This is a genomic window from Streptomyces sp. NPDC003456 (assembly GCF_042878735.1).
In the GTDB taxonomy this organism is placed as follows: Bacteria; Actinomycetota; Actinomycetes; order Streptomycetales; family Streptomycetaceae; genus Streptomyces.
In genome coordinates this window covers 662217-774986 of record NZ_JBIAOK010000002.1, presented here as the reverse complement: position 1 = coordinate 774986, position 112770 = coordinate 662217, and the positions used below count along the sequence as shown (strand labels likewise).

The 112770-nt window shown below is 72.9% G+C and carries 102 protein-coding genes and 2 pseudogenes (1 of these 104 cut by a window edge); 35 read left to right on the top strand and 69 right to left on the bottom strand.

Going from position 1 to position 112770, the window contains the following annotated elements; genetic code table 11:
• Positions 1–122 precede the first annotated feature (122 nt).
• A complete protein-coding gene (locus ACFYWG_RS09220) occupies positions 123–1631 on the top strand; it encodes a cryptochrome/photolyase family protein (RefSeq protein WP_389200248.1) in 1509 nt (502 codons plus the stop codon).
• Positions 1632–1779: 148 nt separating this feature from the next.
• On the opposite strand, the gene ACFYWG_RS09215 is transcribed toward ACFYWG_RS09220, so the two are convergent.
• Positions 1780–2847 (bottom strand): glycoside hydrolase family 5 protein, encoded by a 1068-nt coding sequence (locus ACFYWG_RS09215; RefSeq protein ID WP_389200246.1) that lies wholly within the window; start codon positions 2845–2847, stop codon positions 1780–1782.
• 242 nt (positions 2848–3089) lie between these two features.
• On the opposite strand from ACFYWG_RS09215, the gene ACFYWG_RS09210 reads away from it, so the two are divergent.
• The gene (locus ACFYWG_RS09210) at positions 3090–3809 is read left to right on the top strand and encodes a beta-glucanase (protein ID WP_389200244.1); all 720 of its coding nucleotides are present in this window, start codon (positions 3090–3092) and stop codon (positions 3807–3809) included.
• A gap of 159 nt (positions 3810–3968) precedes the next feature.
• On the opposite strand, the gene gap is transcribed toward ACFYWG_RS09210, so the two are convergent.
• From gap to ACFYWG_RS09140, 14 genes are all read right to left on the bottom strand, one after another.
• Positions 3969–4967 (bottom strand): type I glyceraldehyde-3-phosphate dehydrogenase, encoded by a 999-nt coding sequence (gap, locus tag ACFYWG_RS09205; protein ID WP_383508883.1) that lies wholly within the window; start codon positions 4965–4967, stop codon positions 3969–3971.
• A 132-nt stretch (positions 4968–5099) separates the two neighbouring features.
• Positions 5100–6059, bottom strand: coding sequence for a GlxA family transcriptional regulator (locus ACFYWG_RS09200; RefSeq protein ID WP_376327138.1), 960 nt, complete (start codon positions 6057–6059; stop codon positions 5100–5102).
• Positions 6060–6193: 134 nt separating this feature from the next.
• On the bottom strand, positions 6194–7018 hold the full coding sequence (locus tag ACFYWG_RS09195) for a hypothetical protein (RefSeq protein WP_389200241.1): 825 nt from the start codon (positions 7016–7018) through the stop codon (positions 6194–6196).
• Between the two features lie 110 nt (positions 7019–7128).
• On the bottom strand, positions 7129–8889 hold the full coding sequence (locus ACFYWG_RS09190) for an ABC transporter ATP-binding protein (RefSeq protein ID WP_389200239.1): 1761 nt from the start codon (positions 8887–8889) through the stop codon (positions 7129–7131).
• On the bottom strand, positions 8886–10625 hold the full coding sequence (locus ACFYWG_RS09185; protein ID WP_385418717.1) for an ABC transporter ATP-binding protein/permease: 1740 nt from the start codon (positions 10623–10625) through the stop codon (positions 8886–8888). Before ACFYWG_RS09185 ends, ACFYWG_RS09190 begins: the two co-directional genes overlap by 4 nt.
• The gene (locus tag ACFYWG_RS09180) at positions 10622–11773 is read right to left on the bottom strand and encodes a SagB/ThcOx family dehydrogenase (protein ID WP_385418714.1); all 1152 of its coding nucleotides are present in this window, start codon (positions 11771–11773) and stop codon (positions 10622–10624) included. Before ACFYWG_RS09180 ends, ACFYWG_RS09185 begins: the two co-directional genes overlap by 4 nt.
• A gap of 7 nt (positions 11774–11780) precedes the next feature.
• Positions 11781–13160 carry a YcaO-like family protein gene (locus ACFYWG_RS09175; protein WP_389200236.1) on the bottom strand — a complete coding sequence of 460 codons (1380 nt, stop codon included), beginning with the start codon at positions 13158–13160 and terminating at the stop codon, positions 11781–11783.
• Entirely contained in the window at positions 13157–14638 is a 1482-nt protein-coding gene (locus tag ACFYWG_RS09170; RefSeq protein ID WP_389200234.1) for a CocE/NonD family hydrolase, read from the bottom strand. Before ACFYWG_RS09170 ends, ACFYWG_RS09175 begins: the two co-directional genes overlap by 4 nt.
• A complete protein-coding gene (locus tag ACFYWG_RS09165; RefSeq protein WP_383508906.1) occupies positions 14635–15492 on the bottom strand; it encodes a hypothetical protein in 858 nt (285 codons plus the stop codon). Before ACFYWG_RS09165 ends, ACFYWG_RS09170 begins: the two co-directional genes overlap by 4 nt.
• A 91-nt stretch (positions 15493–15583) precedes the next feature.
• The gene (amiA, locus tag ACFYWG_RS09160) at positions 15584–15697 is read right to left on the bottom strand and encodes a streptamidine family RiPP (protein ID WP_244310224.1); all 114 of its coding nucleotides are present in this window, start codon (positions 15695–15697) and stop codon (positions 15584–15586) included.
• A gap of 57 nt (positions 15698–15754) precedes the next feature.
• Positions 15755–16576, bottom strand: a complete 822-nt coding sequence (locus ACFYWG_RS09155; RefSeq protein ID WP_389200231.1) for an ABC transporter ATP-binding protein — start codon at positions 16574–16576, stop codon at positions 15755–15757.
• 20 nt (positions 16577–16596) lie between these two features.
• The gene (locus ACFYWG_RS09150) at positions 16597–17604 is read right to left on the bottom strand and encodes a FecCD family ABC transporter permease (protein WP_389200229.1); all 1008 of its coding nucleotides are present in this window, start codon (positions 17602–17604) and stop codon (positions 16597–16599) included.
• Positions 17601–18647: a FecCD family ABC transporter permease gene (locus ACFYWG_RS09145; RefSeq protein ID WP_389200754.1), complete on the bottom strand. Its 1047-nt coding sequence runs from the start codon at positions 18645–18647 to the stop codon at positions 17601–17603. The genes ACFYWG_RS09150 and ACFYWG_RS09145 overlap by 4 nt, the downstream gene beginning before the upstream one ends.
• Before the next feature lie 107 nt (positions 18648–18754).
• Positions 18755–19732: an ABC transporter substrate-binding protein gene (locus ACFYWG_RS09140; protein WP_389200227.1), complete on the bottom strand. Its 978-nt coding sequence runs from the start codon at positions 19730–19732 to the stop codon at positions 18755–18757.
• Between the two features lie 46 nt (positions 19733–19778).
• On the opposite strand from ACFYWG_RS09140, the gene ACFYWG_RS09135 reads away from it, so the two are divergent.
• Positions 19779–21017 carry a hypothetical protein gene (locus ACFYWG_RS09135; protein ID WP_383506374.1) on the top strand — a complete coding sequence of 413 codons (1239 nt, stop codon included), beginning with the start codon at positions 19779–19781 and terminating at the stop codon, positions 21015–21017.
• 140 nt (positions 21018–21157) lie between these two features.
• Here ACFYWG_RS09135 and ACFYWG_RS09130 read toward each other — a convergent pair whose 3' ends face one another.
• The gene (locus ACFYWG_RS09130; RefSeq protein ID WP_383506372.1) at positions 21158–22414 is read right to left on the bottom strand and encodes a cation:proton antiporter; all 1257 of its coding nucleotides are present in this window, start codon (positions 22412–22414) and stop codon (positions 21158–21160) included.
• A 260-nt stretch (positions 22415–22674) separates the two neighbouring features.
• On the opposite strand from ACFYWG_RS09130, the gene ACFYWG_RS09125 reads away from it, so the two are divergent.
• On the top strand, positions 22675–23190 hold the full coding sequence (locus ACFYWG_RS09125; RefSeq protein ID WP_383506369.1) for a hypothetical protein: 516 nt from the start codon (positions 22675–22677) through the stop codon (positions 23188–23190).
• A 92-nt stretch (positions 23191–23282) separates the two neighbouring features.
• On the opposite strand, the gene ACFYWG_RS09120 is transcribed toward ACFYWG_RS09125, so the two are convergent.
• From ACFYWG_RS09120 to ACFYWG_RS08980, 29 genes are all read right to left on the bottom strand, one after another.
• Positions 23283–24263 (bottom strand): BtrH N-terminal domain-containing protein, encoded by a 981-nt coding sequence (locus ACFYWG_RS09120; RefSeq protein WP_383506366.1) that lies wholly within the window; start codon positions 24261–24263, stop codon positions 23283–23285.
• 99 nt (positions 24264–24362) lie between these two features.
• Entirely contained in the window at positions 24363–26141 is a 1779-nt protein-coding gene (locus tag ACFYWG_RS09115) for a carbamoyltransferase (protein WP_389200223.1), read from the bottom strand.
• A 15-nt stretch (positions 26142–26156) separates the two neighbouring features.
• Entirely contained in the window at positions 26157–26552 is a 396-nt protein-coding gene (locus ACFYWG_RS09110; RefSeq protein ID WP_376327163.1) for a pentapeptide repeat-containing protein, read from the bottom strand.
• 17 nt (positions 26553–26569) lie between these two features.
• The gene (locus tag ACFYWG_RS09105) at positions 26570–27607 is read right to left on the bottom strand and encodes a DUF4872 domain-containing protein (RefSeq protein ID WP_389200221.1); all 1038 of its coding nucleotides are present in this window, start codon (positions 27605–27607) and stop codon (positions 26570–26572) included.
• 4 nt (positions 27608–27611) lie between these two features.
• A complete protein-coding gene (locus tag ACFYWG_RS09100) occupies positions 27612–28364 on the bottom strand; it encodes a DNA alkylation repair protein (protein WP_389200219.1) in 753 nt (250 codons plus the stop codon).
• Entirely contained in the window at positions 28361–29860 is a 1500-nt protein-coding gene (locus tag ACFYWG_RS09095) for a B12-binding domain-containing radical SAM protein (RefSeq protein ID WP_383506353.1), read from the bottom strand. The genes ACFYWG_RS09100 and ACFYWG_RS09095 overlap by 4 nt, the downstream gene beginning before the upstream one ends.
• Positions 29861–29875: 15 nt before the next feature.
• On the bottom strand, positions 29876–30709 hold the full coding sequence (locus ACFYWG_RS09090; RefSeq protein ID WP_383506350.1) for a carbon-nitrogen hydrolase family protein: 834 nt from the start codon (positions 30707–30709) through the stop codon (positions 29876–29878).
• Entirely contained in the window at positions 30709–31416 is a 708-nt protein-coding gene (locus tag ACFYWG_RS09085) for a class I SAM-dependent methyltransferase (protein ID WP_389200216.1), read from the bottom strand. The genes ACFYWG_RS09090 and ACFYWG_RS09085 overlap by 1 nt, the downstream gene beginning before the upstream one ends.
• Entirely contained in the window at positions 31403–32785 is a 1383-nt protein-coding gene (locus ACFYWG_RS09080; RefSeq protein WP_385418677.1) for a coproporphyrinogen-III oxidase family protein, read from the bottom strand. Before ACFYWG_RS09080 ends, ACFYWG_RS09085 begins: the two co-directional genes overlap by 14 nt.
• Positions 32782–33756: an ABC transporter ATP-binding protein gene (locus ACFYWG_RS09075; RefSeq protein ID WP_389200213.1), complete on the bottom strand. Its 975-nt coding sequence runs from the start codon at positions 33754–33756 to the stop codon at positions 32782–32784. Before ACFYWG_RS09075 ends, ACFYWG_RS09080 begins: the two co-directional genes overlap by 4 nt.
• On the bottom strand, positions 33749–34525 hold the full coding sequence (locus ACFYWG_RS09070; RefSeq protein ID WP_389200211.1) for an ABC transporter permease: 777 nt from the start codon (positions 34523–34525) through the stop codon (positions 33749–33751). Before ACFYWG_RS09070 ends, ACFYWG_RS09075 begins: the two co-directional genes overlap by 8 nt.
• Complete coding sequence (locus tag ACFYWG_RS09065; RefSeq protein WP_389200209.1) at positions 34525–35376, bottom strand: carbon-nitrogen hydrolase family protein; 852 nt, start codon at positions 35374–35376, stop codon at positions 34525–34527. Before ACFYWG_RS09065 ends, ACFYWG_RS09070 begins: the two co-directional genes overlap by 1 nt.
• Positions 35373–36554: a tyrosine decarboxylase MfnA gene (gene mfnA, locus ACFYWG_RS09060; protein ID WP_389200207.1), complete on the bottom strand. Its 1182-nt coding sequence runs from the start codon at positions 36552–36554 to the stop codon at positions 35373–35375. Before mfnA ends, ACFYWG_RS09065 begins: the two co-directional genes overlap by 4 nt.
• A gap of 1 nt (position 36555) precedes the next feature.
• Positions 36556–37344 carry a carbon-nitrogen hydrolase family protein gene (locus ACFYWG_RS09055; protein ID WP_389200205.1) on the bottom strand — a complete coding sequence of 263 codons (789 nt, stop codon included), beginning with the start codon at positions 37342–37344 and terminating at the stop codon, positions 36556–36558.
• Positions 37341–38276 carry a carbon-nitrogen hydrolase family protein gene (locus ACFYWG_RS09050; protein WP_383506327.1) on the bottom strand — a complete coding sequence of 312 codons (936 nt, stop codon included), beginning with the start codon at positions 38274–38276 and terminating at the stop codon, positions 37341–37343. Before ACFYWG_RS09050 ends, ACFYWG_RS09055 begins: the two co-directional genes overlap by 4 nt.
• Before the next feature lie 70 nt (positions 38277–38346).
• Complete coding sequence (locus ACFYWG_RS09045) at positions 38347–39417, bottom strand: hypothetical protein (RefSeq protein WP_383506324.1); 1071 nt, start codon at positions 39415–39417, stop codon at positions 38347–38349.
• Entirely contained in the window at positions 39414–42446 is a 3033-nt protein-coding gene (locus ACFYWG_RS09040; protein WP_389200202.1) for a flavin reductase, read from the bottom strand. Before ACFYWG_RS09040 ends, ACFYWG_RS09045 begins: the two co-directional genes overlap by 4 nt.
• Positions 42443–43945: a 4-hydroxyphenylacetate 3-hydroxylase N-terminal domain-containing protein gene (locus tag ACFYWG_RS09035; RefSeq protein WP_383506318.1), complete on the bottom strand. Its 1503-nt coding sequence runs from the start codon at positions 43943–43945 to the stop codon at positions 42443–42445. Before ACFYWG_RS09035 ends, ACFYWG_RS09040 begins: the two co-directional genes overlap by 4 nt.
• An 11-nt stretch (positions 43946–43956) precedes the next feature.
• A complete protein-coding gene (locus tag ACFYWG_RS09030; protein ID WP_383506315.1) occupies positions 43957–45423 on the bottom strand; it encodes a hypothetical protein in 1467 nt (488 codons plus the stop codon).
• A 7-nt stretch (positions 45424–45430) separates the two neighbouring features.
• Entirely contained in the window at positions 45431–45679 is a 249-nt protein-coding gene (locus tag ACFYWG_RS09025) for a ferredoxin (RefSeq protein WP_376327197.1), read from the bottom strand.
• Positions 45669–47048, bottom strand: a complete 1380-nt coding sequence (locus ACFYWG_RS09020; RefSeq protein WP_383506312.1) for a phenylacetate--CoA ligase family protein — start codon at positions 47046–47048, stop codon at positions 45669–45671. Before ACFYWG_RS09020 ends, ACFYWG_RS09025 begins: the two co-directional genes overlap by 11 nt.
• Positions 47045–48031 (bottom strand): BtrH N-terminal domain-containing protein, encoded by a 987-nt coding sequence (locus ACFYWG_RS09015; protein ID WP_389200198.1) that lies wholly within the window; start codon positions 48029–48031, stop codon positions 47045–47047. The genes ACFYWG_RS09020 and ACFYWG_RS09015 overlap by 4 nt, the downstream gene beginning before the upstream one ends.
• Positions 48018–48695 carry a hypothetical protein gene (locus ACFYWG_RS09010; protein ID WP_383506306.1) on the bottom strand — a complete coding sequence of 226 codons (678 nt, stop codon included), beginning with the start codon at positions 48693–48695 and terminating at the stop codon, positions 48018–48020. Before ACFYWG_RS09010 ends, ACFYWG_RS09015 begins: the two co-directional genes overlap by 14 nt.
• Positions 48692–49381: a class I SAM-dependent methyltransferase gene (locus tag ACFYWG_RS09005; RefSeq protein WP_376327205.1), complete on the bottom strand. Its 690-nt coding sequence runs from the start codon at positions 49379–49381 to the stop codon at positions 48692–48694. The genes ACFYWG_RS09010 and ACFYWG_RS09005 overlap by 4 nt, the downstream gene beginning before the upstream one ends.
• Positions 49374–51431, bottom strand: coding sequence for a molybdopterin-dependent oxidoreductase (locus tag ACFYWG_RS09000; protein ID WP_389200196.1), 2058 nt, complete (start codon positions 51429–51431; stop codon positions 49374–49376). The genes ACFYWG_RS09005 and ACFYWG_RS09000 overlap by 8 nt, the downstream gene beginning before the upstream one ends.
• Before the next feature lie 11 nt (positions 51432–51442).
• A complete protein-coding gene (locus tag ACFYWG_RS08995; protein WP_389200194.1) occupies positions 51443–52471 on the bottom strand; it encodes a BtrH N-terminal domain-containing protein in 1029 nt (342 codons plus the stop codon).
• 55 nt (positions 52472–52526) lie between these two features.
• A complete protein-coding gene (locus ACFYWG_RS08990; RefSeq protein ID WP_389200192.1) occupies positions 52527–53798 on the bottom strand; it encodes a TrpB-like pyridoxal phosphate-dependent enzyme in 1272 nt (423 codons plus the stop codon).
• Positions 53799–54216: 418 nt separating this feature from the next.
• Positions 54217–55227, bottom strand: a complete 1011-nt coding sequence (locus ACFYWG_RS08985; RefSeq protein WP_384321187.1) for a ParB N-terminal domain-containing protein — start codon at positions 55225–55227, stop codon at positions 54217–54219.
• Positions 55228–55842: 615 nt separating this feature from the next.
• Positions 55843–56781, bottom strand: coding sequence for a MerR family transcriptional regulator (locus ACFYWG_RS08980; protein ID WP_389200189.1), 939 nt, complete (start codon positions 56779–56781; stop codon positions 55843–55845).
• A 127-nt stretch (positions 56782–56908) separates the two neighbouring features.
• On the opposite strand from ACFYWG_RS08980, the gene ACFYWG_RS08975 reads away from it, so the two are divergent.
• Positions 56909–58426 (top strand): alpha/beta fold hydrolase, encoded by a 1518-nt coding sequence (locus tag ACFYWG_RS08975; RefSeq protein WP_389200187.1) that lies wholly within the window; start codon positions 56909–56911, stop codon positions 58424–58426.
• Between the two features lie 39 nt (positions 58427–58465).
• On the opposite strand, the gene ACFYWG_RS08970 is transcribed toward ACFYWG_RS08975, so the two are convergent.
• Positions 58466–59050 (bottom strand): hypothetical protein, encoded by a 585-nt coding sequence (locus ACFYWG_RS08970; RefSeq protein ID WP_389200185.1) that lies wholly within the window; start codon positions 59048–59050, stop codon positions 58466–58468.
• A 160-nt stretch (positions 59051–59210) separates the two neighbouring features.
• Between ACFYWG_RS08970 and ACFYWG_RS08965 the strand changes: the two genes are divergently transcribed.
• From ACFYWG_RS08965 to ACFYWG_RS08955, 3 genes are all read left to right on the top strand, one after another.
• On the top strand, positions 59211–59801 hold the full coding sequence (locus tag ACFYWG_RS08965) for a TetR/AcrR family transcriptional regulator (protein WP_389200183.1): 591 nt from the start codon (positions 59211–59213) through the stop codon (positions 59799–59801).
• A 142-nt stretch (positions 59802–59943) separates the two neighbouring features.
• Entirely contained in the window at positions 59944–60090 is a 147-nt protein-coding gene (locus ACFYWG_RS08960; protein ID WP_389200181.1) for a hypothetical protein, read from the top strand.
• A gap of 301 nt (positions 60091–60391) precedes the next feature.
• Positions 60392–60847 (top strand): hypothetical protein, encoded by a 456-nt coding sequence (locus ACFYWG_RS08955; protein WP_383505757.1) that lies wholly within the window; start codon positions 60392–60394, stop codon positions 60845–60847.
• 33 nt (positions 60848–60880) lie between these two features.
• Here ACFYWG_RS08955 and ACFYWG_RS08950 read toward each other — a convergent pair whose 3' ends face one another.
• Both ACFYWG_RS08950 and ACFYWG_RS08945 read right to left on the bottom strand, forming a co-directional pair.
• Positions 60881–61762 carry a diacylglycerol/lipid kinase family protein gene (locus ACFYWG_RS08950; protein WP_383505760.1) on the bottom strand — a complete coding sequence of 294 codons (882 nt, stop codon included), beginning with the start codon at positions 61760–61762 and terminating at the stop codon, positions 60881–60883.
• An 80-nt stretch (positions 61763–61842) separates the two neighbouring features.
• Positions 61843–63441 (bottom strand): FAD-binding oxidoreductase, encoded by a 1599-nt coding sequence (locus ACFYWG_RS08945; protein WP_389200178.1) that lies wholly within the window; start codon positions 63439–63441, stop codon positions 61843–61845.
• A gap of 65 nt (positions 63442–63506) precedes the next feature.
• Between ACFYWG_RS08945 and ACFYWG_RS08940 the strand changes: the two genes are divergently transcribed.
• Positions 63507–64124, top strand: coding sequence for a TetR/AcrR family transcriptional regulator (locus ACFYWG_RS08940; protein WP_383505766.1), 618 nt, complete (start codon positions 63507–63509; stop codon positions 64122–64124).
• Positions 64121–65704: a glycerol-3-phosphate dehydrogenase/oxidase gene (locus tag ACFYWG_RS08935; RefSeq protein WP_389200176.1), complete on the top strand. Its 1584-nt coding sequence runs from the start codon at positions 64121–64123 to the stop codon at positions 65702–65704. The genes ACFYWG_RS08940 and ACFYWG_RS08935 overlap by 4 nt, the downstream gene beginning before the upstream one ends.
• A 28-nt stretch (positions 65705–65732) precedes the next feature.
• Here the strand turns inward: ACFYWG_RS08935 and ACFYWG_RS08930 are convergent, their stop codons facing one another.
• The 3 genes from ACFYWG_RS08930 to ACFYWG_RS08920 form a co-directional block, all read right to left on the bottom strand.
• Positions 65733–67274, bottom strand: a complete 1542-nt coding sequence (locus ACFYWG_RS08930; RefSeq protein ID WP_389200174.1) for a fused MFS/spermidine synthase — start codon at positions 67272–67274, stop codon at positions 65733–65735.
• A 69-nt stretch (positions 67275–67343) separates the two neighbouring features.
• Positions 67344–67880 carry a Dps family protein gene (locus tag ACFYWG_RS08925; protein WP_376327403.1) on the bottom strand — a complete coding sequence of 179 codons (537 nt, stop codon included), beginning with the start codon at positions 67878–67880 and terminating at the stop codon, positions 67344–67346.
• 141 nt (positions 67881–68021) lie between these two features.
• Positions 68022–68339: a WhiB family transcriptional regulator gene (locus ACFYWG_RS08920; protein WP_383505775.1), complete on the bottom strand. Its 318-nt coding sequence runs from the start codon at positions 68337–68339 to the stop codon at positions 68022–68024.
• A gap of 338 nt (positions 68340–68677) precedes the next feature.
• Between ACFYWG_RS08920 and ACFYWG_RS08915 the strand changes: the two genes are divergently transcribed.
• Both ACFYWG_RS08915 and ACFYWG_RS08910 read left to right on the top strand, forming a co-directional pair.
• Positions 68678–69187 carry a TspO/MBR family protein gene (locus ACFYWG_RS08915; protein WP_389200172.1) on the top strand — a complete coding sequence of 170 codons (510 nt, stop codon included), beginning with the start codon at positions 68678–68680 and terminating at the stop codon, positions 69185–69187.
• Between the two features lie 79 nt (positions 69188–69266).
• The gene (locus ACFYWG_RS08910) at positions 69267–70448 is read left to right on the top strand and encodes a spore photoproduct lyase family protein (protein WP_389200170.1); all 1182 of its coding nucleotides are present in this window, start codon (positions 69267–69269) and stop codon (positions 70446–70448) included.
• A 72-nt stretch (positions 70449–70520) separates the two neighbouring features.
• Here the strand turns inward: ACFYWG_RS08910 and ACFYWG_RS08905 are convergent, their stop codons facing one another.
• Positions 70521–71333: a hypothetical protein gene (locus ACFYWG_RS08905; RefSeq protein WP_385418610.1), complete on the bottom strand. Its 813-nt coding sequence runs from the start codon at positions 71331–71333 to the stop codon at positions 70521–70523.
• A 211-nt stretch (positions 71334–71544) separates the two neighbouring features.
• Between ACFYWG_RS08905 and ACFYWG_RS08900 the strand changes: the two genes are divergently transcribed.
• From ACFYWG_RS08900 to ACFYWG_RS08880, 5 genes are all read left to right on the top strand, one after another.
• Positions 71545–72696, top strand: coding sequence for a S1 family peptidase (locus ACFYWG_RS08900; RefSeq protein ID WP_389200167.1), 1152 nt, complete (start codon positions 71545–71547; stop codon positions 72694–72696).
• A gap of 180 nt (positions 72697–72876) precedes the next feature.
• Positions 72877–73593 carry a HEAT repeat domain-containing protein gene (locus ACFYWG_RS08895; protein ID WP_389200165.1) on the top strand — a complete coding sequence of 239 codons (717 nt, stop codon included), beginning with the start codon at positions 72877–72879 and terminating at the stop codon, positions 73591–73593.
• Positions 73580–74584 (top strand): MerR family transcriptional regulator, encoded by a 1005-nt coding sequence (locus ACFYWG_RS08890; protein WP_385418601.1) that lies wholly within the window; start codon positions 73580–73582, stop codon positions 74582–74584. Before ACFYWG_RS08895 ends, ACFYWG_RS08890 begins: the two co-directional genes overlap by 14 nt.
• Positions 74585–74721: 137 nt before the next feature.
• Positions 74722–75285 carry a dihydrofolate reductase family protein gene (locus tag ACFYWG_RS08885; RefSeq protein WP_383505796.1) on the top strand — a complete coding sequence of 188 codons (564 nt, stop codon included), beginning with the start codon at positions 74722–74724 and terminating at the stop codon, positions 75283–75285.
• Positions 75286–75396: 111 nt separating this feature from the next.
• On the top strand, positions 75397–76302 hold the full coding sequence (locus ACFYWG_RS08880; RefSeq protein ID WP_389200162.1) for a universal stress protein: 906 nt from the start codon (positions 75397–75399) through the stop codon (positions 76300–76302).
• Here ACFYWG_RS08880 and ACFYWG_RS08875 read toward each other — a convergent pair.
• The 3 genes from ACFYWG_RS08875 to ACFYWG_RS08865 all read right to left on the bottom strand — a co-directional run bounded on the left by ACFYWG_RS08875 (position 76293) and on the right by ACFYWG_RS08865 (position 79192).
• Positions 76293–77318, bottom strand: a complete 1026-nt coding sequence (locus tag ACFYWG_RS08875; RefSeq protein WP_376327255.1) for a 6-phosphofructokinase — start codon at positions 77316–77318, stop codon at positions 76293–76295. The two genes, ACFYWG_RS08880 and ACFYWG_RS08875, sit on opposite strands and share 10 nt — an antisense overlap.
• A gap of 212 nt (positions 77319–77530) precedes the next feature.
• The gene (locus ACFYWG_RS08870) at positions 77531–77683 is read right to left on the bottom strand and encodes a hypothetical protein (RefSeq protein ID WP_385418597.1); all 153 of its coding nucleotides are present in this window, start codon (positions 77681–77683) and stop codon (positions 77531–77533) included.
• A gap of 159 nt (positions 77684–77842) precedes the next feature.
• Positions 77843–79192 carry an APC family permease gene (locus ACFYWG_RS08865; protein WP_389200160.1) on the bottom strand — a complete coding sequence of 450 codons (1350 nt, stop codon included), beginning with the start codon at positions 79190–79192 and terminating at the stop codon, positions 77843–77845.
• Between the two features lie 153 nt (positions 79193–79345).
• Between ACFYWG_RS08865 and ACFYWG_RS08860 the strand changes: the two genes are divergently transcribed.
• From ACFYWG_RS08860 to ACFYWG_RS08815, 10 genes are all read left to right on the top strand, one after another.
• Positions 79346–79483, top strand: coding sequence for a hypothetical protein (locus ACFYWG_RS08860; RefSeq protein ID WP_389200158.1), 138 nt, complete (start codon positions 79346–79348; stop codon positions 79481–79483).
• Positions 79484–79793: 310 nt separating this feature from the next.
• Positions 79794–80321, top strand: coding sequence for a hypothetical protein (locus tag ACFYWG_RS08855; protein ID WP_383505810.1), 528 nt, complete (start codon positions 79794–79796; stop codon positions 80319–80321).
• Positions 80322–80719: 398 nt separating this feature from the next.
• A complete protein-coding gene (locus ACFYWG_RS08850) occupies positions 80720–82912 on the top strand; it encodes a hypothetical protein (protein ID WP_389200156.1) in 2193 nt (730 codons plus the stop codon).
• A gap of 100 nt (positions 82913–83012) precedes the next feature.
• A complete protein-coding gene (gene pelF, locus ACFYWG_RS08845) occupies positions 83013–84539 on the top strand; it encodes a GT4 family glycosyltransferase PelF (RefSeq protein ID WP_389200154.1) in 1527 nt (508 codons plus the stop codon).
• The gene (locus ACFYWG_RS08840; protein ID WP_385418587.1) at positions 84536–85954 is read left to right on the top strand and encodes a hypothetical protein; all 1419 of its coding nucleotides are present in this window, start codon (positions 84536–84538) and stop codon (positions 85952–85954) included. The genes pelF and ACFYWG_RS08840 overlap by 4 nt, the downstream gene beginning before the upstream one ends.
• 50 nt (positions 85955–86004) lie before the next feature.
• Positions 86005–87006, top strand: a complete 1002-nt coding sequence (locus ACFYWG_RS08835; protein ID WP_389200152.1) for a GDP-mannose 4,6-dehydratase — start codon at positions 86005–86007, stop codon at positions 87004–87006.
• A gap of 75 nt (positions 87007–87081) precedes the next feature.
• A complete protein-coding gene (locus ACFYWG_RS08830; protein WP_376327271.1) occupies positions 87082–87795 on the top strand; it encodes an NDP-sugar synthase in 714 nt (237 codons plus the stop codon).
• A gap of 7 nt (positions 87796–87802) precedes the next feature.
• Positions 87803–88705 (top strand): NAD-dependent epimerase/dehydratase family protein, encoded by a 903-nt coding sequence (locus tag ACFYWG_RS08825; RefSeq protein WP_385418580.1) that lies wholly within the window; start codon positions 87803–87805, stop codon positions 88703–88705.
• A complete protein-coding gene (locus ACFYWG_RS08820) occupies positions 88702–89364 on the top strand; it encodes a spherulation-specific family 4 protein (RefSeq protein WP_389200149.1) in 663 nt (220 codons plus the stop codon). The genes ACFYWG_RS08825 and ACFYWG_RS08820 overlap by 4 nt, the downstream gene beginning before the upstream one ends.
• A complete protein-coding gene (locus ACFYWG_RS08815; protein ID WP_383505831.1) occupies positions 89361–90200 on the top strand; it encodes an endo alpha-1,4 polygalactosaminidase in 840 nt (279 codons plus the stop codon). The genes ACFYWG_RS08820 and ACFYWG_RS08815 overlap by 4 nt, the downstream gene beginning before the upstream one ends.
• A gap of 9 nt (positions 90201–90209) precedes the next feature.
• Here the strand turns inward: ACFYWG_RS08815 and ACFYWG_RS08810 are convergent, their stop codons facing one another.
• The 3 genes from ACFYWG_RS08810 to ACFYWG_RS08800 all read right to left on the bottom strand — a co-directional run bounded on the left by ACFYWG_RS08810 (position 90210) and on the right by ACFYWG_RS08800 (position 91921).
• Positions 90210–90506 carry a hypothetical protein gene (locus tag ACFYWG_RS08810; RefSeq protein ID WP_383505834.1) on the bottom strand — a complete coding sequence of 99 codons (297 nt, stop codon included), beginning with the start codon at positions 90504–90506 and terminating at the stop codon, positions 90210–90212.
• Between the two features lie 498 nt (positions 90507–91004).
• Positions 91005–91373, bottom strand: a complete 369-nt coding sequence (locus ACFYWG_RS08805; RefSeq protein WP_376327281.1) for a hypothetical protein — start codon at positions 91371–91373, stop codon at positions 91005–91007.
• A gap of 131 nt (positions 91374–91504) precedes the next feature.
• Positions 91505–91921 carry an ankyrin repeat domain-containing protein gene (locus tag ACFYWG_RS08800; RefSeq protein WP_383511694.1) on the bottom strand — a complete coding sequence of 139 codons (417 nt, stop codon included), beginning with the start codon at positions 91919–91921 and terminating at the stop codon, positions 91505–91507.
• A 161-nt stretch (positions 91922–92082) separates the two neighbouring features.
• Between ACFYWG_RS08800 and ACFYWG_RS08795 the strand changes: the two genes are divergently transcribed.
• Positions 92083–92271, top strand: a complete 189-nt coding sequence (locus tag ACFYWG_RS08795) for a hypothetical protein (protein WP_376327285.1) — start codon at positions 92083–92085, stop codon at positions 92269–92271.
• Positions 92272–92334: 63 nt separating this feature from the next.
• Here ACFYWG_RS08795 and ACFYWG_RS08790 read toward each other — a convergent pair whose 3' ends face one another.
• From ACFYWG_RS08790 to ACFYWG_RS08760, 7 genes are all read right to left on the bottom strand, one after another.
• On the bottom strand, positions 92335–92853 hold the full coding sequence (locus ACFYWG_RS08790; RefSeq protein ID WP_389200145.1) for a hypothetical protein: 519 nt from the start codon (positions 92851–92853) through the stop codon (positions 92335–92337).
• Between the two features lie 279 nt (positions 92854–93132).
• On the bottom strand, positions 93133–93411 hold the full coding sequence (locus ACFYWG_RS08785) for a GlsB/YeaQ/YmgE family stress response membrane protein (RefSeq protein ID WP_376327289.1): 279 nt from the start codon (positions 93409–93411) through the stop codon (positions 93133–93135).
• 436 nt (positions 93412–93847) lie between these two features.
• Complete coding sequence (rph, locus tag ACFYWG_RS08780; protein WP_389200143.1) at positions 93848–96466, bottom strand: rifamycin-inactivating phosphotransferase; 2619 nt, start codon at positions 96464–96466, stop codon at positions 93848–93850.
• Positions 96467–96766: 300 nt separating this feature from the next.
• Positions 96767–97156, bottom strand: a complete 390-nt coding sequence (locus tag ACFYWG_RS08775; protein WP_383511687.1) for an ATP-binding protein — start codon at positions 97154–97156, stop codon at positions 96767–96769.
• 155 nt (positions 97157–97311) lie between these two features.
• The gene (locus ACFYWG_RS08770; protein WP_376327405.1) at positions 97312–98157 is read right to left on the bottom strand and encodes an RNA polymerase sigma factor SigF; all 846 of its coding nucleotides are present in this window, start codon (positions 98155–98157) and stop codon (positions 97312–97314) included.
• A gap of 176 nt (positions 98158–98333) precedes the next feature.
• On the bottom strand, positions 98334–98630 hold the full coding sequence (locus ACFYWG_RS08765) for a hypothetical protein (RefSeq protein ID WP_385418569.1): 297 nt from the start codon (positions 98628–98630) through the stop codon (positions 98334–98336).
• 97 nt (positions 98631–98727) lie between these two features.
• Complete coding sequence (locus tag ACFYWG_RS08760; protein ID WP_376327297.1) at positions 98728–98988, bottom strand: hypothetical protein; 261 nt, start codon at positions 98986–98988, stop codon at positions 98728–98730.
• 422 nt (positions 98989–99410) lie between these two features.
• Here ACFYWG_RS08760 and ACFYWG_RS08755 point away from each other — a divergent pair, with 422 nt between their 5' ends.
• From ACFYWG_RS08755 to ACFYWG_RS08735, 5 genes are all read left to right on the top strand, one after another.
• Positions 99411–101636: an RICIN domain-containing protein gene (locus ACFYWG_RS08755; RefSeq protein WP_389200140.1), complete on the top strand. Its 2226-nt coding sequence runs from the start codon at positions 99411–99413 to the stop codon at positions 101634–101636.
• Positions 101637–102012: 376 nt separating this feature from the next.
• Positions 102013–103125 carry a PP2C family protein-serine/threonine phosphatase gene (locus tag ACFYWG_RS08750; RefSeq protein ID WP_383510533.1) on the top strand — a complete coding sequence of 371 codons (1113 nt, stop codon included), beginning with the start codon at positions 102013–102015 and terminating at the stop codon, positions 103123–103125.
• Positions 103126–103321: 196 nt separating this feature from the next.
• Positions 103322–104515 carry a glutamate--cysteine ligase gene (locus ACFYWG_RS08745; RefSeq protein ID WP_383510529.1) on the top strand — a complete coding sequence of 398 codons (1194 nt, stop codon included), beginning with the start codon at positions 103322–103324 and terminating at the stop codon, positions 104513–104515.
• Positions 104516–104726: 211 nt separating this feature from the next.
• Complete coding sequence (locus tag ACFYWG_RS08740) at positions 104727–106511, top strand: N-acetylglutaminylglutamine amidotransferase (protein WP_389200138.1); 1785 nt, start codon at positions 104727–104729, stop codon at positions 106509–106511.
• The gene (locus ACFYWG_RS08735) at positions 106484–108859 is read left to right on the top strand and encodes a S9 family peptidase (protein ID WP_383510525.1); all 2376 of its coding nucleotides are present in this window, start codon (positions 106484–106486) and stop codon (positions 108857–108859) included. The genes ACFYWG_RS08740 and ACFYWG_RS08735 overlap by 28 nt, the downstream gene beginning before the upstream one ends.
• A gap of 30 nt (positions 108860–108889) precedes the next feature.
• On the opposite strand, the pseudogene ACFYWG_RS08730 reads toward ACFYWG_RS08735, so the two are convergent.
• From ACFYWG_RS08730 to ACFYWG_RS08720, 3 genes and pseudogenes are all read right to left on the bottom strand, one after another.
• Positions 108890–109090: pseudogene (locus ACFYWG_RS08730) on the bottom strand (nuclear transport factor 2 family protein); the annotation flags it as partial.
• A 105-nt stretch (positions 109091–109195) separates the two neighbouring features.
• On the bottom strand, positions 109196–110119 hold the full coding sequence (locus ACFYWG_RS08725) for an NADP-dependent oxidoreductase (protein WP_383510523.1): 924 nt from the start codon (positions 110117–110119) through the stop codon (positions 109196–109198).
• A 44-nt stretch (positions 110120–110163) separates the two neighbouring features.
• Entirely contained in the window at positions 110164–110802 is a 639-nt protein-coding gene (locus ACFYWG_RS08720) for an HD domain-containing protein (protein WP_389200135.1), read from the bottom strand.
• A 239-nt stretch (positions 110803–111041) separates the two neighbouring features.
• On the opposite strand from ACFYWG_RS08720, the gene ACFYWG_RS08715 reads away from it, so the two are divergent.
• Entirely contained in the window at positions 111042–112049 is a 1008-nt protein-coding gene (locus ACFYWG_RS08715; protein ID WP_385418552.1) for a GlxA family transcriptional regulator, read from the top strand.
• Between the two features lie 50 nt (positions 112050–112099).
• Positions 112100–112243: pseudogene (locus ACFYWG_RS08710) on the top strand (diguanylate cyclase); the annotation flags it as partial.
• 64 nt (positions 112244–112307) lie between these two features.
• Here ACFYWG_RS08710 and ACFYWG_RS08705 read toward each other — a convergent pair.
• A protein-coding gene (locus tag ACFYWG_RS08705; RefSeq protein WP_389200132.1) for a TetR/AcrR family transcriptional regulator crosses the window boundary here: on the bottom strand, positions 112308–112770 show its 3' portion. The gene runs 137 nt beyond the window's last position; only the last 463 of its 600 coding nucleotides appear in the window; its start codon lies beyond the right edge, outside the window; its stop codon occupies positions 112308–112310.

Here is a 112770-nt window from a genome sequence, read left to right as displayed (position 1 = left end):
TAGCGCGCGAGGTGTCGAAACCTGTCTCAGTGTTCCCGGCGGACGGGAACGGTGACGACGGGCGGCGAGCCGGGCCCTGACGGCCCGCGCGCACGCCCCGGTCCCTCATGGAAGGCCCTGCCATGACCACCCCCCACTGGCTGTTCGGCGACCAGCTCGGCCCGCACTTCCTCTCCCCCGCCGGCTCGGAGGGCCCGGACCGCGCAGCGCCCGTGGTCATGATCGAGGCGCGGTCCGTCTTCCGGCGCAGGCGCTTCCACCGCGCCAAGGCCCATCTGGTCCTCTCCGCGATGCGGCACCGCGCGGCGGAACTGGGCGAGCGGGTGACGTACGTGCGGGCGGAGACCTACCGGGAGGGGCTGCGGCGGGCGGTGGGGGACGCGCCGGTGACCGTGTGCCATCCCACCTCGTACGCGGCGCTGCGGCTGGTGCGCTCCCTGCCGGGGGTGCGGGTGCTGCCCGCGCGCGGCTTCCTGGTCGCGCACGAGGAGTTCGCCGAGTGGGCCGAGGGGCTGGCCGGCCGGCGCCTGCTGCAGGAGAACTTCTACCACTGGGTGCGGGAGCGGCACGACCTGCTGATGGACGGCGGCCGGCCGGCCGGGGGCCGGTTCAACCACGACCACGACAACCGCGAACCCCCGCCGCGCGGCGCCGCCGCGCTGGATGTGCCGGCGCCGTACCGGCCGCGGGAGGACGACATCGACGCCGAGGTGCGCGAGGACCTCGACCGGTGGGAACGCGAGGACGGCGTGCGGTTCGTCGGCCGGGACGGCCCTCGCCTCTTCCCCGCCACCCGGCGCGAGGCCCTGTCGGCGCTGCGCCGCTTCGTGACGCACCGGCTGGCCGCCTTCGGTCCCTACGAGGACGCGATGCTGTCCGGCGACCCGGTGATGTCGCACAGTCTGCTGTCGTCCTCGATGAACCTGGGGCTGCTGCACCCGGGCGAGTGCGTGGACCACGCCGAGCGTGCCTGGCGGGCGGGCTCAGTCCCCGTGAACAGCGCCGAGGGGTTCGTCCGGCAGGTCGCGGGCTGGCGGGAGTACGTCTGGCAGCTGTACTGGCACTTCGGGGAGGACTACCGGAAGGGCAACGCCCTCGGGCACACGCAGCCGCTGCCGGCCTACTTCGCCGAGCTCGACGCGGACGCGGTCACCGCGCGCTGCCTGTCCGGGGTGCTCGCGCAGGTCCGCGACACCGGCTGGACGCACCACATCCCCCGCCTGATGGTGCTGGGCAGCCACGCCCTGCAGCGCGGCTGGGACCCGGCGGCCGTCACCGACTGGTTCCACCGCTGCTTCGTCGACGGCTACGACTGGGTGATGCTGCCCAACGTGGTGGGCATGTCCCAGTACGCCGACGGCGGCCGGATGACCACCAAGCCGTACACCTCGGGGGGCGCCTACATCCACCGGATGAGCGACCTGTGCGGTGGCTGCGCCTTCCGGCCCACCGACCGCACCGGCCCGCGGGCGTGCCCCTACACCGCCGGGTACTGGGCCTTCCTGCACCGGCACCGGCGCCGGCTGTCGGGCAACGCCCGGATGCGGCGCGCGGTGCAGGGGCTGGAGCGGCTGGGGGATCTCGAGGAGGTGCTGCGGCAGGAGGCGGAACGGGGCGAGGAGGCTCCGTGACGGTGACGGCGTGGCCCGGTCGCCGGGCTCGTGAACGGGAGCCCGGCGACCGGGGGTTGTTCTCGGCCGGTTCCCCTGCGGCCGCCGGGGGCCGCGGGGCGCTGATCCCGTCCGCGGGTTCGATCCGGCCGTCGGCGCGGGGGCGCCGTCACGCAGTGGGGAAGTCGTCCTGCGTCCTGATGCGTTCGCGGATCCAGACCCCGGCCGGCTTCAGCGGCGCGGTGCCCGTCCACGGCCCGGACCTGTCGCACGTGCCGGTCTTGAAGACGGCTCCCGAGCGGTGGTCGTCGGAGAAGTTCCAGTTGACCCAGCTGATCTTCTTGTCGGCCATGAGGTCGAGGTAGCGCTGGGACATGGCGAAGTCGTCGGCGCCTTCGCCGGCGTAGTTCTGCGTGCCGAACTCGGTGACGAACACGGGCAGTCTGCCTGCGGCGCGGGAGAGGGTCGCCAGGTACTCGTCCCGGTGCGAGGAGGCGTAGAAGTGGAAGGTGTACATGATGTTGGAGGCCCTGACCGGGTTGTTCACGACCTCCGACTCGTCGGCGCCCTCGGAGACACCGAACGACGACCAGGCGCGGGTGCCGACCAGGACGGGGGCGTCGGAGTCGATGGCACGGATCGTCGGGATGATCTGCTCCGCGTAGCTCTTGATCCGCGACCAGCTCACGCCGCTGGGCTCGTTGGCGATCTCGTAGAGGATGTTGTTCCTGTCCTTGTTGCGGTGGGCGATGTCCGTGAAGAACTGCCGGGCCCGGCTGAGGTTGGCGTGGGGATCGCCCGGGGTGAGCATGTGCCAGTCGACGATCACGTACATGCCGCGGTCGGTCGCCTGCTGCACGAGCGAGTTCGCGAGCTCGGTGAAGTGCCGCGGGTCGGTCTCGTAGCCGTCCTCCTGGACGTAGGTCGAGACACGCAGGACGTCGGCCTTCCAGTCGTTCGCCAGGGCGTTCAGCGAGCCGCTGGTCAGACAGTGCGGGTACCACTGGGTGCCGTGGGTGCTCATGCCCCGCAACTGGACGGGGTTGCCGCGGCTGTTGCACAGCTTGGTGCCGCAGACCTTGAGCTGGCCGTTGGCGGCGACCGGGGTGGCGGCGGCGCGGGGGGTGACGGTCGCGTGCGCGGATCCGGTCGGCACGAGGCCGAGCAGGAGCAGCAGGACGCCGCTGAGCACGGCGGCTGCCACTGCCCGGCGGAGCGACGGGTGTGGGGCCCTCATGTGAACTCCGTTCAGGCGCATGACCAGTAGGAAACTTTCCTAACCGAAGAGAAGCAGAGCTGCCCCACGGCATCAAGAGGGCCGACACGTCCACACGAGGAGCGGCATTCACAGAGTCGTCCACGTGAGCGGACGGGAGGAAGGGACGGGGAATTCCGGGGCCGTTCACTCGAAAGGGTCAAACCGGTTGCAGATTGCGGGTTCGGCGCATAGTGCCCTGAAGACGAGGCGAGACATCCGACATGACCGAATCCTTACCGGCTCGTCCGGTTGCCGCTCCGGTCGTCTTCACGGCCGACTTCGCTTCCCCCACCCAATGGGTCGCCGGGCGTTCCTGGGCGTATCCGGACGGGGGCCCGATCAATCCGCGCGACGACAAGCTGGACCACCTGGTGTCCGACGCCGCGTACAGCCGCTCGGGGGTCTTCCGGGCCAGACGACGGCGCGACGGGCGGTGGAACACCGGGCTGCTCACCACCGAGGGAAGTCAGGAGGGGTTCACCGTCCGCGCCGGGGACGTGCTCGAAGCCCGGGTCCGGCTGCCCGAGGCGATCGGCGCGTGGCCGGCGATCTGGACCTGGCGCGACGGCGACCAGGAGATCGACGTCTTCGAGTACCACCCGGACAACCCGGACCTGCTCGAGTTCACCAACCACGTGCGCGGCACGAACCTCTACCACCACGACGAGGCGGTCCGTCCGGGCGCGTGGGTGGACCTGCGCACCGAGTTCGGGGCCCGCTCGGTGCGCTGGTGGCTCAACGGCAGACAGGTCTTCGCGGACGGACGAGGGGTGGGGCGGAGCTGGCACGCCTACCTGATCGTCAACCTGTCGGTCTGCGCCGGGCGTTACCACCCTCCCCCGCAGCCGAAGACGACCGAGATGTCCTACGAGGTGAGCCGGCTGACCGTACGGCGTCCGGCCACCGTCGCCGCCGCCCCGGCCGAACCGGAGCCCGCCTAGCCGGGCGGGAGCGGCCGCGGGCACACCGGCCACGCGGGGTCCGCCCGGCCGGGAGTGGACGCGCGTGAGCGCCCCGGCCGGCGCGAACGGCCGGCCGGAGCGCCCCGAGGCAAGCGGCCGGGGCGGTCGCCCGGGAAGGCGTCCCGCCCCGATGCCGGATCAGCGGCCGGCGAGCAGTTCGAGCGTGTCGATCACGCGGTTGGAGAAGCCCCACTCGTTGTCGTACCAGGCGACGACCTTGACGTGGCGGCCGTCGACACGTGTGAGCGCCGAGTCGAAGATCGACGAGGCCGGGTTGCCCACGATGTCGGTCGACACGAGCGCGTCCTCCGAGTACTCGAGGACGCCGGCCAGGGGACCCTGCGCCGCCTCGCGGTACGCCTCCAGCACGTCCTCACGGGACACGTCCCGGGCCACGGTCGTGTTGAGCTCGACGATCGAGCCGACCGGCACCGGCACGCGGATCGAGTCGCCCGACAGCTTGCCGTCGAGGTCGGGCAGCACCAGGCCGATCGCCTTGGCGGCGCCGGTCGTGGTCGGCACGATGTTCACGCCGGCGGCACGGGCGCGACGGGCGTCGCGGTGCGGGCCGTCCTGCAGGTTCTGCTCCTGCGTGTAGGCGTGCACCGTCGTCATGAACCCGTGCTCGATACCGGCGAGGTCGTGGAGCACCTTCGCCAGCGGCGCGAGCGCGTTGGTCGTGCAGGACGCGTTCGAGACGATGGTGTGCAGGTCGGGGTCGTAGGTGTCGGAGTTGACACCGAAGGCGAGGGTGACGTCGGCACCGTCCGAGGGCGCGCTGACGAGCACCTTCTTCGCGCCCGCGTCGAGGTGGGCGCGGGCGGCCTTGGCCGAGGTGAAGCGTCCGGTGGCCTCCAGGACGATGTCCACGCCGAGCTCGGCCCACGGCAGCTGCGCCGGCTCGCGCTCGGCCAGCACCTTGATCCGGCGCCCGTCGACGACGAGGTGGTCCCCGTCGGCGGTCACCGGCCGCCCGAGCCGGCCCGACGTGCTGTCGTAGGCGAGCAGCCGGGCGAGGGCGGCGGGCTCCGTGAGGTCGTTGACGGCGACGACCTCCAGGGCGCTGTCGCGCTCCAGCAGTGCGCGCAGCACATTGCGTCCGATGCGGCCGAAACCGTTGATGGCGATGCGAGTCATGAGTGGTGTCCCTTCCCTTCGCCACCAGGCTCGCTCGCGGACGGCGGGGCGGACAGTGGCGCTATCGCCATGGTTCGAAAGGATCCCGCCACGCGCGGGTCCGGGCAGCGCTCGGGCGGCCTTCACGCGCGGTCACTCGCCGCGGGTGAAGGTGCGCCGGTACTCGCTCGGCGTGGTGCCGAGGATGCGCTGGAAGTGCAGGCGGAGGTTCGCGCCGGTGCCCAGGCCGATGTCGGCGGCGATCTGCTCGACGCTGCGCTCGGAGCGCTCCAGCAGTTCGCGGGCCAGGTCGATGCGGGCGCGCATCACCCACTGCATCGGCGTGTAGCCGGTCTCCTCGACGAAGCGCCGGGAGAAGGTGCGTGCCGACACACCCGCCTGACGCGCCAGGATGTCCAGGGTCAGGGGCTCGCCCAGCCGGTGCAGCGCCCACTCGCGGGTGTCGGCGAACCGCTCGCCGAGCGGTTCGGGCACGCTGCGCGGCACGTACTGGGCCTGGCCGCCACTGCGGTAGGGAGCGGCGACCAGTCGCCGGGCGGCGTGGTTGGAGGCGGCCACTCCGAGGTCGCCGCGCAGGATGTGCAGGCAGAGGTCGATGCCCGAGGCGGCGCCGGCGGAGGTGAGCACGCTGCCCTCGTCGACGAACAGCACGTTCTCGTCGACGCGGACGTCCGGATGCTTGGCCATGAGGGCGCGGGTGTAGTGCCAGTGCGTCGTGGCGCGTCGGCCGTCGAGCAGCCCCGTGGCGGCGAGGGCGAACGCGCCGGTGGAGATCGCCGCGAGCCGCGCACCCCGCTCGTGGGCGGCGATCAGGGCGTCGACGACGGCTCGCGGCGGGTCCTCGCGGTCCGGGTGGCGGAAGCCGGGGACGAAGACGATGTCGGCCCACTCCAGCGCGTCCAGCCCGTGGGCGACGTGGTACGCCAGACCGTCGCCGCCGGTCACGAGCCCGGGTGTCGCCCCGCACACCCGCACCTCGTACGGCATGCTCGCGCGGGTCGTGAAGACCTGCGCGGGGATGCCGACATCGAGCGGTTTGGCACCTTCGAGCACGAGGACGGCGACACGGTGAAGACGGGAGGCGGACGGCACAGCACGAGGCTACGCGGGGTGGGACGGTGGAGTGCGCAGCGGCCGGGGGCACGGCCTCGCCCGGGGCCGCCGCGGCCCGCCAACAGGTTCTCCGCCGCGTGATGCGCCGCTCCCGGCCCGCGGGCCGGGCCCCCTCAGCGGCGGACCGGCCGGCGTCGCTCGACGCGGTCGAGGTCACCGGCCAGCAGGTCGTCGTGGCCGATGGAGAAGTCGCCGTTGGGCAGTTCCTGCCCCGGACCGTAGCGGCGGCCCACGACGGTGGCGGGGAGGAAGCTGCGCAGGCGGTGGCGCAGGTCCCGGGGATAGGTGACGGTGGCTCCCCAGCCGGAGGGGGCCCGGTCGGTGGAGAACAGGACCCAGTGGTCCACGGGCACGTCGGCGTCCGGGTCCGGTGCGCCGCCGGTATGACCGTCCAGGGACGGCACGGTCAGCCGGTCGGGGTGCAGGGGCGCGTACCAGAGCAGCAGGGGTTTGGCCTGTCGCGCGTCGGCGTTGTCGAAGCAGCACACGGCGATGGTGTGGTCGGGGAAGTGCTCGGCGTAGAAGCGCAGGAGGGACGGGTCGAGGTCGGGGCGCTTGTGCGGCGGCACGTGCCGCAGCGCGGCGGGGACGGCGGTGGGATCGGAAGCCAGGAGCACCGTGTAGACGTCGTGGTCGAAGACCTGGACGGGGCGGGGACCGGCGTCCATCCATGCGATGCCGTCGTCCGGCGCCGCGGGGGTGTCCACGGCGTCGACCATCCGGTGCAGGATGCCGGCGGTGCGTCCGGCCGGGAGGAAGTGGCGGGGAGAGAGCTGCCGGGTGGGCAGGTGCAGGAGCATGGCGTTGGGGCCGTCGGCCAGGTTGACGGCGGTGTTCTGGTAGCCGAGGACGTGGATGAGGCCGTGCTCGGGATGGTGCTGCCGCCCGCAGTACACGATGGTGCCGGAGAAGGCGGCCTCACCGGTGGAGATGCACATGGCCACAACGTACCGTCTGGCTCCGTCAGCCTGTTTCCGGACGCCGGGCGGTGAACACCGGCTCCCGGCCCGGGCGGTCGGGAGTCGGTGTTCGCCGCTCGGCCGGGGCGTCAACTGCCCGGCGAGGCGGCCAGGATGCGGTTCAGCGCACTGTCCGGGCGGTCGGTGAGTTCCTGCCAGGTGCCCTCCTCCGCGATGCGTCCTCCTTCCAGGACGGCGATGCGGTCGGCGCGGCGGATGGTGGCCGGTCGGTGCGCGATGACGATGGTCGTCCAATTCTCCGCCACCAGTGCGGTGGCGAGCTGGGCGTCGCCGGTGTTGTCCAGATGCGCGGTGGACTCGTCGAGCACGAGGACCTTCGGCCGGGCCAGCAGGGCGCGGGCGAGCGCGATGCGGGCCCGCTGGCCGCCCGACAGGGTGGCGCCGCGCTCGCCCACCGGTGTGCTCGGCGGGCCGATCAGGTCGACACCGCACCGCCGTGCGGCCTCGGCCACCGCCGTGTCGTCCGCGTCGGGTGCCGCGAGCCGCAGGTTGTCGGCCAGGGTGCCGTGGAAGAGGGGCGTGTCCTGCCCCACCAGCATCACCGCCCGCCGCAGGTCCCCGTCGCTCACCTGCCGGACGTCCACGGGGTCCCCTCCGGGCGGCAGCAACTGGACCTGCCCGCCGGCCGGGTCCCAGAACCGGGCCAGCAGGTGCGCGCACGTCGACTTGCCCGCACCCGAGGCGCCGACCAGGGCGAGGGTCTGCCCCGGGCGGGCGGTCAGGTCCACGCCGTCCAGCACGGGTGCGCCGCCGTAGTCGAAGCGCACACGGTGCAGCCGGACACCCAGCGGCCCCGGGGGCAGCGGACGGGGCGCGGTGGGCGGGGGCGCGAGTGCGGGGGCGCCGACGGCCGCGCCGACCCTGGAGGCGGCGGCGCGCAGGGCCACGGCCTGACTCAGGGCACGAGCCGATTCCGCGACCGGGCCGAGCAGGGACAGGGCCAGCGCCATCGCCGCGGGTGCCCACGCCCCGTGGAGTCGTCCGGCGGTCACGGAGTACCCGGCCACGGCCACCACGCCGAGGACCGCAGCCACGATGAGGAGGTCGCGCACGGCGGCGGCGACGGCCTCCCAGGTGGCCTCGGCGCGCTGGGCGTCCCCGACCTGCCGCCCCCGCTCCCCCAGCATCCTGCGCCGCTCCGCCAGAGCGCCGAAGGCGAGGAGTTCGCGCAGGCCGTCGACGGTCTCCACGGTGTCGGCCGACAGCCTCGCCGCGGCCGTACGGGTGCGGCTGCCGCGCGCCGAGCGTGCGCGTGCGTCCGCGAAGGGCGCGGCGGCCAGCAGCACGGCGACGGGCAGCACGACGACCGGCAGCCACGGCTCCAGCACGGCGAGGACCACCGAGCCGGCCGTGAACACCGTGCCGCTCGCGAGCAGTTGGGCGGTGGTGTGGGCGTAGAAGAACTCCAGTGCCTCCACGTCCGCCATGGCGGTGGCCGCGAGATCACCGCTGCGCCGGCCGGCGACCCGGGCGGGTGCGCTGCGGGCCAGGCCGTCGAAGACACGTACCCGCAGCGCGGCCAGGACCCGGTAGGCCAGGTCGTGGGAGAGGTCCATCTCCCGCCAGGTCGTCAGGGCCCGCAGCACGACCAGGGCGGCGAGGGCGGTGACGGTGCCGGCCGAGGGTGTCCGCTGCTCGATGACGGCGGTGCCCACGGTGTGCGCGGCCAGGGTCAGCAGCGCGACGAGGGAGCCCTGTTCGAGGAGCGCGGCGGCGCAGGTGCGTGCCGTCATGGCCCGGTGCGCGGCGAGGGCGGGGAGCAGGGCGCGCAGCGCGCCCCGGGCGGGTATGCCGGTGCGGGGGGCTGCCGGCGGGGTGGCGGTGCTCATGCGGCGAGTTCTCCTCGATGGGCGTGGCCGGCCTCGACCAGCCGGGTGTAGACGCCCCCGGCGGCGATCAGAGCGCTGTGGTCACCGACGGCGTCCACCCGCCCCTCGTCGAGCACCACGATGCGGTCGGCGTACCGGACGGCCGCGAGCCGGTGGGCGACGACGAGGACGGTCCTGCCGCGGGCGGCGGTCGCCAACTCCCGCACGATGTCCGCCTCGTGGCGCTCGTCGACCGAACTGGTGGCCTCGTCGAGAACGAGGACCGGGGCGTCGGCCAGCAGCGCCCGCGCGAGGGCGAGGCGCTGTCGCTGCCCTCCGGAGAGGGTGGCGCCCCGTTCTCCGAGGAGGGTGGCGTAGCCGTCCGGGAGCGCGGTGATCTCGTCGTGGATCCCGGCGACGCGCGCCGCCCGCACGAGGTCGTCGTCCGTGGCGCCGGGCCGGGCCAGACGGAGGTTGTCGGCGACGGTGGCGTGGAAGAGGCAGGTCTCCTGCGAGACGACGGCGATGCCGCGCCGCAGCGAGTCGAGTGAGTGGGCGGTGGTGGGGAGGCCGTCGAGGGTGATGCGGCCGTCCTGGGGGTCGTGGTGGCGCAGGAGCAGGGCCAGGAGGGTGGTCTTGCCCGCGCCGGACGGCCCGACGATCGCGGTCGTTTGTCCCGCTCGCGCGGTGAAGGAGACTCCGTCCAGAGCGGGGCCAGCGGCGCCGTCGTAGGTGAACCGGACGTCGTGGAAGCGGAGTTCGGGCGGGGTCTGCCAGTCGGCCGGGGCCGTTCCGGAGTCGGGGACGGCCGGCCGGGCCGTGCGCAGGGCCGCGAGCCCGTCGGCGGCCGACGCCCCCAGGTATCCGGCGTGCCACTCCCGGGCGAGGTCACGCACGGGGCGGAAGCACTCGGAGGCCAGCAGCAGCACCAGATAGGTGCCGGTGGCCGTGGTGGCACCCGTGACGGCCGACCAGCAGGCGAGGAGGGCCGCGGCGGCGGTGCCGCCCTGGATGGCGAGGTCGGTGATGCCGGTGTCGACCAGGGACGCCCGCAGCTTGGCGACGGTGGCCCGGTGCAGTGCCGCCGACCGCTCCTCCAGTCGCGCGCGGGTGCGCCCGACCGCTCCCGCGGCGCGCAGCGCCGGCATGCCCTGAAGGGCTTCCAGGTAGTCCGCGCCCAGTCCTTCGTACGTGTCCCAGTGCTCCTTGCCGCGGGCGGCGAGCAGCCGGTCCCAGGCGCGCGGTCCGGCCAGGGCCAGGAGCAGGGCGGGGACGAGGCCGAGGAGGGCCCGGGGGTCCACGACGGCCACGGCGGCCAGGATCAGGGGCGGCACCACGAGCGTGACCAGGAGCTGGGGCAGGTAGCGGGAGACGTAGGCGTCGACGCCCTCGACCCCGTCGACGAGGGTGGTGCGGACCGCTCCCGCGCGCGCCGTGGTCAGGTGGGCGGGGCCCAGCCGGCCGAGCTGGGCGAGGAGGTCGTCGCGCAGGGCGATGCGGACCCGGGCCCCGGCCCTGGTGGCGGTGCGGCGCTGCCACAGGGTCAGCCCGGCCCGGGCCGCGACGACCGCGAGCACCGCGGCGATCAGCCAGGGAAGTGCGCCGGTGTCCTCGCGGGCCAGGCCGGCCAGGGCGAGGGCCAGCAGGGCGGCCTGCGCCAGGTAGGTGAGGGTGAGGGCACCTTGCAGGAGGGTGGCGCCGAGCAGCGGGCGCCGTGCGCGCCGTGCGGCGCGGCGCAGCTCCGGGTGGACGATCACGTGGTGTTCTCCTCGTCGGCGGAGTGGGTGCCGAGGGCCAGGGCGTGCACGATCCAGTCCCGGCCCGGGGCGGCGCCGAGCGCGGCCCCGAGGTCGGCCTGTTGCCAGGAGCCGACGGGCCGGGCGGCCAGTCCGAGGCGCAGGGCGGTGAGGTGGGCCAGATGGACGGCGAAGCCCGCCCGGAGGTGGGCGCGGCGGATGCGGGGGGCGTCGGCGTCGGAGGGGCAGCCGTGGGCGAGCAGGACGGCGCCCGCGTCGGCGATCCATGCCTGGCCCGCGGCCCAGGCGGCGAGGGTGGGGCGGGCGTCTCCCGTGGCGTAGTGCCGCAGGGCCGCGCCGTCGGCTGCCCGCGCGGCCAGGCCGGGTCGTGGCGGGCCCACCGCGACGGACCAGCGCAGGTCCGCGGTGCCCGCCCGGGCGGCTGCGGTGAGGACCGTCCGCAAGGCGTCCGGGGCGGGGGCACCGCGCAACGGTGGTGGAGCACTCCGGCGCGCCAGGAGCTCGGCGGCGGTGGGAGGCTGCTCCCGCCGCCCGGTGGCGCGGCTGCCGTCCGGGGCTGGTCCCGGCCCCCGTCCGGCCGGCGGCGGAACGTGCACGGAGGCCAGCGGGCTCTCGGTGCGTCCGTCCATGCGCAGGCGCGGCTCGCCCGTTCCGAGGGCGCGGGCCGCCAGGACCAGTGCGGCGGCGGCGTGGCCGGTGTCCAGGAGCAGCAGGGGCCGCGCCCGGTGGCCGTAGTGGGAGGCCGTGCGCTGCGCGGTGACGGTGAGGGCGGCCGTCGCCCCCGGCGGCGTGCCCGCCGGTTGCCGGCCGAGGTGGTGCACCCGGTGGCGCAGCGGGTCGTAGCCGTAGCGCCCCGGCGGCAGGGAGCACCCTGTGCCGACGGTCAGTTCGGTGTCGACCGGGTGCAGGGCGCCGGCGGAGGGTGCGGGCCGCAGCCGCCCGGAGGGGTCCGAGGCGGCCAGGGACAGACGCAGCAGGGCGTGCAGGTCGAGGTCCGCGGGTCCGGCCTGCGGGAGGGGGACCGGCGTCCCCGGCCAGGCCCGGACCGCCGCTCCGGCCGGGGTGTCGGGGCCCGGGGGTTGCGGGGAGCGGGCGAGGGCGAGGGCGGCGGCGAGGTCGGCCGGGATGGTGTCAGAGGGGTGTTGCACGACGGCCTCACATGTGCGGCGGAGGGGCCAGGGTGAAGTCACGGGGCCCGGCGGGCGGCCGGGTGCGCCACCCGCGGGCGAGGGCGGCCTCGGCGAGACGGGGGCAGCCGAAGTAGCCGAAGGCAGCGGGCGCGTTGGGCAGGAGCCCGGAGACGAGGACCCTGGCCACGCGCAGGGAGGTCTCGGCCACGTCCTCGGTGGTGAGGTCGAAGGTCATGACGCGGTGGCCGCCCGCGCGGAGCGCGTCATCCAGTCGCTGCCGGTCGCCGGGCTCGACCGCGGCCACGGGCACGGTCCCCAGGGCGGGCTCGGTGAACCGTCTCGCCTCGGCCGCCATCCGTTCGTCGAGCCACACCTGCACGTGTGCGCCGAGGTCCCGCACGTGCTCGAACTGCTCGCCGCACACGTCGAGGTAGCGGCCGTCGGCGCGGTGCTCCAGGTAGAGCCCGCGGGCGAGCAGCCCCGTCTCGACGGCCTGGAACACCCAGCCGTCCGGATCGGTCAGGCCCTGGGTGAAGACCCAGGTGTGGACGGCTTCGAGGACGGCCTTGCGGGCGGCTTCGGCCGGGTCGTACTTGCAGGCGAACCCGGCGGCGTACAGGCCCAGGCGCGGGTCGTGCACGAGCGCGGCCATGCAGGGGGCGAACTCCGAGTGCATCTCGACGATGTGGACGTCGAGGGCGCAGCCGGCGAGGTCGTCGGCGAGGCCGGGCACGCTCGCCGGGTCGATGCCGCGGGCCGGGCCGTCCAGGTGCCACCACAGTTCCAGCGCGTCGCGTTCGACGATCTCCAGCAGTCCCCGCTCGACGGCGTCGTCGAGGCCCTGACCGGTGGCTATCCCGGCGTAGTTGAGGTGGTGGGTGCGGGGCAGGGCGCGCAGTTCGCCCTGGCGCCAGTTGAGGTGGGTGAGCGAGACGGGGGCCCACACCTCGGCGGTGGTCCCGTCGGCCCGCTGTTCGGCTCCGCGGGTCCACAGGGCCGGGGTGTCTGCCGTGAAGGGGCGGTAGGGGAACTTCTCCCGCGCGTACTGCCAGGGCGCGTAGGCGGGCAGTTCGCCGGGGCCGTAGAGGCGCAGGCCCTTGTCGGCCAGGTCGGCGGCGCTGGCGCGCAGGGGGGCGTCCGGGTGGCCGGGCGGTGGGAGGCGGTTGCCGCAGTACCGCTCCACGCCCTCGGCTATCGCGGCGGTGCGGGCCTGCCCGGGGTCGCCGAAGGTGGTGCCGAGCGAGACGCGGTCGGCGGGCCACAGCCCGAGTCTGCGGGCGTCGGACACCTCGGCCGTGAGGGCGGTGTACCGGGGCGGGGTGCCCGGGGGGTGCTCGACGGGCTTGACCTTGCGGACGATGCCGCAGACGGGGTCGACGAGTGCGTCCAGGGGCAGCGCCGTCATCGCAGGATCTCCTCGGCGGGGTCGGTGGGGGTGGGGCGGGACGGGAGCACGGGCAGGGTGAGCGCCGCACCGGCCGGGTCGATGTCGCGGCGGGAGGCGATCAGGCGGTGGGCGGTGACCGGGTCGTCGCCGGTGTGGGGGTTGCGGGCGTGCGCGGGGAAGTGGTGTCCGGCGATCTCGACACGCAGCCGGGTGCCGGCGCGCAGGCGGCGGGCGAGCCGGCCGAGTCCGATGTGCAACGGGGCCTGGCGGCCCGCGGTCTCGCCGGATCGGACGACGCCGACGGCGAGTGGCTCGGCGGTGCCCGCAGGGGTGAGCGCGACGAGCCGGGCGGCCCAGTCGGCGGACGGGGTGTGGGCGGTCGCCCGCAGCCGCAGGCCGACGGGGCCGACCACGTCGAGGGGGCGGGGCAGGGGCGGTGTGGCCAGCAGGCACCGGTCGGGCGGACCGTCGGTGGGGACGGTCAGGTCGTCCGAACGGACGGGACGGTCCGGGTCGGCGGTGAAGGTGGAGCCGTGCAGCAGCCGCAGGCGCCGGATGCTCGGTTCGCCGTCGGCGCTCGCGGGCAGCCACATGTCGGCGCCGCCCAGGGCCACGGCGCCGCGGCGGCCGGCCGTGAGCGCGCCGGCCAGGGCGCGGCGCGCCCAGCGCGCGTACAGATCGCCGAGTCCGAGTCGGTGGGCGGGGCCCGCGTCCGGGCCCGGGGTGGCGACGAGACCGTGCCGCCAGGGGCCGAGCAGCAGACGTGCGCAGGGGCCGCCCCAGGAGCGCCACAGTGCGACGGTGTCGTCGGCGAAGTGGTCGTGGTGGCCGCCCACCACGAGCAGGGGCACCTCGGCGTGGACCGCTTCCGCCACGAGGCGCCCTCGGTCGCGGTGGGCCCACAGTGTCGTCCAGGAGGGCAGGTCGCGGCCCAGCCGCTCGGGCAGGGTGGTCAGCGGCAGGTGCGCGAGCAGGCCGGGGTCGGCCGCGAGGGCCGCGGCCAGGGCGTTCTCGTCGGAGTCCCGCCGGTCTCCGTGTGCGGCCCACCAGCCGGCGCGGGTGAACAGCCGTTCCACGCCGGACGTTTCCCGTGCCGTCTCCGCGAGGCCGAGAGCCGGTACGGCCGCGACGACCGCGTCGGCTCGCGCGTCGCCGGGTGCCTCCAGAGCCAGGACGAGGGCGCAGTGGGCGGCGTAGGAGGCGCCGGCGGCGACCAGCCGGCCGTCGCACCACGGCTGCCGCCGGATCCAACGGGCGGTGGCCGCCCCGTCGGCGGCCTCGCCGGTGTAGGGGCGCCACTCCCCCGGCGACGCGAAGCGGCCCCGTACGTCCTGCACGACGGCGGCGAAACCGTGGCGGGCCCAGCCGTGTGCCTCGGACCGGTGCCGGGTGCGGTCGTAGGGGGTGCGGATCAGGACGGCCGGGAAGGGGCCGTCGCCGGCGGGGAGGCGGACGTCGGTGGCCAGGCCCCCCACCACCGTGTCGTGGGCCGTCACGCGCGCGCCTCCGGCATCGGTGCGACGTCGGGGACCGGCAGCACGGGGTGTTCGGTGACGGTCAGGGTGCGCAGGTCGACGCGGCGGAGCCGGCGCCGTGCCGGGAGGCCGGTGGTCTCGCGGACACCGGTGGCCCATCGCCACAGGTCGTCGGCGAGCAGCGCGGCGAGGAGGGAGGCGGCGGCGACGGTCAGCCGGACCGGTGTACCGAGGGTGCGGGGCCCGCTCCAGTACGCCGCCAGTTCGCGATGGGCGGGGGTGGCGGCGAGCCGGCGGGCGCGGACGTGGCCCGAGGTGACGTCCCCGGGCCCGGCGGCCAGCGGCTCGACGTACGCCTGCCAGCCCTCGCGGTGGCAGCGCAGCCAGGCGACGCCGTGCTCGGGCAGCCGGTCGGCGGCGTCCCAGAGCCCGTCGGGCGCGGGGGTGCCGAGGCACCAGACGACGGCGGCGGGGTCCGCGGCGAGCAGGTCGTCGACGGAGACCGGTGAGGTGGGGGATGCGCTCGGGCGCGGGTCGGTGCGAGGGTCGGCGCCCAGGTCCGCCAGGTGTGCGGCGAGCGGTCCGGTCAGCGTCCGGTCCCCGAGCAGCAGGACGCGCCGCCGGTCGGCCGGCCACGGGGCGGGCCGGGTTTCCTCGGCCAGGTATCCCGCCTGCTCGAACCCGCGGACGACGCGGTCGAGTTCCTCGTCCGCCCGGGGGCCGGTGTCCTCGCCTGCCAGGCGGGAGAGCAGCGACTGCTGGTCGGCTCCGCCGGTCCTGACGGTGAGGAACTCCCCTTCCGGGGTGCGGACGGCGAGACCTCGGCCGGGCACGGCGACGATCTCGGCACCGGGTACGAGTCGGTTGCGGGACACGGCGGTTCTCCTGACGGCGGGTCGGGGACGGGTGCGGGCCCGCCCGGAAGGCATCGGGCGGGCCCGCGATGGAGGAGGCTGAGCCCCTCGCTTACTCCTCGGTGTCCTCGAAGGGGTTCTCGACGAGCGCGTTGGAGTGGGAGGCCGAGTCGTGGGCCAGCTGGCCCGGGTCCACGATCGGGGCGAAGACCTGCTCGTTGTCCATGAACTCTCCTTCATGTCAGGGAGGTACGGCGTTCGGTCGAGCGCCGTGGGTCACACGCTAATGAATCTGATTTTCATATTCAAGGGTTCGGATGGGGTGATCCGGATAACACACGGGCCACCCCCCTTCGGGGTCCTCGCCGACACGGCCGGCCACGTTCAGCACATCGGCCAGCAACCCCGGCGTGACGACCCGCTTCGGCGTGCCGTCGGCCACCACCAGGCCGTCGCGCAGCGCGACGATCCGTTCGGCGAACCGGGCCGCGTGTGCCAGGTCGTGGAGCACCGTCACCACCGTGAGCCCGCGCTCCTCGCGCAGACGCACCACGGTCTGCAGCACGTCGAGTTGGTGGTGCAGGTCCAGATAGGTGGTCGGCTCGTCGAGCAGCAGGACCCGGGTGTCCTGGGCGAGCGCCATCGCGAGCCGCACCCGCTGCCGCTCGCCTCCCGACAGCGCGTCGACGTCGCGGTCGGCCCACTGCTCCACCCCGACGTCGCGCAGCGCACGCCGTACGACGGGGTCGTCGCCCTCGCGCAGCATGCCCAGCGGTCCGCGCGCCGCGTACCGCCCCTGCCGGACCAGATGACGGACCGTCATACCCGGTACGGCGGGGGCGGACTGGTGCAGCAGCGCCACCCGGCGTGCCGTGGCCCGTCTGGAGAGCGCGGCCAGATCGTCGCCGCCGAGCCGGACGCGCCCGCGGTCCGGACGCAGCAGTCCGGCGGCGAGCCGCAGCAGGGTCGACTTGCCGCAGCCGTTCAGGCCGATGAGAGCGGTCAGTTCGCCCGGCCGGACGGTCAGGTCGACGCCCCTCAGCACGGGCTGTCCGGGGTAGCCGAAGTGGACCGACTCGACGTGGATCCCCAGGGGTTCGGTCATGCTCTGTCCTCGATTCGACGTCAGAACGTACGGCTCGGCGTGCGGCGCACGACGACCAGCAGCAGTGCGGCGCCGAGGCAGGCGGTGAGCGCACCGACGGGCAGCGTGAGCCGTCCGGAGCCCAGCCCTTGGGCGAGCAGGCGCGAGGACAGCTGCGCCGCGGCGTCCGCTCCGCACACCACGAGGGCCCCTGCCAGGGCCGCGCCGGGAAGGCTCTTGCGCAGATCGGCCCCGAAGAGCGCCACGGCCAGGTGCGGAACGAGCAGCCCGACGAAGCCGAGGGCGCCCACAGCGGCCACCGCGCCGGCCGTCAGCGCGACCGCGCACAGGAGAGCCAGGGTGCGGGCCCGGCGAGCGGCGAGCCCGGCGGCGAGGGCGATGTCGTCGCCGCAGCGCAGCAGGGTCAGCGGACCGGCCAGCAGCCAGGCCGCCGTTCCCCAGGCGAGCGCCCACGGCCACAGCAGGTGCCAGTGCTGCCACACCCGGCCCTCGGTGGTGCCCACCAGCCACTGCACCACGCTGCCGAGTTCGCCCGGCTCCACGAGCAGCACCATGGCGGTCAGCCCGCCGAGCACCGCCGACACCAGCACCCCGTGCACCGCGGTCTGCGCCGGGTCCCCGCGGCCGCGCCCGGCGAGCAGCCACAGCAGGGCCGCACCGGCGCACCCGCCCGCGCAGGCCGCGATCACCACGGCCAGCGGCGAGTCCCAACCGGCCAGACCCAGTGCCGTGGCGGTGACCGCCCCGAGGACCGCGCCCGGCGTCACGCCGGTCACCTCGGGACCGGCGAGCGGGTTGCGCAGCGCGGACTGCAGGACCAGCCCCGCCACGGCCAGGCACGCGCCCGCACCGAGGGACACCAGCAGTCTGGGCAGGCGCAGTCGGAGGAGGATGTGGCGCTCCGTCGGGTCACCGCCGCCGTTCAGGACGTCCCAGGCCGCGGCCGGGGACATGCCCCGCCCGGCCACCAGTTCCACGCCGGCGCACAGGACGGCCAGTGCCGCGAGCGCCGTGAACCGCCGGGTCATCGTGGAGTCTCCGTCCGGGCGTCGCGGGACGGGGGCGCGGCCCCCGGCGGGTGGGGTACGGCCGTCCGGGATCGCCGGAGCGCCGCGCTCGCGGGGGTCTGGCGTCTGCGGCCTCCCGACCGCATGAGGGCCACCCCGGCCGGCACTCCGAGCAGGGCCGTCCAGGCGCCGGCCGGCGTCTCCACGGGCGCCAGGGCCAGCCGCGCGGGGACATCGGCGACCGTCACGACGGCGCCGCCCCAGGCGGCGGACCAGGGAAGCCAGCGGACGGCGCCCGCGCCGGGGGCGAACCAGCGGGCCAGGTGCGGCGCGAGGAACCCCACCCAGGCGACGGGCCCGCACACGGCCGTCACCGGGGCGATGAGCACGACGGCGATGCCGAGCGCGGCGAGGCGCGCCCGGTGGGCGCGCACCCCCAGCGCCTCGGCGTCCTCGTCGCCCAGCCGCATCACCGACAGCACCGGCGCGCACAGGACGAGGGCGGGCACGGCGACGAGCAGCCACGGCCACAGCCCCTCGACGTCGTCCCAGGTCCGGGCGGACAGGGAGCCGAGGAGATAGCGATAGATGAGCTGGAGGTCGAGCTGGTCGGCCATGACCATCAGGACGAGCAACGCGGCCTGCAACGCGGCGGCGACCGCTGCCCCGGTCAGCAGTACGGCGGACGGGCTGCGGCCCAACCCGGCGGCGAGCAGGGTCAGTCCGCCGCCGAGCGCGGCACCGCCGATGGCCAGTAAGGGCTGGACGGCGGCGGGCAGGGACAGGGCCAGCACCAGGGGCGCGGCCACGCCGAGCGCCGCCCCGGACGACACTCCCAGCATCTCCGGCACCGCCAGGTGATTGCGCAGCGCCTCCTGGAGGACCAGTCCGGCCGCCCCCAGGCAGGCACCGGCCACGAGCGCCAGCACGAGGCGGGGCAGGCGGAGTTGGGTGACGACGATCCCGGCGAGGCTGCCGTCCCCGTCCAGCACCGCGCCGATCAGCCGGTGCACGGGCACGTAGGGAGTGCCCAGACTGAGCGCGCAGACCGAGGAGAGCGCCAGCAGGACGGCGACCGGGAGCGACTGCCGGCCGTGCGCGCCGCGCGACGGACGCCGCCCGCCCGCCGCGGACCGGCCGGCCGCGGCGGGAGGCGTGAGGGGGGACCGCCTCACCGCAGCGCGGCCGTGGCCTCGTCGAGGACGATGCCCAGCGAGCGGGTGCCTCGTCCCTTGGCCCACACCTCCGGGTTCACCTCGTGGACGTCGCCGTTGCGCACAGCGGGGATCTTGCCCCAGAGGGGGTTCGCGGCCAGCTTCCCGGAGAGCTTGCCGTCGCTTCCGCCGAAGCTCATCGTCTCGACGAACAGCACGTCGACGCCTTGAGCCAGGATCTCCTCCAGGCTGTAACTGCCCTCGACGCCACGGGACTTCCACGGGTACCGGGCGATCCTGGGGAACAGGCTGGCGGCCACGTCGGTCTCCGGGGTGGCGACGCCGAAGTTCTCGTCGCTGCCGTAGATGATGAGCGCGGTCTTGCCGCTGGGCGCCTTCTCGGCGGCGGCGAGCTTGGTGCGGAAGGTCTTCTCGGCCTTCTCGCCCTGCGACGTGCGGCCGGTCAGCGCCGCCGCGTCGCGCAGGTAGCCGACGCTGTCCTGCCAGGTCTCGGGCTGCATGGACCAGAAGGTGGTGGCGCCCTTCAGGGCCGGGGCGAGCTTGCCGTGGGTATCGCCCAGCCCGATGACGAGGTCGGGCTTGTGGGCGAGGATCGCCTCCACCTCGGGGGCGATGAAGCCGCCGGGGATGACGTCGACCTTCCGGGCCTTCTTCTCCCCGAGGAAGCGGGGGTGGGACAGCAGGGCGCTGTTGGTGGCGGTCGGGACGATGCCCAGTTCGGTCAGGATGTCGTCGCACAGCGCGAACAGGCAGACGATGCGCTCGGGTTGCCCGGACAGGGAGACCTTCGCACCCTTCGTGTCGGTCAACTCGGTGGTCGCCTTGATGGGTTCGACGGTGACCTCGGTCCTCGCCGCGGGCTTGGCCCGGTCGCTCGCGGTCTCGCCGGACGGCGAACCGCAGCCGGCCAGAACGGAACCGGCCAGCGCGGCGGCGATCCAGGTGCGGACGAATCTCGACGGTGAGCGCAGCATCGATGCCCTCGCTTCTTCTCAGGTGCTGGGAACGCACCGAAGATACATGATAATCGTTTTCATCAACTCGACTTCCGGAGGACCCGTGCCCGCCGACACACCCGTCCTGCTCGTCTCCGACCACATGGAGGGATCCGTCCACGTGCTGACCGTGCCGGACGGCACCGTCGTCGGACGTCTCACCGGACGCCACCTCTCCGAACACGCCGGCTTCCTGGCCCTGCCGGGCGGACGGGTGGCGTGCGTCGACGACCGCCGAGGGGAACTGCTCGTGCTCGACCCGTACGGGGAGGAACTGGTGGAACGCTCCGTCCCGGTCGCCGTGCCGGCCGAACACCTCGCGTGCGACCCGGAGGGCCGCCGGGTGGCGGTGACCACCGGCCTGGGCAGGAACAGCGAAGCCTGGTCGGACCTCCTCACCGTCGTCGACCTGGCGACCGGAGAGGCCGCCCGGGTGCGCACGCGGACCGGCGAGCCGGGCGTGACGGTACTGGGCGGCGGGGATCCCCTGGTCGTGCTGCGGCACCGGGAACCCGGCGCGCTGGCGGTGCACCGGTTCGCCGACCTGCTCGCGGCTCCGCCCGGCTGTCCCGCGGTGCCGCCCCTCGCACTCCTGCCCCTCCCGGACGACGGGCACGGGGACGCCCATGTGCCGCGCACGTCCCACGTGTTCGCGGCCACCGGCGAGGGGGTGCACCGGGCCGGGAGGGCGGGTGACACCCTCGCCGCCGAGGCGGTCGTCCCTTGGGACGCGCCCGCCCGCGGCTGGTACCTGCGGCTCGACACGCGGCGGCCGGCCCTGTGGAGCACACTGCGCGGGGGTGATCCGGACCCGCGGTGCTGGCCCGGGTGGACCAACCAGGCATGGCGCCACGACCTGGGGACGGGCCGCACACACCGCACGGACCTCGGCAGCGGACTGGTCTTCCGGCTGGCCTTCGCCCGCAGCCGTACCGCGTTCACGCGCATCCACCCCGACGGCGACGAACTGCTCCTCGTCGACTCCCGGGATGCCGTTCACCGCGTCCCCCTGCCCGCGATGGAGGGTGCTCCCCGCCGGGGCGGCACACCCTGGGAGGGGGTGCAGCGCCGGGCGGTGGCGGCATCGCCGGACGCCGACTGGGTCGCGGTCAGCCGCGGCGGCCACGGCGAGGTGCACCTCGTCGATGCGCTGACGGGCCAGGAGGCCGCGCGCTCGCGTCTGAGCACACCGCTGCACCACGGCGGCCACATGACGCTGCGGACCCGGACCGACGGCGCCGAGGGCGACCCCGTGGGCCGGTGACTTCCGGACCCGCCTCCCGTCACCCCGTGTCCCGCCTGCGGCGCTGCCCGTCGCGGACCGCAGGCGATCCGGGACGCAGACCGCAGGCGGTGCGGGACGCGGACGGCGCGCGACGCGGGCGGTGCGGGACGCGGTTCCGGCTAAGCGGCGTGAATGCCACGCAGCCGGTCCAGGCGGGCGATGACCGGCCCCGCGGTGACGCCGTGCAGCACCACGGAGAGCAGCACGGTGAACACGACCACCGCCCACAGCTCCCGCTGCGGGACACCGAAGCCGTGCTGGCCCAGGCCGTAGGCGAGGTAGTAGAGCGAGCCGATGCCCCGCACCCCGTACGCCGCGACGACCCAGCGCTCCTTCCTGCCCAGCGGTGCCCGCAGCAGTCCGAGCCACCCGGACAGCGGACGGACGATCAGCAGCACGGCGACCCCGGCGACCGCGCCCTGCCAGGTCAGCGCGGACAGGCCGCCCGACGCGATGAAGGCGCCCAGCACGAACAGCACCGCGGCGGTGAGCAGTCGCTCCACCTGCTCCATGAAGTCGTGCAGGACGTTGTGGTAGCCGTGGGCCCGCTCGGCGGCCCGGACGGCGCAGGCGGTGACGAACACCGCGAGAAAGCCGTAACCGCCGGCCAGTTCGGTCAGCCCGAAGGACAGGAAGGTGGCGCCCAGCGCGACGAAGCCCTCCCGGTGCTGGGACAACCGCAGCGACCTCGACCGCGCCCGGAAGAACAGCCAGCCGAGCAGCCGGCCCACCACGAGCCCTCCCAGCACACCGACGACACACTTGTAGGCCACGTCCTGGGCGGCCCACGAACCGATCCACCCGGTCGACCAGCCGGTGCCCGCGACGGCGGCCAGACCGATGGCGGCGTACGTCAGCGGGAAGGCGAGACCGTCGTTCAGCCCCGCCTCGCTGGTCAGGGCGAACCGGACCTCGTCCTCGTCGTGCTCGTCGTCCGTGGGCTCCCCCACCCGCACTTCCGACGCGAGCACCGGGTCGGTCGGCGAGAGGACCGCGCCGAGCAGGAGCGCCGCGGCCGGCGGCCAGTCCAGCAACCACCACGCCAGGCCCGCGGTGATCAGGAAGGTCAACGGCATGGTGATGCCCAGCAGCCGCCAGGTCACCCGCCAGCGGCGCCACCCCACGGGCCGGTTCAGCGCCAGCCCCGCGCCCATCAGCGAGATGATGACGACCACTTCGGTGACGTGCTCGGTCATCATCCGGTCCGCCACCGGGTCGATCGCGGGCAGCGGCAGGGGCAGCAGATAGATGCCGAAGCCGCACAGCAGGAAGAACAACGGCAGGGACAGCGGCCGTCCCGCCAGGACCCGGGGCAGCACCGACGCGAGCAAGGCGCCCACTCCGAGCGAAGCGAAGACCGCGTCGGGATTCGTCACGTGTCCGCCACCCTTCTCCTCACGTGCCACCCGGCGCGGTGGCCACCCACCGGTACCCCACGTCACGTGTGTCATGAACGGAGATGGGCTGCGGAATCAAGATCGTGTGCACACGCCTGGACGCGCAGGCCGCGGCGCGCCGAGGAGGGCATTCCGTTTTGTCCTCTGGCGGACGCGCGTAGACCGCGTGCATCATCGGTCTGCACCGCCTGCACAGCCGCCCCGCACGAAGCATGGCCCACCGCAGGAAGGTCTCCCCCATGAAGGCATTCCCCGCCCCGAAGCTCCGTTCCCTGCTGACCGCTCTGGCGCTCGTCGTCGCACCCGGCGCGGCCGTCGTCGGCACCGCCGGCGAGGCGTTCGCCGTCACCAAGATCAGTCACGCCACCGCGACCTCGATGTTCCGTGAGGTCGGCATCACCTGGTCGTCGTCCGGAAACTGCTCGAACCGCAACAACGCCACCTGTACGTCCTTCGAGCAGCTCAACCTCGCCTCGGCCCAGGGCGCGCAGACCCTGAAGCGGGCCAGCGGCTGCGCCCTGAACATCACGGGCGGCACCGAGACCGGGCACGCCTCCGGCACCTACTCGCACTGGAACGGCTACAAGCTGGACTTCAGCAAGTACACCTGCCTCGGCAGCTACATCAAGAACACCTTCACCTACATCGGTGTGCGCGGTGACGGTGCTCCGCAGTGGCGCTCGGGCTCGGGCAACATCTACGCCGACGAGGGCAACCACTGGGACGTCACGTACTACAACTGCGGTGGCTGCTAGCGCCGCTGCGTGTCGCGCGGACACTTCCTCCGGCGGCCGGCACGGTCCGGGCGCCGGAGGAGCCGCGGCGGCGGGCCGTCCCGGCCCCGTTCTCAGCCGGACAGCTCCAGCAGGCGTTCCATCAGCCGCTGCTCCTTGTCCGCCGCCTCATGGACGATCTTGGAGGCGCTGTGGAGCGCTTCGCGGGACGACGATGCGCCCGCCTCGCCGACCAGGGCGGCCACCTCGGTCCACTTCTTCGACACCTCACGATAGGCGTCCGCGGTTTCCTGGTACTCGTCGATTCCGGTGATTCCGGCGGTCTCCGAGAGGAATTCCGCCCACATTTTGCGGAACAGTCCTCCGCCCGTTCCGGCGTCCTCCATGATCGTGGCGATTTCGGCGAGGCCCTCGGCGGGTGATTCCAGGTCGTCCAGCCACTGGGGCATGAGATCGGCGACTTTGTGCATGCCCTTGTGGCCGAAATTGGAGATCGGTGGATTCAGAAAGGTCTCGGCCGCCGTCCTGATTCCTTTGCGGGCCGCTTTCCCGAGATCGGGCAGTCCCGCCTTCGGGAGGTCCAGGGTGAAGGCGCGGTTGCGGGAACTCATCGGGCCGCCCGGATTCCGTGCGGCCGCCAGGGAGTCGCCGGACGCCCATTGCAGGCCGAGCGGCCGGGTCTCGACCAGGGCGAACCGGCCCTCGTCGTCGGTCCCGACGCAGGCGACGTAGTGGGCCGCGAAGCGGAAGTCGTCGGTGGAGTAGTCGAGGCAGTAGCGGTCGAGCTTCAGTCCGACGACGGTGCCGGATCCGAGCTCGGCCAGCAGATGATCCCTGGCCCGCTTCTCGGAGGACGTCTCGTGCACGGACAGCCGCAGTTTCAGCGCCTGCGCGAGGTTCTCCGTCAGGGTGTCGGGCTTGATGCGGCCGCCGACGAACGGCGTCGGCATCTGCTTCGTCCGCCAGTAGATGAACGACAGGCCGCCGGCGAGCCCGAAGACGAACGGCTCCGACACATCGACTTCCCGCTGCCGCAGCAAATTCACGAGTGTGGTCGACTCGCAATGCTGACCGACGTACGGTTCTGCTGCCAAGAGGGCCACCTGTCCACATCTCCCTTCCGTCGCGTAGAGGGTAGCGCAGCCCGCGAAAGTTCGATTGCGGATGCAGGTATCGGGGAGGCGTTCGCCTGCTCACATGCGGGACACCAGGTGGTTGCCGAGGAACAGGTGATCCATTTCCGTTTTGAGGAAGCAGGACAGGGCGTCCACGGGCGAGCAGACGATGGGTTCGCCGGCGACGTTGAACGAGGTGTTGATCAGGCAGGGAATTCCGGTCAGTTCCTTGAACTCCCGCAGGAGCCGCGCGAGCAGGGGGTTGCTCTGCTCGGTGACCGTCTGGATCCGCGACGTGGCGTCGACGTGGCAGGCGCCCTGGATCTTCTCCTGGTACTCGGGCCGCACCGGGACCACGAAGGTCATGTAGGGCGACGACGTCTTCTTGCCGAGTTCGAAGACCTCCGGCGCGAGGTGCTCCAGGACGACGGGGGCGAAGGGCCGGAACTGCTCGCGGTGCTTGATGCGCTCGTTGATGATGTCCTTGATGTCGGGGAACCCGGGGTTGGCCAGGATGCTGCGGTTGCCCAGGGCGCGCGGCCCGTACTCCATCCGGCCCTGGAACCATCCGATGACGCACCGGTCCCGCATCAGGGCCGCCGCCTCCCGCGGCAGGTCGGCGGGGTCCAGTTCCCGCCACACGACCCGGTCGGCGAACTGCCGGAGCGCCGCCCGTATCTCCGCGTCGTCGTAGCTGGGGCCCAGGTAGGGCGAGGTGCTGATCCTCGGGGGTGTGCCGGCCTGCGCGCCGGCGCACAGTGCGGCTCCGATGGCCACGCCGACGTCGCTCGCGCCGAAGCTGACATCCATCTCGGTGAAACGCGAACGCTCCAGCAGCTTGCTGTTGTTGACGCAGTTGAGGGCCAGCCCGCCCTCGAAGATCACGCGGGGCAGGTCGCTGCGGGCCTCGAGCGTGCGGAACTGCCCGGCGGTCACCGTCTCGAGCATGTGCTGCGCCGCGCACGCCACACGGACCCGGTAGCCGAACTCCTCACGGGTGTGCTCGTCCCCGCCGAAGATGCGGTCGAAGAGTTCGTAGTAGGCGGGTACGGCGTTCGCCGGGAAGGGGATCCGGTACGTGCCGTCGGGGCGCGTCTCCACCACGTGCTCGAGGAACGGGTTGGGCTCGGGGGGCGCGCCGTAGCCGGCCAGGCCCATCACCTTGTACTCGTCGTTGTTCGGCACGAATCCGAGGTAGCGCGTCACCACGGAGAAGAGCATGGCCAGCGAGTGCCGCGAGTCGACGGTCATGTCGTCGAAGATCTTCACCTCGCCGTCCCGCACCTCCCCCATGATCGCGGACAGCCACTCGGCGCGGCCGTCGCTGACCAGGAAGGCCGCGTCCCCGCCGCCCGACAGGTGGTATCCCGTCATCAGGTGGGCGAGGTGGTGCGGCACCCGGACGAGCCTGTCCGGGTCGAGGCGGTGGCCGGTGTGCTCCTCGAAGTCGGTCAGGGTCGCGGTTTCGCTGAACATCGCCGCGTGCGTCTCCGCCAGGCGCTGCAGACGCGCGAACTTCTGCTCGGCGGACGCCGCGGGGTCCTCGGTGATCTCGGCGATCATCTTGTTCAGCACGTCCTCGGAGAACTGCCAGGAGAACGCGAAGGTGTCGACGTCGTCGAACGACATGCCGGCCGAGTCCAGGCACCAGCGGATCGCGTTGACCGGGAAGCTCGACGTCTTCTTCTCGCGGTTGAGCCGTTCCTCCTCCACTGCCGCGACCAGTTCGCCGTCGACGAGGAGGGCGGCTGCGGAGTCGTGTCCGTACAGCAGATGGCGGTCGATGCCGGTGGCGCGAAAGAGGCGTCCGAAGATTTCCGCAGACCTGCCGAACCCGTTGTAGCCCAGAACGATCATGAGGAGCTCCTTTCGCTATGGCCAGATCGTGAGGTAGTCCGAGATGACGGCGGACCGCCGGAAGTCCGGGTCGAGGACGGCGCCGGTGAGATCGGCGCCGCTGAGGTCCGCGCCGTCCAGGTTGGCGCCGACCAGGCGGCAGCCGTTCAGCTCGGCCAGGATGAGGTACGCCTCGCACAGGTCGGCGCCCTCGAGGTTCGCGCCCCTCAGATCCGCGGAGATCAGGTACGACTCGGACAGCACCGCGTCGGTGAGGTCCGCGTCGGCGAGTTCGGCGCGCTGCAGATCGGCTCCGCGCAGCTCCGCCTTGCGCAGATCGGGCCGGAAGGCGCCCTGCGCACGGCACCGGCGGGCGTGCTCGTTCCAGTGCCGGGGCCCCTGGAGCAGGATGGTCTCGTCCTCGGTGGGCATGGTGGTCGACCTCGCGTCTACAGAGGGGTGAGGGCGGTCAGCGCCCGCTTCTCGACGTCCGTCGCGGAGCGGGCCGTGTCCGACACGGCGTCCACGAGCGCGGTGAGGTCGCCCCGGGCGGTGACGGTCCCCGCCGTCAGCAGCGCGGATCCCAGGGTCGACCACAGCCGGCCGCTGTCGTGGAACCCGGCGGCCGCCTCGGCGTAGCGAGCCTCGCCGGTGCTGTCGGCGACCTTGTCCAGGTAGCGGCCGATCATCGGGCGGAACAGTCCGCCTCCCGTGCCGAAGGACTCGATCTGCCGTCCCAGGTGCAGCAGTTGACGCGCCAGGGCGTCGGTGCGTATCACCCGGCCGGTCAGGTCCACGTCCTCCACCTCGCCGCGTTTGGAGTCGGGCCAGGACGGGGCCGCCGCGGCGAGCTGCTTCATCCCGGGCAGGCCGAGGTTGCGGCTGCCGGGCTTGAGGACCTCGCGGCACAGCGTGCGCACGGCCACCGGACCGACGCGGTCGAGCTGCGGGGTGCGCCGCGGCGCGCCGAAGACGTAGACCCTCCAGTCCGGGTTGAGCGGCGGGGAGTTGCGGCTGGACCGGGCCGCCTGCAGCTCGGCCGTGCCCATGGAGACGGGCTCGTCGAACGCCGGGTCCGACACCTCGAACGCGTCGGCCCCGAGGGGACGGACGACGTTGACGAAGTACCCCCCGAAGGAGGAGCGCCCCTCCAGTCCCCAGTGCGGCAGCAGGCCGAGGTCGACGCGGGTCATGACGGCCGGCGCCGACTCCAGCAGCCCGGCCAGGCCGGCGCCGGACTTCGGGGCGTGGGGGACGACCTCGACGCCCATCAGCCGCACGGCCCGCAGCGGCATGACCGCCTGCTTGCCGACCACGATGTCCGGGGCGTTGCCGCTCGCCGGGAAGAACGAGAACCCGAAGCCCCCGTCGAGCCCGAACACGGTCTCCTCGTCCACCTCGTACCCGGCGGCCGCGAGGACGGCGCATTGGCAGGCCGACTCGCAGTGGAGGCCGCGCCGGTGGACGTAGCGGCCGGTCGCGTTCATGCCCTCACCCCTGTCCCAGTTCCATCAAGGACCGCCGCACCGGCGGGTCCATCTTCTCCACCGCGTACCGGAACGTGTCGCGGGGCATCTCCTCGTGCCAGGTGCGCAGGAACTCGGCCACCTCGTCGGGATGCGCCTCGGCGGTGACCTTGAGCAGCCAGCCGGACCCCTTCTGCACGTACACGTCCCGGTCGTGCATCAGCCGGACGCAGTTGCCGAAGACGTGCGAGGTCGGCAGCTCGAAGACCGTCCGGCCCACCTTTCGCCGCACGAACTTCACCACCGCCACGTTCGCCGCGCGCCGGACCCAGGGGGAGGGCGAGCCCACCCACTCCCGGGTGCGCGGGATCAGCTCCAGGTGCCCGAGGAAGAACGGGTAGAGCAGCTTCAGGCACATGTCGTCGCACTGCGCCCAGTTGGACACGTACGTCGCGAGCCAGTGCTCGCAGCGGTCGAGCAGTTCGGGGCCGAGTCCGGTCCTGGCGACCTTGTGCAGGACGGCGAAGCCCAGCAGCACCTCCTCGTGGTACTCGGCGCGGGCCAGCACCTCCTCGGCCAGCCGCAACCGCGTCGCGGCAGGGACGCCGGGCCGCTCGCGGAAGTAGTGGCCGGCGATCTCGGCCACGGCGGCGTTGCTGACGCCGAGCGCCTTGATCTCGTGCGGGAAGTACCGCTGCATGCGCACCGCGAACTCCGGGTCGGCGCGGGCGGCGAGCGCTTTCGCCAGGTCGTCGGCGGCGGCTGGGACATGGATCACGGGGTGCCGATCGTGAGTTTCAGGGGCTGGGCGGGGAGCGGTTTCGGGGCGCGTTCCAGGCGGGGTTTGCCTTGCATGACGTACTCGTACTCCTGTTGCATGTCGGCCACGGCCCGGATGGTGTCCCTCGAACGGTCCGTCAGGTTCTGCCCGCCCAGGCCCCACCACAGGTACCAGTTCTTGTGGCTCAGGTAGGCGTTGCGGACGAAGTCCAGCGTGTCCCGGTCGGCGAGGATCGCGGGCTCCACGTAGAAGGCCGGGACGAACGTGCCCTGGCCCTCTTGGAGGATCCCGGCCTTGACGGCCTGGCGCTGGAGTTTGGTGCCGCTGAGGATGCGGATGCCGAGGTTGGCGTAGATCTGGGCCGGGTTGAGGTGGCGCTCGGTGAAGCGGATGGACTCCCTGAGCGCCTGCGGGGTCTCCCCCGGTCCGCCGAGGAAGACGCAGTGGGTGTGCTCGATGGGGCTGGCCGTGAACAGGCGGTCGATCTCCAGGACCCGGGCCATGTCGAAGCCCTTCATCAGGTCCGCCAGGGCCTCGTCGGTGAGCGCGTCCGTGCCGAGGTCGACGCGGATGCAGCCGGCCGCGTGCAGCAGCTTGACGAACTCGGGTGTGACCGCGTTCGGCGTGAGCTGGCAGTACCAGGGCACGTCGAGCTTGGCGCGGATCATCTCCTCGCACACCTCGGCGGCGTACTCCATCGGGTAGTTGAAGGTCGCGTCGACGATCTCGAACTCCCGCACGGCCGGGTTGTCCGCCATGGCCCGCTGGATCTCGCCGACGACCTCCGCGGGTTCCTTGAAGCGGTCGCCCTTGCCCTCGGTCTTGCGGATGATGCAGTAGGAGCAGAACAGCTTGCAGCCCCGCTTGGTCTGCAGGGTCTCGATGGCCGGCTGGTGGTCGCGGGTGAGGTCGGAGGCCGCGGAGACGCCTTCCTCGAAGTAGCGGGGGTCGTACACGGACCGGTCGGGTTCGAGGGCGCCCAGGTCGAACGCCTGGCTCGACTGGTTCTGGCAGAACTTCCCGTTCTCGTCGAGGTAGCAGAGCCCCGATATCGACTCCAGGGGTCCGCCGGACTCCAGGTGGTCCAGCAGCTGGACGATGCCGGCCTCGCCCTCACCGGCGATGCCGTAGTCGGGCTGGGCGTACTCGAAGAACGACAGCGGCTCGACGGAGAAACCCGATCCGCCGAGGACGACGGTGGCGCTGGTGTACTTGCGGACGCACTGGACGATCTTCTCGGTCATCGGGCCGAAGAAGACCGGGTCGATGAACGTCAGGTTGTCCAGGTTGCGCACGGCGATGCCGACCACGTCGTACGTCTCGGCGGTCAGCTTCTCGCGGACCGCCTTCAGCTCGCGTGACTCCCAGAGCAGGTCCAGGACGTCGACGTGGTGCCCGGCGTGCTTGAGCGCGGCGCTGATGTAGGCCATGCCGATGGGCAGCGCCGGCCGCGGTACCCGGATCTTGTTGGTGGAGATGAGCAGTACGCGCATGGGCCTTCACTCTCGTCAGGACTGCCAGTACGTCGCCGGCTGCAGATCGCCGCTCAGGGTGGCCTTGGTGCGGTAGCGGCGCATGCGGTCCAGGTCGACCTCGACGACGCCGACGCCGGGCTCCTTGCCGAGGTCCACCATCCGTTCGTCGCCGTCGACGAAGTCGAACCGCTCGGCCTCCAGGAACAGCGGGTCCGCCAGGACCTGGCTGCGCCCCATGTAGCCGAATCCGGCGTACAGGTTGTTGCCGATGCCGGACGCGAAGGCCACCACGCACTCGGCGTCCACGGCCCTGACCGGCAGACGCATGTTCGCCACGTAGGCGAACATCTCCGGCACGAGCGCGGAGCACACGATGACGTCGACCCCGCGTCGGCCGTACTCCCGCGCGACCTCCGGGAAGTTGATGTCGTACCCCTGCATCAGCCCGATGCGGCCGAACTCCACGTCGAAGACCGGGTACTCCGATCCGCCGGTGAGGTAGCGGGCCTCCAGTTCGTGGCAGTGCACGCGCCGGTAGCAGCCGAGCACGGTTCCCTCGGGGCCGCACAGGACCGAGGTGCTGTAGTACCGGCCGTCGCCGCCGCGCTCCAGCAGGCCGGCCACGAGGTGCGCTCCGGCCTGCCGGGCCTGCGCGCACAGGAACTCGGTCTCCGGCCCCGGGACGGGCACCGACACATCGGCGACCTCCAGGATGTTGCCGGAGGTGGAGAACGCCTCCGGCAGGCAGATCAGGTGCGCTCCCTGGGCGGCGGCCTCACCGATGTAGTGCTCGGCGCGGCGCAGGTTCTGGGCCGGCTTGCCGAGCTTGGACTCCATCTGGACCACGGCGATCCTCGTTCCCGGCATCACATGCTCACCGGTTCGAGGGGGCGCGAGGAGATCACCAGGCCGAGGTCCTCCTCGGCCACCTGCCAGTCCGTCAGGCCCGCCTCCCGCAGGAGTGCGGCCGCCTCCTCGGGCGTGTAGGCGGCCTGCAGCGAGCGCATGAACTCCTCACCGCCCTCCTTCACGAACTGCAGGATGAAGGTGATGTGGCCCTCCTCGGCGTGCCGGTTCATGTCCTCGATGATCACGACGCCGTCGGGCTTGCAGATGCGGGCGCACTCCTTGAGCGTCTCGACGGGCCGGCGCCAGCGGTGCAGTGAGGAGAAGGAGAAGACGATGTCGGCGGAGTCGTCCGGGAAGGGCAGCCGGTTCAGCTTGGCCATCTCGAACTCGACGTCACCGGCGCTGTTGGCCCAGACGGCCAGCGTCAGGTTGTCCTCGGCGACATCCACCAGGTTCTGGTTCTCCTCCACGCCGGACACCGCGAGGTCCGGCAGCCTGCCGGCCACGTGCAGCGACAGCAGGCCGGTGTTGAAGCCGACCTCGACCAGGTCCGTCATGCCCTCGCGGACGTGGGCGAGGATGCGGTCGCTCGGCCGCTTGTAGGCCATCAGGGCCGAGCGGCGCATGCCCAGGTCGTAGAAGCGCACCTTGTCGATGTCGTCGTGCGGCGAGGCCTGCGGCACGCGCTCGCTCAGGTTCAGCAGTCGGGTCTCAGCAGTGGTCACAGCCGGCCTCCTCGTCCTTCGGGCGCGTGGTGAGCTGCAGGGGGATCGGCTGGCGCGAGATGAAGTCGGAGATGTCCGCTCCCAGGTGCTGCGGGTAGCGCCGGTACTCCGGCGAGTAGAACGCCTTGGAGATGTTGTCCAGGTAGTACCAGCCCTTGGGGCCGGTCACCTCGATGCCGTTCTCGTCGGCGGTGATCAGTTCCTTCTCGACGAGGTCGTCGATCTCGGCCCGGAACATCTCCATGAAGTCCACGCCGTGCAGGCGCCGGAACCGCTCGCGGTTGACGCGTCCGGCCTTGACGCCGAGGACCATCGAGCGCCGGATCGACTCCGCCTTGGTGATGTGCTTGCCCATGGAGATCGGCAGCCGGCCCTCCATCACCGTCTGGATGTAGCGGCCGATGTCGGGCTCGTTGAAGTACCAGTGGTCGCGCAGGTGCCCGGTGGCGGTGGGGCCGAGCGGGATGATGGGGATGTCCTCGCTCCACGACGTCTCGCCGTACTTGGGCTGGTAGCCGGGCTTGGCGAAGCAGTCGCCGTAGTAGCCCAGGAAGCCGTTCTTGGACAGCTTCTCCGCGGCGAACAGGAACATCTCGTCGACCACGGCCTTCTCCGGCACAGGCGGCAGCTTCCTGCGCTTGGTGGAGACCTGGGCGAACTCCATGTACGTGTAGAACGAGATGCAGGTGACCCCGAGGTCGATGGCGACGTCGAGGCTGTGCTCCCAGCTCTCCATCGTCTGCCCGTTGATGCCGTGCATCAGGTCGATGTTGATGTTCTCGAAGCCGCACCGGCGCAGCAGCCGGATGCTCTCCTTGAGCATCTCCGGGTCGTTGGGCCGGCCGATGTTCTTCAGCTCCTCGGGCACGAAGGTCTGCACGCCGAGGCTGATGCGCCGGATCCCGCGCTCCAGCAGGACGTTGGCCTTGCGCTCGGTGATGTCGACCGGGGTGGTCTCGATGGAGAAGTCCGCGCCCTCCTCGATGTCGAAGCTGCTGAACATGTGGCCGAGCAGGTCGTCGAGCTGGGGGGCGGTCAGCGCGGTCGGGGTGCCCCCGCCGATGTAGCCGAGGGTGATGACGTGGTCCTGGATGTAGGGCCGCTCGGCGTAGTTGGTGATCTCCGTCTTCAGCGCGTCGAGGTACGTGCGGGTGAGGTCGCGGTCCGTCTGGTGCTTGATGTAGGGGCAGCTGAAGCAGAGCCGGTTGCAGAACGGGATGTGGACGTAGACGCCCATGGGCTTGCGGGCGAACACCTCGTCCTCGTTCACCGGCACGTGCTTGGTCGGGTACTGCCGCACCCACTCGCTGTCGCGCTCCGGGTACTCCTTCCAGAACGGCATGCTCGTGGTCGTGGTGGTGATGCTCATGCGATGTCCTCCGGTTCGACTCGGTCGACGATGGAACGGACGACGTCCGCCAGAGTGGGCTGGAAGTAGGACGCGGAACGCAGTGCGAGGCCGGCGGCGTGGGCCCGGGCGACCACCTCGGCCAGGGTGCCCCGGTGGTCGCCGTCGGCCAGGTCCAGCCGCACGCCCTGCTCGGCGGTGACCGCGCAGCGGACGAGGCCGCCGGCTTCCGCCTGCTGCCGCGCCCAGTCGTGCAGCCGCGCGAGCTGCGTGTCGGCGAAGGCCTCGAGGATCAGGCTGGAGCGCTCGCCCCACCGGGTGACGGCGTCGAGCGAGGCGTCCTCGATCTGCCGGCCCTGGTGGAGCACCACGACCGAGTCGGCCAGCGCGACCAGCTCGTCCCGGTGATGGCTGGCGAAGAGGACCCCGACGCCGTCCTTCTTCAGGCCCGCCAGCAGTTCCAGCAGCGTCTCGCGCGCCGCCGGGTCGAGGCCGGTGGTCGGCTCGTCGAGGATCAGCAGGTCGGGGCGGTGCGCGACGGCGCAGATGACGTGCAGCTTGCGCTGGCTGCCGCCGGAGAGGCTGCGCACGTACTGGTGGCGGTGGCGCTCCAGACCGGCCAGGGCGATCAGCTCCTCGTACCGGCCGGGGTCGGCCCGCCGGAGCTTGAGCTGGTGCTTGACGTAGGTCTCGACGCTGACGCCGTCCGGGAGGTCCTTGGCCTGCTGGACGTAGCCGATGTGGCGGCCGACCTGGCCCCAGCGGCGGGGCGGGGTGCCGCAGACGCGCACCTCGCCGCCGGAGGGGCGCAGCAGGCCGGCGACCAGCCGGATGAGCGTGGTCTTGCCGGCGCCGTTGGTGCCGATGACGGCCACGCCCTCGCCCGCGTGCACCGAGAAGGTGAGGCAGCGCAGGGCGAAGTCGGGGCTCACCCGGTGGTCGAGGCGGGTGACCGACAGGACCGGTGCCGCGGTGCTCGGGGTGTCAGCCATGACCGATCCTCCTGCGGAAGGCCCATGCGGCGACGGACAGGGCCAGGAACGAGTAGGCCACCGCCAGCACCGACGCCCCGGTGGCCGAGACGTCCGGCGAGGTGGCAGCGCGGAACATGTCGACATGCACGGCGAGGGGCAGCTTGTCGAAGACGTCGCCCAGGGTGCCGAGGTTGTCGAGGGGGAAGAAGATGCCGGCGAAGTACATGAGCGGGATCACGATGATGTTGACCACCGCCGGGAAGGAGATCTCGTTGGTGTAGGTGGCGATGAGGATGCCGAGGCCGGCGAAGGCCGTGCAGGCGGTGAAGAAGCCCAGCGTGAACATCGGCACCGACGCGATGCGGGCGTCGAAGACGCCGACGCCGAGCAGCAGCACCAGCACGAACTGGAACAGGCACTTGAGGACGACGCCGATGATGCGGGCGAGCAGGAACCCCGAGTACGACAGGGGCGAGAGGATGAGGTCCTCGATGGTGCGGCGGTTGCGGTCGATGATGACCGTGTAGCCGACGGTGTAGGTGCAGCTGAACATGATGCCGGCGCCGATGATCCCGGGGAACACGAAGCCGAAGTAGGTGGCGGCCGTCGGTGCCGGGCTCACCATCTGGTCGGTCGCCGCCCCGAAGGCCAGCACCATCGAGACCGAGGTCAGCAGCGTCGACACCGCGAACAGGCGGTTGTCGAAGAACTGCCGCATGTCCATGACGACGAGGCCGAGCACGTCGCCGAGCCACCCGGACTCCGGCTGCATACGTGTGGCCCTCATCAGGCGCGCCCTCCGTGGATCGTGGTCCAGGTCGAGCGCAGGTCGTCGTGGAAGGGCAGCCCGGCGCGGACCTTGCGCCGCTGCCGCCAGTGGACGTCCGCGTGCAGGACGGCTTCCTGACCGCCCGGGGCGGCCTCGGCGAGGATGTCCGCGTCCGGGTCCTGGCGGGCGTCCTGCAGCAGGCCGTCGACGATCATGCTGCGGCCGACGTAGGTCATGTTCGCGAAGCGGTTCTCCCCCACTCCGCTGGCGAACACCAGCGCGCACTCGTTGTCCGCGGCCCGGGCCCGGCACAGGGAGCGCACGGGGTGCGAGAACGGCCCGAACAGGTTGGCCACGCACACGACGAGGTCGGCGTCCTGGGCGAGGTACTGACGGCTCGCCTCGGGGAACCGCAGGTCGTAGCTGACCTGCAGGCCGATCCGCCCGACGGGGGTGTCGATCACCTCGCCGGGCGAGCCGGTGGAGATGTAGTCCGACTCGCCCTCCCACACGCAGGCGCGGTGGTACCAGCCGAGCGGGTCCCCGCCGGGTCCGACGAGCACGGCGGCGTCGTAGACGTCCCGCCCCGCGGAGAGCAGGACGCCCGCGGCGATGTACAGGCCGAGGGTGCGGGCCTGCTCGGCGAGGAACGCGACGACCGGACCGTCCTCGCCGGTCGCGTCGGTGCGCAGGGTGGGGAAGTTCAGGCCGGTGGCGAAGGTGGCCGGCAGGCACGCCAGGTCGGCCTCCCTCTCGCGGGCTGTGGACAGCAGCTTCGCGGCCCGTGCCAGGTTGTCGTCCCGCTGCCCGGGCTCGATCCGCATCTGCAGGGCGGCGAGCCGGGTGCGGGCGCCGCGGAAGAGGCTCATCGGGGCGCCGCCTCGGCAGCCGCGTCCCGGCAGGCCCGTTCCAGCTCGGGGAGGAACTCGTCCACCGTCTTGGGTGTCACATGGCGGGTGACGACCAGCCGCAGGGTCTCGCCGAACCGCTTCGAGGTGGAGACGATCCAGCCGCGGGCCTCCAGCAGCTGGGAGATCCGCGCCGCGTCGGGCATCGTGACCACGACGATGTTCAGCTGCGGTGCGGTGAACAGTTCGTGTCCCGCCGCGCGCAACCCGTCCACCAGGTACCGCGTCACCTCGTAGTTGGTGCGGGTGAGGTCCAGGAAGCCGTCGCGCCCGAGGTGCTCCAGCACGGCGTACGTCGACACCGCGGCCGAGCCGGGGCGGGTGCCGAGCAGGGTGTGGTGGACCGGTGTGTCGATGAAGAAGGAGTCGACGGCGAAGCGTCCGGCGTCCTGCGCGCCGCGGAACAGGATCGCCCCGGCCGGGACGTTGGCCAGTCCGTACTTGTGCGGGTCGATGGTGACGGAGTCGACGCCCTCGACGGTGAAGTCGAACTGCGGCAGGTCGTGGCCGAGTTCGCGGGCGAAGGGAATGATGAATCCGCCGGTGGCCGCGTCGACGTGCAGGTGCACGCCCCGTCCCGCGACGACCGGCCCGATCTCGTCGACCGCGTCGACCACGCCGAACTCGCTGCTGCCCGCGGTCGCGACGACGGCGACGGTGTGCTCGCCGATGCTCCGGGCCACCTCGGCGGCCGGCAGCCGCAGGGACGCGTCGACCGGCACGACGACCGGTGTGAGTCCCAGCAGGGAGAAGACCTTGGTGAAGGAGAAGTGCACGGTGCTGCTGACGACGACTTCGGGCCGTTCGGTCAGCCTTCCCCGGGCACGGGCGGACTCGCGGGCCACCAGCATGGCGATGAGGTTCGCCTCGGTCCCGCCCGACACCAGGCTCCCGGACCCGCCGGGGTTGCCGAGCAGGTCGAGCAGCAGGGCGACGACCTTGCGCTCGATCCGCTTGGTGCCGCGGAAGATGCGCACGTCACCCAGATTGGTGTGCGCGGCGGCGGAGGCCATCTCCACACCGAGCGCGTGGGGTTCGGTGCAGATGGAGTTGAGCACCCTCTCCCACGGCACGTCGTCGGCCATCTCGGCGGCGATGCGCCGCCGGACGTCGGCGGCGGGGGCACCGGCTGCGCGCATCTCAACTCACCTGCGCCGTCAGGTCCGTGTACAGCTCGGTCCGGCGCGCCCACAGCCCGAACCACAACGTCTGCTGGAACCGCAGGTCGGGTTGGCGCAGGTGCCGGATCCGCTCCACGTCCCAGGGCGCCCGGACGACGCCCTCACCGGTGCCCGCCTCGACGGCGAACCCCTCGGGCACGGCGACGGCACTGCCTCCGCCGCAGCGTCGGCTCAGCGACCCGGCGAAGGCGACGGCGACGGTGTTGAGGGTCGCGATGCCCCAGACCGCGGCGCGCTGCGACTCCTGCTGCCGGCCGTCCAGCGACCCGGCGACCAGCAGCAGTTCGGCACCGGTCAGACAGGCGATGCGCGGCGGTTCGACGAGCCAGAAGTCCGGGCCGAGGAGCACCCCCACCGTGCCGAAGGGCGTCTCGACGACGGGGAAGTCGTCGCCGGTGCCGGTGGTCCCGTCGGCGAGGACCGGCCGTTCGACGCGGGCGCACTCCGACCCGCTCGGGTCCAGCAGCCTGGACACCTGCACCAGGGCGCCGTCCGGGCCTTCCTCCGCCCAGGACCCGGTGAGCACGTAGGTGCCGCGGGTGCGCGCCAGTGCCGACAGACGGGCCAGGCACCGCTCGCGCAGCGGCAGGGGCAGCGCCCGGACGTCGTCGCCGGTGGTGAACGCGTTCTCGGGCAGGACGACGAACGACGCCTCGTCGGTGACCAGGCCGTCCAGATCGTCGAGTACGGCGGAGGCCGTCGCCTCCGGTGTGGCCCGGCGGGCGTGCTGCGCTACGAAGATGGTCACGGACGAGTCCCCTCATGTGTGCTGGTCGCGGCGACGGGCCGGCCCTGCTGCGGGCCGCCGCCGGTGAGGCTGGCCCGCAGTTCGGCGGCGAGGTCCCGGTCCGCTCCGACGTACGGGCTCAGCAGCGCCCGGTACGCCTCGGGCCGGCGCAGCCGCTGCCAGCGGCGGCCGTCGCCGGGCGCGGGCTCCTCGATGTCGACGACCAGGGTCTCCGGCTCGTCGCTGCCCGCCTGCGCGATCACCCCGTCGGGGCCGGCGACCAGGCTGGTGCCGGCGAAGTGGATCTCCACGAGCCGGTCCCCGCGCTTGCCGCGGACGACACCGACCGAGCTGGCGTAGACGATGTTGACGTCGTTCAGGTAGGCCGCCGTGCGCAGGGCGTTCACCATGAGCGGCTGGTTCTGCCCGAGCGTGCCGCCGGGCACGAACACCGTCCGCGCTCCGGCCAGCGCGAGCATCCGGACGACCTCGGGGATCCAGAAGTCCGAGCAGACGGCGATGCCGATCCGGCCGAACTCGGTCGACAGGACGCCGAGGGAATCGGTCTGGCGGCACACCACCATCTCGTTGCCGAAGGCGTGTGCCTTGACCGCACGCCCGGTGATGACGCCCTGCCGGCCGATCAGCAGGGACGTGTTGCGGTACATGCCGTCCTGCAGGTCCTCGACGAGCGAGCCGAGCAGGATGTGGGTATCGAGCTTGCGGGCCAGGGACTGGAAGCCGTCGACGACCGGCCCCGGGATGGGTGTGTCGGTCAGCCCCCTGCGCCCGTCCTGCCCCGGCATGTACCACGGCGGGCCGAGCAGGAACTCGGGAAAGCACACCAGGTCGATGTCGCCGGCACCGCAGACGTCCTCGATCGCCTGGCAGGCGTTGCGCACGCCGTCTTCGTGGTCGTCGACCCACTGGGTCTGTACTACCGCTACCCTCATGCGTCTTGTCTCCTCGGGATGCCACCGGTGGATCGGCCGCGGCGGCTCGCCTGCCACGGCCGGGTGCGGGTCATGACGTGGCGGTGCTCCAGTCCTGCACGCCGACGACGGCGACCTCCGCCTCGACGCCGAGCGCCTCGCCGATGCCCCCGCGGACGGCCCGGCGCATCGCGTCCGCGTCGGGCGCCCGGGGGTCGGACACGGCGCAGGTCACGTGGAAGGTGCCGTCGCGCAGGACGCAGGCGAAGTGCGGCGCCAGGCGCCTGTGGCCGAACACGACCCGCTCCACGTCCAGCGCGGTGACCAGTCCGTCCGGTCCGCGGACCGCGCAGGACATGCTGCCGAGCGGTACCAGGACCCGGCTGGCGGAGCCGCAGTCGCACCGGTGGTCGGCCGGCCGCAGCTCGGCGGCCTCGCCGGTCGGGACGCCGTCCAGGAGCAGTTCGCCCCGCCGGCCGCCCCGTACCTCCGCGCGCAGCCGGTGGTCGCACAGGTGCAGCGCGCCGTGCTCGCAGGCCACGGCGACCGTCGGAGCCGAAGGTGTCCCGTAGAGCGCGCAGGTGCGCGCCGCCCAGGTGGCGCCGATGCGCTCGAGGCGCTCGCTGGAGCAGGCCTCGCCCACGCAGACGATCGTGCGGACCGTCGTGTCCTGCGGCGGCTTGCCGAGGGACACCGCGAGGCCCGCCAGTTCGGCGGCGAAACCCGGCGAGCACACCAGTGCCGTCACCTCGTACTGCTCGATCAACCCGAGCAGGCGCGGCATCGGGCAGATGGTGCCGCTGGTGCCGACGCTGATCACCGAGGCGCCGACCATCTCGATCACACGGTCCACCTCGGCGCCGATGAACGACAGTTCGTACGGCACGGCCGAGACGACGACGTCGTCCTCGGTGAGCTGCCGGCCCAGAGCCAGTGTGAGGTCGATCTGGTTGCGGATCCATTCCTCGCGGGTCAGTACGACCGGCTGCGTTCCGCCCGACGGGTGGGCCCGCTCGCCGTAGCGGGCGCGGGCACCGCTGCGGCCGTCCGCGCCGGCGAGGGCCCGCGCCGGGTCGCGGGCGTCCCGTGCGTCCTGGGCGTCGCGGACGAGCAGGTCCAGGAACTGCTCGTAGTGCGCCGTGATGGACGTGGCCGTCGTCACCGGGCCTCCGCTTCCCGGGCGAACCGGCGCCACCCGTAGTCGTCGAGAACGCTGTCGCCCTGCCGGGCCCGCATCAGGGGCCGTCGGCCGGTGCCGGTCTCCAGGTCGGCGCTGACGACCGTCGCCAGCACGAACTCGTGGTCGCCGATCCGGTAGGACGACTTCAGGTCGCAGTCGATGGTGCCGAGGGCGTCCGGGAGCCGTGGGCAGCCGTTGGCCGAGGGGGTCCAGGCCAGGGCGTCGAAGCGGCTGTCCGGCCTGCCCTGTGAGAAGGCCTCGGAGACGTCTCGCTGGTCCTCGCCGAGGATGTTCACGCAGAAGCGGCCGGTGTCCGCGATGGCGTTCCAGCTGGTGCTGCCGGCGCGCACCAGGAAGCCGATCAGGGCGAGTTCGTCCGAGACGACCGTGAGGGAGCCGATCACCAGCCCGTAGGGGGTCGGCTGCTTCCGCTGGGACTGCCGGGTGGTGCCGGCGACCACCGTGACGGCCCGGGGCAGGAGTTCGCCGATGACGCCGAGGTCCGGCGCCTCGACGGCCCGCGAGCCGTCCTCGGCCGGCGCGGGCGGCGCCGCCGCGGGTTCGTCGCGCAGTCGGCGCACGAACCGGCCGGTCACGCTGTCCGGGTTGTCCGCGAGGGCCTCGGGCGTCCCGCTGTGCACGACCCGGCCGCCCTCGCGGCCGGCGCCGGGTCCGAGGTCGACGACCCAGTCGGCCAGGGCGATCACCTTCACGTTGTGCTCGATGACCACGACGGTGTTGCCGGTGGAGATCAACCGCTCGAAGAGGGCCAGCAGATGGCGGATGTCCGCGGTGTGCAGTCCTCGGGTCGGCTCGTCGAAGATGAACAGCGTGCGGCTGCGGCGCTGCTTGAGCAGCTCGCCCGCCAGGTTGAGCCGCTGTGCCTCGCCGCCGGACAGGGTGGTGGTCGAACAGCCGAGTTGCAGGTAGCCCAGACCGAACTCGGCGAGGACGCGCAGCGCTTGGACGACCTTGGGGCTGCTGTCGGCGTCGAACCACGCGAGGGCGTCCTCGACGGTCATGGACAGCACGTCGTGGATGTTCCTGCCGTTCAGCCTGACGTCGAGGACGTGCTCCTGGAAGCGGCGGCCCTCGCACTCGGGGCAGACGACGAATTCGCTCTTGAACAGGGTCATCTCGATCTCGGCCAGCCCCAGTCCCTTGCAGGGCTCGCACCGGCCGCCGGCGACGTTCGGGCTGAACTCGCCCCGTCCGAGACCGCGTTCGACCGCCTCGGCGCTGGCGGCGAAGGCGTCGCGGATGTGGTCGCTGATGCCGATGCAGGTGACGAGCGTGCTCCGGCTGGAGCGGCCGAGCGGTCGCTGCTCGACGTGGATGACGTCGTCCAGGAACTCGGCGCCCTGGACGCCCGTGCCGCCGGCCGCCGTACCGGCCCGCCGCTGGGCGACGGCCCGGGAGACCGCGGCGTGCAGGCCGGCCACCAGCGAACTCTTGCCCGCGCCGGACACCCCCGAGACGCAGGTCAGCGCGCCGAGCGGGAGTCTGGCGGTCTGGTCGAGCACGTTGTTGCGGGTGATGCCGCGCACCTCGAGCCAGCGCGCGCCGGAGAGGTCCGTGGTGGTGCGGGCCGGTCCGTTCGAGGCCATGGCGGTCGCCGTCGGGGAGCCGGGGCACGTCAGCAGGTCGGCGAAGCGGCCCTCGAAGACGATCTCACCGCCGCGGGTTCCGGCGCCGGGTCCCAGTTCGACGATCCAGTCGGCGGCCCGGATCACCGACTCGTCGTGCTCGATGACGATGACGGTGTTGCCGAGGTCGCGCAGGCGCCGCAGCGAGTCGAGGATCCTGCCGGTGTCGGCCTCGTGCAGGCCGGCGGTCGGCTCGTCCAGCACGTACATGACCCCGGTCAGGTCGCTGGCCAGGTGCTGGGCGAGCAGCAGCCGTTGCAGTTCACCGCCGGAGAGGGTGGTCACCGGCCGCCGCAGCTGCAGGTGCCCCAGGCCCACGTCCTCGATGTTCGCGCTCTGCTTGACGATCGCGGTGGCCAGTTCGCGGACCTGTGCCGGGACCTTGCCGGAGGTGAGTCCCTCGCGCAGCCGGACGATCGAGCGGGACAGTTCGTCGCCCTGGAAGTCGGGGAAGGTGTGCCCGGCCACCGTCGCGCGCAGCGACTCGGGGCGCAGCCTGCCGCCGTGGCACGCGGGGCACTCCTCCCGCCCGAGGTAGTTGATGAAGGCGTTCTTGCGGGCGGCCGACGAGGCGTTGCGGTACGCCCGCTCCAGGAAGCCCAGGATGCCCTCGAAGCGGACGTCGTTGGTGACCTTGCGGATCTTGAGCGTGTAGACGGTGTCCGAGCCGTGCAGCACCCGCTCGGTCTGCTCCGGGCCGAGCTTCTCGAACGGCACGTGGAGGTCCAGCCCGATGTCGGCGGCCATCGCCTCGAAGGCCTTGCGGACGTTGGGCACGGCGAAGGTGCCCGGGTCGGCCCCGTCCCAGATCTCGGTGAGCGTCTTCGACCGGTCCGGGATGATCTTGTCCAGGGAGAAGCCGACGAGTTCGCCGATGCCGTCGCACTGGAGGCACTTGCCTTCCTTGCGATTGGGGCTGAAGTGCTTGGCGGAGTGCGGCTCGGCGAAGCAGCCGCAGTCGTCGCAGAACAGGTCCGCGCCGGTCGGGCCCAGGCAGGCGGGGCAGACCGGACGCGAGCCGGCGCCGAACAGCAGCCGGTACAGGCCGTCGAGTCCGGTGAGGGTGCCCACGGTGGAGCGGGGGTTGGAGGAGCCGCCGTCACGCTGGCGCAACGCCACCGGCGGCTGCGTCCCCGCGATCCGGTCGAACTGGTAGTCGCCGTCGCCCATGTCGAGGGACTTGCTGGACAGGGCCCCCAGGTAGAGCGTCTTGGAGTGCTCGAAGAGGGTGTCGATGACCAGGGACGACTTGCCCGATCCGGAGACGCCCGCGGCGACGACCAGCTGTCCCTTGGGAAAGGAGACGTCGACCGACTTGAGGTTGTGGGTCGTGACTCCTTCGAGCCGGATGCTGTCGAGACTCATGTGTGGTCGCTCCGCCCTTCGGCCAGGTCGCGGGCCCGGTCTTCGCAGCGCCGCAGGTCGGGGTAGCGGCTGTAGAGCATCGAACGGACCCGGGCGGGGTCGCCGCGGTTCCACGTCTCGTACAGCTCCTGGCGCATGCCGAACCGGTCGACGGCCAGGTCGGCGGCGAGCCGGAAGATCCGCGACTTCTCGTCCACGCCCATCTCGCGCCCGCACATGTAGGTGTCCAGCACCGCGCGCAGTTCGGACGTGGCCAGGTCGGCCTCCGAGGGCTGCATGATGAGGCCCGAGGCACCGATCTGCCGGATGATCTCCGAGGCCCGTGTGGAGAAGCGGCCGGCGACGGCGTCGAGCGCGGCGGTGGAGCCGGGGGCGAGCAGGCCCGAGGCGGTGGGCCGGCTCTCGGCGTCGACTGCGGCCAGTCCGAGCCGGACGATCTCCACGTACGAGGTGAGTTCGCCGAGCAGGTCGGTGACCTGCCGGAAGGAGGCGACGCCGATGGCCTGCGCGAGCAGCGACGCGACCCCGAGCATGGTGCGCAGCCGGTGGTAGTAGCGCACCTGGCCGGTGTACAGGGACCACTTGTTCAGCTCGGCGAAGCCCCGGACGGCCGTCGGGGAGTCGTCGAGCAGGAACACCCGGTCCATGGGCACGAACACGTCGTCGAACACCAGCATGGCGTCCTGCTCGTCGTAGCGGGCCGAGAGGCCGCCGGAGCTATCGGCGTACGACGTGCGGCACAGGACGCGAAGGCCCTCACTCGCCAGGGGCGCGGCGAACCAGCAGACGTAGCCGGGGTCTTCGCGCAGGTAGTTGGCGGGTGAGAGGTAGATGAGCACCTCGTGGGCGTACGGCGCCAGCGTGGCGATCTGTTTGGCGCCCCGTACGACGATGCCGTCGGCGCCGCGGCGTACCACTCTCAGGCCCAGCTCCGGCCGGTCGGCGGGCGTGGCGGAGCGGTCGATCTGCGGGTCGCCCAGGCCGTGCGTCAGCGTGAGGTCGCTCTCGCGGCAGCGGTGGTAGTAGTGCTCCGCGTTGCGCCCGAAGTCGTCGTTCACCTTGGCCAGTTCGAACCGGAAGTCGTACAGGCCGACCACGACGTTCGACATGAAGTCGGGGATCCGGGAGAGCTGGCCGTGGGAGGCCTGGGCCCACCGGTGGGAGTTGGCCCACTTGCGGCTGAGGCCGTCCCGGTCGGCGGGTGCCAGGTACGAGAGGCTGACGGGGTTGCCGGTGGTCTCCGACCGGTACAGCATCTCGTCCGCCCGGTCGGGCAGGTGCTGGGCGTCGTACAGGCCGGCCAGTGTGGTGAGCATGGGCCGGAAGCCCGGGTCGCCCGTCACGTCGACGCGGCGGCCGTCGCTCCAGATCTCCCGCTCGTCCTTGAGGCTGGCGATGTACTCGGCTCCCCGCCAGGCCCCGGTGAGGGAGCCGGGCGCGGTGGGGGTCTCGTGGGTGGGCATGACGCTGTCAGAGGCCGTGGGTCCTGTGGTGGTCACCGTCCGCGCTCCTACGGGTTCCGCTCGGCCGCACCCGACCGGAAGGGCTGGTAGCTCTGCTCCTGCACCTGCGGGAAGTACTCGCGTGTCGCCTCGCCCACGACCCGCATCAGCTCGGAGTCGAGCGAGCTGGGGTCGGTGATGAGCTTGGCCAGCGGCGAGTCCGGCACGGCGTTCGTCAGGGGCGTGCGGCGCGCCCGGTGGATCGTGGCGAGCGCGTGCTGGGCGTTGGCGGCGTCCCGCATCTTGTAGACGGCCTGCGGCCCGTCCGGAATGCCGATCATGGACTTCGTGCCGCCGCTGCCCAGGCAGTTGCGCGGCATGTGCAGGTGCTCGTGCCGCCACTGCTGGTGGGCGGAGTGCAGCTTGAACGCCTGGTCGACGACGGTGTGCCGCAGCCATGCCGCGGGGTCGTCGTGCCGGCGTGCGTCGATGTCGCGGAGGGTCTCGTCCAGGGACGCTCCGCCGAGCGAGTGCAGCCATGCCTCCAGGTCGTTCCACATGTGCTTGAACAGGTCCCGGAACATGTGCTGCTTGATCGACAGGGAGTGTGTGCCGCTGGCGGGCCCGAGGTTGGTGCGGAAGCCGTGGTACTCCCCCGTGGCCAGGTGTTCGGCCATCACCCGCTGGGCCTCGACCACCGGGTCGAGCAGTTCCCGGCAGGCCGTCAGGTGCTGCGCCGCCCGGCTGAGGGCCCGGGCACGGATCGCCCTGATCGCGACTTCCAGATGGTCGTTCGCCTCGGCGCACAGGATCTCCGGCACCTGGTGCAGGGCGACGAACTCGCCGTGCAGCGTCGCCGGGTCCAGCTCGGTCGCGGCGACGGCTCGGGCCAGGGTCTCGCAGGAGATCAGCTCGTCGGTGCTCCGGCCCGCCCCGATGGGCACGGCGGTGAGGTCGCTCTCCCACTTGGTGGCGTCGTGGCACCCGGTCCGGATGCCGTGCAGGACGCGGTACAGCGAGTCGTCGATGCTCTTGGTGGCGATGGTGGTGCGGGTCAGCTCGGGCGCTCCGGTCAGCAGCGCGCCCTTGGCCACGTCCTCCAGGCCCCGCAGGGACTCCACGTAGGCGGCGTAGCCGGCGGACTCGGAGATGCTGACGGCCGCGGGCCCCGCGGCCGCGGCGGCCCCGAAGACGCTGCGCACGTCGAACGCCACGGTGCCGAGCCGGCGCAGCAGCCGGTGGAAGCCGACGGCCCACTGCACGTAGCGGGAGGCGGCCGGCACGTCACCGGCCAGCAGGCACTGCTGCGTCCTGCCCGCCAGGCGGGCGAGGTTGAGCAGGCACACCTCCGCCGCCTGGAGGACGGCGCACACGGTGGAGTCGTAGCTGCCCTCCGGCACCCCGCGTGCGGCCCGTGCCTCGCCGAGCAGGTCGATGCGGTGCAGCTGGTCGTAGCTCTCGGCCACCGGCCCCAGTGCGGTCGTCTTCCGTCCGGCGCACATGTCGGCTGTCACCGGATCGTCCAGGCTTGCCATTGCGCCATCACTCCTCGCTGGGTGCCGCTGAGTACCGGATCGATTCGGTGGGACATGAGTCGAAGGCGTCGAGGACTCGTTCGAGTTCGTCGGGTGTCTCGGGTTGTTTGCACACGTAGTGGACGTCGTGGTCGAGGTCCGCGTCGAAGTTGTCGGGTGCCAGGTCGTTGCAGAGCTTGCAGTCGATGCAGGTGTCGTCGATCTCGAAACGCCCGTCGATGGGAACGCGCGTGGGGAGCGGCAGTTCAACTCTCACGGGCGGTTCCTCCTCCCCCGTAGGCACTGAAGTTGCGCATCGTCGGTTTGGCCGAGGTCCGCAGCGCCGTCTCGAACCGCTCGGTGTCCAGCACGCCGAAGCGGGTGGACGCGCCGAGGCGGTTGCGGACACCGGCCGTCACGGCAGCCCGGGTCGCCTCGTCGGAGCCGGACGGCGGCAGGGCGATCTCCAGCACGTCGCCGTCGACGTCGAAGGCGAAGTAGTAGGGGCCGGTGGTCATGGCGCCCAGGACGATGTCCTCGATCTCCAGCTGGGACGTCCAGCGGTCACCGACGGGGATCCGGTCGCCGGTCCGGCCGCGGTGCTGCAGCCGGCGCAGCGGGGACCCGCACGCGCAGGGCGCCGCCTCGATCCGGCACACGTCGCCGGTGCGGTAGCGCAGCAGCGGCATGGCCCGGCTGGCCAGGGTCGTCACGGCCAGCTCCCCGACGGAACCGTCCGGCAGCCGCTCGCCGGACTCCTGGTCGACCACTTCGAAGTAGGTCCGGGTCTCGACCAGGTGCAGTTCCCGCTCGCGGCAGAACATGGCCAGCGTGTTGGTCTCGGTCATGCCGAACATGGAGTAGGCGACGGCGCCCCACTGGTCGGCCAGGCGCCGCTTCTTGGCCGGCGACGCGCCCTCTCCCGCCATGAGGATCTTCGAGACTGAGAGGTCGACCCGCGGGTCGATGCCGCGGCGGCGGGCGATCTCGCCGAGGAAGAGCGCGCGCGTGCCGGAGCACACCAGCGTCGTCGCGCCCGAGCGCCGCAGGGCGTCGACCATCCGGTCCGGCGTGCAGGACGGCGAGGCGGCGCCCAGCGGCACGATCGTGCAGCCGAGGATCTCGACGGCGCGGTCGAGGTCCTGGCCCACTCCGGCCAGTTCGTAGGGGACGGCGATGGCCGCGATGTCGCGTTCGTCGAGGACGGCGGACAGCAGCCCGGCGACGGTGAGGTTGTTCTCCAGCCAGTCCGCCATGGTGAAGAAGGCCGCGATCGGGCGCCCGTTGCCGGTGCCGGAGCTCTCGTCGAACCGGATCACCTCGCGCCGCGGCACGGCCAGCATGCCCAGCGGGTAGGCCGCGGACAGGTGCTCCCGCCTGGTGAAGGGCAGGGCTTCGAAGGCGTCCGGACGGCCCTGCGCGGCCGCCCGGGCGGTGTCGGCGGGGACGAAGGCCGCGTAGAACGGCGAGTTGCGGCAGGCGTGTTCCACGGTCGCGGCGCGTGCCTGCGCCACCCAGGCGTCCAGTGCGGCGCGGTCCAGGGCGGTGACGGCGGCGACCTTGCGTGCGATGCCGACCCGGGAGACGAGGGTGTCGCGCAGTCTGGTGCGCGGGTCGTACCCGGCCGGCCGGGCGATCGTGGTCATCGGGAGGCCTCCTCGAGCCGCGCCATCGCCGCCCGCTCCTCGGTCGCCAGGCCGTCCAGGACAAGGGCCGCCTCGTCGAGGGCCTGCCGGGCACCGGAGTCGTCGGTGTCGCGCAGCAGGTCGGCCACGTCCGTCCAGCGGCGGGCGATGCGGCGGTACTCGACGGCGAGGTCGTCGTAGGCCGCGATGCCGGTCAGCTCGTGCGCCTCCTCGAGGAACTGCGCCCACAGGGTGCGGAAGAGTCCGCCGCCGGTCCCGCCCTCCTCCATGCTGGTGCCGACCGCGGCCATCGCCTCCACGGGACGGTCGAGGCGCTCGTGCCACCCGCGCATCAGCCGGCCGGCCTTCGCGATGCCCTTGTAGCCCATGTTGGTGATGGGCGGCGTCAGGAACTCCCGTGCGGTGGCGAGGATCGACGCCTGGCACGCCTTGGCGAGGATCGACTCGTCGTATCCGCGCGGGTCCACCCGCACCGACAGGTTGCGCGAGGACATCGGCCCCTTGGCGGCCCGGGCCCGGGCGAGGCTGTCCCGGGAGGTCGACTGGACGCCGAGCGAGCGGGTCTCGACGACGACGAACCGGTCGTCCTCGTAGCCGATGCAGGCGAGGTAGTGCGCGGCGAAGTGGTGGTTCTCGCGGGCGTAGTCGAGGTGGTAGCGGTCGAGTTTCAGCCCCACCACGTCGCCCTCGTCGAGCGCCCGGACCAGGGTGTCCTCGGCCTTGGCCGGGGAGGTCGTCTCCTGGGTGCGCAGGTCGAGGGAGAGCGCGTCGGCGACGTTGCGCATGAGGTGGTCGGGCTTGACGCGGCCGGCGAGGAAGGGGCTGGGCATCTGCTGCGAGTGCCAGTACAGGAACGACAGGCCCTGCCCCAGGCCGAAGATGAGCGGCTCGCTCAGCTCGATGTCGTGGTTGCGCAGCATGTTGAGCAGCGCGGTGGACTCGCAGTGCTCGCCGGAGTACGGCGAGATCTCAATGACCGCCATCGCCGTGCCCCGTTCCGCCGCGCGGCGCCTCGTGGACGATCTCGAGCACGGAGCCGCTGTCGTTGTTGCGCAGGTGCCCGTAGGTGTGGCCCAGTTCGTCGGCCTCGGTGAACGCGATGTTCTCCAGGTGGTCGACGTCCCGGTCGAGGACGTCCAGGAGGTAGCGCACGTCGTCGTCGGTGTGCACGTCGATGGCGACGTGCGACATGAGCCGCCCGCGTTCGGCGGCGGGGCGCCGTGCCCAGGGCCCGAAGCGGCGGCAGGCGAACATCTCGACGACGCGTCCGTCGGCGAGTGTGATCGAGTTCCACCAGCCCGGTGTGCCGTACTGGCGGGGCGAGATGTACGACGGACCCATCTCGACGGTGGTGACGAGGCCGGACGCCCGGTGGTCGTTCAGGTAGGCGTTCCAGTGGAACACCTGCTCGTCGCTGTCGTAGTCGCCCATGTAGATGCCGACGTGGTTGACCCCGGCGAGCTTCTCCACGACGTGGTCCGGCGCGTAGCCGCACCAGGCCGACAGGTATCGACCGCAGTCGAGGTCCTTCCACGCGCTCGACGTCGTGAGGATCTCCTGCCAGGACCCGTCGAAGCCGGCGCGGTCGGGGAAGCGACCGTCGCGCGTGGCGGTGATGGCCGGGGAACTTCCCGCGCGTGCGTTCATGGCGCTTCCTTCCTGCCCGTGATGACGATCCCCATCTGCACTTCCGTCACGACGGCCGTGCCGAGCGCGGTCTTCGCCAGCAGTTCCTCGACCTCGCTCCTGATGTAGGAGGAGCGGATCGAGGTGCGAAAGCCCGGGCGCATGTCGGCCGCGATGTTCGCCTTCATGAACTGGAACGTCGTCCGGTCGACGTCCCGGCGCAGGTCGGAGACGCAGTAGCGGCCGCCCGGCTTGAGCACGCGGTGCATCTCCGTCAGGGCGGTCACCGGGTCCGCCCACTCGTGCAGCGACGAGGCGCTGATGACGTGGTCGAAGCGGTCGTCCTCGAACGGCAGGGCCAGCACCGTGCCGCACTCGTAGGCGCAGCGCTCGGTGACGCCGTACCCGTCTGCGTTGGCGCTCGCGCGGCGGAGCATGGCCGGTGAGATGTCGAGGCCGACGAGCCGGGCGGAGTCGCTCGCCCGGGTGAGCCATTCCAGGCCCAGATAGCCCGGGCCGCATCCGAGTTCCAGGACCTCGCCGGAGTCGATCTCCGCCGCCAGGATGTCGTCGATCTTCTCCCGGAGCCAGCCGTTGTCCCGGATGTGGCGCTGCATCTCGTCGTATTTGAGGGCCAGTTCGTCGCCCTGGAGGCCCTCGTCGGTCTCCGGCACCCGGGCGGCGACGGTGCCCCGCGCGCTAGCCATGGTCCTGCCCCGGCCGCCGTATGCCCACTGCTACACCTCTCATCGTGGCGCTCCCCATGTGCACGTCGGAACGGTCGTTGGTCGTCAGGAGATTGACCGAGGATCTGAGTGACTCGTCGATCGAGGGTTCGTCCGGATACCACCAGCCGGCGTCCGCCACCAGGACGTTCGGTGCGACGGAGTCGGAGATCCTGACCGTCAGGCGCACTCCGCGCGCGCCGGCCCGGGTGAAGAGTTCCGCCTCCTCGCCGTCCGCGAGCCCTTCCCGCTTCGCGGTGTCCGGGTGGACGGTCACCCGGGCCGCGGTCTGGCCCCGCGAGGTGGTCGGCAGCTGGTGGAACTCGGTGTTGTAGAACCGGCGCGGGTGTGCGCTGGTCATCGTGTACGGCAGGGCGGGGTCCGCCTGCGGGGGGTGCCGGTGGACGGGGAAGGGCTCGTAGCCCATGGCCCGCAGCCCGTGGTGCATCAGGTTCACCCGCCCGGACCGCGTGCGGAATCCGCCCTCGCGGTACTTGCGGTACCGCTTCTCGTTGCGGAGGTGCCCGATCTTCGCGAACTGCTGCCAGGTGAGGTCGAGTCCGGCGAGTTTGGCGTCGAGGGCGGCTTCGACGGAGGGGTGGAAGTGCTCGCTCAGGCCGAGCCGTTGCGCGAGTGCGAGGATGATCTCCTCGTCCGAACGGCAGCCCTCGACCGTGGCGATCTTCTGCCGGGCCGCGATGTAGGAGTTGAACTCGACGATCTGGTCCCGTTCCAGCCAGCTGGAGGTCGGCAGGACGATGTCGGCGCAGCGGGCGGTCGGCGTCATGAACAGGTCGCACACGACGACCAGGTCGAGCTTGCCGAGGGCGGCGCGGACCCGTGCGGTGTTCTCGTGCGAGGCCAGGATGTTGCTCCCGAAGACCACCAGTGAGGTGACCGGGTACGGCCGTCCGGTCAGGACGGCTTCGTGCAGGTCTCCCGGCGCCACCCAGCCGGACATGGAGAGGATCTTGTGCTTGTCACCGCCGATCCGCTTCCTCGCCTGCTCCTCGGGGAGCAGGTCGGAGCGGGGGAAGGCGCGCCGGCCCTCGATGGGCATCGGCTCCCAGATCACGTCGCCGCCGGGGGCGTCGATGTTTCCGCAGATCGCGGCGAGGAGGGCGATGGCGCGGTGGGTGTCGAAGGAGTTCTCGTTCTGCGAGAGCCCGGTACCGGCCTCGATGCACGCCCTGGAGGCCTGGGCGTAGGAGCGGGTGGCCTCGACGACGAGCCCGGGTTCGAGTCCGGTGATCCGCGCGACCCGGTCGAGGTCGTAGGCCTTGACGTGCTCGGCGAGTTCGTCGAAGCCGGAGGTGTGCGCGGCGACGAAGTCGTGGTCGTACCAGCCCTCGTCTATGACGATCTTGATCATGCCGAGGGCGAGGGCGCAGTCGGTGCCCGGCTGGATCGCCAGGTGCAGGCCGGAGCGGGCGGCGGTCCGGGTCCGGCGGGGATCGACGGCGATGACGCGGCTGCCCCGTTCCACGGCGCGCAGGAACTTGATGCCGATCACGCCGTCGGAGTGGGTGTCCGGCTTGTTGCTGCCCCACAGCAGGATGACCTCGGGGTCGCCGTCGTAGTCGCAGAACGTGAAGGCGCCGTAGGTCATGATCGAGGCCATGACCCGCGGGTAGAAGCAGACGTGTGCCGGGCCGACCACGTTCGGGGTGCCGATCGCGTTGGCGAGCCGGAACACCCACTCCTGGTAGTTGCGATCGGTCCCCTGGGCGAGGACGACGGATTCGGGGCCGTGCCGGTCGATGGTCGCGGTGAGCTGCGCGGCGACGCGGTCGAGGGCGGCTTCCCAGCCGAGGGGTGCGAACGTCCCCGAGCCGCGCGGGCCGGTCCGCACCAGGGGTGTCGTCAGCCGGTCCGGGCTCTTGAGCAGGTCCAGTGACGCCTTGCCCTTGATGCAGAAGTAGCCCTCGCTGGTGGGGCTGTCCGGGTCGCCGTGGATGTCGACGGGCACACCGTCCCGGAGTTCCACGAGGGCGCCGCACCCGCCGTGGCACATGCGGCAGACGGATTTCACACGGGTGACGGTCAAGCCGGATCACCTGCCCGCTTCGCGGCCGGCACCAGCAGCCCTTTGAAGAGGGCCTGTTCGGCGTCGGCGATGGCCTCCAGCCGGGCCGCGACGGATTGCAGCTGCCTGCGCCCGTCCGCACCGGGGTAGGCCGTCAGCAACTCGATCGCCTCGTCCCACTGCCGCTCCACGTCGCTGAACTCCGCTGCGAAGACGTCGAGTTCGCCGTCGTCGCACAGCCGCGCGGCCTCCTGCAGGAACGCGCGGTACAGGGTGCGGAAGTTGGCTCCTCCCGTCCCGGCGAAGCGCCAGAAGCGGCCGACGCCCGGCACCGTCTCCTGCGGGGAGGCGAGTGTGTCGTGCCAGCCGGCGGCCTCGGAGGCGGCCCGGCGCAGCGCGGGGATGCCGTAGCGGGGTCCGCGGTCCTCGGTCATCCGCTCCGCGGTCGTCCGGACGGCGTGCCAGATCTGCTCGCGCAGCACCGCGTCCGGGTCGGTGGCCAGCCGCTCCGGCACCTGCTCGACGTAGAGGTAGAGGTGGGGCGAGGGCATGAACCCCTCGTCGGAGGCGCGGGCCTGGCGCAGCGACGCCACCGGCAGGGTCCGGGCTCCGCCCTGCTGTCCGGTGTCGACGACGTGGGCGTGCGTGTCGTCGAGTCCGTACAGCGCGATGTAGTGGGCGGCGAAATGGCTCCGCGAGGTGAAGTAGTCGAGGTGGAAGATGTCGACGGACACGCCCACGACGTGTCCCGAGCGCAGCAGGTCCGCCGCTGCCGTGTGCGCCGTCTCCGCGTCGGGCGCCCGGAGGGCGTGCAGTTCCACGCCCAGGGCCGAGCAGGCGTTGCGGGACAGCCGGGCGGGCTCGATCCGGCCGGTGAGCATCGGCGCGGCACGGCCGGGGTCGGGGGCGTCCCAGTACTGGAAGTCGATCCCCTGGCCGAGGCCGAACAGCATGGCCTCGGACAGGTCGGCTCCGGCCTGGTGGAGCATGTTGCGCAGGGTGGTCGTCTCGCAGTGCTCGCCGTGCTGGGGCTGAAATGTCGCCAAGCGCATGTGGCTTCCCAATCGCAGGGTGCGAAGAACGCCGGGAACGGGGGTGCGGCTACGCGTCGAGCAGGACTGCGTCGTATCCCCGCAGGTCCAGGAAGCCGGAGCCGCTGGCCAGGACCACGACGACCGGTTCGAGGTGCTGCGCGTCGGCCTTGGCCACGACGTCCAGGGCCGCGGCGACCGCGTGGCCGGCTTCCGGGGCGAGCAGCAGGCCCTCGGTCCGCAGCAGCAGCCGGCCGGCCTCCAGCGCGGTCCGCTGGTCGAAGGCGACGGCGTCCAGGACGCCCTCGTGCCGCAGCAGGCTGACCAGGGCGGAGCTGTGGTGGTTGCGCAGACCGCCGACGTGGGTGGGCGGTGGGACGAAGTCCTCTCCCATGGTGTAGCCGAGCACTTCGGGGGTGAAGCCGCCGAGGTCGGTGCGGGCGTAGGCGTAGACGCCCTGGGTGAGGCGGGGCGCGGCCGTGGACTCGGCGGCGAGGAAGCGGAGGTCCGCCCCGTCCGCCTTGGCCCGCAGATGGGGGCCGATGAGACCGCACAGGTTGCTGCCGCCGCCCGAGCATGCGACGAGGTGGTCGCCGCGGCCGTCGACGCCCAGCTCCTCGCCGTGGACGTCCCGGAGTTGCTGGGCGACTTCGAGTCCGAGCAGCGTCTGGTGGAGGTACACGTGCGGCATCCCGCTGCCGGCGAGGTACGCGGCCGACGGGTTGCCCAGCGCGTGTTCGATGGCGTCGCTGATGGCGGTGCCGAGGCTGCCCGGGTGACCCGGGTTCCGGGCGAGGATCTTCCGTCCGATCGCGGTGTGGGGCGACGGCGACGCCCTCACCTCGGCGCCCAGGAGCTCCATGTAATGCCGCCGGTAGGGCTTCTGCTCGAGGGAGCACTTCACCATGTAGATCTCGGCCCGCAGACCGAACATCTGTGCCGCGAGGGCAACGCTCATGCCCCACTGACCCGCCCCTGTTTCGGTGACGAGAGTGGTCCGCCCTTCTTCGGCCGCGTAGTAGGCCTGGGCGATCGCGGTGTTCAGCTTGAAACTGCCGCTGGGGAGGACGTCCTCACGTTTGAGGTAGATCCTGGCGCCCGTGCCGAGATGCTGCTCGAGCCGGTGCGCGCGGTGCAGGGGCGTCGGCCGGCCGCACTGCCTCAGCCGTTCCGCGACGGGTTCGGGTATCGCCGTCCACGGCTCTTCGGGGGCGTTCTGATCGATGAGGGCCTGCGGCCGGACCTGCGCGGATATCTCCGCGGCGGTGGGGCTCCCGGAGTCCCTGGCCTCGGGCATCGGGGCCGGCAGATCCGGAAGGAAGTTGTACCAGTGGGTCGGCATCCCCGTCGAGGACCGGCCGCCGGGAACTGCGGACCGGAATTCACTCTTTATCTCGTACCCGAGCCGACCTGGGCTGTACGAAGTCACATTCCCCCCGCTCCCCCACTCCGGAATTCGTGGGAGTCAGCGTACGTAGCGGTCTTGGGCCGCGCAACCACTTGAACGTCAGATCACTATTCAACCATCACGCGTTTTGGCATTCCCACTGCCAATGCGGCGTTCACGGCGCGGTGAATCGGATTCCGGAACAGTCCGTACCGCACTCATGGCCGGTGATCTGCGAAAGAGCACGAGCGCGTGGAGATCCGGAAAGGGATCACAGAAGAAGTCCGCGATGGCGCGGCCGCCATTTCGGCGTATTCAGCGGAAGGCGTGGATCCTGAGGCGCCGTCGACGACGGGAATCCCGGTGGTTCGTCTCAGGGGCCAGTGTCCCGGCCGTTGATCCGTTCCGTCAACGAATCGGCCAGCAGCTGCCAGCTCTCGGCGTGGTGCCGTGCCAGCTCCGCGATCAGCGGCGCGCAGTGGATCGGCAGGCTGCTCGCCATCGCGGCCCAGTCGTGCGGCTGGGTCGCCGAGGGGTCCAGGGTCCGCAGCAGCTTGCGGCCCACTTCCGTGAACCGGAGTGAGGGGTCGGCCCGCAGGCGCCGGACCGCCGACGACAGGTCCCCGCACGGCGGGTGTGCCCGGGGGCGTTCCGCCGGTGCGGGACGGTGGCCGGCTCCGGCCTCCGGGGCCGGTGGGCCGACGGGCCGCGCCCCGGCCTCCCGGACCGGTTCGCCGCCCGGTCGCGCTGCGGCCTCGGGGACCGTTTCGCCGCCGGGCCGCGCCCGGTCCTGCGGGCGCGGTGTCCCCTGGCCTTCGCGCGCCTGCTTGCGGGCGTCCTTGGCCGTGGTGAGCGAGATGCCCGCGGCCCGCGCGACCTCCCGCGCCGACGCCCCGGGGTTCTCGGCCAGGTACCCCAGCGCGCGGCTGCGGCCCTGGCCCGGGGCCGGCGGGTAGGCCACCCCGTCGCGGCCCACTCGTACGGAGGTCGGGTGCGGAAAATCCGCACCCGACCTCTGCCGCAGCGCTGCGACGGTCTTGTCCGACAGGCCGACGACACCGGCCAGGCGCCGGTTGGACCACTCGGGGAAGTCGGCGAGCAGATGAAGGGCCGCGGCCTTGCGATCGGCCAGCGACAGGGGCAGTCCGTGGTTGCTGTTCAGCTTGACCGCGAGGAGGAAGGCCTGTCGCTCGTCCCCGTTGAACAGGACGGCGCTGATGTGCGTGGCTCCGCTCCGCTCCACCGCCCGGAGCCGGTGCACGCCGTCGATGACCGTCATGGTCTTCCGGTGGAGCACGATCGGCGGCAGTTCGGAGCAGACCTCGGCCAGCGCCCTGATGTGCCGCGGGTCCTCTCCGCACGCACGGAGTGAGCCGACGACCACGACGCTGTTTATCGGTACTCGCGTGATCTCCGACAGGAGCCCACTGAAGTACAATTCTGAACGACCTGAGTGCTGTTGCGTCGGCTGCCGTGTGACGGCCGAGACGTGGTCCCTCACTCTTCCTCCCCAGCGAACTCCGGCGGACCTGCCGGCGCCGCACGACTATCCGGTTGCGGATGACGTCATGCAGCGCGGCACATCAAGGAACCGAGGAGAGAAAGGGCTGTCATGGGCCATCGGAAAGGTGAGCAACATCGAGTCTCCCCCGCGACGCAATGCCGAACCGACCTCGAACCCTGCCAGCACGAGTGAATTCACGCAAGAGCCCGTTCACGCACCTCAGTTGGGCATGCCACTCATTTCTTGATCGCCGATCGGGGCGCGGCTGCGGCACGAAGACGGCCCTTCGGGCGGAGTGATCTGCTCCCTGTACCGGCGCGGGGAATGTCTTCGCTGTTCGGCGCTTGATCCGTTCCGGTCGCCCGGACCGCACGGCCGGTTGTCCGGGGCCGGCGTGAAGTGCGCAGCAGAGAAGCGGAATGCCTCCGTGAGCGGCGGACGAGCAGCTAGTGACACACGTGTCCGCAAAAAGCTGCTCCCGCTCACCCGTCGTGTTCAGGCCGCCGCGGCATTGTCCCGTTGCAGCGCCCTGCGCAGCCAGTCGTCCGCGGTGCCCGGCGTCGGCTCCGGCACACCGGACGGGGGTGTCCGCACCACGGCCGTCAGCTCCCAGTAGCGATCCAGGCGCGGCTCGGCGGCGAGCCGCGTGGCCAGCAGGCGTCGGAACGTGCGCGTGTCGCGGCTGCCGTAGGCGCTCGCGTACGCCGCGACGTAGGCGTCCAGCGCTTCGCCCGGGTACGGGTCACGGGCCCGGCGCAGGTGCGGACCCGCCAGGTCGAACGCCTCGACGAGTCCGGCGTAGAGCAGGGACGCGCCGTCGGCGCCGCCCACTCGGTGCACGTCCGGCTGGGGCCGCCGGCCGGCCGGGCAGGGCGCCGTGGTCATCGCGTGCAGCCGGGCGAAGGCCAAGACCTGGTCGGGGGACGGCTCGTCGGGCGGCTCCGGGACGGCCACCTCCAGGAACGCCGCGGTCGCCCGCGCCGGCATCCGCGGCGGCAGCCAGCCGCGCCAGAAGCGGGCCAGCGGTGCCGTACTCGGCGGGGTGCTCACCGCGCCCAGCAGCCGCAGCCGGTCGGCGCGCTCCGCGGGAGGGCACTCCCCCACCAGCCTCAGGGCCGCCTCCCGCCAGCGCATGGCCTTCACCTCACGCCCCAGTTCGCGCAGTCGGCTCGCGACGGCGTCCTCCAGGACGCGGTCCGCTCCGCCCGCGTCCTCGACGACCCGCTGCACCTGCGCCAGCGGCAGGTCGAGCGCGCGCAGGCAGCGGATCAGCCGCAGCCGCTCCAGAGCCTGGGGGCCGTAGCGGCGGTGCCCGCCGCCGCTGCGGGCGGACTCGGGGAGCAGGCCGCGGTCGGAGTAGAAGCGGACGGTCTTCACGGTGGCGCCCGCGCGCTCCGCGAGCTCGCCGATGCTCCAGAACTGCTCGTCGGGCATGAGCGATTGAACCTCCCTCAGGGGGAGTTCCTACGGTACCGGCGCACGGCGCGGCCGTGGGTCCGGGGTCCCTCGGGCTCGGCCGCGCGCGAGGCGCGGGCGTGCGGCGAACCGGGAGGAGAGACCCATGACGGTGTTCATCATGGTGGCGGGTGCGTTCACCGGCACACACGTGTGGCAGGAGACGGCCACTCGGCTGGCCGCGGCCGGCGGCGCGGCACTGCCGGTCGCCCTGACGGGACTCGACGCGGCCAGGCCCGCCGAGCCTTCGGTGCCGGCCGACCTGGAGACGCACATCGCGGATGTGCTCGCGGTGGTCGACGCGGTGGAGGCGGGCCGGGACATCGTGCTCGTCGGGCACGACTACGGCATCCATCCCGTCGTCGGAGCGGCCGACCGGCGGGCCGGGCGGATCGCGCGCATCGTGTATCTGGACTGCGGGATGCCGCGAAACGGCGTTCCGGCGCTGGCCGCCGTACCGGACCAGGCACTGCGTGCGCGGCTGGCCGAACGGAGCCGGAGCGGTTCGCCGGACGGGGAGGTGACGCCGCCGACCGGCGAGGAGTGGCAGCGCTGGGGCAGTACCGCCGGAGTCCCCGGCCCGGCGCTGGACCGGCTGTCCGCCCTCGCGGCACCGCAGCCCCTGGGGACTCTGCTGCAGCCGTTGCGGCTGAGCGGGGCGGTGGCCGCGGTGCCGGTCAGCGGGGTGCTGTGCACCGGGAACGGCGTCGGCATCGACCTGGTGCAACGGCTCGTCGATCTCGGTGACCCCGCACTGGCGGCGCTGGCCGAACCCCAGGTGGGCTTCTTCGAACTGGCCACCGGGCACTGGCCGATGCTGTCCTGCCCCGCGGAGCTCGCGGAGACCCTGCTGCGGGCGGCGGCCGGCGGGGGACGCCGCCTGCGGCCGGCCGGGGCGGACTCGGCACCCGCCCATCTGCGTCCGTTCCCCCTGGACCTTCCCGAGGTGGCCCGCGACCGCAAGGGAAGGGTCGATCTGTACGCCCCCGCGGGCGCACCGCCACGTCCGGCCGTGGTCTTCGTGCACGGGGGCCCGGTCCCGGCCGGGGCCCGGCCCACGCCCCGGGACTGGCCGGCCCTGGTGGGACACGCCCGGCTGGCGGCCGCCGAGGGGGTGGTCGGCGCGACCCTCGACCACCGGCTGCACGACCTCGCCGACTACGGGCGCGCAGCCGAGGACGTGGCCGACGCGGTCGAGGCGGTGCGGTCCGACCCGCGCGTCGATCCGGACCGCATCGCCCTCTGGTTCTTCTCCGGCGGAGGTCTGCTCAGCGCGGACTGGCTGGCCGCTCCGCCGGCCTGGCTGCGCTGCCTGGCCGCCTCCTATCCCGTTCTCGCGCCGTTGCCGAACTGGGGCCTGACCGGCAGCAGGTTCCACCCGGTGCGGGCCGTGGCCCACGCGGGCGGCCTGCCGGTGGTCCTGGTGCGCGCCGGGCTGGAGACACCGGAGATCGCCGCCACCGTCGCGTCGTTCGTCGCGGCGGCCGAGGACTGCGGAGCGCGCCTGGAGCTGGTCGACGTACCGAACGGGCATCACGGTTTCGAGACGCTCGACCCGCCCGAGGAAACCCGCCCGGCCCTGCTCCGGGCGATGCGCTCGGTGATCGCGCACCTGGAGGGCTGACCCGGCGGGCCTCCGCCCCGGCCGTCCACCGCAGGCGTCTCAGCCCCGCCCGGCAGGCGCGGTCCGCCCGAGGCGGAGCGCGGAGACGAGGAAGAAGACGCCGCCCAGGAAGGCGTAGCCCGCCAGGGAGGCGAGCGAGGCGCCGTCCTTGCCCGCCTGCGCGACGAAGGAGGCCCCGGCCAGGGTGGAGAGGGCGCCACTGGCGATCATCGGCCACTGGCCCCCCATGCCCCGCCGCAGGATGCCGACGAGCAGCTGGACGAGACCCGCCGTGATCGCCCAGGCACCCCAGACACGCAGCACGGCCGGGATGCCGGAGGCGACCGCTGCGACCAGGCCCGCGGCGGTGAGGGTGCTCAGCGCGACGTTCGCGTAGAGGCCGCGCAGCGGTCCGCGGCCGGCCCTCGCGGAACGAATGTCGACGACGGCGCACGCCACGTCGAACAAGGGATAGATCACGAGCAGCGTCGCCCCGAGCGGCCCGAGGCTGCGTGCCGTGGTGAACAGCAGGGCGGCCCACACGGCGGCGAAGGCGAAGCGGACGAAGTACAGCCGGCGCAGTGGCGCGGCAGCAGCCGCTGCCGGGGCGGGCGAGGGAGTGGGAGGTGCGACGGAGCTGGCCATGACGGCTTCTTCCTGCTCGGTGATGAGGGATGAGGGGGACTGACACGCATGGGCGAGGGAGAACGTTCGGTCTACCTCGTGACACCGCTCATCCAACGCCCGGCCGCACTCCGCTGTCAAGACCGAACGTTCTCCCTCATGCGCTGGTACGGTGGTTGCCATGAGCGCGAGCACAGGGAGCGGCAGCACCTCACCGGCACGGTCGAGGCTGCTCGGCACGGCGACCCGGATCTTCTACGCCGAGGGGATCCACTCGGTCGGCGTGGACCGCATCATCGCCGAGGCGCAGGTCACCCGCGCCACCCTGTACCGGCACTTCAAGGGCAAGGAGGACCTGATCCTCGCCTACCTCCAGCTGGCCGACCGGGGCATCCGCGGCCAGGTGGAGGCCGTCCTGGACCAGGACCTCACGCCGGCGGACACGGTGCGCGCCGTCGCCGGGTCCATCGCCGAGAGCATCCAGAGCCAGGGGTTCCGCGGGTGCGCCTTCCTGAACGCGGCGGCCGAGTTCCCCGACCCGGCGCACCCCGTCCACCGGGCCGTACTGGCCCACCGGCAGTGGTTCCTGGACACCGTCACGGAGCTGCTGGGGCGGGCCGGGTGCGATCCGGCCGAGACGGCGGGACGGCACTTCGTCATGCTCCGCGACGGCGCCATGGCAGCGGGCTGCCTGTTCGACCCGGCGCTCATCTCCGAGACGCTCCTGAACGGCGTGGACGACCTGCTGCGGACCGCCACTGGGGCGCTGTAACGGCCCGAGCTCCTGTGCGCCCCCACAGGCGCCCTCCCGTGCGCGTCGCGGTCGGCTCACCGTCGGACCCATGGAGGTCCGCGAAGAACCGTGTGCCGGACGAGGGGACGGTACGGACTGCCCGAACGGCGAGGTGCTCGACGTGAGGGTGGACGGTCCCCGCTGCGAGGAGTGCCGGCACCACTGGGAGCTGGACTGCACCGAGCCGGGACGCAGGGCGGCGGAGGACGGCGAGGTCGGGCCGCCGCCGGGGCTCCCGGACGAGGGCGGGCACGAGAGCGCCGCCTGAGACGGCGTCCCCGCACGAGCCGGCCCGGAGTCCACGGCGGTGGTCGGACCCGCATCCCCCGCGCGGTCGCGGTGGTCGGACCCGGGTCCCCCGCGCCGCCGCGCCGGGGACCCGGGGAGTGCGCCGCCGCCCGTATCCCTCGTGCCGGCGGGCTCTCGTGCGGGACGGTGTCCCGCACCCTTGCCGGTCCTTCCGGACCGGCGGCTGTGACGGATGCAGCCGGACGGCTGTTCCCGCTCCGCCGCGCGCGTCCCCCGAACAGGCCGATGTGAGCGGCCCCGTCCTGGGCACTCGCTCCTGCATGAGTGATCACCACGACGGTCCCGACGCGGCCCACCGCCGACCGCAGGGCGTGTCCGACACCACCGTCCAGGCCCTGGGCGCCCTGTCCAAGGCGCTGGAGACGACCGAGCGCGCCCGGGGGCACCTGTACGCCTTCCACCAGCTGACCGGCGGGGCCGACTTCGAGCTGGACCGTGCGGTCGGGCTGCTGCGCGAGGCGGGCCACCATGCCTGGGCGGATCGCGTCCAGCACGAGATCCTGGGCCGCAACGTCATCCCGGGGCACTGGACGTTCCAGATCGTCGAGGCCTACAACGACACCTACTACGAGCCGTTCAAGGCCACCGAGAAGGAAGCGCGGCAGGAGCTGGCCGAGGGCAAGGACCACCTGTTCGAGGCCGAGCTCAAGGAGAAGCGGCGCACCGGTGGCCACCCCGACCACTCTGCCCGGCCCGGGACGGCCCCGCGGGAGTGAGCCCCGGGGCAGCCCGCCCGCAGGCGGTCCTCCTCAGCACAGCACCCGCAGGGCGCCGGGCAGCACCTTGGCCGTGACGGGGAGGACGGCCTCGATCTCGCCGTCCGCGCCGTAGGGCAGGTCCCGGTCGGCCTCGATGCGTATCTCGCGGCCGCGCACCACCTGCACCTGGGGGCGGTGGACGTGGGCCCCGGTGTCCAGCTCCCTCATCAGTGTGAAGAACAGACGGCGCGGCGCGTCGCGGATCATCACGACGTCGAGCAGGCCGTCGTCCGGGCGGGCGTCGGGGGCGATGCGGCGCGCGGAGCCGTAGTAGCTGGAGTTGGCGGCCACCACGGTGTAGCCGCTGTAGGCGTGGTCGCGGCCGTCGACGGTGACGCGGTAGCGCGCCGGGCGCCAGGTGCTGATCGCACGCAGGGCCCCGGCGTAGTAGGAGGCCGAGCCGCGCAGCAGCCGGGACTGGTTGGCGTGCTGGTTGGCCAGGGCGTCCACGCCCGCGTAGACGCTGCCGAGGACGACGGTGGCCGCGTGGACGGCCGAGGTCACCTCGATGGTGTCCACGGCACGCGGGGTGCCGTGGAGCAGGACGCGCGCCACGCCCTCGGGGTCGCCGGGCAGGCCGAGGGCGCGGGCGAAGTCGTTGCCGCGGCCGGCCGGGACCATGCCGAACAGGGCACCGGTGCCGCTGAGGGCTCCGCCGATGCTTCCGGTGATGCCGTCGCCGCCGACGGCGAGCACCACCCGGCCGCGTTCTCCCGCGGTCCGGGCGAGTTCGCGGGCGTGGGCGAGGCTGCGGCTGTACTCGGTCTCCAGCTCGGCTCCCGCCTCCCGGAGCAGACGGGCCACCTTCAGCAGCGCCGCCGCGCTGGTGGCTCCGCCCGCGGTGGGGTTGACGACCGCGGTGAACTGTCGCATCGATGTGCCTCCGGGCTGACGGGTGGTGCCGGGCTGTCGTGAGGGTGGGGTGGTGCGCGGTCGGGCGGGCCGGGCCGGCTTCAGTCGGCCGGCAGCAGGACGCCGGGGTTCAGCAGGCCGTCCGGGTCCAGCCGCTGCTTGACGGCACGCAGCGCGGCGACCCCGAGGTCGGTGGCCTCGCGTACGTACCAGTCGCGGTGGTCGGTGCCGACGGCGTGGTGGTGGGTGATCGTGCCGCCGGCCGTGAGGATGGCGTCGTTCGCGGCGTGCTTGGCGCGCGTCCAGTGCACGACCGGGTCCTCGCCCTGGGCGGAGACGACGGTGAAGTACAGCGAGGCGCCGTTCTCGTAGACGTGCGAGATGTGGCACATGACCAGGGGCGGGGTGCCGCTCTCGGTGAGGGTGGCGGTCAGGGCGTCCCGGACGGCCGTGTACAGGCCCGGCAGCTTCGACCAGTAGGCGGCGGTCTCCAGGGTCTCGGCGAAGGCGCCCGCCTCGAGGAGCGCGTCGCGCAGGTACGGTGCCGCGTACCGGCCGTGGGCCCAGCGCTCCCCCGGTTCGTCTCCCGCGAACTCGCCGCCGCACTCGGTGAGTACGGCCGCGGCCGCCGCCCGGCGCTGCGCGGTGTCCTCCTCGGTGCCCTCGAAGCCGATCACGGCGAGGCATCCCGCGTGTCCCCGCTCGACGGAGGAGCCGATGGCCTCCGGCTGGGCGAGGCCGATCAGTGTCTCGGTCTCGTCGGAGAGCCTGAGGACGGTGGGGCGCGGCCCGTCCTGGGCGAGGCGGCGCAGCGCGGCGGTCCCCTCGTCGAAGGAGGCGAAGCGCCAGCCCTCGTACCGGCGCGTCCGCGGCACGGGCCTGACGCGGACGGTGACGGAGGTGATGACGCCGAAGGCGCCCTCCGAGCCGAGCATCAGCTGCCGCAGGTCGGGCCCGGCGGCCGAGCGGGGTGCCCGGCCGGTGTCGAGGGTTCCCTCGGGGGTGGCGAGGGTGAGGCCCAGGACCATCTCGTCGAAGCGTCCGTAGCCCGCGGAGGCCTGTCCGCTGGAGCGGGTCGCGGCGAAGCCGCCGATGGTGGCCCACTCGTAGGACTGGGGGAAGTGGCCGAGGGTGAAGCCGTGTTCGGCCAGGAGCGCCTCGGCCTCGGGTGCGCGCAGGCCGGGCTGCAGGGTGGCGGTGCGGGACACCGGGTCGAGGTCGAGCAGGCGGTTCATGCGGCGCAGGTCCAGGGCGACGAACGGCGCCCGGCCCCGGGGGGCGAGACCGCCGACGACGGAGGTGCCGCCGCCGAACGGGACGAGGGCGAGGCCGTGTTCGGCGCAGACGCGGAGCACGGCGAGGACCTCGTCGTGGCTCTGCGGGAGGGCGACGGCCGCCGGGGCGTCGGTGGTGTCGGCGGCGCGGAGGCGCAGCAGGTCCGGGGTGGACTTGCCCCGGGTGTGCCGGATCCGGCTCTCGGCGTCCGTGCGGACGCTGTCCGCCCGCTCGCCCAGGGCGGTGTGCAGGGCCTTGAGGGGGGCGCCGTCCAGGGCGGGCGTGGAGACCTCGATCTCCTCCAGCCGGGCCGGTGCCGTGGGCTGTGGCGTGACGCCGAGCCAGTCACGCAGCAGCCCGGTGACCGTGCCGGGCAGCGGCGTCGCCCTGGCCGGGTCGCCCCAGCCGTTCCACAGCATGTCCATGCGTGTCGTCCTCACCGGTCGTCGGGGTTGCCGCCGGAGCGGCTCTGCGCGTTACACTGTTACACATGACGCCTAATCGTCACAACGGCTCCGACCGGCAGAAGTCCTCCGACAACGACGTGGTGCTCGACGCCGTCCGCGACTGCGTCCTGGCCGTCGGTGTGCGCCGGACGACCATGACCGACGTGGCCCGCCGCGCGGGTGTCTCGCGCATGACGCTCTACCGCCGGTGGCCCGACGTCCGCTCCCTCGTCGGCGATCTGATGACCCGGGAGTGGATCGCGGTGGCCACCGGGGCCATGCCCGAGAGGCGGCCGGAGCTGGGCACACGCCCGCCGCTGGTCGACGGCCTGGTCGCGGGCGTGACGGCGTTCCGCGCCCACCCGCTGTTCCAGAAGATCGTCGACGTGGACCCCGAACTGCTCCTGCCCTACGTGCTCGACCGGCGCGGCGCGAGCCAGGAAGCCCTCCTGGAGCTGCTCGCCGGGGCCCTGCGGGAGGGGCACGCGGACGGCTCGGTGCGCCGGGCACCCGCCCGGCTGCAGGCGCGGACGGTGCTGCTGATCCTGCAGTCCTTCGCCCTGTCCCTGCGCACCATGACCGACGAGGACGACGCCGGCCTCACCTCCGAAGCGTTCCTCGCGGAACTGCGCACCGTCCTGGAGAGGACCCTCACCCCATGAGCCAGACCACCGCCCCGGCCGGCGGGGCCTCCCTGTCCGCGGCCCGGCGCACCCGTGAGCTGTCCGAGGCGACCGACGGCCGCGTGGTGGACGTGCTGGTCGTCGGCCTGGGCGCCACCGGCGCGGGAGCGGCCCTCGACGCCGCCGCCCGCGGTCTCGACGTCGTCGCCGTCGACGCGCACGACCTCGCCTTCGGCACCTCGCGCTGGAGCTCCAAGCTCATCCACGGCGGGCTGCGCTACCTGGCCTCGGCACAGTTCGACGTCGCCCACGAGAGCGCCGTGGAGCGGGGCGTGCTGATGGAGCGGACGGCGCCCCACCTGGTCCGCGCCCAGCCCTTCGTGCTGCCCCTGACCGGACTCGTCTCGCGCGGCCAGGCCGCGCTGGCGTGGGCCGGTTTCCGGGCCGGCGACGCCCTGCGGCTGTCGGCGCGCACCGCCCGCGCCACCCTGCCCGCCCCCCGCCGGCTCTCCGCGGTCGAGACCCGCCATCTGGCCCCGGCGCTGCGTTCCGGCGGTCTGCGCGGCGGACTGCTCTCCTGGGACGGACGGCTCACCGACGACGCCCGCCTCGTGACCGCCCTGGCCCGCACCGCCGCCGCGCGCGGCGCCCGTGTCCTGACCCGTGTGCGGGCCCTGGAGCTCACCGGGTCCGGCGCCCGCGTCCGCGACGAACTCACCGGCGAGGAGGGCGAGATCAGGGCCCGTGCGGTGATCAACGCCGCCGGGGTGTGGGCCGGCGGCCTCGTCGACGGCCTCCGCATCCGGCCCTCCCGGGGCACCCATCTCGTCCTGCGGGCGGACCGCATCGGCCCGCTCCCCGCCGGTCTGCACATCCCCGTCCCCGGGGAGACCAACCGCTTCGTCCTGGTCCTGCCCCAGGACGACGGCCGCCTCTACGTCGGACTGACCGACGAACCCCTGGACGGGCCCGTCCCCGACGTGCCCGAGGTCCCGGAGACGGACATCGGCTTCCTGCTCGACGTCCTCGGCTCGGTCCTGGACGTCCCGGTCCGGCGCGACGACATCGTCGGCGCCTTCGCGGGACTGCGCCCCCTGCTGGACACCACGCCCACCGCGCAGCCCGGCGCCGCCCCGCGCACGGCCGACGTCTCCCGCAGGCACGCGGTGCTGACGTCACCGGACGGTGTGGTCAGCGTCGTCGGCGGCAAGCTCACCACTTACCGCCGGATGGCCGAGGACGCCGTGGACGCAGCGGTCGGCGCACGCGGTCTGGCCGCCGGCCCCTCCCCCACCGCCGCGCTCCCCCTGGTCGGCGCCGCGGCTCCCTCGGCGCTCGCCGCGCTGCGCGCCCCCCGCCGCCTCGTCCAGCGCTACGGCACCGAGGCACCGGCGGTCCACGCCCTGGCCGCCCGGAACCCGGGACTGGGCGAGCCCGTCGTGCCCGGACACCCCGTCACCGGCGCCGAACTGCTGTGGGCGCTGCGGCACGAGGGCGCCCTCGACGAGGCCGACCTGCTGGACCGGCGCACCCGCATCGGCCTGGTCCCGCAGGACCGGGCCGAGGCGCTCGGCGTCGTCCGCGGGCTGGTCGCGGAGGCGCTCGGCGCGAGCGGCTGACGCGAGGCCGACCGGCCCTTCGCCGGCGTCAGCCGCGTTGCGGACCGAAGGGCTGGAGGAGCTGGTCGACCGGCGCGTGGTCGTCGGTGAGGCGTGCGGCCGTGCCCGTCCAGGAGTCGAGGGCGTCGCCGGAGGTGACGCGCCAGCCGGTCCGCCGGGCGTCCAGTTCCCGCCGGACCGCGCGGAGGTCGACCGGCCGGTCGGAGGCGAGGACCACGAGGTTGCCGCCCTTCGCTCCGGCGGCCGGGCCCAGGCCGATGTCGGCGGGCTCGCCCGCCACGGCGACGTGGTCGAACGTCCCGGCGAGGGTGGCCACTTCGGCGCGGGCGAAGTCCATGTCCCCGTGGTCGATGAGGTTGGCGACGTACACCCCGTCCGCGTCGAGCACGCGCCGCACGTCGGACATCGCCTCGGCGGTGGTGAGGTGCCACGGCACGCTGACGCCGCCGAAGGCGTCGCCGACGACGAGGTCACGGCTGCCGGTGTCCATCCGGCGCAGACCCAGCCGGCCGTCCTCGACGCGCACGTCGATGCCTGCCCGGGGGCGCAGCCCGAGCCGGTCGCGGTCGAGGCGCACCACCCCGCCGTCGATCTCGGAGACCACGCTGCGCGTCCCGGGCCGCGTGGCCGCGAGGTACCTCGGCAGGGTCAGTCCGCCGCCCCCCACGTGGTGGGCGGCGAGCGGCTGCCCCGGCGGGAAGGCGGCGTCGATCACCGCGGCGATGGCCCGCACGTACGCGAACTTCAGCCGGGTCGGGTCGGCGAGGTCGACGTGGGAGTGCCGCAGGCCGTCCAGGACGAGTGTGCGGCCGCCGCCCCCGCCGGGGTCCGCGACGACCCGCGCGCAGTGGTACTTGGTCTCCACGTCGCACCCCCCGGGCGCGACCGTGGTGGCGAGGCCCCCCGCGACGACCACGAGGGTCAGGGCCGGGGCGCCGCTCCAGCCGCGGGTGCGCCACTCGAACCACGCCGAGCCGGCGACCAGCAGGGCTCCGAGGCCGAGCAGGATGCCGCTGACCGGCAGCCGCGACACCAGGACGAACCCGGTGAGCACCGTGCCGACGATGGCCCCGACGGTGCCCACCCCCGACAGCCGGCCGACCACGGTGCCCGTCTCCGCGAGGCTGGTCAGACGCAGTTTCGTGACGAACGGTGTGACGGCGGAGAGCAGGGCGCCCGGCACCAGGATGGTCAGGCCCGCGATGAGCAGGAGCACCACGGGCGCCCACTCGGCGGTGCTGCGCAGCACGGCCGGGGTGAGCGCCACCACCGCTCCGGACACGCCCAGCGAAGGCCCGATGAGCCGGCGGGGATCGACCTGGTCCGCCACATGGCCGCCCAGCCAGGAACCGAAGGCGATCGCGCTCAGCGCGATGCCGATCACCATGGTGCTGGTCTCGAGCGTCAGTCCGAGATACGGGGCGAGCAGCCGCAGCGCGACGATCTCGATGACGAGGACGGCCGCCGAGGACCCGAACACCAGCGCCGCTGCGGCCCGGGGGCCCAGACCGGCACGGCGGGGCGCGCTCTCGACGACGGACGGAGAAGACGAACCGGTCACAGGCGGCATTCTCGCACGCAACGCCTGCACCGGACGGCCCCCACCGCGCGCGGGCGGGGGCTCAACGCGGCCCGCGGATCAGGGCTGTTGGCGGGCCTGCTCGGCGGCCTGGTCCGCCGCCGCCTGCTCGGTCCTGGCGTCCGCGGTGCTCAGGCGGCCGCCGCTGCTCTCCAGGTGGGCGCGGACGAACCACTGGAACAGCTCCAGCCCGCGCAGTTGCTCGATGAGGATGTCCTGCGTGACGGGGTCGGAGGTCTCGGTGGCCTCCATCGCCCCGCGGTGGTCCTCGATGAGCCGGGTGTACACCACGTCGAGCGCGCCCAGGTGCTCGATGGCCTCGGCCCTGCCGATGGAGTAGTCGTCCCAGGACCGGTCGGCGACGAGCGCGCCCGGTGTGCCCTGCGGCACTCCGCCCAGGGTGGAGATCCGCTCGGCGAGGTCGTCGGTCATGGACCGCACCTGCTCGACCTGGGGGTCCAGCATCTCGTGCACCGCGATGAAGTGCGGGCCGACGACGTTCCAGTGGATGTGCTTGAGGGTCAGGTGCAGATCGTTGAGCGAGTGCAGCCGCTGCTGGAGCAGCGCGATGATCTCGGAGCTGTCCTCGGGGGTCATGCCCGGGACGGTGTAGTGGAGGGAGGACTCAGGAGCCACGGCCGTACCTTTCTCCTGCCGGCGGGGAAGACGTCTCCCGTCAGGCAACCACCGCACAGGACCGGCTGCCCCTCCAGGAGGGCCGTACGGATCCCCCCGCGCTCAGGGGACCGGCCGTTCGCCGCCGCCGATGCGCATCTCCCGGCTGATGGCCCGGCGCTGCCGGGCCGTGGTGCCGCCCCAGATGCCCGCGTCCTCGCCGTGCTCGATGGCCCAGGAGCGGCACGCCAGCAGGACACGGCAGCGGCGGCACACCGCACGGGCCTCGGCGACCCGGGCATCGGTCTCGCGCTCCACCAGCGGGAAGAACAGCTCGGGGTCCTCGCCGATGCAGGCGGCCTCCCGGAGCCATGCGCGTCCGCCGCCGGCGAGTACCTCGGCTACGGCATCGCGGTACAGCAACCAGCGATCTTCGGGCACGGCGCACCTCCGCGTGGCACCGGCTGAGCCGGTGGATGGGCTGCGGCACGACGACGCCGCAGGCCCGGCAGGGGTCGCGCTTTCCATGGTAGATGCGCGGTGCACGGATGGCCATGGCTCGTTCCCGCCGGTACCGCGCGCGCAGCCGCGGGCGCAGCCGGTGACCGCCCTGCAAGGACGCCGGGGTGCGCGCGGGTCGCCGGCGGCCCGCGGCCCGGCGGCGCCGCCGGGCGCCTCGTGCGGTCCACCGGTACGGGCGCCGGGCATGGGCGCCCGCCCGCCGGTTACCCGAGATCCACGGGCCGCACCCGCACGGCCTCCCCGGAAGGAGACAGCCGGTGACGGAAGCCGCGCACCACCGCAGCCACCGACCGCAGGGCCTCTCGCAGTGGCTGCTGCTCCTGCTGCTGCTCGGGCTGTGCTACGGCGTGGCCGCCGTCGGCGGCACGGCCGCGGCGGACGCCGGCAGCATCTACGCGTCGCTGGAGCGGCCCGCGTGGGCTCCGCCGTCCTGGCTGTTCGGGCCGGTGTGGACGGTGCTCTACGCCACCATCGCCGTGTCCGCCTGGCTGGTCCTGCGCGGACGCACCCCGGCGAGCGTCCGCGCCGAGACCGTCGCGTGGGGCGCGCAGCTCCTGCTCAACCTCGCCTGGACCCCGCTGTTCTTCGGGGCCGGCCGGTACGGTCTCGCGTTCCTCGACATCTGCCTGCTGCTCGCCGCGCTGGGCGTCACGATGCTGCTCTTCCGGCGCCGCAGCCGGGCCGCGTTCCTCCTTCTCGTGCCGTACGCGCTGTGGACGCTGTACGCGGCCGCGCTGAACCTGGCGATCTGGCAGCTCAACGCCTGACCCGAGGACCGGGAGCCCCGTACAGTTGTGTGCAGGGGACATTTCTCTCCTCCTGGCACCCGTCCGTACAGGAGCACCCATGCACCACCCGTCCGGCGTCCCGGACGACGACTCCGGGGCGCTGTTCGGTCTCGACGCGCTCTCCCCCGGATCCGTCGCGACGACCGACCGCCAGGACCCCTCGTTCCGCACCTCCGCCACCGCCCGCCGCCTGCTGCCCGTGCGGGACATCTACGCCGAGCCGGCGGCGGCCGCGTCCCCGCGCGGTCGGCAGATCCGCGCCCGGTTCCCCGACGCACGGCTGACCACGGTGGACTCCCATTGGCGCATCCCCGGCCTGCACGGCAACGAGGGCAACGTCGACCGCTGGGTGCGCGTCAAGGGCGAGACGCTCGTCCTGGGCGAGAAGAAGACCCTCACCACCCGCCCGAACGGCCGCTCCGCGGACTGGATCGCCCCCGGTCCCTCCAACGGCTGCGCCATGGCCTGCGCCTACTGCTACGTGCCCCGCCGCAAGGGCTACGCCAATCCGATCACCGTCTTCACCAACATCGACCGGATCATCGCCCACCTCGGCCGGCACATCGCACGGCAGGGGCCCAAGCCCGAGCCGAACCAGTGCGACCCCGAGGCGTGGGTGTACGACATCGGCGAGAACGGCGACTGCTCGGTGGACGCGCTGATCTGCGACAACACCGCGGATCTGGTGCACGCCTTCCGGCAGTGGCCGACGGCCAAGGCCTCCTTCGCCACCAAGTTCGTCAACCCCGACCTGCTGGCCCTGGACCCTCGGGGCCGTACCCGCATCCGCTTCTCGGTGATGCCGCCCGACGACGCCCGGCTGCTCGACGTGCGCACCTCGCCCGTCGCGGAACGGATCGCCGCCGCGGCGGACTTCCTCGACGCGGGGTACGAGGTGCACTTCAACCTCTCCCCCGTGGTTCTCCGCCCCGGCTGGGAGGAGGCCTGGTCCGAGCTGCTGACCCACCTGGACGACGTGTTGCCGCTCCGGGTGAAGCAGCAGGCCGCCGCCGAGGTGATCATGCTGACCCACAACCAGGAGCTGCACGAGGTGAACCTCGGCTGGCACCCGCGGGCGGAGCAGGCCCTGTGGCGGCCGGAGCTCCAGCAGGCCAAGCGCTCCGAGAACGGCGCGCTGAACGTCCGCTACCGCAACGGGATCAAGGGTGAGGCGGTGCGCACCCTGCGCGCCCTGATCGACCGCCACGCTCCCTGGCTGCGGGTGCGCTACGCGTTCTGACCCTCCGGGCAGCGGATCCGGCAGTGCCCGGGACGACGGCTCCAGACAAGGAGTTCCCCTGAGCGAGCACCCCTACGGTGCGCCGGCTCCCGCTCCGCGGTCCCACCCTCGTACGCGGTGGACGCGAGCCGTCTTCGGATACGCCGCGTCCGTCTCCGGCCGAGGGCCGATCTCGAACAGGTCGATCAGCAGGAAGAGGGGATACCCGGGAGCCTGGGACGACTGCTTCACGACGACGCCCTCGCAGCCGATGAGCGTCCCGGACGGCCCCCAGACGACGGTCCAGGTGTGCGGCTCGGACGCGTCCAGGGGCAGGGCGACCTCCGCCATGTCGGTCGTCAGCCTCCCGTCCGAGTGGGCCTTCACGCCGCAACGGGCACGGCTGCCCCGCGCTCCGACGGCGTCGGCGTCGATCTCGAAGACGCAGAGCTCCCCCGTGTCCTGCCCGGACAGGTGCTCCGTCCCCACGAGCCAGGCGGCGAGCATGCACCCCTGGTCCAGGCTCGCGCTGACCGTCACGTCCACGCGTCCGGCGCTGGGCGCCCACAGCAGACTCTCCGGCGTCTGCGTGCGGACGACCAGCCCGTCCGGCCGGTGCCGGTGCGTTCCCCGCCGCGACCCGACGGGCCCGGAGAAGACGCCGGTCTGCACATTGGACACCCGGAGCGGAGCGTCCTCCTCGCGCCAGTCCGGCTGGTCGGCGTCGATCCGCAGCCGCAGTCCGGCGGAGTCGATGTCGTAGCGGGCCCGCGAGCGTTCGGGTGTCGTCCAGTGCGGCAGGTAGTGATCCACCCACAGGTCCCGCCTGAGGTGCGGGGCGGTGAAGTCGTCGTCGAAGTCGGCCTCACGCGCCGGAGGCTCAGGAAGACGCAGGACATCGGCCATGGCGCCATCCTGGCAGAACCCGACGCCGACCCCTGGGCCCAACTCCCCTCCTGGCCGGAGAACATGCCCTCTCTTCCCCCTCAACAGACGCCCCCGTCCATGGCATAGACCTTTCCTTGATCAGGGGCTAGGCTCTGCCGCGCACCTCAGAGAGCGCTCTCAAGCTCGGCTGTTCCACCCCCACCCTGCTGGAACAACGAAGGGGCATCCCTTGAGACGCACCACAAGTCTGCGCACCGCGCTGTCCGCACTCCTCCTGATCGGCACCTGGGCCACCGCCAGTGCCCTGCCTGCCTCCGCGGCCGAAGCCCCCGCGCGCTCCCCCCAGGCGCCGGCCTCCCCCGGGCTTCTCGACGCCATGCAGCGGGACTTGGGGCTGAGCCGCGACGCGGCCGTGGCACGCCTCGCCGCCGAGAAGAAGGCCACGGCGACCGAACGCAGGGCGCGCGAGGCCGCCGGTGCCGCCTACGGCGGCTCCTGGTTCGACGCCGAACGCGGCCGTCTCACCGTGGCGGTCACCGGCGAGGAAGCCGCCGACGCCGTACGCGGCACCGGGGCGGCCGTGCGCGTCGTGCGGCACAGCGCGCGGCAGCTCGACGCGGCGAAGGCGAGGATCGACGCCCTGTCCGCGCCTGCCGGTGTGGGCAGTTGGCACGTCGATCCGAAGGCCAACAAGGTCGTCGTGAACGTCGTCGCCGAGCACCGGGACGACAACGATGTCCGCGCCTTCCTCGCCCGGGCCCGTGACGCCGGTCCCGTGACGGTGCGGCACACTCCCGCCGCACCCCGCACGTTCGCCGCCGGGACCGTCGGCGGCGACCCCTACTACACCGGCAACGTCCGTTGCTCGATCGGCTTCTCCGTGCACGGCGGCTTCGTCACCGCCGGGCACTGCGGCTCGCCGGGCTCGGCCGTCTACGGCTGGGACCGCTCCTACGTCGGCAACTTCCAGGGGTCGTCGTTCCCGGACAACGACTACGCCTGGGTGAACGTCGGCAGCGGCTGGTGGACCGTACCGGTCGTGCTCGGCTGGGGCACGGTCCCCGACCAGCTCGTCCGCGGCTCCGCCGAGGCCCCGGTGGGCGCCTCGATCTGCCGTTCCGGCTCCACCACGCACTGGCACTGCGGCAGGGTGCTGGCGAAGAACGAGACGGTGAACTACAGCCAGGGCGCCGTCCACCAGATGACCAAGACGAGCGTGTGCGCCCAGCCCGGCGACTCCGGTGGCTCCTTCCTCAGCGGTGACCAGGCCCAGGGCGTCACCTCCGGCGGCTGGGGCAACTGCAGCAGCGGCGGAGAGACCTGGCACCAGCCGGTCAACGAGATCCTCAACCGCTACGGACTGAGGCTGCACACCGCCTGAGCCGCCGGCGCGGACCGGCCGAGCGGGCCCGCCACCGTCACGACCGCCGGCGGTGGCGGGCTCGCCCGCAGGCGGCAGCCCGGCCCGCCGGGGTCGCGCGCGTGCGGCGGCCCTGCCCACGGTGCCGTTTGACCTTGACACGGTGACAAGGTCTTCACTGCTTCCCGAGGAGGTGGTCCGATGACCACGGCACCACGGGAAACAGAGGTGCAGCGGGCGCTGCGGGGGCTGGAGGACGACCGTTCGTCCGTGCGGCTGCGAGCGGCCATGGCGGTCGGCTCGACGCCCGACCCCGCCTACGTCGGCGGACTCGTGCAGCGATGCGCGGTCGAGCCCGAGTTCTTCGTCCGGGACATGCTCACCTGGGCGCTCACCCGCCACCCGGCGTCCCTGACGCTTCCGGCGCTGCGGGGGGAACTCCGCTCGGACCGTCCGCAGGCCCGCAGCCAGGCGCTGCACACCCTGTCGAAGATCGGCGACCGGGGGGCATGGCCGGCGATCACCCGTGCGCTGCTGTCCGACGCCGACGACGAGGTGGCGCGCAGTGCGTGGCGGGCGGCGGTCGTGCTCGTGCCGGAGGGCGAGGAGGCCGGCCTGGCCGGCGTCCTGGTGACCCAGCTGGGGCGCGGCGACCGGAGGGTCCAGCTGAGTCTCAGCCAGGCGCTGGTCGCGCTGGGCGAGGTGAGCGTGCCGGTGCTGCGCGCCGCGGCGGCGGCCGGCGACCCGGGGGTGCGGGCGCACGCGCTGGCCACACAGCGGCTGCTGCGCGAACCGGACGCGGGCTTCGCGTCGGCGATCGAGGAGGCCAGGCGCATAGTGGCCCTCACGGGGGCCCCGGGAAGGACTCCTTCCCCCGGGTCCCCTGCGGAGGGAGACTGGGACCGTGCTGATCGGTGAGGTGGCGAGACGGTCCGGGGTCAGTGCCCGCATGCTCAGGCACTACGAGACGCTCGGACTGGTGCGGCCTTCGGGCCGTACCGGTTCCGGCTACCGGGAGTACTCCGCGCAGGACATCCGGCGCATCTTCCACATCGAGAGCCTGCGGTCGCTGGGCCTGTCCCTGCGGGAGATCGGGCGCGCCCTGGACGACCCGGGCTTCACGCCCTCGGCGCTCGTCGGCGACCTGGTCCGCCGGACACGCGAGCGCATCGCCGCCGAGACCGAGCTGCTCACGCGGCTGAGCAGGATCGACTCCGCGGAACCCGCCGACTGGGAGGAGGTCCTGCGGGTCGTCTCGCTCCTCCAGGCACTGGGGTCGCAGAGCGCGGACGTGCGTCAGCGCGCGGCCCTGTCGTCCGCCGACGGGGTCGCCGTGCCGGTGGAGGCCCTGGCGGAGGCGGCGCTGAGCGAGACGGAGCCGAACGTCGCCGGCGCCCTGCGCTGGGCGCTGGCGCAGTCGGGCGACGACGCGCCCGCCCTGCTGGCGAAGGGCCTCGACTCGCCGGTGGCCGCGGTGCGGACCCGGGCCGTGCGGTCGCTCGCCGAGATGCCCGGCGAGGAGGCGACCGCGTACCTGCGGCACGCCGTCGCGGATCCCGATCCCGGGGTGCGGGGGTACGCGGCCCTGGCGCTGGGGACGCGGGGAGTGGGCGAAGCGATCCCGACGCTCATCGACATGATCGTGGCGGGCAGGAACGACACGGACGCGGCGGACGCGCTGAGCGCCCTGTCGAGCGATGCCGCGACCGCCGAACGGATCGCGGCCCAACTCGTCGACCGTCTCGCCCGGGACACCACGGCGGCGGCAGCACGCGGCCGCCTGACCCAGGCCCTGGCGGACATCCCGGGCACGACCGCCGCACAGGCCCTGGCGACGTTGTCCCACGACGGCGACCGGGCGGTCGCCCTGACCGCCCGGTACCTCCTCCAGCTCCGCGACGCAGGGTGACCCGTCCCCCGTGCCGTGCCCGTCCCGTGCCGTGCCCGTGACGGCTTCGACGCGCATCCGGGAATCCGGCGCGCCGCGATGAGTTCCGGGGCGTTCCCCGGTCGTACTGTCGGACCCGGTACGGAGGAGGACTTCTCATGCGCAGCGTCACGTACTCGATGAACGTCTCACTGGACGGTTACATCGTCGGCCCCGACGGCCGCTTCGACTGGTCGGCGCCCGACCCGGAGGTGTTCCGCTTCTGGATGGACGACATCCGGCAGGTCGGCGTCCATCTGATGGGGCGGCGGCTGTACGAGACGATGCTGTACTGGGAGACCGCCGACGAGAACGGCTCGCTGGACGAGGCGGAACGCGAGTGGGCAGGGCTGTGGAATCCGCTTCCGAAGGTCGTCTTCTCGACGACCCTGGCGACGGTGCAGGGCAACGCCCGTCTGGCCTCCGGCAGCGTGGCGCAGGAGATCGAGCGGTTGCGGGCCGAGCCGGGGGAAGGCGACATCGCCATCGGGGGTGCGACGCTCGCCGCCGAGGCCGCCGCGTCGGATCTGATCGACGAGTACCGGGCCATGGTCTACCCGGTCCTCGTCGGTGGCGGCGTCTCCTTCTTCCCGCAGGGCGAGCGCCGGGTGGATCTCGATCTCGCCGAGACCCGCACCTTCAACGCGAAGTTCGTCTACCTCCGCTACCGCGTGCGGCGATGACCGGGCCGCCGCCGACCCGGCCGCGGTGAGCCGGGAGAGCCCGGGCGTGGAACAGTGGAGGGAGAGCGGGAGGCGCCGCCCACGACGGCACAGCCGGGCGAAGGAGGCCGCATGCGTTCCCCTGTACTGGCATGCATCGACGGTTCGGAGTGTGCCGCTGCGGCGGCCGAGTGGGCCGCGCGCGAGGCAGGACTGCGGGGCGTCGCGCTGCGCCTGCTGCACGTGGTCCCGCGGCTTCCCGGAACCGCCGTCCCGGTGGCGGCCAAGGATCACGTGCGGGAGATCGGCGCCCAGCTGGTGCGGCGGACCGTCGAGGACCTCGCCGGGCGCTATCCGGATCTCGACGTCGAGGGCGCGCAGGCCGAAGGGGCCGAAGCGGACGCCGCCCTCGACGCGGCGGCGCGGGACGCCGGGCTGCTCGTGGCCGGCACCCGCGGCGCGGGCGGCTTCCGGGACCTGGCGGTCGGATCGACCGCTCTGCGCGTCGCGGCAGCGGCTCCCTGCCCCGTCGTCCTCGTCCCTCCCCGCCCCGGCACGTTCCCCGACGGGCCCGTCGCGGGCCGCGACGCCCCCCGAGTCGTCCTCGGCTTCGACGCACACCACCCCACGGGTGAAGCTACGGACTTCGCGTTCTCGGCCGCCGCACTGCGCTCCGCCACCCTGCGTGTCGTGCAGGCGTGGGTCCTGCCCGCCGAGTCCGTCTCACCGCGCTCGTTCGTGGTGACGGAGGAGGACCGGGCCACCTGGGAGGACCGGGAGGTACTGGACCTGTCCGACGCCGTGCGCCCGTGGCAGGAGAAGTACCCGCAGGTGAGGGCGGCTCTCGACCTGAGGCTGATGCACCCCGCCGAGGCGCTGCTCAACGCGTCCCGGGACGCGGAGCTGCTCGTCGTGGGGCGGTGCGCCGAGGCGCCGCCGGCCGGGGGGCGCCTGGGTCCGGTGGCCCACGCCGTGCTGCACCACGTCCGCTGCCCCGTCGCGGTGGTGCCGCCGGGAGCGGCGGCGGATCAGCCGTAGAACACCTCGAACTCGTCGTACAGGGACGGGTCCACCACCTTGTTCCGTGCGGTGGCGTCGGCGAGCGGCACCCGGACGATCCGCGTGCCCTCGAGGGCGACCATGCAGCCGAAGTCGCCGTCGGCGACCGCCTGGACGGCGTGCAGTCCGAAGCGTGTGGCCAGCCACCGGTCGAAGGCGCTGGGGGTGCCGCCCCGCTGGATGTGGCCCAAGACCGTGGTGCGGGCGTCCCTGTCGGTGCGTGCGGTGATCTCCTGCGCCAGCCACTCGCCGATGCCGGACAGCCGCACGTGGCCGAACTCGTCCAGCGACTGGTCCTTGACGATCATCTGCCCTTCCTTGGGGACGGCCCCCTCGGCCACCACGACGATCGGCGCGTAGTTGATCTCGAACCGGCGCATCACCTGCTCGCACACCTCGTCCAGGTCGAAGGGCCGCTCGGGGATGAGGATGACGTTGGCACCGCCGGCGACGCCCGCGTGCAGGGCGATCCAGCCCGAGTGCCGCCCCATCACCTCCACCACCAGGGCCCGCATGTGGGACTCGGCGGTGGTGTGGAGGCGGTCGATCGCCTCCGTCGCGATCCCGACGGCGGTGTCGAAGCCGAAGGTGAAGTCGGTGCACGAGACGTCGTTGTCGATGGTCTTCGGCACGCCGACCACGTCGATCCCCTGCCGGCTCAGCTCCGTGGCCGTCCCCAGGGTGTCCTCGCCGCCGATCACGACGAGGGCGTCCATCTCGTGTGCGGCGAGTGTCTCGCGTACCCGTTGCAGACCGTTCTCGTGCTTGAGCGGGTTCGTGCGGGAGGAGCCGAGGATGGTTCCGCCCCGGGGCAGGATCCCCCGCACGCTGCTGACGTCGAGCGGGACGACGTCGTTCTTGAGCAGGCCCAGCCAGCCGTCCCGGACGCCGAGGAACTCGAACGCGTGCTCCTGCACGCCCTTGCGGACGACGCTGCGGATGACGGCGTTCAGGCCGGGGCAGTCACCGCCGCCGGTCAGTACTCCGACCCTCATGGCTCTTCTCCCATCCGCCGCCGCGCCGGCCGCGGCCCTCCCGGCGGCCCGGGGGCCGCCGCCCGGGGCATGCCGGTCGCAGCCCTCCTCCAGCGTCCCTCCGAAACGCCCGCGGTGCCCACTCGGCGACCGCCGTCCGCGACGGCGCCCGCGGCGGGGGCCGGAGCGGGCTCGCGGGCACGAGTGGTGCCCGGTGCCGGCGAGCGGGGTCGTCAGCTCAGTCGGTGCCCGCTGGGGCAGACGACGCTGCGGGGCGCGGTCCAGGCACGGCAGTACGGGCAGGAGCGGACCTCGCTGAGCGTGGACAGCGCCGTGTGCACGGCCGTGCGCACCGTCCGCCTCGTCCGGCACGACACGGCGGTCATTCTCCTCAGCAGGAGGCCAGGCACCCCGGGCACACCCACGTCCTTCCTTCAGGCGGGCGCGGCCCGCGTCCGGCACTCAACGCTCGACCACGTGTGCCCCGGCTGCCGCCGCTCATGCCCGGCGGTTCCGGCCGGACCAGCCGCCCCGTCCGCCCGCGCTCAGCCGGGGTCGCGCACGCCCTCGCCGGCCCGCTTGCCGCGCCGCGCGGCGCCGACCGCGCCGAGCACCATGCCGACGGCCACGATCACCAGTCCGCGCAGCCACACCTCCGCCTCGATCTGCGTGGCCAGCAGCACGCAGGAGGCGATGCCGAGGACCGGCAGGACGGTCGGGGCCCGGAAGTGGTCGGCTTCGCCCGTGTCACGGCGCAGCACCAGCACGGCTGTGTTGACCAGGAGGAAGACGATCAGCAGCAGGAGCACCAGGGTGGACGCGAGGGTGGCGACGCTGCCGGTGAGCGCGAGGAGCATCGCGAGCAGCGTGGTGACGGCGATCGCGGCCCACGGCGTACGGCGGCCCGGGAGCACCCTGGTCAGCGCGGCGGGCAGCAGCCCGTCCTTCGCCATGCCGTAGGCCAGGCGGGAGGACATGATGCCGGTGAGCAGCGCCCCGTTGGCAACGGCCACCAGCGCGATGGCGCTGAACAGGCGGGTCGGCACGCCTCCGGCTTCCTTCACGACCTCCAGCAGCGGGCCGCTCGACTCGGCCAGCCGGGCGGTCGGCACCGCGGCGGACGCGGCGATGCCCACCAGGACGTACACGACCCCGGCGGTGGCGAGGGCGCCGAAGAGGGCGCGGGGGTAGGAGCGCCGCGGGTCGCGGGTCTCCTCGGCGACGTTGACGGAGGTCTCGAACCCGACGAAGGAGTAGTAGGCCAGTACGGAGCCGCTCAGGACGGCGGCGGCCGCGCCCTTCTCGGGCGTGCCGAGCTGCGTGAGCCGTCCGACGTCGCCGTCGCCGCGCAGCAGCAGCCACGCGCCGAGGACGACGATGACGACCAGTCCGCCCACCTCGATGACGGTGGCGACGGCGTTGGCGCGGGTGGACTCCTTGATGCCCCGCGCGTTGACCAGGGCGAGCAGGGCCAGGAACACCACGGCGACGAGGGCCACGGGCAGGGTGACGAAGGCCGACAGGTAGTCGCCGCCGAAGCCGCGGGCGAGGGCGGCCACGGAGACGACGCCGGCGGCCAGCATGCAGAAGCCGGCGACGAAACCGGCGAACGGCCCGAACGCGCGCGTGGCGTAGTGGGAGGCTCCGCCGGCCCGGGGGTACTTCGTCGCCAGCTCGGCGTAGGAGGCGGCGGTCAGCAGTGCCAGCAGCAGCGCGACGGCCAGCGGCACCCACACCGCTCCCCCGGCGTCGGCCGCGACCTGCCCGACCAGGACGTAGACGCCCGCTCCGAGCACGTCGCCCAGGATGAAGAAGTACAGCAGCGGCGTGGTCAGCGCGCGCTTGAGCGCCGTGCTCTCCGGAGCCGCTCCCCGCTCCGCCGATGTCGCCAGCACTCTGTTCCCGCCGTTTCTCGCCATACCGCCCCGTGTCCCCCGTACCGGCCGGTGCACGCCCGGCACGGAGCCGCAGCACCGATGGCCCGCGTCACATCGCCGCATGTCAGCGGGAGGGTGTCCGGCGGCCGACGGTGGTGACAGGGCGTGCGGATGAGCCACAGCGTCTTCGTGCTCCGCTTCGTGACCGGTGAGATCGCGCCGCTGGACGCCGAGCGGTCGCGGAGGGTGACGCAGCCGTACGCGGTGGACGGCGGCGCGGACGAGGACTTCTCGCTCCGCGGCCGGTAGCGGGTGGCCGGGTCACCGGCCGGAATCCGTTGGATGGCCGAGATGGTCACGGGCCGTGCGGACGGCGGGTGGGAGGTTCCTGGCCCTTACGCGCCAATGTCGCCATCCGGCGGCGTGGGAACGGCCGACGAAGTGCGGCGCTCCGCGGGCGTCCGCCTCCGCGCCGATCACCTGGGCGGTTGCGCGAACCCCGGCGACTCCACCTTTCCCTCACTTCTCGCGCACGCCGTGAACACTTCCGGCCGGGCGCTCCGCGGCCCCCGTTCCGTGGGGCAGACGTCCGGCCGGGCCCTGCCTAGCCTCCCTGGCCATGCGATCACCCCTGATGAGACGCCTCGGTCTCGGCGCCCTCCTCGCGGCCGTCCTGGCCGTGTCCGGTCTGGCCCCCACCGCCACCGCGGTCGATCCGGCACCGGCCGAGCTGACCTTCGCCACCGACAGCGCCACCACCACGCCCGGCGGCACGGTCAACCTGTCGATGACCCTCACCAACCACCACACCCACGACGTCTGGTTCGTGTACCAGACCATCCAGCCGACCTGGCTGACCACGCAGCGGCCCGACCTGAAGTACGGCTTCGCCGGCTGCACCCTGGCCACCGCCGACGGCGCCACCCCCTGCGCCGGGACCGGCCCGGCCGATCTCGGCGGCAACTACGGCACGACCGTCCCGCCCGGCCAGAGCCGCACGGTCACCCTGAAGCTGGACATCGCCGCCGACTCCGGCTGCAACGGCAACATCGGCTTCTACTCCTACTTCTACGCCGAGTTCAGCGACTCCACGAACGTCAGCGGCGGCCCGGTCTTCACGCCGGTGACCCGCGTGCTCTGCGCCTGACACACCCTGGGGGAGCCGGCGCGCGTGACCTGAAAGTCGCCCGCCCGGTTCCCCGCACCGGACCGGACCATGGGAACGGCCACCGGCGCACCGCCGCGGCCCGCCGGTCGGCCACGCAGCGCCCGGACCAGTGGCGAAGCCCGCGCGGGCCGCACCCCAGAGGCGCACCCCCGGGGGCCCGAACGCGTCAACCCCTGTCCCGAGGAACCCAGTTGGTCACCTGCGCTTTTTCGTCATGTTGCGCAACACGACCGCGAAATCTCCACACAGACCTCACTATGTGACGCGACGGATGCGTGCCGCACCGGCTTCTGAGGGGGACGCCGGCGGCACGCAAGGGGGTGCGTCCGCTCCGCGGGAGCCGTGCTCATCCCTGCCCGGGAGGGGACAGACACCGCATGAAGCGGACCATACGCACCACCGTGGTCACGGTGGGCGCGCTCATCGCCGCACTGGGCCTGCCGGCCGGCCCGGCCCACGCCGATCCCGTGCCCCGCATCGACCTGCGGGTGCTGGTGGTGAGCGACGGCGGCCCGTCCACCGACGCGATCGCCGCCGAACTGGCCGCGGCCGGCACGCCGTACACCACGGTGGACCTCACGCAGCCCGGCCGGACCGTGATCGACGCCGGCTTCCTCGCGGACACCGTCGACGGCCGGCCGCGCGCGAAGTTCCAGGCCGTGGTGCTGCCCGACGACAACCCGTTCCCGGCCGGTTCCGCCGAGATGGCCGCACTCGCGGCGTACGAGCGGACCTACGACATCCCGCAGGTCGACGCGTACACCTACGCGCGTCCCGAGGCCGGTCTGCAGTACCCGGTCGACGGCGGCTACGCCGGCAGCCTCGACGGCCGGCAGGCCCAGGTGACCGCCGCGGGCAGGTCGGGCCCCTTCGGCTACCTCGACGGACCCGTGCCCTTCGAGGACAACGACCCGTCCGTCGGCGAGAGCTGGGCCTACCTGTCGAGGCCCGCGGCGGGGGCCGACTTCACCCCGTACGTGGAGGCCGCGATCCCCGGGCAGACGGCCACGGGCACGCTGGTGGGCGAGTACCGCCACGACGGGCGGCGCGAGCTGGTCGTCACGTTCGTCTACAACCGGTACCAGCAGCAGTTCCGGCTTCTGGCCCGGGGCATCGTGGAGTGGATGACCGGCGGGGTGCACCTGGGCGCCTCACGGAACTACTTCTCGGTGCACGTGGACGACGTCTTCGCCGCCGACGACCGGTGGAACAGCACGCTCGACTGCACACCGGGCGACGTCGACTGCACGGACCCGAACGCCACACCCGACCCCATCCGGATGACGGCCGCCGACGTGGACCACGCGGCCGCGTGGCAGAACAGCAAGGACTTCACGCTCGACTTCGCCTACAACGGCGCGGGCAGCGTCGACCACCGCGAGGACAACGGCGGCCGGGATCCGCTCGCCGACCGGCTCATCGCGCGGCGGGACGAGTTCCGCTGGATCAACCACACCTACTCGCACCCCTTCCTCGGCTGCGTGCAGGACATCTCCGTGGTGCCGTGGAAGTGCGCCACCGACCCCGACGGCAGCATCCGCTGGACGAGCCGCAACGACATCTCCGACGAGATCGCGGTCAACCGGGTCTGGGGCCAGATCGCCGGACTCCCGCTGGTGAACGACGAGTTGGTCACCGGTGAGCACTCGGGCATGAAGGTCCTTCCGCAGCAGCCCCAGGACAACCCCCATCTGGCCCCCGCCCTGGGCGACAACGGCATCGCCTGGCTCGGCTCGGACAACTCGCGTGAGCCCGCGCAGCGCCGGGTCGGCCCGGCCACGACCGTGCCGCGCCACCCGATGAACGTCTTCTACAACGCCGGCCGCGCGGCCGAGCAGGTCGACGAGTACAACTGGATCTACACCAGCCGCGCCCAGGGAGGCAGCGGCATCTGCGAGGACAACCCGGGCACCACCACGTGCCTCCCGGCCCCCCTGGACACCGCGACCGGCTATGCCGGTCACATCGTGCCGCTGGAGACCCGGATCGCCCTCGGGCACGTCCTGTCCAACGACCCCAAGCCGCACTTCATCCACCAGTCCAACCTCGCCGAGGACCGCATCGCCTACCCCGTCCTCGACGGCGTACTGGACGGCTACCGGGCGCTGTTCGCCGATGACACGCCCCTGGTGAACCCGCGGATGCGCGACATCGGCGCCGAGCTGAAGCGCCGTGCCGACTGGCGGGCCGCGCTCGGCGCCGGGCAGGTCACGGCCTACCGTGTCGGCACCACGGTGAGCGTCGACGCCCCGTCCGGTCTGGCGGTCACCGCGACCCTGCCGGCCGGCAGCACGCTGCGCGGAGCCGCCTTCGGCCAGGCGTACGCGGGTGCCGTGTCCGGCTGGACCGCCTCGGGGAGCACCCCCCTGGTCTTCACCCTGCCGGCGTCGGCCGCTCCGGCCGCCGACGCCGCCACCGGACGGGCGAAGGTCACCCGCCCCGCGCCGCGGACCCGCGTCCCGGCGGGTGTGACCGACCCGCGGACCCGTGTCTCCGCGGGCGTCACCCTGCCGCAGGCCCGTGTCCCCGCGGGCGTGACCGACCCGGTGGGTCACTCCGCAGACGGCTGAGCGGCGCCCCCGCGCCCCGCACCGACCGAAGGCCCGGCCGCCCCCTGGGGGCGGCCGGGTCCGGCCCGAACCTCCCGCACCTCAGCCGTGGAGCACACCGATGCCCTTTTCCCAGGGCGCGCGACGCACCGGAGCGACGCGCGTCACCCTGCTCACCGAAGGCACCTACCCGCACAGCCACGGCGGTGTCAGCGTCTGGTGCGACCAGCTCGTCCAGGGCATGCCCGACCTCGCCTTCGACGTCATCGCCGTCACCGGCACCGGACGTGAGCCGGTCGTGTGGGAACTGCCCGCGCACGTGTCGGGCGTCCTGTCGGTCCCCCTGTGGGGCGCCCCGCCCGAGGGACGCCCGCCCCGGGGCCGGGCACGCAACCGACTCGCCGCCGCCTACGAGCAGTTCGTGACCGCGCTGCTCGACCCGGGCGCCGAGGACGGCTTCGCGCCCGCCCTGTACGCGCTGGCGCGGACCGCACCGGACGGGACGCTGAGCGCGTTCCTGCGCGGGGACCGGGCCGTCAGGATCCTCGCCGCCCTGTGGAACCGGCCCGGGCTGGCCGTCCGCGAAGCCGGGCCGACCCTGCACGACGCGCTCACCGCCACCGCGCTCCTGGAGCACGCCCTGCGCCCGCTGGCCGCCCCGGCCCCCGTGAGCGGCGTGGCGCACGCGGTCAGCGGCGGGGTCGCCGTCCTGCCGGGGCTCGCCGCCCTGGCCGACCACGGCGTTCCGCTGCTGCTCACCGAGCACGGCGTCTACCTGCGTGAGCGCTACCTGGGCTACCGCACGGCGCCCTACCGGTGGCCGGTGAAGGCCGTGATCCTGGGGTTCTTCCGGCTGCTGGCGCGGGAGAGCTACCTGAAGGCCGCGCTGATCACCCCGGGCAACCGCTACAACCGGCTGTGGGAGGAGGAGGGCGGCGCCGACCCGCAGTCGATCCGCACGGTCTACAACGGCGTCGACCCCGCCGCCTTCCCGGCGGCCGGACCGGAACCCGAGGTGCCGACGCTCAGTTGGGCGGGCCGCGTCGACCCCATCAAGGACCTGGAGACGCTGATCCGCGCCTTCGCCCTCGTGCGGGCGCGGCTCCCGCAGGCGCGGCTGCGGCTGTTCGGCGGGACCCCGCGCGGTGGGGAGTCCTACCGGGAACGCTGCGAGGCCCTGGCCGCCGAGCTCGGGCACGGGGACGCCGTCACCTTCGAGGGGCGCGTCGAGGACATCAAGGACTCCTACGCCGCGGGGAACGTGGTGATGCTCTCCAGTATCAGCGAGGGCTTCCCGTTCACGCTGATCGAGGCCATGTCCTGCGGCCGCGCGACCGTCTCGACCGACGTCGGCGGAGTGCGCGAGGCCGTCGGGGACACCGGGCTCGTGGTGCCTCCGCGTGATCCGGGGGCGATGGCCGCGGCAGCGCTGGAGCTGCTGGGCGACGCGGGCCGGCGCAGGGCCATGGGCGAGGCGGCGCGGCTGCGGGTCGTCGAACAGTTCACGCTCCGCCGGACCATCGACACCTTCCGCTCCGTCTACCGGGAACTGGCCCACCCGGAAAGGCACTCGACGGTCATGCCCACCGCGGTCAGGATCCCCGCACCGGCCGTCGACGGCGCAGGCGCAGGAAGTCTCGTCCTGTGAGCGGGCCGATATCCCTCGAACCCGGGGGCTCCGAGCAGGACACCCTGGCCATGCGGCTGGCCGGCACCCGGCCGCCCCGCCGCCGTCCGCGCTGGGCCCTCGACGAGGCCACCCTCGCCCTCCGGCTCCCGCGCGGCGGCCCCGACGAGCGGGCGGTCAGTGAACTCGCCGCCGAACTCGCCGACCGCATAGGGCCTGCCGTCCACCCGTACGAGGTGGCCGCGCTGCTGGAGGCGGAGGGGCTGTCCGCCTCCACGATCGACGAACGGTACGGTCACCCGAACCTGTTCTCCCTGGCCGCCGCCCTGTACGAGCGGGTGCCGCGCACCTTCCCCGAACCCGCCGCGGCGGCCGACCCGTGGCGTCCCGACACCGTGCGCTGTCTGCTGCGCGGTGTGCTGTTCGCCCTGCCGGGGCTCGCCTACTTCCTGACGGCACCGTTGTGGGACGCCGGCGGAAACGTTACCCCTCTGGTCGTCGCCGGGCTCTGCTCCTGGGCGTGGGGGCAGGCCCTCGGCCATCGCGCGTACCTGCGGATGGCGACCGGCCGCCGGGAGGCGGGCCTGACCCTGCTGGCCGGCGCCCCCGCGGGGGCGGTGCTGGCCACGGCGAGCGCCGCGCTGCCCGCCGAGGGCGGACCGGTGACGCTGGTGGCCGCCGCGCAGTCCGCCTATCTGGCCGCGGCCGGTGTGCTGCTGGTGCTGGGGCGGGAGCGGCTGCTGCTGGCCGCGCTCAGCCCGCTGCTCGCGGGTGCCGCCGTGCTGCCCTGGTGGGAGCCGGGCAGGGTGCTGCGCACCGGCCTGCCCGCGCTGGCGCTGCTCGCCACGCTCGCCGTCACCGCCCGGGTCCTGCGCGGCGCCCTCCGGGCCCCGGCCGTCACCGGCGCGAGCCGGCCGCGCCTGCTCCGGTCGCTGCCGTACGGCCTGTTCGGGCTGGCCGCGGGTGTGCTGGTGCTGCTTCAGGGGCGGGAGGAGCCGTACGCGGTGATCGTCCTGACGCTCGGCATGGGGCCCGCGGAATGGCTGCTGTACCGCTACCGCGGGCTGTCGGTCGCCGCGCTGCGCGCCACCGCCACGCCCGCCGCCTTCCTGGTGCGCTCGGCCGGCATCCTCGGCCTCTGCCTGCTCGCCCATGCGGCTCTGCTGCTGCCCGCGGCCCTGCTGCTGGACGCCGACCCCGTGGCGCTGCTGCTCCTGGCGGCCGTGCTGTGGACCGCACTGCTGCTGCAGGCCTTCGGGGTGGCCTGGCCACCGGCCGGGATCTGTCTCGCGGCAGCAGCCGGGGCGGCGGCCGTCGCGCTCCTGCGGCTGCCACCGGGCACCGCGGCGGCGCTGTCGCTCAGCTGCGGCGCCGCCGCCCTGTGTCTGGCGGCGTGCGTGCTGTGGCTGCTCGGCCGGCCCTCCCCGCACGCCTGACCCCCGTTCCGGACCCGCCCACCTCCCGACCCGTCGAAGGGACCACTCAGTTGACCTCCGCACCGCTCGCCGCCGTCACCGGAGCCGAGGGCTTCATCGGCTCGCACCTGACCGAGGCCCTGGTGGCCTCCGGCCACCGGGTGAGGGCCATGGCCCAGTACAACTCCTTCTCCTCCTACGGCTGGCTGGAGACCCTGCACCCGGACGTGCTGGACCAGGTGGAGATCGTCCTCGGCGACGTACGGGACCCCGGCTCCGTCCGCGGCCTCCTCGACGGCGCCGACACCGCCTACCACCTGGCCGCGCTCATCGCGATCCCCTACTCGTACCAGGCGCCGCACAGCTACGTGGACACCAACGTCACCGGCACCCTCAACGTGCTGGAGGCCGTCCGGGCCCTGGGCACGCCCCGCTTGGTGCACACCTCCACCAGCGAGACGTACGGCACCGCGCAGACCGTGCCCATCACCGAGGACCACCCCATCAACACCCAGTCCCCGTACGCCGCGTCGAAGGCGGGCGGGGACCGGCTCGCCGACAGCTACCACGCCAGCTTCGCCACTCCCGTCGTCACCCTGAGGCCCTTCAACACCTTCGGGCCGCGCCAGTCGATGCGGGCGGTCATCCCCACCGTCATCGGCCAGGTCGCCGCCGGGGAGCGCACCATCACGCTCGGGGACCTGCGCCCCACCCGGGACTTCACCTTCGTCAAGGACACCGCCCGGGCGTTCCTCGCCGTCGGCACGGCACCGGCCCGGGAGGTCGTGGGCCGCACCTTCAACGCCGGTACCGGGGGCGAGATCTCGGTCGGCGACCTCGTGGCGCTGATCGGCAAGGTGATGGACACCCCGCTCGACGTGCGGGAGGACGAGGCCCGTATACGCCCGGCCAACTCCGAGGTGATGCGCCTGGTCGCCGACGCGAGCCGGCTCGCCGCCGCGACCGGCTGGCAGCCGGCCCACACCCTGGAGGAGGGCCTCGCCCACACCGTGGCGTTCTTCCGGGACCCGGCCAACCTCGCCCGCTACAAGACCGGCATCTACAACATCTGATCCCCGGCGGACGCCGTCCGGCCCGTCCGCACATCTCACGCACGTCCCCACGCGTTCACGAAGGAGGAGCCCACCATGCACGCAGTGATCCTGGCGGGAGGCAAGGGCGTCCGGCTGCGGCCCTACACCACGGCGCTGCCCAAGCCGCTCGTCCCCATCGGCGACCAGCACGCGATCCTGGAGATCGTGCTGCGCCAGCTCTCCGCCGCCGGCTTCACCAGCTGCACCCTCGCGATCGGCCACCTCGGCGAGATCATCCGCGCCTACGTCGGCGACGGTTCGCAGTGGGGCCTGGACGTCGACTACGCCACCGAGGAGAGCCCGCTGGGCACCATGGGTCCGCTGCTCACCCTGCGCGACCGGCTGCCCGAGACGTTCCTCGTGATGAACGGGGACGTGCTGACCGACCTCGACTACGCCGACGTCCTGCACCGGCACCGCGCCTGCGGAGCGCCGCTGACCATCGCCACCTACGCCCGCAAGGTGCACATCGACTTCGGGGTGCTGACGACCGACGCCAGCAGGGTCGTGGCGTTCACCGAGAAGCCGAGCATGGACTACCGCGTGTCCATGGGGGTCTACGGCCTGTCCCGCTCCACCCTGGACGCCTACACGCCCGGACTGCCCCTCGGCTTCGACGAGTTGGTCCTCGACCTGCTGAAGTCGGACAACCAGCCGCACGCCTACGACTTCGACGGATACTGGCTGGACATCGGCCGACCGGACGACTACGACCAGGCCAACGCCGAGTTCACCACCCGCAAGTCGCTTCTGCTCAAGGGAGCCTGAGCACCTCATGCGCCTTCTCGTGCTGGGTTTCACCGGCTACCTGGGCGCCCACGTCGCCGAGCGGCTGCGCGCCCTGCCGGGCGCGCTGGTCCTCGGCGGCGGCCGGTCACCGGGCGCCGACGTCGACGTGGACCTCGCCCGCGTCCGCCCGGAGCACCTGGCGAAGGACCTCGCCCGGACCGCGCCCGACGCCGTGATCAACTGCGCGGGCGCGACCGGCGGTGACGCCGCCACCCTCGCCGAGGTCAACGCCCGCGGCCCCGCGGTGCTGTGCGCCGCCCTGCGCGAGGCGGCCCCCGCGGCCCGCCTGGTGCACCTGGGCTCGGCCGCCGAGTACGGGCCGGGAGCGCCCGGCACCCGGGACAGGGAGTCGGCGGCCACCCGCCCCGTCGGCTCCTACGGGGCGACCAAGCTCGCGGGCACCGTCGCCGTGACCGGTTCCGGCCTGGACGCGGTGGTCCTGCGCGTGGGCAACCCGGTGGGCCCCGGCGCGCCGCCGACGGGCCTGCCCGGCCGGATCGCCGCCCTGCTGCGCGAGGCGGGCGACGACCCGGAGGCGGTGCTGCGGCTGGGCGACCTGTCCGCCCACCGCGACTTCGTCGACGTACGCGACGTGGCCCGGGCCGCGGTCCTCGCGGCCACCGCGCCGGGCCCGCTGCCGCCGGTCCTCAACATCAGCGGCGGCCGGGCCCTCCCGGTCCGCGACCTGGTACGGGACCTGACGGCGCGGGCCGGGTTCCGGGGACGTGTCGAGGAGACCGCGGCGAGCACCGCGGGCTCCTCGCGCTCGGCGCGGGTGTCGTGGCAGTGCTCCGACATCACGGCCGCCGAGGAGGCCCTGGGCTGGCGCCCGGTGCACACCCTCGACGACGCGCTGACCGCGCTCTGGGAAGGCGGCCCGGCATCGTGAACCTGCTGGTCCCGCTGTACGTCCACCCGGCCGAGGATCCAGGGGCCTGGCACCGGCTGATCACCGCGGCGCCCCGCACGTACGGCGTCGTCCTCAACCCGGCGAGCGGTCCGGGCGCGGCCCCCGACCCGGCCTTCACCGCGGCGGCCGGTGCCCTGCGGCAGGCCGGGGCACGACTGCTGGGCTACGCCGACACGGACTACGGCGTGCGGGACCCGGGGGACGTGGTCGAAGACATGCTCCGCCACCGGGAGTGGTACGGGACGGACGGCTGTTTCCTCGACCGCGTGCCCGCGACCGCGGAGGGGCTCGCGGGCTGCCGCCGGCTCGTGCGGACGCTGCGCAGGGCGGGTGCGGCGACCGTCGTGCTCAACCCCGGGGTCCACCCGGAGCCGGGCTACGTCCGCCTCGCCGACCTGACGGTCACCTTCGAGGGGCACTGGTCGACGTACGTCTCGGCGTTCAGCCGCCCGGCGTGGGCCGCACGGCAGCCGCCCGAGCGGCTCTGCCACCTGGTGTACGGGGTGCCCGACGCTCTCGTCCCGCTCGCGGTGCGCACCGCGCACGGACGCGGAGCGGCCGTCTGCGGCCCGGTGACGGGCGAACCACCCAACCCCTGGGCGCAGTTGACACCCGCACTGCTCGGGGCGGAGCGGTGAGGGGGACCCGGTCCCGGGCCGCCCTGCTGACCGCGTGGGCCGTGGGGGCCGCCCTGACGGGATGTTCCGGCGGGGAGGGCCCGCCCGCCGGCGCGCACGGCGGCGCGACGGCTTCTGCGCCCGCCACGCCGGCCGGACCACGCTGGAAGCCGCGCCCGGGCCTCGCCTGGCAGTGGCAGCTCGACGGCAGGGCGGACCCGTCGGCCGACGTACCGGTGTACGACATCGACGGCTTCGAGAACTCCGCCGCGGACGTCGCCCGGCTGCACCGCGCGGGCCGGAAGGTCATCTGCTACATCAACGTGGGCGCGTGGGAGGACTTCCGGCCGGACCGGAAGGCGTTCCCGCGCTCGGTACGCGGCCGGCCCAACGGCTGGAAGGGCGAGCGGTGGCTGGACATCCGGCGGATCGACGTCCTGCGGCCGATCATGGAGCGCCGCTTCGACATGTGCCGCGACAAGGGCTTCGACGCCGTGGAGCCCGACCTGGTGGAGGGCTACGGCAACGACACCGGCTTCCCGCTCACCGCACGTGACCAGCTCAGGTACAACCGGATGATCGCGGCTGCCGCCCACGAGCGGGGGCTGTCGGTGGGCCTGAAGAACGACCTGCCTCAGATCCCCCGGCTCGTGGACCACTTCGACTTCGCCGTCAACGAGGAGTGCGCGCAGTACGAGGAGTGCGGCGCCCTGTCCCCGTTCATCGAGGCCGGCAAGGCGGTGTTCCACGTGGAGTACACCGAGCCGCGGAGCGGCTTCTGCGCCGAGTCCCGCCGGCTGGGGCTGTCGTCCATGGTGAAGAAGCCGGAACTCGGGGTGTGGCGCGCGCCTTGCTGAGCCGGCACGTCATACGCCCTCGCAGAGCGCGAGGTGACCGACGCGGCCGTGCTGCCCGAGGTAGCCCTCGCCGATCGTGCTCACGGCCCCCGGGGCGAGCGTGTGGCACACGCCCGTGGCGCCGTCCTGGTAGACGGCCCTCACGTCCACGGTGTCGGCGCAGTCGTTGGAAGCGCTGAGATACCGCCAACTCTGGTACACGGCGACGCATGAGGGGGCCGGGGTGGGAGAGGTGGCCTGCGCCGCACCGGAGAGGGCGGAGGTCAAGAGCGTGACGGCGAGGACAGTGAAGCAGGTCCGTTTCATCCGCTTGATCATGAATCAACTCCGCGTTTCTGCGTGGGTGGTTTCGAACAGTGTCGGCAATCGCCGTCCGTGCGGCGATGGCGTGTTCGAGACCTGAACCTGTCTTCTCCACACGCCGAACGCAAAAGAAGGCACGCGTTCCGGACAGGGAGCGTCTTGCAGGCACGCCCGGCCGACAACCCCGCGCCGACGCCGTTCCCGCTCCGCGCGGCCGGGCCGACGCTTCAACCTTTGCGGCGCACGGGAGCCGGGTCGCCGCCGTTTCCCCACACGAACGCGCTGACCGCCCCGGCGGTGACCGATGGACCCTGCAACGCGTCACGACGCCACTTTGTCGCGATGCGGCGGGCCGGAAGGCCGAATTCCGATGCCGGTGGGGGCCGCCGCGGTCTCGCCCGCGGGTGCCCTGCAACCCGCGAGGCCCGGCCGGATGGCACCGGCCGGGCCTCGCGGATCGGGTCGCAAGGGCGTCACAGGCGCCCTTTACGCGACGGGGGATCAGCGCGTCGTCTGGTCCGAGTAGCTGAAGTCACCCACCGTCCAGGCGCTGACGTCCTCGATCGCGACGCGGTACATCCCGCCCGTCTCGGGGATGCCCACGGTCCCCTGCAGGATCCGGGCGACGTGGAAGTGCAGATGCGTGGGTGGCCCGTCCTTCTTGTCGGGGGCGTCGAACGCGGCGGAGAACTCGCCGAGGTGGGCGGAGTCGGTCAGCACCTCGGACACCCGCTTGCGCCATACGGCTTCGGGTGCCAGGCGACCGGTGATCACGGCACCACCCGTGACCACGGTCAGGGACATCCGAGTGCTCTGCCCGGACTCCACACGGGCGGCGATGTCAACGATCAGCTCGTCAGGCTTCGGCATGCGACCGGATTGTATTGGGTCGGTCCGTCACCGTGGTGCGAGAGGGGGGCACCAGCGCGCGGCCGGCCCCCGCTCGATCGGCCACCTGCCCGCGCACCACCGGACCGGTCACCGCTCAGGGGCTGCCCTCGTCAGCGTGCACCCGCCGCCCTGAGGATCTCGGCGGTGCCGGGGTGGGGACCGCGGTTCGCCCAGTCCAGCGGGGACCAGCCCGCGCCCCCGTCCTCGCGGAGGCCGGGATCGGCGCCGTGCGCCAGCAGTTCCCGGACGGTTGCGGCGTGCCCCCAGCAGGCAGCCGCGCACAAGGGGGTACCGTCCGCCCCGGCTCCCCTGCTGTCCGTGTCGGGTGACGCCCCGGCCCGCATCAGCAAGCGGGCCACCTCGGCTTCTCCTTGCACCGCCGCGAGGTACAGGGGGGTGGTGCCCTCGCTGTTCCGTCCCTCGGGACTCGCTCCCTCGCGCAACAGCGTCTCGACACGTCCGGCGTCACCGGAGACGACCGCCTCGAAGAGGAGGCGGGAGAGCTTCTTCTGCCTTCGCTGCTTCACGGCGGGCCAGGCTAGCGAGTGTGGACGCGGGGAAGCCATCGATATTCCGCGGGCCGGTCCGCAGCTGCCGACCGCCTCACCCGGACGGCCGCCCTCGCGGGGCGCGGCCCGGGCCGGTGCGGTCTGCTGGACTGAGCAACTGCCTGTCCTATGGGGGAAGTATGTACGAGATGTGCCCCGGCCCCGACGAGCCCGGTACGGCCATGGTGTGGCACGTGAAGGCCAAGCAGGGCACCGTGACCCTGTGCGGACGGCCACTGGAGCCGGCCGAACCCGATGAGGTCGAGGCCGACCGCCACTGCACGCCGTGCATGACCTCCTTCAGCCGGCTGGTCGAGCAGAAGAGCTGACCGAGGGCGTTCCCGGAGAGCCCGGAGACCCCGGAGCCGCGGGGCGGCGCACGGCGCGCGACGTCAGTGCCCGGCCGCCGCCTTCACCAGGGCGACCGCGACACCGATCGCCGCGTCCACGAGGCCGGCCGCGATCGCGGTCAGCGCACCGCCGCCCATGCGCAGCCCGCCCAGGCAGCCCCAGAGGAACAGCGAGACGACGGCCACGCCCGCCGCGACCGACAGTGCGGTGTCCAGGGACAGGACGTCGAGGGCCGCGAGGCCGATCAGTACACCCGGGCCGACGGCGCACGACAGCAGCGGGCTGCTGACGTACAGCATGCGTCGCAGCTCGCGGCCGGTGGCGAAGCGCCGGTGGATCGTACGGTGGGCCTGCTGGTCGGCGACGAACGCCGCGAGCCACAGTCCCAGCGCCGTCGTCAGGACCGTGGCGAGAGCGCCGGTGGTGCCGACTTCGCCGAGGGAGAGGCCGACCACCACGGCGATCATCGTGATCGTCGCGTAGATGCGTTCCTTCAGGCGGTCCGCCCGTACTCCCGCATCCGCCTCGGGACGGTCGTCAGCCTGCCGGTCGTCCGCCACCCGCTACCCCTCGCCTGTCGCCGCACGGAGTCCAGAGGTCGCCGCGGTGTCCGTGCCGAGCGCGACCGGCGGCGGCTACCAGGATGCCCTTGCCGCCCCGGCCGTCCCGGGCAGCCGGGCCCTGGCCTACGCCGTGTCACACGACTGACGGCCGGGCGGGACCCGGGTACGTCGCCCGCCGGCCGGCCCCGGACGCACTGACGGCTCCCGTCCCGCGAGGGGAGGGAGCCGTTCAGATGAGTGCGCAGCGCCCGGCAGGCGTGAGCCGGGAGAAGCGGGTTACGCGTGACGGTGCGAGTGACGGTTGCCGGTGATGACGCGGTAGAGGGCCAGCAGGATGAGCGAGCCCACGATCGCGGCGATCCACGTGGAGAGGTTGAAGAACCCGTCGACGGAGTCGACACCGAAGATGACCTTGCCCAGCCAGCCACCGAGCAGACCACCGGCGATGCCGATGAGCATGGTGATGATGATGCCGCCCGGGTCCTTGCCCGGCATCAGGGCCTTGGCGATGGCGCCGGCGAGGAGCCCGATGACGATCCAAGCAATGATGCCCATGGTGCGTCTCCACTTCGTCGTATAAAGAACTTGTTAGCTCAACGGGTGCGCCGGATTCGGCCGAACAAACGTCCCTGACCTGAATTCCTTGTCAGGTTTTCGCCGGGGAGCGGGCGGGGACCGCGAAGATCGCCGGCGCTCAGGGGCCGTCGGACCATCCCCGACTCCCCTCAAAAGGACGGGAGTTGGCGGCGTCGCGAGCGCCGGCCAACCACCGCGCCGGACAGGTGCAGTTCGCGCATCGGTGACAGCAAGTGGACGGTCATCAGGGCCGCGAAGGAGAGCTGGAAAGCGGCCGAGGCATGGACCCATGGGTCGACGCGTGCTCGTACGACCGACCGTCTCGACTGCTGGTGCAGGGCTCGCTGCGGCCCGACGTAACCGTCGAAGGGCGGCAGCGGACGCGGATGTCGGGCCTCCGGTACGGCTCGGCCGGTCAGGCGAGGACCTCGACGTAGCCGCTGCTCCCGTGGACGCGGACGCGCTGTCCGTCGCGGATCAGCCGGGTGGCCCGGTCGACGCCCACGACGGCCGGCAGTCCGTACTCCCGGGCGATCACCGCGCCGTGGGTCATCAGGCCGCCGACCTCCGTCACCAGACCCGCGATGCCGACGAACAGGGGCGACCAACTGGGGTCCGTGTAGGGCGTGATGAGGATGTCGCCCGCCTCCAGGTCGCCCTGCGCCATGTCGAGGACGACGCGGGCCCTGCCCTCGACGGTCCCGGTGGAGACCGCCAGGCCGATCAGGGCACCGGCCGGAACGTCGTCGCGCCGGTAGGCACCGTTGAGGACCTCACCGTCCGAGGTGAGGACCCGGGGCGGTGTGAGCGCGTGGTACGAGCGGAACTCCCCCTTGCGCTGCCGGACCAGTCCGTGGTCCACCCGGTGCGTGCGGGCGGCCTCGCGGAACTCGTGGAAGGTCAGGTAGAAGACGTCCTCCCGCTCGGGGAGCGCCCCGGCCCGGACGAGGCGGTCGGCCTCCGCGAGCAGGGCCCGCTTGTAGACGAAGTAGCGGCGGACGATTCCGTACTTCGGGTACTCCCGGTAGCCGACGAAGGTGCGGACCCGGTCGATCATCCGCTTGGTCTCGTCGGCCTTCCGGTCCCCGTCGGGCAGTTGCCGCAGCCGGGACAGCACCTCGTGCTCCTTCTGCCGCGCCTCGTGCAGGCCCTGCTCGAACCGCGCCTTGGCGGCGCCCGGCCCGAAGTTGCGGACGTTGTCGAGGAGGGCCGGGACCAGGGTGCCGGGACGCTCGCGCCAGCGTGGCCGCGTGATGTCGATCTCGCCCGCGCAGCGCGCGCCGTACCGGTCGAGGTAGGCCTCGATGGCGTCGCGTGCCTCGGTTCCGCCCGGCAGCCGGGGCAGTTCGTCCAGGAAGCCGTCGCCGTGGCCGTCCTCGACGGTGCGCAGGAATGCCACGACCTCCGGGTGGGGGCGGACGGCGTCCGCCACGTCCAGCAGTTCCAGACCCATCTGGGAGGTGATGTTGCCGGGGGCGGACAGGGTGAGGGAGTCCGCGGCGTTCTTCTCGCCGAGCCACTCCCCCAGGTTGTCGTTGAGCCACCACGTGGACTCCATGCCCGCCATGATCGCCTGCATGCTCAGCGGGTCCCTGAGGATGCGCTTGTGCTCCTCGAACGCCTCCAGCAGGAAGTCGAACAGCGCCGGTCCCGTCCTGTCCCGGATGGTGCGCTCCAGGTCGGCCAGCGACGCCTCGTTGCGGGCGATCAGCTCGGTGACGACGGCCGGGTCGGTCGGGACGGGGGCGGGCGCCGCTCCGGCCGGCCGGCCGGCGGCCCGGCCCGCGGGCGGGGCGTCCGGAAGCGACGGGACGAAGTCGCCGCGGTCCAGGACGGTCTCCAGTGCGTCCCGCACGAGCGGGTCGGAGCGGCCGGCGACGTCGAGGAGCCCCGCGCGGCCGGTGGGCGAGGCCAGGGCCTTGGTGGCGTCGACGAACAGCCGGCCGCCGGCTTCGTGCATGGGTGCCATGGCCGTCAGCTGCCACAGGGAGATGCCGAGCGGCTTCATGGGGTCGGTCATCATCTGCTGGTGACCGACGGAGACGTAGACGTGGTTGTCCTGGTCACCGGCGCGCGGGACGGGGTAGAGGGTGGTGATCGGCCGGCTCTGCACGATGTGGAAGCCGTCGTCGGCGAGGCACCACTCGATGTCCTGGGGGCTGCCGAAGTGCGCCTCGATGCGACGGCCGGTCTCCACGAGTTCCAGGACCTGCGCGTCGGTCAGCGCCGGCTGCCGGTGCCGCCGCGGGTCGACGGCCTCCTGCCGTGTGCCGCCGGACGGCAGTGCCCGTACGGCCCGTTCCTTCACGGCGATCGTCCTGTCGACGATCTCGCCGTCCCGCACCCGGTGGACGTCGGGGTTCAGCAGGCCGGAGACCAGGGCCTCGCCGAGGCCGAAGCCGGCGTCCACGGTGGCGACCTTCCGGTTGCCCGTGACGGGGTCGGCCGTGAAGAGGATCCCGGACGCGTGCGGGACGACCATGCGCTGCACGACGACGGCCATGAGGACCGTCCGGTGGTCGATGCCGTTGCGCTGACGGTAGGTCACGGCCCGCTCGGTGAAGAGCGAGGCCCAGCACCGGCTGATGTGCCGGAGGATCGCCGCCGGTCCCACCACGTTGAGATACGTGTCCTGCTGACCGGCGAAGGAGGCGGTCGGCAGGTCCTCGGCGGTCGCGCTGGAGCGGACGGCGTAGGCGTCCTGCTCCCCGTACCGGACGACGGCGGCGGTGACCGCCGCGGCCAGGTCGTCGGGGACGGTGCTCTCCTCGACGGCCCGGCGGATCTGCGCGCTCAGCGTGCGGACGGCCTCCTGGTCGTCCGGGTGGGTGCGCGACAGCCGTTGAAGGTGCTCCTCGACGGACGGCATGCCCGTCACGACGCGGCGGTAGGCGTCCGTGGTGACGCAGAAGCCGTCCGGGACCCGCAGGTCCTCGATGTGTGTCAGCTCCCCCAGGTGTGCGGCCTTGCCCCCGACGGCCGCGGTCCGCGTCGCGTCGATCCCCCGCAGGTCCAGCAGGTACTGCTCGGTCATCTCCCGTTGCCTTCCGTCAGCGGCACGCGCACCTCTTGCCCCGTTTGTGCAGGTCGCGGCCTCGGTCGACGATTGTGCGGGAGGACGGGGGCCTTGCCGCAAGCCCCCCGGTGCGCTATACGTTGAGAAGGGCAGGGAGAGGTATCCCTGCCCTTCGTCGTGTCCGGCGCGGGTTCCGGGGCGGCGCGAGTGCGGGGGCAGCCGAGGCGGACAGGCCGGCCGGGCGCCCGTGGTCTGCCGGACGCTCGCCCGTGATCTGCCGCGCGGTCGTTCTCGCGCTGCCGCCCGGTCGCTCGGGATCTACCGCCGGTTGTCGGGCCCGTCCATGAGGGCGACGCGTGCGGTGATGCTCTTTCCGACCGGCTCCCGGCGCGCCCGGAAGTCCTGGGCGACGGCCTTCACGATCTCCAGGCCGTGCTGGCCCACCCGTCCGGCGTCGGAGGCTCTGGCCACCGGCAGCGCCGGATCGGAGTCCCACACGGTCACCTCGACCGCGTCGTCCTCGATCCGCAGATCCATGCGGGCCTGGCCCGGCGCGTACTTGCGGGCGTTGGTGACCAGCTCGCTGACCACCAGCTGCGTCAGGTCCACGCTCCGCTGGGAGATGTGCAGTCCCTGCTCCGCCTGGCGCCGGGCCAGGAAATCGGCAGCCAGATGACGGGCCTTGGCTATGTCTCCGTCCAGGGCCACCGTGAGTCCTCGCTCCCCGTTCACACGTCCCGCGTACCCGAGGGAGCACGTTTGACGCCCCTGCCCATGAGGTGCGCGAAAGACCGCCAGGCCGGCCGGAGCGGGTCCGGCCGGCCTGGCGGCGCGACACATCCGAGGGGGGCGGGGAGGGGGTGTCAGCCGGTGGCGAGCATGCCTTCACGCAGCCGGGCCAGGCAGCGGGACAGCAGCCGCGAGACGTGCATCTGCGAAACGCCGAGACGCTCGCCGATCTGCGCCTGGGTGAGCTCGTCCACGAAGCGCATGTGGATGATCTGCCGGTCCCGCTCGTCCAGCGCGGCGACCATCGGAGCCAGTGCGTGGAAGTCCTCCACGAGCTCCAGTGCGCGGTCGTCGGCTCCGATGAAGTCGGCCAGGACCGCTTCACCGTCGTCGCTGGTGCTCAGAGCCGCGTCCAGCGAGGAGGAGTTGTAGCCGTTGGAGGCGATCTGCGCCTCGCGGACGTCCTCCTCGGACAGGCTCATCAGCTCGGCGAGTTCCTTCACCGTGGGGGTGCGGCCGAGCCGGCTGCGCAGTTCCTCGGTGGCGCGTGCGAGCTGCACGCGGGCTTCCTGCAGACGGCGGGGCACGTGCACGGCCCAGGTGGTGTCGCGGAAGAACCGCTTCATCTCACCGACGATGTAGGGGATCGCGAAGGAGGTGAACTCGACCTCGCGGGTCAGCTCGAAACGGTCGATCGCCTTGATCAGGCCGATCATGCCGACCTGGACGATGTCCTCCATCTCCTCCGCGCCGCGGCTGCGGAACCGGCCGGCGGCGAAGCGGACCATGGACATGTTCATCTCGATCAGCGTGTTGCGCGCGTACTGGTACTCGGGCGTGCCCTCTTCCAGCACGGCCAGCTGGTCGAAGAACATCCGCGACAGCTCGCGGGCGTCCTTGGGCGCGACCTTGGACGGATCGGCGACCTCCGGCAGACGCACCTCGTCCGTGTCCGTTTCTGCAGCTATGGCTGTCGCCATCATGCTTCCCTCCCCATCCGTCCAGCTCGGCACCGACAACGTCTCGCGTCGGCGCAAGCCCGTCTACCCCGACTTCACGCATACATGCGCACCCAATTTCCGCAGCGTCCGCGAGTGGACCTCGAGGGGCCCGGCGAGCGGGCGCGGTGACGGCGGTCCGGGTGCGTCGGCGAGGGTCAGGGGATGTCCCCGGTGTGGTGGAAGCGGCAGCTCACTCCGGGGCCGGGTCTGCGGGGCTCGCCGGGCCGCGGGTCGTACAGGGAGCGGCCGCCGGGGAACCGTCCCAGCTCGGTGGGCAGGGCGGCGCCGTCGTCGACCTCCTCCGGGCGCCAGCCGGTGATGTCCAGCAGCAGCCCGTCCAGCGGCCCTCCCGTGAGCGCGGCGTACGTCTGGTGCGGCGAGGGTCCCGGGTCGGGATCGTCGTGGTCGTGGCCGTAGACCCGGCCCCGCAGCAGCTGCTCGTCTCCGTTCATGCCGCTCAGCCTCGCAGCCCCCACTGACAATGCCCCCTGCCCGGGCCGCACGTGCCGAGGAGGCAGGTGCTGATCCGCTCCAGGCGCGGCTCCTCGCTCAGACCCTCGCCCGGCGGCGGACGGTGAGGACCCGCATCGTCAGGGCGACGGCCAGCAGGACCCAGGCGACGGCGCAGTAGCCCCACGCGGTCGTACCGCGTACCGCGCCGACGGAGGCCCAGACGGCCCACAGTGCGACCAGCACGGCCAGCGCGGTCCAGGCGATGTCGGCGATACGGGTGGGCAGTTGGGCGCGCTGCCTGGTGCCGGGTTCGAGGGTGCCGAGTCCATGTTGCTGCGGCGCGTCGTGACGCGACATGACCGGTTCCTCCCATGAGGTGAGGGTGTGTGCTCCCGTGGGGGTTCCGGATACCCGGCGCCGGGGCCGGCACGCCGTCAACTGCTCGTGCCGTTACGGAAGATGGGCCTCCGGAGCGGGGCGGGACCGTGGTGCGGGAACGCAGGCAGCCCCTGGCCGGCTTCTGCCAACAGCGCCCCGCAGGAGCCGAATTGGCCCGTACCAGAACCTTGACACGCGCTTGCATCACTTCTTAAATCATGAACTGAAATAAGACCCCCACGACGCACCGCGGCAGTCCCGACGCAAGCGATCTGTCATGTGCACTGCACTACAGGACAGGTCGTTCGGGCGGCGGGGCCGATACCCGCTCGGGCGTCTCCCAGCGACGGCTGACCTTCCCCCTCCCCCACCCCTGCCGTACCCCCGGCACAGGAGAAGCCATGCTTCCTGCTCCCCGTCCCGCCCGCACCGCTGCGCGCAGACACCTCGTCGCCGCTCTGGCGGCTGCCGCCACCGTCTTCTCGCTGGTCGGCGCCGTTCCCCCGGCGCAGGCCGCCCCGGCCGCCCCCACCGCCGCGGCCGCGCTGCCCGACAGCTGGTCCACGGTGGTCAACAGCGGCAGCGGCAAGTGCCTGGACGCCCGGGCGGCGGCCACCGTCAACGGCACGGCCGTGCAACAGTACACCTGCAACAGCAGCACCGCCCAGCAGTGGAGCTTCACGCCGACCAGCGACGGCTACGTGCGCATCGACAACCGCAACGACGCCCGGCAGGTCGTGGACGTCAGCGACGTCTCCACCGCCGACAACGCGGCCGTCCACCTGTGGACGTACGGCGGGGGCGCCAACCAGCAGTGGCGTGCCGTCGACGAGGGCGGTGGCGCCTACCGCTTCGTCAACCGGCACAGCGGCAAGTGCCTGGACGTCCCCGGCGCGTCGACGGCCGACAGCGTCCAGCTGGTGCAGTACACCTGCAACGGCACGGCGGCGCAGCGCTTCCAGGTGGCCCCGGTGAACACCGCCCCGGGAGACGCCGACCTCGGCCCCAACGTGGCCGTGTTCGACCCGAGCATGCCCTCCTCGACGATCCAGAGCCGGCTGGACTCGATCTTCCGGCAGCAGGAGACCAACCAGTTCGGTTCGCAGCGCTACGCGGTGATGTTCAAGCCGGGCACCTACAGCAACGACGTCAACGTCGGCTTCTACACACAGGTGCTCGGCCTCGGCCAATCGCCCGACTCGGTCACCATCAACGGTGCCGTGCACGTGGAGGCGGACTGGTTCCCGCCGCAGAACGCCACCCAGAACTTCTGGCGCGGCGCGGAGAACCTGTCCGTGAACCCCACCGGCGGCACCGACCGCTGGGCAGTGTCCCAGGCATCGGGCTACCGGCGCATGCACGTGCGCGGCAACCTCGAACTCAGCGACGGCGGCTGGTCCAGCGGCGGCTTCATGGCCGACAGCAAGATCGACGGCCAGGTGCGCTCCGGCAGCCAGCAGCAGTGGCTGACCCGCAACTCGCAGCTCGGCAGCTGGACCGGCTCCAACTGGAACATGGTCTTCGTGGGCAGCCAGGGCGTCCCGGGCAACAGCTTCCCCAACCCGCCCTACACGACGGTCGACCGGACGCCGACCGTCCGGGAGAAGCCCTTCCTGTACGTCGACGGAGCCGGCGCCTACCGGGTGTTCGTCCCGTCGCTGCGGGCCGACTCCTCCGCCACCACGTGGGTCGGCGGGAACGCGGCCGGCACCTCACTCGGCATCGACCAGTTCTTCGTCGTCAAGCCGGGCGCGACCGCGGCGCAGATCAACGCCGCCCTCGCCGAGGGCAAGAACCTGCTGGTCACTCCGGGCGTGTACCACCTGAACCAGACCCTGCGCGTGACCCGGGCGAACACCGTGGTCCTCGGCCTGGGGCTCGCCACCTTCGTCCCGGACAACGGCGTCACGGCCATGACCGTCGCCGACGTCGACGGCGTGAAGATCGCCGGGGTCCTCTTCGACGCGGGCACCACCAACTCCTCTTCCCTGGTGGAGATCGGGCCGTCCGGCGCGTCCGCGGACCACGCGGCGAACCCGACCTCGCTGCACGACGTGTACTTCCGCGTGGGAGGTGCCGCCGTCGGCAAGGCGACCACGAGCCTCGTGGTCAACAGCGACGACGTCATCGGCGACCACATGTGGATCTGGCGCGGCGACCACGGCGCGGGCATCGGCTGGAACACCAACACCGCCGACACCGGACTCGTGGTGAACGGTGACGACGTGACCATGTACGGCCTGTTCGTCGAGCACTACCAGAAGCACCAGACCGTCTGGAACGGCAACGGCGGCCGCACGTACTTCTACCAGAACGAGATGCCCTACGACCCGCCCAGCCAGGCCGCCTGGATGAACGGCTCGACGCAGGGCTACGCCGCCTACAAGGTCGCCGACTCCGTCACCAGCCACCAGGCGTACGGGCTGGGCAGCTACTGCTACTTCAACGTCAACCCGTCCGTCACGGCCGAGCGCGCCTTCGAGGTGCCGAACCGGCCCGAGGTCCGCTTCCGGAACATGGTGACCGTCTCGCTCGGGGGCACCGGCACCATCCGGCACGTCATCAACGACCGGGGCGGGCCGTCGAACTCCTCGACCAACGTGGCGAATCTGGTCAGCTACCCGTGAGGCGGCTCGCGGCACGGCTGCTGCTCCTGACGGCGCCTGCCGGGGCTGATCGCCCCGGCCCACGCCGGACAGGCCGCCCCCGCCGCCGTCCGGGCCCCGCGTCCGACGCCATCGCCCTCTCCACGGCCGGGCGGAGGTTCCGGCTGACCGCCCACTCCTGACCCGCTCCCGGGGTCCGACGGCGCACCGCCGTCGGACCCCGGTCCTTTCGGCTGCCGCTCGGCGCCGCCCGAGGTCCTGGCACGGCCGGGGGGGCGGCGCGCCAGGTGTGCACACCTCGAAGCGGGATAAAAGAGGTGGCGACCGGAAGGGGGTTGCCGTGGCCGTCGAATTCGATCTGGGTGAGGTGCTGGCGGCTGCCGAGGACGCCGCTCCCATGGAGTCGGTCGACGTGGTGGCCGGCTATCTGCAGAAGCGCTTCGGTGCGGTGTCCACCTCTTTCCTGTTCCTCGACTTCGTCGGCCAGGAACTGGTGCGGCTCAAGGCGGCGGGCACCGGCTCCGACGACACGGGCGCCGAGCGCACCCCGCTGCGCGACAGCCCCTACGACCGGGTGCTGCGCACGCAGCGGCTGCACGAGGAGACGGACGCGGAGGGAAGACAGCGGGTCATCGCCCCCGTCACCAACCGCGGCGACTGCGTCGGCGTACTGGAGATGACGCTCCCCCACACCGACGAGACGGTGCTGCGGCACGTCACCGAGGCGGCGCACGCGCTGGCGTACATCATCGTGACCGACCGGCGCTTCACCGACCTCTACCAGTGGGGGCAGCGCACCACCCCCCTGACCCTGGCCGCGGAGATCCAGCACCAGCTGCTGCCCTCGGCGTCCTCCTGCGAGGCGCCGCAGTTCACCGTCGCCTGCGCCCTGGTCCCCGCGGACGACATCGGCGGCGACACCTACGACTACTGCCTCGACCGGGACACCCTGCACCTGTCGCTGACCGACGCCATGGGGCACGACGTCGACTCCGCCCTCCTGGCCACGCTGCTGCTCGGCGCCCTGCGGGGTGCCCGCCGGGCCGGGTGCAACGTGCTGGAGCAGGCCCGTCAGGCGCACCGGGCGATGCTGGCGCACGGCCGCGGTGCGCTCGCCACCGGGCAGCTGCTGTGCATCGAGTTCCAGGAGGAGCGCGTCGAGCTGATCAACGCGGGCCACCCCTGGCCGCTGCGGCTGCGCGACGGCACCGTGGAGGAGATCCGCCTCTCGGTGAACCTGCCGTTCGGCGTCCCCTCGCCGGTGCCCTACCGGATCCAGGAGATCGACCTGCGCCCGGGGGACAGGCTGCTGCTGGTCACCGACGGCATGCAGGACCGCCGGGCCGCCGCCGTCGACCTGCGCGCCCTGCTGCGCGACACCCGCGACCTGCACCCCCGGCAGGCGGTGCAGGTCCTCACCAACGCCGTCAAGGACGCGTGCGACGGGCATCCCGAGGACGACGCCACGGTGATGTGCCTCGACTGGCACGGCCGCAACGGCACCGTCTGACCGGTACGCCCCCCTCACCTGCCGTGGGACCCGTGGGTTCGCCGTGCTCATCTGAGGCTGCTGAGCCCCATGCGGCGAATCGCATGCGTGTACGGCCCAGGTCAGGGCACTCGGTAGGCGCGGATCGGCCACCGCCGCGGCCACAGGGGCCGCGGCCCTCCGGCGGCCGACGTAAGACCCGCCAAGGGGAGAGACCGTGACGTTGCGTATCGGGGCAGAAGAAGAGTTCCACGTGGTGGACGTGGAGAGCGGGCGCCTGGTGCCACGGGGACGAGCCGTGCTCGAGCGGCTCGACAGACCCGGGTTCACCACCGAGCTCCAGCGGTCGTCGGTGGAGCGCAACAGCGAGGTGCACGACACCCTCGACGCCCTCCACGCCGACCTCGTCGGGGCCAGGCGCCGGCTGGACGCGGCCGCGTCCTCCCTCGGGCTCGCGGTGGTGGCGGCCGGCACGGTCCCCCTCGCCCGGCTCGGCTCCGAGGACGTCACCGACGACCCCCGCTACCGGAACATGGCCGACGAGTACCGCAAGCTCGTGCACGAGCAGCTCGTCTGCAGCGCCCAGATCCATGTCGACGTGCCCGACCGGGACACCGCCGTGCGCGCCATGTGCCTGGTGTCGCCCTGGCTGCCGCCGCTGCTCGCACTGTCGGCGAGCTCGCCGTTCTGGCTGGGCTCGGACACCGGCTACGCCAGCTGGCGCACGATGGTGTGGCAGCGCTGGCCCACCACCGGCCCCGCCGGCTGCCACGGCAGCGCCCAGGAGTACGACGCCGCCGTCGCCGAGCTGATCGGTTCGGGCGTCATCAGCGACCCCGGGATGCTCTACCACGACGTACGGCCGTCGGCGCACCAGAAGACCCTGGAGCTGCGCATCTGCGACGCCTGCCCGCGGGCCGAGACGGTCGTGCTCATCGCCGGGCTGTTCCGCGCGCTGGTGCGCGACGCCTGCGAACGGCTGGAGAAGGACAGCGGCCCGGTCTGCGACGGCCACCACGAGTGGCTGCGCGCCGCCACCTGGCGCGCCGCCCGCTCCGGCCTCGAAGGACCCCTGGTCGACCCGCGGACGCGGCGGGCGGCCCCGGCCCCCGCGGTGCTGCGCCGGATGCGCGACCGACTGCGCCCGGCCCTGCAGGCCGCCGGCGACTGGGAGACCGTGAGCACCCTGCTGGACGAGGCCCTCGCCGCCGGAAGCGCCGCACAGCGGCTGCGCCGCGTGGCGGCCTCCGAGGACCTGCTCGCCAGCGTCGACCTGCTGGTCGACGAGACGCGCGGCGGGCGCACCCTGCGGCGCACCGCCCCCGCCGCCCTGCGGCCGGTCGCCGGCGGCGGTACGGCCCTGGCCCGCCCGGCGCTCCGCCGGAGCGCTGCCGGAGGAGTCGCAGGCTGAGTCCCGTGCCGCACCACCTTCTTCTTCCGCTCTCCCCGGCTTCCCGCCGAACCGGCAGACCGGGCTGCGCCGGTCCGCCGGCATCACCGTCGCGATCAAGGAGTTGTTCCCCCATGCCCAGCTCGTGGCCCCTTTCCCCGGCGCCGCACGCCGCCCGTCCCGTGCCCCGGCCCGCTTCGGTCGTGGACGGAGAAGAAGGGGGGCGTGCCTGATGTGCGGTCTCAGCGGTGAGATCCGCTTCGACGGGCGGAAGCCGGACATCGCGGCGGTCGAGCGCATGACCGACCGGCTCGCGCCGCGGGGTCCCGACGGGCGGGGACTGTGGTCCCAGGGGCCGGTGGCCCTCGGCCATCGCCGGCTCAAGATCATCGGCCTGTCGGAGACCGGCGCCCAGCCCATGACCGACCCGGGCGGCCGGGTGGCCGGCGTCTTCAACGGCTGCGTCTACAACTACCGCGAGCTGCGCGAGGAACTGCGCCGCCTCGGCCACATGTTCTTCTCCGACTCCGACACCGAGGTGGTGCTGAAGGCGTACGAGGAGTGGGGCACCGCCTGCGTCGAGCGCTTCTACGGCATGTTCGCGTTCGTCCTGGTGGAGCAGGACACCGGCCGGGTCGTGCTGGGCCGGGACCGGCTGGGCATCAAGCCGCTGTACCTCGCTCAGACCGCCGACCGGCTCCGCTTCGCCTCGTCGCTGCCCGCGCTGCTGGCCGGGGACGGCGTCGACACCTCCCTCGACCCGGTCGCGCTGCACCACTACTTCAGCTGGCACGCCACGGTGCCGGGCGAGCGCACCGTCCTGAACGGCGTGCGCAAGCTGCCGCCCGCCACCGTCCGGGTCCTCGAGCCGGACGGCACGCAGCGCGACCACTGCTACTGGCAGCCTGAGTACGTCCGCCGCCCCGAGCACGCCGGGATGAGCGCCGACGACTGGACGAACGCCGTACTGGAGTCGCTGCGCACGGCCGTACGCCGCCGGATGGTCGCCGACGTGCCGGTCGGCGTGCTGCTGTCGGGCGGCCTCGACTCCAGCCTCATCGTCGCCCTGCTGGCCGAGGAGGGGCAGCGGGACCTGGCGACCTTCAGCGTCGGCTTCGAGTCCGAAGGGGGCGAGGAGGGCGACGAGTTCCACTACTCCGACCTCGTGGCGCGCCACTTCGGCACCGACCACCACCAGCTGATGGTGCCCTCCGACCGGGTGTCCCAGGCGCTCGACGGGGCGATCGCCGCCATGAGCGAGCCGATGATGAGCCACGACGTGGTCGCCTTCCACCTGCTGTCCGAGCAGGTCGCCAAGGAGGTCAAGGTCGTGCAGAGCGGCCAGGGCGCCGACGAGGTGTTCGCGGGCTACGGCTGGTACCCCGCCATGGCGGACGTCCCGCGCGCGCGGGCCGCGGAGGCGTACATCGACACCTACTCCGACCGCTCGCACGCCGACCTCGCCCGCATCCTGGAGCCGGCCCTGCTCCCCGCGCGGGACGTGTCCGCCGAATTCGTACGGCGGCACATGGCGGGCCCGGGCGCCGAGACCGCGCTGGACGCGGACCTGCGACTGGACACACACGTGCTGATGGTCGACGACCCGGTCAAGCGCGTCGACAACATGACGATGGACTGGGGTCTGGAGGCGCGCGTGCCGTTCCTCGACCACGACCTGGTCGAGCTGGCCGCCGCCTGCCCGCCGGAACTGAAGCTCGCCGACGGCGGCAAGGGCATCCTGAAGGCCGCGGGGCGCAAGGTGCTGCCCCGGGAGGTCGTGGACCGGCCCAAGGGCTACTTCCCGGTGCCGGCCATCAAGCACATGGCCGGTCCGGTGCTGGACCGCGTCCGCGAGGCCCTGACCGCACCCGAGGCCAAGGGCCGCGGGGTGTTCCGTCAGGAGTACGTGACCGAACTGCTCGCCGCGCCCGACGCGCACCGCACCCGTCGTGGGGCGAACACGTTGTGGCAGGTAGCTTTGCTGGAGATATGGCTGCAGACGCACGGGATCAACTGACCGGCAGGCGCGCGGAGCGGGCCGCCTCACCCCCCCGGGCCGGGGCGCCGGGGACGACCGCTCCCCCGGCTCCGGGCTCACCCTGGCCGGCGGCGGACGGACGGGACACCGCCGCCCGGTTGTGGGACCTGCTGGACGCCGGTCCGGCGGCGGACCCGGCGTCCGGCGGCACGCCGGCCGCGCCCGCGCCGGCGCCCCTGCACCTGCCCGACGCCACGGCGCCCGACGACGGTCCCACGGTGCTCGCGGGGCACGGCTGCTGGTATCCGTCGACGGACCCGAGCGGCCGGCAGGTGGCGTTCATCTGCGACCGGCGCGGAGTACCGCAGTTGTGGGCCGGGCCCGTCGACGGGGACGTGCACCTGCTGGATGCCGACCCGGACCCGGTCATCGAGGTGTCCTGGTCCCCCGACGGCAGGTGGATCGCCTACACGACCGCTCCCGAGGGCGGCGAGCTGACCCGCGTGCTGTGCGTGCGCCCCGACGGCACCGGGCGGCGCGTCCTGGCCGGGGCCGAGCCGGGCAGCTCCGCCCATCTGGGGTGCTGGCGGCGCGACGGTTCGGCCGTCGCGGTGACCGTGGCGGAACCTCCGGCGAGCACCGGTACGGGCGGACCGGAGGCGGCACCGGTACGGGCCGAGAGCGGGGCGCCCGGCCCGTCGCTGCCCCCCGGCTGGGACACGCGGGACGGCCCCGCCGTCCTGCTGGGCGGGCAGCCGTCCGCCCCCACCCCCTCGTTCGCCCTCACCGGCGACGACCGCGCCCCCGACGCCCAGCGGCCGGGCGGTGAGGAACCGGTGCCGCTGACGCTGTCCACGTACCTCGTCGACCCCGAGGGCGCCTCGGCGCCGGTGTTCCTCGCGAGCGAGCTCGGCGCGGCCACCCTGCGGGTGTGCGACCTGAGCCGTGACGGACGGCTGGCCCTGCTGCGGCGCGGGCCCCGGGGCCGCCGCGAGGCGCTGGTCGTCGACACCCGCGACATGCGGATCACCTGCGCCCTGCACGTCGCCGACGGCGATCCCTGGATCGGCGGCTTCTCGCCCGACGGCCGGACGGTGTGGCTGCGCAGCGACCACGACCGGGAGTTCGCCGCCCTGTACGCGCTGCGTCTCGACGGGCGGGGACGGCGCACGGGTCTCTCCGTGGCGGCGGAACGCCCGGACTGCGGCCTCGACGTGCTCGCCGTGGACCGCGACGGCCGGGGCGCCGCACTCGTCTGGAACGTGCGCGGCGTGAGCGAACTGGAGATCGTCGCGCTGCACACGGCGGCGGCAGCGGAGCGCGTGGACGGGGCCGCGGGCAGGACGGGTCCCGGCGGCGGGGCCACGGCCCCGGCGGCCGGCTCCCCCGTCGCGGCCGGGCCCGCCGCGTCGGTCGGACCCGCGCGCAGCGTGCCGCTCCCCCACGAGGTCGTCACCCGCGTCGCCCCCACCGGCGACCCCGACGGCCCGGTGGTGGCGCTGTCCGGTTCGCAGCGCCGCCCGGGTCTGTGGTGGCTGCACCAGGGAACGGCCCTGCGCACCCCCTGGTCCTCCCGGGACGAGGACACGGTCCCCGGTGACCGTCCGCCCGTGCGGCCCCTGCCGATGCGGCCCACCGCCCGGGACGGGCTCACCCTCGGCGGCTGGTACTACCGCGCACCGGGCCGGGCGCCCGGCGAGCCCGCGCCCTGCGTCATCCACCTGCACGGCGGCCCCGAGGACCAGGAACGCCCCGTCTTCGATCCGCTGTACCACGAGCTCGTCGGCCGGGGCCTGGACGTCTTCGCACCCGACGTGCGCGGCTCCTCCGGCTACGGGCGCTCCTTCGTCGACGCCGACCTGGGCACGGGGCGGTTCGCCGCGATCGACGACGTCGCGGACTGCGCGGCCCACGCGATCCTGGCCGGCCTGGCCGATCCGAGGCGGCTCGCCGTCATGGGCCACTCGTACGGCGGCTACCTGACGCTGGCCTCGCTGGTGTGGCATCCGGACCTGTTCCGCACGGGCGTCGCCGTCTGCGGCATGTCGGACTTCGCCACGTTCTTCGCCGGCACGGAGCCGTGGATCGCCCGGTCGGCGGCGCACAAGTACGGGCATCCGGACCGCGACCGGGACCTGCTGCGCTCCCTGTCGCCGATGAGCCGCATCGACGCCCTGCGGGCGCCGGTGATGGCGGTGCACGGTCAGCACGACACCAACGTGCCGCCGGGCGAGTCCGAGCAGTTCGTGCGGGCGGCCAGGGAGCGCGGTGTGGAGGCGGAACTGGTCGTCCTGCAGCACGAGGGCCACGACTTCCGCCGTGCCGACAACCGCCGCTTCTTCCGCCGCACGGCGGCGGACTGGATCCAGCGCCATCTGACGGGCTGACCGCCGCCCCCGGCCGCCCGGTGCCGCAGCTCAAGGGGCGGGCGGCTTGATCTCCCCCGCGAAGCCGATGATCTGGTCGATGAGGCTCCGGCGCAGATGGACGACATCGGTGCCCACGAGACGGGGACCTCCGTCCGGTGTGGTGAACACCCACTGGTAGCGGGCCCATTCGTCGGGCATGTCGACCGCCGAGCAGCGCACCATCGTGCCGGCGCCCGCCGGGTGGCGCCGGGCCCGGCCCCCGAGCCGCCCGTCCGGGCGGCTGCGGGTGGCCCGGCTCACCGGCACCGGCGAGGTCTTCCCTGTCGTCGGCGGCGTCGGCGGCGACTTCGTGACTCAGTCCTCCGAGACCCGGATGATCGTCTTGCCGGGAGCGCGCTTGCCGCCGGGGGCGAAGGCCGCGGGCGCCTCGGACAGGGGCCGTACGTCCCCGACGAGGGGCCGGAGCCGTCCGTCCCGTACGCGGCGGACCAGGTCGGCGAGCCGGACGCGATCGGGTTCCACGACGAAGAACACGGCCCGGCCGTTCTCCGGCCGGATCCGGGGCGGTTCGGCGACGGTGACCAGGGTGCCGCCGTCGCGTACCAGCGCGGTCGAGCGGTCCAGGATCTCACCGCCGAGCACGTCGAGGACGAGGTCGACCTCGCCGACGTCCTCCAGCCGGTCGCTCCGGAGGTCCACGAACGCGTCCGCGCCCAGCCCGAGCACCGTCTCGCGGGAGCCGGCCCTGCCGGTGCCGACGACCCGTGCCCCGGCTTCGCGGGCGAGCTGCACGGCGAGCGATCCGACCCCGCCCGCGGCGCCGTGGACGAGTACGGTCTGGCCGGTGGTGAGGCGGCCGTGGTCGAACAGGCCCTGCCAGGCGGTCAGTCCGGAGATCGGCAGGGCCGCTGCGACGGTGTGGTCCACGTCCGCCGGGAGGGGGGCGAGGTTGCGGGCCTCGACCGCGACGTACTCGGCGAGCGACCCGTCGCGGGCCCAGTCGCCGAGGCCGAACACCCGCTGGCCCACGCCGAGTCCGGTGGTGCCGTAGCCGAGTCCGACGACGACGCCGGACAGTTCGTGCCCGGGGACGCTCGGGGTGCGGTCCCGGCCGGCGCGGTCCGTCCAGGTCGCCGGCCAGTCGAGCTCCCCGGGGGTGAAGCCGGCGGCGTGCACGCGCACGACGACGTCGTTCTCGGCGGCGTGCGGGTGGTCGATCTCGGTCAGGGAGAGCCCGGCGATCCCGGCGGAGCGGTCTCGGACGGTGACGGCGTGCATGGCGGTTCCTTTCGCCGATCGTGCAGGGGACGTGGGTGGGGTGATCACTGCGGCCAGGCCGACCCGGTGACACGCTCGACCATGCCGGTGCGCCGGAAATCGGGGACGAGATGCTCGAGGACATCGGAATTCACGGTGCCGTACGTCGTTTCCGGTCGGTTCTTCAGGCCGGCCACGAATTCCTGCAGGAACTCCCGCTTGAAGTCGCCGCGCGGGTGGACGTCGGTGATTTCCCGCACCTGATCCGCGTCCAGCTCGTCCAGTCCCCAGCCGATGGCGTCGGTCAGTACGCCGAAAGCGGTGGCAGCGATCTCCGGCCCCATCCGGGCGGGGATGCCCGGCGTCGTGTGCAGGGCCACCGCCTGCCACACGACGTCCGCCGCAGCGGCGGAGAAGCCCTGGTCGAGGAGGAACTTACGGGCGTGGTCCGCCCCGTCGAGCTCGAACCGCTGCACGGCGCCGGAGAACGGCGTCAGCAGGCCCGTGTCGTGGAACAGGGCGGCGAGGCAGAGCAGCTCGGGGTCCGGCCGGAGGCCGAGCGCCCGGGAATGGAGGGAGCCGAAGAGGAAAACCCGCCGGGAATGATGGAAGACCAGAGGGCTTACCATTTCCCGGACGCGGCGGGTGGCTTCGTCGGTCGCCGCGGTCACGGGGAACGCGATTCCAGCGACTGTGTCGGTCATGACGTTCGTTCTTTCGTCGGTCCGGGCGGCACCGGCATGTTCCGGATGTCACCCGCGTCGGTTCCGGTGTCACCAGCGCGTCCGGGACGTCACCGGCGGAGTGCTGTTCCGCCGGTGCGAGGGAGGTGGTGCGCCGGTGCGGATGTGTTCCTTGCCTCCACCGTGCCGTGCGGCCGCCCGGGGCGCCGCCCCGGTCCGGCCATGAACCACCCGAATCAGGACAGGCAGGAAGGGCCATCGTGAGATCCACCGCGCACCACGTCGCGATCCTCGTCTACGACGGGGTCAAGCTGCTGGACGTCGCCGGTCCCGCCGAGGTGTTCGAGGAGGCCAACCGGCTCGGCGCCGGCTACCGGGTCCGGCTGCTGTCGCCCGCGGGCGCTCCCGTCACCTCGTCGATCGGCATCAGGGTCGCGGTCGACGGAGCGGCGGCGGCGGAGCAGCCCCCGGGCACGCTCGTGCTGCCGGGCGGTGACGTGTACCCGCGCACCCCGATCGGCCGCGATTTGGTGGAGGCGACGCGGGCGCTGGCCCTCGGCGCGGGACGGGTGGCGTCCGTCTGCACCGGGGCGTTCGTCCTCGGCGCCACCGGCCTGCTCGACGGCAGGCGCGCCACGACCCACTGGAAGGTCACGCACAAGCTCGCCGAACGCCACCCGAGGACGCGGGTCGAACCGGACGCCCTCTTCGTCCGCGACGGCACGGTCTACACGTCGGCGGGTGTGAGCGCGGGCATCGATCTCGCGCTGGCCCTGGTCGAGGAGGACCACGGCCCCGACCTCACCCGCGAGGTCGCCCGCGCGCTCGTGGTCTACGTGCAGCGCTCGGGGGGCCAGTCGCAGTTCTCCGCCCCGCTGCGGGGGCCGGCGCCCAAGGCTCCCGCGCTGCGCACCGTGACGGACCTGGTGCTGGCCGACCCCGCGGGCCGGCACTCGCTCACCGATCTCGCCGGGCACCTGAACATGAGCCCTCGCCACCTCACACGGCTCTTCCGCGACGAGCTGTCCACCACGCCCGCCCGGTACGTCGAGTCCATCCGGTTCGATCTGGCGAAGTCGCTGCTCGACCAGGGGCACACGGCGACGCAGGCGGCGCTCCTCGCGGGCTTCCCGAGCTACGAGAGCCTGCGCCGGGTCTTCGCCCGCGAGGTGTCCCTGAGCCCTGCCGCCTACCAGAGGCGCTTCCGGACGACCCGGCGGGACGACACGAAGGGTGCTTCCGCCGGGGAGCCGGGAGTCCGGGGGTGAGGACGACGAGGCCGAGCGAGCACCGTGTCGGTGTCCTCCTGTTCGACGGTATGAAGACGTTCACGGACGGGTTCCGGCACCGCCCGGCGACCACCTTCGGCACGGTCGACGCGGACGTGCTCGCACACTTCGTGCCCGGTTTCCGCCGCGTCGACTTCGTGGACGTCGTCAGCCGCTCCGACTGGCCGGAGTGAGCGCTGCCCGGTCCGGGCGAGCGGTGCCCCCGGCGGGGTCAGCGGCGGAGCGTGCCCGGGAACCTCAGCCGTCGTTCCTCGCGACCGCCGCGTCGAGGACGGGGCCCAGTTCGCGGGCCACGGTCTTCAGAGGGCGCACGTCCTGCTCGGCGCGGGCGAGGAGGACGGCCCCCTCCAGGCTGCTGATCATGAGCGTGGCGAGGGCGCCCGCCCGCTCCCCCGGCACGCCCATGCCGGTCAGGGCGTCGGCCACCGCCGCGGTCCACCGGCCGAAGGCGGCGGAGGCGGCTCGGCGGGTGGAGGGGGCGGTGTGCGCGCAGTCGACCGTGGCGGCCGCGACCGGGCAGCCGCCGGCGAACCCGGCCGTCTCGTACTCGTCGGTCCACTGCCGCACCATCGCGGCGAACAGTCCGCTCGGTGTCGGCTCGGGCAGGGCGGCGAGGAACCGGGCGACCCGCTTGGCGGCGTAGCCGCCCGCCCAGCCCACGGCCTCGTCGACCAGTTGCGTCTTGCCGCCGGGGAAGTAG

Coding starts and splice junctions, on each gene's coding strand:
- ACFYWG_RS09220 (WP_389200248.1), top strand. CDS start 123: ATGACCACCCCCCACTGGCTGTTCGGCGACCAGCTCGGCCCGCACTTC.
- ACFYWG_RS09215 (WP_389200246.1), bottom strand. CDS start 2,847: ATGAGGGCCCCACACCCGTCGCTCCGCCGGGCAGTGGCAGCCGCCGTG.
- ACFYWG_RS09210 (WP_389200244.1), top strand. CDS start 3,090: ATGACCGAATCCTTACCGGCTCGTCCGGTTGCCGCTCCGGTCGTCTTC.
- gap (WP_383508883.1), bottom strand. CDS start 4,967: ATGACTCGCATCGCCATCAACGGTTTCGGCCGCATCGGACGCAATGTG.
- ACFYWG_RS09195 (WP_389200241.1), bottom strand. CDS start 7,018: ATGTGCATCTCCACCGGTGAGGCCGCCTTCTCCGGCACCATCGTGTAC.
- ACFYWG_RS09190 (WP_389200239.1), bottom strand. CDS start 8,889: ATGAGCACCGCCACCCCGCCGGCAGCCCCCCGCACCGGCATACCCGCC.
- ACFYWG_RS09175 (WP_389200236.1), bottom strand. CDS start 13,160: ATGACGGCGCTGCCCCTGGACGCACTCGTCGACCCCGTCTGCGGCATC.
- amiA (WP_244310224.1), bottom strand. CDS start 15,697: ATGGACAACGAGCAGGTCTTCGCCCCGATCGTGGACCCGGGCCAGCTG.
- ACFYWG_RS09155 (WP_389200231.1), bottom strand. CDS start 16,576: ATGACCGAACCCCTGGGGATCCACGTCGAGTCGGTCCACTTCGGCTAC.
- ACFYWG_RS09150 (WP_389200229.1), bottom strand. CDS start 17,604: ATGACCCGGCGGTTCACGGCGCTCGCGGCACTGGCCGTCCTGTGCGCC.
- ACFYWG_RS09140 (WP_389200227.1), bottom strand. CDS start 19,732: ATGCTGCGCTCACCGTCGAGATTCGTCCGCACCTGGATCGCCGCCGCG.
- ACFYWG_RS09135 (WP_383506374.1), top strand. CDS start 19,779: ATGATAATCGTTTTCATCAACTCGACTTCCGGAGGACCCGTGCCCGCC.
- ACFYWG_RS09125 (WP_383506369.1), top strand. CDS start 22,675: ATGAAGGCATTCCCCGCCCCGAAGCTCCGTTCCCTGCTGACCGCTCTG.
- ACFYWG_RS09115 (WP_389200223.1), bottom strand. CDS start 26,141: ATGATCGTTCTGGGCTACAACGGGTTCGGCAGGTCTGCGGAAATCTTC.
- ACFYWG_RS09110 (WP_376327163.1), bottom strand. CDS start 26,552: ATGCCCACCGAGGACGAGACCATCCTGCTCCAGGGGCCCCGGCACTGG.
- ACFYWG_RS09105 (WP_389200221.1), bottom strand. CDS start 27,607: ATGAACGCGACCGGCCGCTACGTCCACCGGCGCGGCCTCCACTGCGAG.
- ACFYWG_RS09095 (WP_383506353.1), bottom strand. CDS start 29,860: ATGCGCGTACTGCTCATCTCCACCAACAAGATCCGGGTACCGCGGCCG.
- ACFYWG_RS09090 (WP_383506350.1), bottom strand. CDS start 30,709: ATGCCGGGAACGAGGATCGCCGTGGTCCAGATGGAGTCCAAGCTCGGC.
- ACFYWG_RS09080 (WP_385418677.1), bottom strand. CDS start 32,785: ATGAGCATCACCACCACGACCACGAGCATGCCGTTCTGGAAGGAGTAC.
- ACFYWG_RS09075 (WP_389200213.1), bottom strand. CDS start 33,756: ATGGCTGACACCCCGAGCACCGCGGCACCGGTCCTGTCGGTCACCCGC.
- ACFYWG_RS09070 (WP_389200211.1), bottom strand. CDS start 34,525: ATGAGGGCCACACGTATGCAGCCGGAGTCCGGGTGGCTCGGCGACGTG.
- ACFYWG_RS09065 (WP_389200209.1), bottom strand. CDS start 35,376: ATGAGCCTCTTCCGCGGCGCCCGCACCCGGCTCGCCGCCCTGCAGATG.
- mfnA (WP_389200207.1), bottom strand. CDS start 36,554: ATGCGCGCAGCCGGTGCCCCCGCCGCCGACGTCCGGCGGCGCATCGCC.
- ACFYWG_RS09050 (WP_383506327.1), bottom strand. CDS start 38,276: ATGAGGGTAGCGGTAGTACAGACCCAGTGGGTCGACGACCACGAAGAC.
- ACFYWG_RS09040 (WP_389200202.1), bottom strand. CDS start 42,446: ATGAGTCTCGACAGCATCCGGCTCGAAGGAGTCACGACCCACAACCTC.
- ACFYWG_RS09030 (WP_383506315.1), bottom strand. CDS start 45,423: ATGGCAAGCCTGGACGATCCGGTGACAGCCGACATGTGCGCCGGACGG.
- ACFYWG_RS09020 (WP_383506312.1), bottom strand. CDS start 47,048: ATGACCACGATCGCCCGGCCGGCCGGGTACGACCCGCGCACCAGACTG.
- ACFYWG_RS09015 (WP_389200198.1), bottom strand. CDS start 48,031: ATGGCGGTCATTGAGATCTCGCCGTACTCCGGCGAGCACTGCGAGTCC.
- ACFYWG_RS09010 (WP_383506306.1), bottom strand. CDS start 48,695: ATGAACGCACGCGCGGGAAGTTCCCCGGCCATCACCGCCACGCGCGAC.
- ACFYWG_RS09005 (WP_376327205.1), bottom strand. CDS start 49,381: ATGGCTAGCGCGCGGGGCACCGTCGCCGCCCGGGTGCCGGAGACCGAC.
- ACFYWG_RS08990 (WP_389200192.1), bottom strand. CDS start 53,798: ATGCCGACCCACTGGTACAACTTCCTTCCGGATCTGCCGGCCCCGATG.
- ACFYWG_RS08980 (WP_389200189.1), bottom strand. CDS start 56,781: ATGCCCGACGAGCAGTTCTGGAGCATCGGCGAGCTCGCGGAGCGCGCG.
- ACFYWG_RS08975 (WP_389200187.1), top strand. CDS start 56,909: ATGACGGTGTTCATCATGGTGGCGGGTGCGTTCACCGGCACACACGTG.
- ACFYWG_RS08970 (WP_389200185.1), bottom strand. CDS start 59,050: ATGGCCAGCTCCGTCGCACCTCCCACTCCCTCGCCCGCCCCGGCAGCG.
- ACFYWG_RS08965 (WP_389200183.1), top strand. CDS start 59,211: ATGAGCGCGAGCACAGGGAGCGGCAGCACCTCACCGGCACGGTCGAGG.
- ACFYWG_RS08955 (WP_383505757.1), top strand. CDS start 60,392: ATGAGTGATCACCACGACGGTCCCGACGCGGCCCACCGCCGACCGCAG.
- ACFYWG_RS08950 (WP_383505760.1), bottom strand. CDS start 61,762: ATGCGACAGTTCACCGCGGTCGTCAACCCCACCGCGGGCGGAGCCACC.
- ACFYWG_RS08945 (WP_389200178.1), bottom strand. CDS start 63,441: ATGGACATGCTGTGGAACGGCTGGGGCGACCCGGCCAGGGCGACGCCG.
- ACFYWG_RS08940 (WP_383505766.1), top strand. CDS start 63,507: ATGACGCCTAATCGTCACAACGGCTCCGACCGGCAGAAGTCCTCCGAC.
- ACFYWG_RS08935 (WP_389200176.1), top strand. CDS start 64,121: ATGAGCCAGACCACCGCCCCGGCCGGCGGGGCCTCCCTGTCCGCGGCC.
- ACFYWG_RS08930 (WP_389200174.1), bottom strand. CDS start 67,274: ATGCCGCCTGTGACCGGTTCGTCTTCTCCGTCCGTCGTCGAGAGCGCG.
- ACFYWG_RS08925 (WP_376327403.1), bottom strand. CDS start 67,880: ATGACCCCCGAGGACAGCTCCGAGATCATCGCGCTGCTCCAGCAGCGG.
- ACFYWG_RS08910 (WP_389200170.1), top strand. CDS start 69,267: ATGCACCACCCGTCCGGCGTCCCGGACGACGACTCCGGGGCGCTGTTC.
- ACFYWG_RS08905 (WP_385418610.1), bottom strand. CDS start 71,333: ATGGCCGATGTCCTGCGTCTTCCTGAGCCTCCGGCGCGTGAGGCCGAC.
- ACFYWG_RS08895 (WP_389200165.1), top strand. CDS start 72,877: ATGACCACGGCACCACGGGAAACAGAGGTGCAGCGGGCGCTGCGGGGG.
- ACFYWG_RS08885 (WP_383505796.1), top strand. CDS start 74,722: ATGCGCAGCGTCACGTACTCGATGAACGTCTCACTGGACGGTTACATC.
- ACFYWG_RS08880 (WP_389200162.1), top strand. CDS start 75,397: ATGCGTTCCCCTGTACTGGCATGCATCGACGGTTCGGAGTGTGCCGCT.
- ACFYWG_RS08875 (WP_376327255.1), bottom strand. CDS start 77,318: ATGAGGGTCGGAGTACTGACCGGCGGCGGTGACTGCCCCGGCCTGAAC.
- ACFYWG_RS08870 (WP_385418597.1), bottom strand. CDS start 77,683: ATGACCGCCGTGTCGTGCCGGACGAGGCGGACGGTGCGCACGGCCGTG.
- ACFYWG_RS08860 (WP_389200158.1), top strand. CDS start 79,346: ATGAGCCACAGCGTCTTCGTGCTCCGCTTCGTGACCGGTGAGATCGCG.
- ACFYWG_RS08855 (WP_383505810.1), top strand. CDS start 79,794: ATGCGATCACCCCTGATGAGACGCCTCGGTCTCGGCGCCCTCCTCGCG.
- ACFYWG_RS08850 (WP_389200156.1), top strand. CDS start 80,720: ATGAAGCGGACCATACGCACCACCGTGGTCACGGTGGGCGCGCTCATC.
- pelF (WP_389200154.1), top strand. CDS start 83,013: ATGCCCTTTTCCCAGGGCGCGCGACGCACCGGAGCGACGCGCGTCACC.
- ACFYWG_RS08830 (WP_376327271.1), top strand. CDS start 87,082: ATGCACGCAGTGATCCTGGCGGGAGGCAAGGGCGTCCGGCTGCGGCCC.
- ACFYWG_RS08825 (WP_385418580.1), top strand. CDS start 87,803: ATGCGCCTTCTCGTGCTGGGTTTCACCGGCTACCTGGGCGCCCACGTC.
- ACFYWG_RS08810 (WP_383505834.1), bottom strand. CDS start 90,506: ATGAAACGGACCTGCTTCACTGTCCTCGCCGTCACGCTCTTGACCTCC.
- ACFYWG_RS08805 (WP_376327281.1), bottom strand. CDS start 91,373: ATGCCGAAGCCTGACGAGCTGATCGTTGACATCGCCGCCCGTGTGGAG.
- ACFYWG_RS08795 (WP_376327285.1), top strand. CDS start 92,083: ATGTACGAGATGTGCCCCGGCCCCGACGAGCCCGGTACGGCCATGGTG.
- ACFYWG_RS08785 (WP_376327289.1), bottom strand. CDS start 93,411: ATGGGCATCATTGCTTGGATCGTCATCGGGCTCCTCGCCGGCGCCATC.
- rph (WP_389200143.1), bottom strand. CDS start 96,466: ATGACCGAGCAGTACCTGCTGGACCTGCGGGGGATCGACGCGACGCGG.
- ACFYWG_RS08770 (WP_376327405.1), bottom strand. CDS start 98,157: ATGGCGACAGCCATAGCTGCAGAAACGGACACGGACGAGGTGCGTCTG.
- ACFYWG_RS08765 (WP_385418569.1), bottom strand. CDS start 98,630: ATGAACGGAGACGAGCAGCTGCTGCGGGGCCGGGTCTACGGCCACGAC.
- ACFYWG_RS08760 (WP_376327297.1), bottom strand. CDS start 98,988: ATGTCGCGTCACGACGCGCCGCAGCAACATGGACTCGGCACCCTCGAA.
- ACFYWG_RS08755 (WP_389200140.1), top strand. CDS start 99,411: ATGCTTCCTGCTCCCCGTCCCGCCCGCACCGCTGCGCGCAGACACCTC.
- ACFYWG_RS08750 (WP_383510533.1), top strand. CDS start 102,013: ATGGAGTCGGTCGACGTGGTGGCCGGCTATCTGCAGAAGCGCTTCGGT.
- ACFYWG_RS08740 (WP_389200138.1), top strand. CDS start 104,727: ATGTGCGGTCTCAGCGGTGAGATCCGCTTCGACGGGCGGAAGCCGGAC.
- ACFYWG_RS08735 (WP_383510525.1), top strand. CDS start 106,484: ATGGCTGCAGACGCACGGGATCAACTGACCGGCAGGCGCGCGGAGCGG.
- ACFYWG_RS08725 (WP_383510523.1), bottom strand. CDS start 110,119: ATGCACGCCGTCACCGTCCGAGACCGCTCCGCCGGGATCGCCGGGCTC.
- ACFYWG_RS08720 (WP_389200135.1), bottom strand. CDS start 110,802: ATGACCGACACAGTCGCTGGAATCGCGTTCCCCGTGACCGCGGCGACC.